This window comes from Fodinibius halophilus, assembly GCF_011059105.1.
GTDB lineage: Bacteria > Bacteroidota > Rhodothermia > Balneolales > Balneolaceae > Fodinibius > Fodinibius halophilus.
The window spans coordinates 173,014-288,356 of record NZ_JAALLS010000001.1 but is presented as its reverse complement, the minus strand read 5'-3'; the positions used below and the strand labels follow the sequence as shown (position 1 = coordinate 288,356).

Below are 115,343 nucleotides of genomic sequence, written 5' to 3'. Positions count from 1 at the left end.
AATATGCTCGGTCTATCATGAATGATTATGCGAACCGTGCTCTTGAAGCGCTCTCCGACCTTCCTGCATCCGAGGACCGGGCATCTTTTGAAGATCTTATCAAGTTTATTATTGAGCGTAAAAAATAACGCCTCCCGGCACATGGATACTTATACCGTTGAACAGCCGATGATCTTTCTCTCTGATGCACATCTTGGGGGATTTTCGGACTCCACCAATGATCGTATTGAATCGGAGCTAATCCAGCTTATTAATTACTGTCAGCGCAACCAGATTGGTATTGCCATACTGGGCGACCTTTTTGATTACTGGATGGAGTATCCCGATACCGTACCTAATGTAGGAAAAAGAGTACTAGAGCGATTTTCTGCTTTTAATAACGATATGGGACCTACTCTACTTATTACAGGTAACCATGATAACTGGACACGCGATTATTTGTGTGACCTGGGATTCCAGCTCGAGCATGAACATAAAATGATCCAAATTAATGACAACCTCGTGATGACCCTTCATGGGGACGGCCTTGCTGATGGTATGCTGCAACTCCCCCGCCCCTCTCTGCACCGGCTGTTACGCTCTGATAGATTTATTTCCCTGTTTCAAAACTTGCTTCCTCCTCGCTTGGGTATCGCAATTATGAAATATTTTTCCCGACTTACCCGTTTATTGGAATGGAACCCAGAGAAAGAATTAAAGTTAAACAAGTGGGCACGCAACACACTAGAGAGCACCGAAATTGATATCATTTTGTGTGGGCATGACCATATACCTCGACGAAAAGAATTTGACTTCGGAACCTATATAAATTTGGGTACCTTTTACCGGCATCGAACAATGGTCTATTATAATAATAGTTCTATGTCTCTCGTTTCTTGGGTGCCGCAACTGCAGTCTCTACAACCATTTGAACAACACAATTGATGAGTAACTCAGATTACGAAAATGAAATGGATCGGTATTTCAACGATCCGGAATATCGTCGTAAAAAAAGCCAAAAAGGCAATGATGACTCTAAAAAAGAAGAAGCTTCTTGGATATGGGGTCAAACAAAAAATAACATTTTAAAATGGACGGGCATCGTTGTTGGCGTCTTTATTATTGGCTTTACGGGCTTTACCCTTTACCTGATGCAGGGACTCCCTTCCATACAACAGCTTGAAAATCCCAAAACTGCCATCGCCTCTGAACTGTTAAGTCGCGATGGGGTAGTACTTGATCGATATTATACCGAAAACCGCACCTATGCCCCTATCGAAGAGATGTCTCCCCATATTGTTGATGCACTGGTAGCAACCGAGGATCATCGATTTTACAATCACTGGGGCATTGATATGATTCGTACACTTGCTGTGCCCTGGCACTTAATCAATGGCCGCATACAAGGCGGATCTACCATCACCCAGCAGCTGGCCCGAAACCTATACAAAAAAATTGGACGAGAGTTTTCCATCATCCGAAAACTCCGGGAGATGCTTACCGCTATACAGCTGGAACAAAACTATACCAAACGAGAAATCATTGAGATGTACCTCAATACCGTGCAGTTTCCCAATAGCGCTTATGGCATTGAGTCTGCCGCACAAACCCATTACGGGAAACAGGCCAAAGATCTTACTATATCACAAGCAGCCACGCTTATAGGCTCTTTAAAAGGGGTTTACCTATACAACCCACGAATAAATCCCAAAAACTCCAAGAATCGCCGGAATACGGTACTTTATTTGCTTAACAAAAGAGGCTTTATCAGTGATGCGGTATACAGCAAGCTCCGCGAAGAACCTATAGCATTAGATTATCATCCCCCTTCAAAAGCAGGACAGGAAAGTCGCTACTTTGGAGAGTATATTCGCAAGAAGGTTGATAAATGGACAAAGAAAAATGGTTATGACCTGTATACCGATGGTCTTCGTATTTACACCACTATTGACTCCCGACTGCAGCGTTATGCCGAACAGGCCCTGCGCACCAAACTCGATTCTATCCAGACAAAATATGAATGTGAATGGACCACAGGTAATGCTCCAATATCTACCTGTAAAAGAGCTATTAAAAATGGTAAATACATGCAACGATTCTGGGAAAAACATCCACGATTTTTGCGCGAATTTATTCGCGATACCGATCGTTATAAAAATTCCTTTTCGAAATATGATACCGACCAGGAATCGGTCGTTTTTGATTCTTTAATGGCCGACAGTGCTTACCTCGACTCGGTAAAGCGTGCTAAAACTCGTCTGGAAGCGGGTTTTGTGGGCATTGATCCCAATAACGGAAATGTCCTTGCCTGGGTAGGTGGATCCAACTACGGTGATGTGCAGTTTGATCATGTGTATCAGTCGAAACGTCAAGCCGGTTCTACTTTTAAACCGTTTGTGTATTCTGTAGCCATTGATAACGGCTACAAACCCTACCACAAATTTTCTAAATACCCGAGTGTATTTTATGATCGCAGCGGCAAGGCTTGGAAACCCACAGATCCTCATATCCCCTCAGGACCAAAAATGATTCCATTGAGGCAAGGCCTGGCCCGTAGCTTAAATAACGTAACAATTCGGTTATTACCAGAACTTGCGGGAAATCCCAATACCAATAAATATGAGGATCTCATACCTGCAGCACGCAAAATAAAGCAAATGGCGACAAATATGGGGATTGATCTTTCTGATACTCAAGCTTACCCTTCTATCGCACTCGGTACGGCAGAGGTTTCCCTGCTGGAGCTGGTAAGTGCCTATACGACTTTTGCCAACCAAGGAGTTCATATCGATCCTATTGCTATTACGCGCATTGAAGACAAGGAAGGTAACGTCATCAAAAAGTATCGCCCGGAATACAGAGATGAAGTCATAAGTTCGGAAACGGCCTATATGATGGTTGATATGATGCGCGGTGTTATTAAAGGCGGAGATGGTTACTATGGAACAGGTGTTCGACTACGTAATGTCTATAACGTACGCCAAGATGTTGCCGGGAAAACGGGTACGACTCAAAACAGTGCTGATAACTGGTTTGTCGGCATGATGCCCCATATGGTAATGGGGTCTTGGGTAGGCGGTGCAAACCGGATGATTCGATTTCCCGAAAATACCCATATTGGACAAGGAGCGCGTTCGGCACTGCCTATTGTTGGTAAGTTTATAAATTTGGCTTCTGACGATCCTAAAGCTCCATGGAGTTACGATTCTTTTGAGCAACCGCCGGGCTTTGTGATGCCTAAAGATCCCGACAGCACAGGAAATAAAGACACCGGAACCGGTCGTATTGGATGGTGATTGATTGAGTATTGAGATTGTGAGATATGAGATGTGAGACTATGAGATGTGAGGCTATGAGAGGTGAGATTTGTGGTGGTTGTTAATTCTGTTGCCTCTTCTCTCCCTTATCCGGTATCTTGAATCTGATTCCCTTCTTATCCATCAGATTTCATCCTCAAGCTTGCTTACTCTTCTCTTATGCCCGTGGTCTTTTAGCCGTCAGGATTGCTCCCTTAGCCAGCCCAACCGACAGCGACGGTCTTGCCCGTACACCAAACGATTACTCCTGCTATTTAGGCTCATAAATAAAAAAGGCAACCTCTCTCGAGATTGCCTTTCAGAAATTATCAAAACAGTATTAACTACTATTGCGTGCTTACGCTAAAATCAGCAGCTAACTTAAGCCGGTTCTCAGCACGTTTGAGTGCCTTTCTTGCTCGCTCCTTATCGATATCAGAGTCGTCGGCTTCGAGGCGTTCCTTGGCACGCTCCTTGGCGTCCTTAGCTCGCTCTACATCGATCTCCTCTACCAGTTCTGCAGCTTCAGCAAGTAATGTTAGTTTGTTATCAACCACTTCAACGAAGCCGCCGGTGACAGCAAATTGCTGCTCTTCACCGGTTGCTTTGCGAACAAGAATTTCTCCCACTTCAAGTGAAGAAATAATGTTAGCGTGAAGCGTTTTAATCTCAAAACTGCCCATTTCTCCGGGCACGCGAACTCCGGTCACTTCTTCATCAAACAAAGAACCTTCCGGAGTAAGTATTTGTGCTTTAAAGCTAGTCATGGATTACCTCTATTCTGCGGCTTCGGCTTCTTCTTCAGCTAATAGCTCTTCGCCTTTCTCTTCAGCTTCTTCTATGGTACCAACCATGTAGAATGCCTTCTCAGGTAAGTGATCAAGCTCACCGTCGAGAATCTTCTTAAAGCCTTTAACCGTATCATCAACGCTGATATACTTACCAGGTTGACCAGTAAACTGCTCAGCTACAAAGAACGGCTGACTCAAGAATCGCTGAATACGCCGTGCGCGAGATACAACAGTTTTATCTTCATCAGAAAGCTCATCCATACCCAGAATTGCAATAATATCTTGCAAGTCTTTGTACTTCTGTAGTATCTCAATTACACGCTGTGCGGTCTCGTAGTGCTCTTCTCCTACGATGTGGGGATCGAGAATACGAGAAGTAGAATCCAACGGATCTACAGCAGGATAAATACCAATCTGTGTTAATGCACGACTCAATACTGTCGTAGCATCCAAGTGAGCAAAAGTGGTAGCCGGCGCAGGATCAGTCAAGTCATCGGCTGGTACATATACTGCCTGTACCGATGTAATAGAACCGTTTTTAGTAGAAGTAATACGTTCTTGAAGGTCCCCCATTTCAGTAGCCAATGTTGGCTGGTACCCTACCGCAGAAGGCATACGTCCCAGAAGTGCTGACACCTCTGAACCTGCCTGGGTAAATCGGAAAATATTATCAATAAAGAGCAGAATATCTCGCGAAACTTCTTCACGGAAATACTCAGCCAGAGTCAATCCGGAAAGTGCTACACGAGCACGAGCCCCCGGTGGTTCGTTCATCTGTCCAAATGCGAAAGTAGCTTTGGACTCTTTCAGGGCATCCATATCAACCTTGCTCAGATCCCACTTGCCATCCTCAAATGCTTCTTTAAACTCTTCTCCGTAATCAATAATGTCAGCTTCGAGCATCTCACGGATAAGGTCATTACCCTCACGAGTACGCTCACCGACACCGGCAAATACTGAAAGACCACCGTGTCCCTTCGCAATATTATTAATAAGCTCCTGGATAAGAACCGTTTTACCTACACCGGCACCACCGAAAAGTCCTGTTTTACCACCTTTAGCATACGGGCAAAGCAAGTCAATAACTTTGATACCCGTTTCAAGCATTTCAGTAGATGTTGCCAGATCTTCAAAATCGGGTGCAGATCGGTGGATAGGATAGCTGCGATCACCTTTTGGCGGCTTAATACCGTCAATAGGTTCACCAACAACGTTAAATACTCGTCCACGGATGTCTTCACCAACGGGCATAGAAATAGGAGCACCGGTATTAACGACCTCCATTTCACGAACCAAGCCATCGGTAGAGTCCATCGCAATCGTACGAACACGATTTTCGCCGAGATGCTGGGCAACTTCCAGATAGAGTTTAGAATTGTCTTCTCGTTCAATATAAAGTGCATTGAGCACCGGAGGAATGTCTCCCTGATCAAAATCGACATCCACAACCGGACCAATCACTTGGGCAACGGTTCCTTTTTTCATTATTTATGTTCGATTGTAAAGGGTTAAGTTTTGATAATTTCTTACGTTTTAATAGCGCATTATTCCATAGTTCTGGAAGTGGCAAAAGGTAGGATTTTTCCGGGGAAAAGGCAAAAGGAATCACAGGTTGAATTATGCACGAGAAAAGAAATTGTTTTTTATCTAATCAGATAAAAACCGATTGGGCTTCGGGCTCAAAAAAACTTCTCTTGCCTGCAGCACTCAATACCTTCTTTATTTAGAGCAACAATATTCATACCCTACATTTTTAAGGAATTTACCCTCCTTATCAATAATTTACTAACCTGTTTCCAGGTACTGATGCACACCATCTGTTATTTATCTACATATAAAAGAGTGAGGTTATGAAATTATATCTTTACAAACCTGTCAACAATATTTCATCTTCCTGCTCACGAAGGCTATTCTTACTGTTTATATTTCTGTTTTTTAACACCATGGCAGAAGCTCAAGACCTGGACGTGCCATATGTCTCTACGCCCAAAAAGGTTGTAAGCAGGATGCTGGAAGTTGCCGATGTACAACCCGGCGATTATGTAATAGACTTGGGCTCCGGCGACGGTCGCATCGTTATTGCCGCTGCGTTACGCGGGGCCAGCGGTCATGGCGTTGAGCTTGATCCCAAACGTATAAAAGAAGCACGTACCAATGCCCGGGAAAAAGGCGTAGATAAGCAAATAATGTTTGTAGAAGAGGATATCTTCAAAACAGATTTCAGCAACGCCTCCGTCATAACGATGTACCTGTTACCGTCGCTGAACAAAAAATTACGCCCTAAACTGCTACAAACACTCGAGGCCGGCACCAAAGTAGTATCGCACAGTTTTGATATGGGCAGCTGGAAGCCGGATAAACAAGAAGCTTTTAAGATTGAAGGGAGCAGTCACACGCATAATATCTTTTTTTGGGTGGTACCGGCCCAGGTTGAAGGAAACTGGCAATGGTCTGTCGCTGAAAAAGAATTTTCAATGAAGATATCTCAACAGTTTCAAAAAATTAATGTACAGCTAAAAGACAATAGTGGCTATTCCTACGAGATTAAAAGTGCTCATATAAACGGTCGCAGAATTTCAATACGGGCTACTGATAGTAGTAAATATTTTATCTTTAGCGGAAGAGTAGAAGGCAATAATATTAACGGCATCATGCAGGTTCACACTAATAGTAAGACAAGCCTATCTGATTGGAAACCCAACAGGCAAAAATAAACAGCTCGATACCTACTCCAAATTAATCACAGTATGTAACTGATGGAAAAAAATAACTCGGGCCGCCCCCTACCCATTTTCGGCAATATTGGTGCTATTGCAGTAATCGTAGGCATAGTAGTAGGAATTGGTATTTTTCGCCTCCCAACAATGGTTGCCCAAAATTCAGCTTCAGGCATCGAGTATCTTAGCTTTTGGTTAGCCGGGGGACTTATCTCTATTCTCGGCGCCTTATGTTACGCAGAACTGGCAGCAAACCATCCGGATGCCGGAGGCGAATATCACTTTTTAAGTGAAGCATTCGGTCCCGGTATAGGATTTCTATTCTCTTGGGGACGTATGACGGTCATCCAAACCGGGTCTATTGCACTGGCCGCCTTCATATTGGGAGACTATGCTACGGTCATCTATGACCTTGGCCCCAACAGCGAAGCGATTTATGCAGGCTGTACCGTTATTGGACTCACAGTTATCAATATTTTAGGTACCCGCCCCTCAAAAAATATGCAAACGATAGCAACGACCCTCATCATAGGATTACTGCTAGTTGCCGGTTTTACGGGCCTTTTGTCAGCTCCCGCATCTGCTGAGGTACCAGAAACCCCTGCCTCCACTTCTGTAGGCACAGCTATGATTTTTGTACTGCTCACCTACGGCGGATGGAATGAGGGCGTATATCTTTCGGCAGAACTCAAAGACGTCCGAAAAAATATATCCCGTGTACTAATAATTGCGCTGGGAACCATAACAATAATTTACCTGCTTGTTAACAGCGCATATCTGCACGTATTGGGGCTTGAAAGCCTGCGAAACTCCGATACCATTGGAGTATCCTTAATTAACCAGATTACCGGTGGGCACGGATCATATGCCATAGCTATACTAGTAATACTTTCGGCCCTCTCTACAGCCAATGCTACTATTATAACCGGGGCTCGGACAAACTATGCCCTGGGGCGTGACTTCCCCATCTTTAAAATTATCGGGCGATGGACAGATACCAGCAATGCTCCTGTCAATGCCCTTATCGTTCAAGGTATAATCACAATCGGGCTCGTTATTCTTGGTAGCTTTACCCAAGAAGCTGTTTCTACAATGGTCGACTACACCGCGCCCGTATTCTGGTTCTTCTTTTTACTCACTACCGCCTCCCTATTTATTTTCAGGAGGCAACCAAACTCTCGTGACCGTTACTACAGTGTACCACTGTATCCTCTTACTCCCATTATCTTTATAATAGTCTGTGCCTATCTACTGTATTCAAGTATTGTCTTCACCGGCTGGGGTGCCCTGCTGGGCATAGGGATATTACTGCTTGGATCTCCATTTTACTTTTTTTCACAACGCTATTCATCATCAGAATAACAACATATACTAGCCAGATCAAAAATTTGGCAATTATCCATTAGCAACTCCCCTCCTAATCCCGTATTTTTTGCAACCTGTTCGACCTGCAAACATTATTATTTTACATCAGCAGCATTGGGCTAAATACTCAGAATGATGAAGGCCCGAAAACCTTATTGTAATACTCAAAGTTTAACCCTAAAAAGGATATCGCATTGGATACTGAAGCATCTGCTCGTACTGTCAGCGTAGAAATATTAATAGAATTTGATGAGAACAATGTTCTCAATTACGCAAAAGCGGATCGACTTGAATCGCGTGGACGTGCCGAAGTACGCGAATATGTTCAAAATATTTTAAGGCGTCGCAGTTATCTCGACTTTTTGATTGACCAATTCTCCAACGTCAAGATAGATGAGATGAAGTCCAGCCTTAAGAACATTTTACGACTGGGCGTCTACGATATGCTTTTTATGGACAGTACCCCCGACTATGCGGCTATTAATGAATCTGTTGAGATTGCAAAGTACGAATTGGGATCACGTACAGGTGACCTTACCAATGCTATCTTACGCAACCTCCAGCGCGATATTGACAACCTTCCAAAGCCTGATTTTGAAGATCGTACCAAACTGGTTGCCACTACCTTTTCGCACCCCGAATGGTTAGTAGAACGTTGGACCAATCGCTTTGGTGAACGTGAGGCCTTTAAGTTGATGCAGGCCAACAACCAACGGCCGGTCTATTATATCCGGGCCAACAACCTCCGCACCAAGACCAAGAACTTTAAGCTGCGGATGGAGAAGAATAATATAGAATTCCAGGAGAGCGACTGGCTGCCCGGCTACTTCCAGGTTGAAAGCGTAGCACCTTTTATTTCTAATGGATGGCTCAACAAAGGATTTTGTCAGGTTCAAGATATTGCTGCAGGCTTTGCACCATACTTGTTGGACCCGCAGCCCGAAGAATCAATTTACGATCTCTGTGCTGCACCGGGAACAAAAAGTGTTCTCATGTCTGACCTGATGAACGGTGAAGGTGATATTCTAGCTGTAGATATTTCTTCTGAACGTCTGGATAACCTGGCACAAAGTGCGCTTTCCTATCACGCTGAAAATATCCGGGTGCGCCGAGCTGATGTGACCGAACTGGAACTCGATGATGAAGCAGACGGCGTACTCCTTGATGCACCCTGTACCGGAACCGGTGTCCTCAGCAAGCGTGCCGACCTGCGTTGGCGTCGTGACAAAGAGGGTCTTGAAAATGCTATTGAACTTCAGGCCAAGCTCTTAGATTCCGCTGCCAAGATGGTTAAAAAAGACGGACGTCTCGTTTACAGTACCTGTTCGCTCGAAGAGGAAGAAAATATGGAACAGGTCATGAACTTTCTGGATCGCCACGATAATTTTGAAATGCAATCGGTAGAAGGTTACGTACCCGAAGAGATTATGGCACACGGCGGGCTTGCTTACCAAACGCTGCCTCACAAGCACAACTGTGACGGTCACTTTGGTGTATTGCTGAAGCGTGTGAAATAACAAACAGCTTAAATATTTTACTTCACATAATGTAGAGTGATTTCTAAGGATCACTCTACATCTTCTTTCCTTTTTCGTATCTTCCCGATCTTAAATACTGTTAACATAAACTCGTAAAAAGGTTTCTTTAATTTTGGATAAATCCACGGCTTCTCAAGACATCCCAAAACATTTTAACCCCGGCAGCATTGAAGACAAATGGTACAGCTTCTGGGAGGATAACGGTTTTTTCCACTCTGAACCCGATGATCGAGAATCATATACAGTCGTTATACCGCCTCCTAACGTCACAGGCGTACTGCATATGGGGCACATGCTCAACAATACCATTCAGGATGTACTGGTACGCCGTGCCCGTATGCAGGGGAAAAATGCCTGCTGGGTTCCCGGTACCGACCACGCCTCTATTGCTACCGAAGCCAAAGTGGTTCAAAAGCTGCGAAAAGAAGGCATCACCAAGGCAGACTTAACACGCGAAGAGTTTTTAGAACACGCCTGGGACTGGACCGACGAACACGGCGGCATCATCCTGCAACAGCTGCGTAAGCTTGGGGCCTCTTGTGATTGGGAGCGCACGCGCTTTACCCTGGAAGATGATCTTTATGAAGCCGTTATTGATTGCTTTATTGAACTCTACGATCGGGGCTATATCTACCGCGGTAAGCGCATGATTAACTGGGACCCCGAAGCCCAAACGGCACTCTCAGATGAAGAAGTCATCCACCGCGAAGAGCAGTCCAAGCTTTATCACGTCCGTTATAAGATTAAAGACAGCGACGAATGGGTCACCATTGCTACCACTCGTCCCGAAACCATTCTTGCCGATACCGCCGTATGTGTTAATCCCGAAGATGAACGTTACGAAGACCTCATTGGCAAAACGGCTATCATCCCGATGGTTGAACGAGAAGTACCTATTATCGCCGATGATTATGTGGATATGGAGTACGGTACCGGCTGCCTGAAAATTACGCCTGCCCACGATGAAAACGACTATGAAATTGGGCAAAAGCACAATCTTGATATCATTGATATGCTCAATGCTGACGGAACGCTCAGTGAAGAGGCCGAGTATTTTATCGGAACAGATCGTTTTGAAGCCCGTGATCTTGTCATTCAAGACCTGGAAGAATCGGGACAGCTTGTTGATGTTGAAGAGATGACCAACAAGGTTGGATATTCTGAACGTACCGATGCCATCATTGAACCCCGCCTTTCGCTGCAGTGGTTCTGCAAGATGGATGAGCTTGCTAAGCCCGCCCAAGAAAATGTAATGAACGACAATATCCAGTTTCATCCTTCGAAATTTAAGAACTCCTATAATCACTGGATGGAGAATATCCGCGACTGGTGTATCTCCAGACAGCTCTGGTGGGGCCAACGCATCCCGGCATGGTATTACGGGGATGGCAAGAAGGATTACGTAGTTGCGAAAACGGAAGATGAAGCAATTGAAAAAGCCCGTGAGAAGTCCGGCAATGCAGATCTCAGCAAAGATGATATCCACCAGGATGAAGATGTATTAGACACATGGTTTTCGTCATGGCTGTGGCCCATCACCGTTTTTGACCCAGAATTTATTCGCACCGGCGAAGCCAATGAAGAGCTGGAGTATTACTACCCCACGCAAGACTTAGTAACAGCACCCGAGATTATGTTTTTCTGGGTGGCTCGTATGATCATTGCCGGCTATGAATTTGAAGGCGAAAAACCTTTTAGCAACGTCTACTATACCGGCATTGTCCGCGACAGCCAGCGTCGAAAGATGTCGAAATCACTGGGTAACTCTCCTGATCCCATCAAGTTGATGGAGCAGTACGGCACCGACGGTGTTCGGGTGGGAATGTTGTTCTCCTCCCCCGCAGGAAACGACCTGCTTTTCGAAGAACAGCTCTGTGAGCAAGGCCGAAACTTTGCCAACAAGATCTGGAATGCTTTCCGGTTCCTCTCTATGAACCGTAGTGAAGAGACAACAATTTCTGAAACCCTTGAGATTGATGAAGATAACCTCGTGGATCGCTGGATGCTTTCCCGTGTCCATGAAACGATTTATGCCATCAATAAAGACATGGAATCGTTCCGTATCAACGAGGCCCTGCATAAGATCTACTCGCTCATCTGGGATGATTTCTGTGACTGGTACATTGAGCTGATTAAAGCTGACGAACCGGGTGCTAATATTCCGGAAGAACGCCTGAGCCGCGGCTTCAACTTCTTTGAAAAGCTGATGAAGCTTCTGCATCCTTTTATGCCATTTATTACCGAAGAGATCTGGCATCACATTCGAGAGCGCCGTAATAATGAGGACGCAATCATCGTTTCTTCGTGGCCCGCATTTGATAAACAGGCTGTGTCAGATTCGGACCAAGCTCTGTTTACCCTTATCCAGAAAATGATATCAGCAATACGAAATATACGGGCTGAGTTTAAATTAAGCCCGAAAGATGATATCAATCTGATCATTAAGGCCAGAGATCAAAAAACAGCTAAAGCCCTTCATGAGAACGAATGGATCTTCCATAAGTTACAGGCTATCGCAACCTTTAAAGCAGAAGCAGAGCTTGAAAAACCGGGAAAATCTGCCTCTGCCGTTATCGAGGGCACAGAATTATTTGTACCTCTGGAAGGACTTATTGATCTTGATAAAGAACGAGAACGAATCCAAAAAGAGATTGACCGTCTGGAAGGATTTCTTAAGTCTGTAGAAGGCAAACTCAACAACGACGGATTCGTCAACAATGCTCCCGAAGAAGTAGTGCAGCGCGAACGACAAAAGAAAGAAGATACCGAGACCAATCTCGAGAAACTTCGTGCCAATTTAGAAGAATTAGACCAATAGAACAGCACAGTCTGACAAGCGAGCACATACTATTCAGTTGAATCAAATGATGTATGTGCTGGCTTCATATACTTAATTCACGTTCTATAAAAATATTTCAGAAATACCTATGCCCAAGGAACCGGATTTTATTCATGATTTAAACAAGCAGCAAAAACGTGCTGTTCGCCACAGCGAAGGTCCCCTCCTTATCGTTGCCGGGGCCGGCAGTGGTAAAACGCGGGTACTCACCTACCGTATTGCTTATCTCATTCAGCAACAGAAAGCTGCTCCTAATGAGATCCTTGCTCTCACCTTTACCAATAAGGCCGCACGAGAGATGAAGCAGCGTATTCAGCAGTTGATCGGCGACCAAGCTAAAAAGCTGTGGATGGGAACATTCCACTCTGTGTTTTCTAAGATACTTCGCTATGAAGCAGAAAGAATTGGATTTACCTCCGACTATTCCATCTACGATATGGATGATGCGAAGAATGCGATTAAACAGATTCTTAAAGAGCAGGGATACGATCCCAAAGAGGTAAAACCCCGCATTATCCAGCGGCGCATCAGCGATGCCAAAAATGAGCTTATTAAACCGGACCACTATAATCAGAAGTTTGTCCACAGTACGCTGGACGATATTACAGCAAAAATTTATGGCATTTATGTAGAGCGGCTAAAGCAGAATAATGCTATGGACTTTGATGATCTGCTCATCAAACCGATTGAATTGTTCGATGAGCATGAAGATGTTCTTGAAAAGTACCAGGATCGCTTCAAGTATATCCTTATTGATGAATACCAGGATACCAACCACGCCCAGTATAAGGTTACGAATATGCTGGCCAACAAGTATAAAAACCTCTGTGTAGTCGGTGACGATGCCCAAAGCATTTACTCTTTCCGCGGTGCCGATATTCGTAATATTCTCGACTTCAAAAATGACTACGAAGAAGCGGTAAAGATTCCCCTTGAACAGAACTACCGCTCTACCAAAGCTATTTTAAAGGCCGCCGATTCGATTATCAAAAATAACTCACAGCAGCTTGATAAAACACTGTGGACCGATAACGGGATGGGCGAAACCATTACCGTGCTCGATAATTATGACGAACGTGATGAAGCAAATCGTGTAGCTGATTATATTCGGGATCTGAAGGCCCGCAAAGGATATGATTACAGTGACTTTGCGATACTCTATCGTACGAACTACCAAAGTCGCGTGTTTGAAGAGACCTTCAGGCGTAAAGGTATTACCTATCAGCTGGTGGGCGGACTTTCATTCTACCAGCGTAAAGAAGTTAAAGATGTACTGGCCTACTTAACGCTATTGATAAATCCCGACGATGACACCAACTTGATGCGGATTATCAATGAACCCTCGCGCGGTATTGGCAATAAATCTCTTTCTGACCTGATGGCCAAAGCGCGTGAATCGAACCAATCGCTGTGGCGTATCCTTGAAAATGTTGAAGAGGCCGATGTTTATAAGCCGGCAGAAAACAGTGTTAAAGAGTTTGTTGCGATGATTAATGAGCTTAAACAGGATCTTGCCAGTGGCAAGAAGCTTATTAACGTGACAAAGAAACTATTGGAGCGATCGGGATATATGAAAGCATTGGTTGAGGAAAATACGCCCAAGGCGATGACCCGTCGTGAAAATATCCTGGAACTGGAAAATGCGATCTCCTATTTCGAAAAGAATAATAACAATCCAACGCTAAGTGCTTTCCTTCAGGAAATCAGCCTTATCACCGATACTGATAAATATGATGAGGAAAAGCCGGCCGTTACCATGATGACTGTACATGCTGCAAAGGGACTCGAATTTCCAGTTGTCTTCGTTGTAGGACTTGAAGAAGAACTTTTCCCGGTAGGCAGCCGCAACAACGAAGAGGTTAATATTGAAGAAGAGCGTCGCCTGTTTTATGTGGCAATAACCCGGGCCGAAGAACAGTTATTCTTTAGTCACTGTCGCAGCCGATATAAGTACGGCGAAGAGCAGCGTAAATTACGCTCCCGGTTCCTTGATGAGGTCAGTTCTGATGTTGTGCGAACTGAAACCGGATCCTCAATAAAACAGGATAAAGAACGCTTTTTAGGCAAAAAAAATAATAAGGACAAAAGCAGCTCCAACAACGGTAATACAAAGGTAGAATACGACTGGAAAAAACCACTCTACAATAAAAATAATCGATCATCTAATAATACCCAGATACACTACGATAACCCAGATGAAGACCCTTTCCAGGTAGGTGCCAAAGTAGAGCATGATGTATTTGGGCCCGGAAAGATTATCAGTCGAAGTGGTAAAGGAGAACGCACAAAAGTTGTAGTCTTCTTTAAAGGCCGGGGTCGTAAAACCTTGATGCTGAGAGTAGCAAAACTCCAGGTCATCGGTTAAAACATACCTATCACCTTTAGTACATGACTAAAAACAGATATTCAACGAGCTTTATTTATTTAGCAGTCATCATCTTGATGATTCTCGGGGGGGCTATACCCTATATCGCTAAAGCTCAACCTGTTTTGGGAGCTCGAAACACCGCTTTAGGAGGAGGGGGCACTGCCTACCTAACCGGGTATGAAGCTACGTTTTGGAACCCAGCTAACTTGATGGTTCATGACCGCTCGGGACAGTGGCATATCGGTCTGGGCCATGCTGGAATACTACACGAGTCGGTACTATCGACAGAGGCTGCAGACAACCAGTATTACAATTTTACCGATGCCTACTACCCTTTCCAACTAAGTGCCGTTACAATAACAGATCGGCAAAGAGAAACCATATTAGACAATAACTACCCCTCTGATCGCCTAACTTCGCAGTACCAGACACGGGCAGATGTTATTTTAGGCGGCGCCCTTTGGCAAAGAGAAAAGGAAGCTTTTTCTATTGTAGCTCGTGCCCGCTTTGCTTCTCGCATTGTAGTGGGGCGCGGGTGGTACTCAGATAAATTTATTGAGTCTGAAGGTGAACAAGTTCGTGATTTTACTCTCGAACAGCATAGAAATCATCTTTATGAGATTTCCTTTGGCTATGCCCGGGAATTTACCTTTTTCAATGGACTATCCCCCCAAATTAACAAAATCCATATTGGCATAGCTCCCAAACTGGTACTTGCCGGTCCCGGCATGAATATGAAGTACGATGCGCGCTATATTCGACCGGAAGACGGGTCAATCCCCTCTTTTGTAAGCTCATTCTTTTACCAGTCAACCGGTAACTACTCCAACGCTACACAAGCATATAGAAATGGCAGCTCTGCACTGGCAAGCATTAATCGAAATTTTGACCGACAACTGGTAATTGAAAATACCGGCTATGGAGTGGGAGTTGATTTTGGTCTGACATACATTATTCCACTGGGCAATGATTTTTCAACTATAAACGCCAGCGGAAAAGAATCAGTAACCTCAAAATCTATTCGTATAGCCCTCTCTCTCAATGATGTCGGGATTATTCGACACCGCAACAATCCAGTACAACTAGAAACACCAAAAGATACGGTCTCTGCTTCTCAACAAGCTATTGCCAACTCCATGTTTATTGGATCCAATGGGCAGTATCTCTCCTATTTTGAGCAAGCAACCGACCTGAGCAATCCTATTTTAAATAGCAAAGAAAATAATCAACAAGAGTTTAATACCCTGTTGCCGACCTCAATAAATGCCGGTATTATGATTGAATATTCTCGGCTTACCCTAATGGGTGATCTCACCTTAGGGCTTAAAAACAATGCTTTTACTAATACAAAACTAGCTGTTCATTTAGGACTTGAAGCCTACCCACTGAAACGGGTACCATTACGTGTGGGCACACGGCTTGCCTCTGGGTTGCCTACGCAGGTTGGATTGGGAACGGGAATTGAATTGCGCAACTGGTCCTTTAATGTGGGTACCCAGGTACTAATCCGAGCTCGAACATTAACCTCCGAATTTATAGGTGGAGCCTTCGCAGGTTTGAAATTTCATTTTTAATATACCGACAATTTCCTGCCAACCTGTCAACCTATAAACCAATAGACCTAACATTTTGTTATTTTGCCAGTAACTATGACTAATTGGTAGATGCTTAAGGATTGGCTCTTTATTTGCATCATATAAAGTCAAGAATATAAAAACTTTGATTAAATTATTGCTTTTTCATGAAGAATATCTTCAATAATGTTGCTGATTTCGAAGATTTAGAAGACCAGTTCGATGATTTCGAACAGGCGATACCACTAATGTCTGAGGAGGAAGAAAAGGAATTAACGCAGTCCGAAATTCCGGATGAACTGCCCATTCTTCCCCTCAAGAATACAGTATTATTTCCCGGTGTCGTTGTCCCTATTACGGTAGGACGAGATCGCTCTCTCAAACTGGTTAAAGATGCTTATGAATCTGATAAAACCATTGGTGTAGTAAGCCAGAGAAAAGAAGAGGATGAAGACCCTGACGGGGAAGATCTCTACGAGATCGGTACCGTAGCACAAATTCTTAAGCTCATAAAAATGCCCGATGGCAGTAAGAGTATCGTCATCCAGGGGAAAACGACATTCAAGGTTGATGAATTTTTACAGAAAGACCCCTATTTCAAGGCTAGTGTTGACCCCTTTCGACAACAGATGGATCTTGAGGGCGTTGAACTTGATGCCTCTATTCGATCCGTTAAAGAGACCGCCAGCAAAATTGTAAACCTCTCTCCCAATATTCCATCGGAGGCTTCGGTTGCCATTAACAATATCAGCAGCCCTACCTTTTTGCTTAATTTTATCTCTTCAAATCTCAACGTATCTACTGCAGAAAAACAGGAGGTTTTAGAGACCCAACAATTTTCTGATCGTATTGAGCTTGTAATGGAGTACCTCAACAAGGAACTCCAGGTATTGAACCTCAGCGAAGAGATTCGTACCAAAGTAAAGTCGGATATTGATGAACAGCAACGTGATTTTTATCTGCGCCAGCAGATGAAGGCCATACAAGAAGCCCTTGGCGAAGACGGGCAACACCAAGAGGTAGAAAAGCTGCGTAAACAGGCAAAAGAAAAAGAGCTTCCCGAAGAGGCCCAGGAAACGGTGGAGAAAGAATTAACACGACTCGACCGTACCCCAAATTCATCTCCCAATTATGGAGTCATCCATAATTATATTGAATGGATTCTGGATCTGCCCTGGGAAAAATACTCTGATGATAATCTTGATCTCGATAACGCCCAAGAGGTTCTTGATGATGACCACTACGGCTTAGACAAGGTAAAGAAACGTATTATTGAGTACCTAGCCGTATTGAAGCTAAAAGACGATATGAAGGCGCCTATCCTCTGTTTCTACGGCCCTCCCGGAGTTGGTAAAACCTCGCTCGGTAAATCGATTGCCCGTGCCTTGAACCGTAAATTTGAACGCTTTAGCCTGGGAGGAATCCACGACGAGGCCGAAATTCGAGGACACCGCCGTACCTATATTGGGGCTCTGCCCGGACGTATTATTCGTGCAATGAAAAAGGCGGAAACCAGCAATCCGGTAATGATGTTGGATGAGATTGACAAGGTAGGCTCCGATTATCGCGGTGACCCCACCTCTGCCCTGCTCGAGGTTCTTGATCCTGAACAAAACGACAGCTTTGCTGACAACTATCTTGAGTTGGACTACGATCTATCCAAGGTACTCTTTATTGCTACGGCAAACTCATTAGATACCATCCCGGCCCCACTGCGCGACCGGATGGAGATCATCAACATCAGCGGTTATACGCTGCAAGAAAAAACCGAGATTGCTAAAGAGCACCTGATGCCTAAGCAGATCAAGGAAAATGGCCTCAAAGAAGAACAAATTGACATTACAGAAGAAACGATCAAAAAGATTATTGAGGAACACACCCGAGAATCAGGTGTTCGTTCGCTCGAACGAAAAATAGGATCGGTCTGCCGGGGTGTTGCCGCAAAAATAGCTACCGGTGAAGAAGGTCCGCATAAAGTAACTCCGGAAGAACTTGACGATTACCTCGGTAAACGAAAGTACTTCAACGAAGTGGCCGAACGCACCAAAGTTCCGGGCGTTGCAACAGGCTTAGCCTGGACTCCTTACGGCGGTGATATTCTCTTTATTGAGGCAAGCGTCTCAAAAGGAAGCGGGAAATTACATATCACCGGCCAACTGGGTGATGTCATGAAAGAATCGGCCATGCTGGCCATGTCTTATCTGAAGGCTAACTCTGAGGAGCTGAATATTCCCGACGAGGCTTTCAAATATTGGGACCTCCATATTCACGTTCCTAAGGGAGCAGTCCCCAAAGATGGCCCCTCTGCCGGAGTTTCTATCTTCTCGGCAGTAGCATCCATATTTACCCAGCGTAAGGTCAAAGGAACCTTGGCCATGACCGGAGAAATTACACTTCGCGGATTAGTACTGCCTGTAGGCGGTATCAAAGAAAAAGTACTGGCTGCCAAACGAGCCGGTATCCAGAAAGTATTACTTCCTCAGAAGAACGAAAAGGATGTAGCCGAAATCGAAGAAGACGTGCTCGGTGACCTTGAGGTGCAGTATCTCGAGCGGATGGATCCGTTGTTAGATATTGTCCTCGAAGAGGAGACAGTAGTTGAACCCGCAGAACGCTTTAAGGTAAGTGATACCTATAAATCACAAAGTAAAAAAGGAGCAAAATCTAAGGATGCTTCCCAAGAGACAATAGTTATGGATTAGCATCCGTACCACAGACTGTTTTTGAAGTCACCTCGATTTATCGGGGTGACTTCTTTATTTTAGGCTAGTTAAACTTTGAATCAACAAAAGGTAACGTTTGGAATATCGAGGACGAGTCGTAGAATCAACAGGTCGCTGGTACGAGGTATCCTATAAAAAGGATGACGAAACGACCCACATCAATTGTCGGCTTCCCGGGCGGTTTCGGCTTGAAGATCACGCTCTGACTAATCCTATTGCTGTAGGCGACTATGTGCATTTTACTATTAATGATGATGGCAGCGGCAGTATTGAAAAGATTGAGGATCGAGAGAACTATTTAATACGGGAGTCTACTCATCACCAGAAGGGGAATCAAATTTTGGCTGCCAATATCGATGCCGCTTATGTCGTTGTAGCCGTAAAATTGCCAAAACTAAAGCCGCAATTCCTGGATCGATTTCTTGTTACCTGTGAGGCCTATCAAATTCCCGCTCGTATCGTAATAAACAAGATGGATTTGGCTGATGAAGAAGACAAACGCTCGATCTCTTATTTGACGGAACTCTATGAATCACTCGGCTACGAAGTACTTACCACCAGCATTGAGTGGGAAGACACGCTTGAAAATCTTAAAGAAAGCTTGAAAGGCATTACCTCGGTATTTGTTGGCCCCTCTGGAGTAGGAAAAACGAGTTTACTCAATCGTATTAATCCCGGTATTGACCGTAAAGTCGGCAACGTATCAACGTATAATGAAAAAGGGAAACACACCACTACTTTTGCTAAAATATTACCGCTTGTCAATGAGGGATACCTCGTTGATACGCCGGGAATTCGCGAATTTGGGCTGGTCAATATAGATCCCTGGGAACTCTCACTCTTTTTCCCCGAGATGCTTGAACCACGTCAGCGATGTAAATTTAATAACTGTACACATAGCCATGAGCCCGGTTGTGGCGTTATTGGGGCATTTGAGGAGGGGCACATTGACCCCGGTCGATACGATTCATACCTTAACATTCTTGATTCTCTAAAAGACGATTAAGCACTAGAGAGTTAATAGGATATTATGTAGTATTCGTTGTACAAATAAAAAGGGTTTACAATTAAATAAGAATAAAATATCTATAAGCTATGAAATTAAGATTCAGAATTTTATTTATCGGACTGTTCATCGGGATGATTGGCTTTGCAACAATACCGGCTAAAGCCCAACTCGGCGACGTTGGTCAAATTTTACAGTCAAGTACAGACGATGCTAATGCATTAGCCAAAGCATACCTACAACCGTTTGGTACCGGATTTGGTGCTGCTTTGAATACCGGCTGGACAAATACGGCTAAACCACATAAAAAGCTTGGGTTTGACCTTACTATAAGTTCCGGACTTGCGATAGTACCTGGCGGAGACAAATCTTTTGATATACAAAACCTAAATCTTCAACAAGTAAAAGTTGCAAGTGGTGGCGATATTGCTCAGACCATAAATGGAAAGGATATAACAGGTCCTACCCTTGATGTTTATGCTGATCCTGATGGCCCTGGTGGGGTTAGTGAGCAAAAAGTATTTGATTTCAACATGCCTAAAGGGACAGACTTCGGATATGTTCCGTCACCAATGATAAAGGCCGGTGTTGGACTTATTAAGGATACTGAACTAATGTTCCGATATATGCCTGAAACAAAAATAGGAGATTTCGGATCTTTTAACCTATTTGGTGTGGGCGCTAAACATGGCCTTAACCAGTGGTTACCGGGTGGAGGTATGTTACCTGTTAACCTCTCTCTTATGTTTGGATATACAAACATGGAAGTGGGTTCAGGATTTGACGTAACGGCTGAAGATCTTATTGAAGGTCGCCAAGATATAAAAAACACGTATCCAACTTCGACCTGGGATGGTCAAAAGATCACGATGAACACAGACGCATGGTCAATAAATGCACTAGTTGGTAAAACATTACCCATGATATCAATTTATGGTGGAATAGGATATGAGGCTTCTACATTTAATGCCAAAACCCCTGGTTCTTATCCTACCGTTGAAGGAAATCCTGATTATATTAATGATCCAAATAATAATAAAAAATTTATTATTAAAGCCGTTGAAGAACCACTTGATATTTCTATTGAAGGTGATAATGGATTTCGCGCACTTGCAGGATTCCGATTCCGTTTTGCTATTTTCCACATCTCGGGCTCCTATACCCTGTCCAATTACTCCAGTTACAATGTAGGATTTGGGATAAGCTTCCGTTAAAGGACAAAATAAGAATTACTTTTTTAAAGGGAGTTCATTTTGTGAACTCCCTTTTTTTATTGTACCCTTCGGCGTAAATACAAGGTGCAAATATTGATTACTATTCCATTGCTATGTTGGACGAAATACGACTGCTTTATCTTCTAGATCTTTTTGGCGTCTCTGTTTTTGCTATCTCCGGGGCGTTAGCAGCAGGACGTAAAAGCCTTGATTTGTTAGGCGTTGTCATTATTGCAGTTGTCACAGCTATTGGAGGAGGCACTACCCGCGACCTGCTTCTCGACCGGCACCCTATCTTTTGGATTGCTGATCCCACGTATCTCTCGGTGATAATTGTATCAGCCTTAGCCACCATCTGGTATACCCGACATAAAGCACCTCCAGAGAAAGCCCTACTATTGGCTGATGCCTTGGGGCTTGCTGTTTTTACCATTACGGGTGCACAAATAACGCAAGAAGTTATTTCCAATGGGGTAATTATTGTTATTATGGCTGCTATTACCGGTACTGTCGGCGGATTAATTCGTGATGTGTTATCCAATGATATTCCCATGATTATGCGCCGTGATATCTATGCCACCGCAGCCCTGGCTGGTGCTACCGTTTACCTTTTATTACAGTTTACCGGTTTATCTTCGGTAACGAACATCATTATCGGTATGGGAGTGGTCATTGGCCTGCGCTTGGCGGCTATTCAATGGGAGCTACACCTGCCCCGCTTTAGACTGGAAGAGTGATAATATTACTGCGAGCAAAGAATTTTTTAAGCATTTTTTCTCATATTAGAAGAAACATCCTTAAAAAAGATAGATACTATGAGACCTCTAAAAGTGATCTTATTACTGCTATTATTTTCGGGAAGCGCTGGCATAATCCGAGCTCACCACTTGAGAGTCCCACAAATAACCATTGCCCAAGAGATACAAGATCGTAAACCCATCAAGCCCGATACCTCCTTTTCTTCGAATGTAGGCAATGTTTATTGTTATACCGTTATTGAGGGCGCCAGTGATTCCACAGAAGTATACCACGTATGGCATTATAAGGATGAAGAAAAAGCCCATATCCCACTAACAGTAGCATCTCAAAAATGGCGCACCTGGAGCTCCAAATCAATACTGCCCAGCTGGACAGGGCCCTGGCGCGTAGAAGTTGAAGACAGCAACGGAAATGTGATTGCTAAGAAATCATTTTCTATAAGCGAATAAATTACTCAAAAACATTCAATTTAGGATTTTTTCTTTTTTTTCTTAGATTAAGATTACTAATTAACCTTAAGTCAAGATATATTTTTATGAAACATTCATTAAGAACAGTAGTTATACTCCTATTCTCATTAATATTTTTTAGTTGCAATGTAACCGATAAAAAGACGAAAGATAATTTAGATTTGTCGGACGTTGAATATGATCTCAATATTGATTTTTCCAAACATAAGCATCCTCTCAACAAGGGTACTGATCAGTTGGTAAAAGAACTGGCGGATTATATTTATGATAACAAAGTGAATTCAGATGAAAGGATTAATACCTTTAGAATAAGAACGGAGAATAAAAAATTATTAATCAACTATCCCATTAAAAATTCACCGAATGTTAAATCCCAAAGTTATTTTTTAGCAGAGCCCTGTAAGCCTAAGAAAAAAACCTGTAGATCTGAAAAATGTGTTAAAAAAGCACTTAAAGATATAATTGGGGATGGAGACAGGGATGTTAATATTGAATATGACCGTAAAATGTTTAAGGTTGAAATAAAATACACGTATCAAGATTGCTGATAGTGTAAAAGGGTTATACAATTTTAATTAATAACCTTATAACAAATTATTGTGCAACCCCAAGTTAAACAGAATATAGATTTGGGGTTATTTTTTTATGACTATTAATGTGCCTCAAGCCAATCATCGGCCAGTCCCATATCAACTTTTAGCGGACAGGCCAGTTCGTAGGCTTCTTCCATAAGCTCTTGCAGTTTTGCAGGTACGTCATCGGCTTCATCGACGGGAACCTCAAAGATAAGTTCGTCATGCACCTGCAGCAGCATACTCGTATCCAGCTCATGCTCTTCCAGATACTGCTGTATGTCGATCATGGCCTGCTTAATGATATCGGCTGCCGTACCCTGTATGGGCATATTGATGGCTGTACGTTCAGCGAATGAGCGCACATTCCAATTTCCAGAATTGATCTGGGGAATATATCGCCGGCGTCCCAATAAAGTTTTGACATACCCATTCTCCTTCACAAAGTTCTTGGTCTCATCGATGTACTCCTGTATACCCGGAAATCGCTCAAAATACTGCTCAATCATCTCCTTCCCTTCCTCATTACTGATATTCAGACGATTGGCCAATCCATAGGCACTTACGCCATAGGGAATCCCAAAGTTTACCTCTTTAGCCTTGCGGCGATGATTCGAAGTAACATCTTCGATATCATCAAGTTCAAAAATTTCTTTCGCAGTACGAGAGTGAATATCCTCATCGTTATTAAAGGCTTCCATCATATTCTCATCTTCAGCAATAGAGGCAATAACCCGTAGTTCTACCTGCGAGTAATCCGCAGACAGCAGTTGATATCCTTCATCAGCAATAAAGGCTTTGCGAATTTCACGCCCCCTTTTGGTTCGGATAGGGATATTCTGCAAGTTCGGATTTGAAGAAGACAGACGACCCGTAGCAGCTATACTCTGGTTAAAGCTGGTATGAATGCGCCCGGTCTCATTATTAATAAGTTTGGGTAACGCATCTACATACGTCGACTTTAGCTTTTTCAATGCCCGATATTCCAAAATAAGATCCGGTATCTCATAATCAGAAGCCAGCTTTTTCAATACCGATTCAGCCGTAGAATATTGTCCGGTTTTGGTCTTCTTGCCCGCCGGTAGCCCCATTTTATCGAATAGCACTTCGCCTAGCTGTTTCGGAGAGTTAATATTAAATTCAGTACCTGCCTTTTCATAAATAGTATCTTCTAATTCCAGCAGCTCCTCTCTTAGCTCCGTAGAGAACTCCTCAAGCATCTCTTTGTCCAAAAGTATACCATTCATTTCCATTTCGGCAAGAACCTCCATAAGCGGAAATTCGAGCGTTTCAGCAATATCATCGAGATCATCCTCTTCCAACGCATCACTTAACCGCTCATATAATCGCAGGGTAATATCTGCGTCTTCACAGGCATATATTTTGATATCGGCAGCATCAATTTCATCCATCGACTTCTGCTTACGTCCTTCACCAATTAAATCAGTAATGGGAATACACTCATAGTCCAAATATTCTTCAGCAAGAGTATCCATTTTCAGCTTTTGGTCTGCATCAATAAGATAGGCTGCAATCATGGTATCAAAGGCAGGACCTTGCACCTCCAGGCCAGCTCTGTTCAACATCATATAATCGAACTTATAGTGATGGGCTATTTTTAAGGTGTCTTCATCCTCAAAAAGCGGCGTCAAGATATCCAGTGCTTCTTTTTCCGGAATTCCCCCTTCCACATTAACGGGGATATAATAGGCTACACCGGGCGTTGTGGCCAGTGAAATTCCCACCAGCTCATTCTCCATGGGATCAACCCCATCGGTTTCGGTATCGAAACAGAGCCGTTCTTTCCCGGATAGTTTCTCCACCAGTGTTTTAATCGCTTTTGAAGTGTCAACCAACTCATAGCTGACGATATCTTCATCGTACTTCTGAAGTGGAGATTCTTCATCCGTATCATCATCCGCAATAAAAAGGTCTGCCTGGTTTTTATCTGCCGGCTCCGACTTTTTATCAGCTGAGCGTGTAACCTTTTCCCCAAGATACTTTTTAGTGAGCGTACGGAACTCCATCCGCTTAAAGAAAGTCCCTAACTCTTCATCATGAGCTCCTCCCCACTCCAGCTGCTCCCATTCAACAGTATTGGGTACATCCGTTTTAATCGTCACCATCTCTTTGGCATGCAGCGCCTCCTCTTCATACTCCTGCAACCCTTCGCGGTGACGTTTGGAACTCATATTGGGAGCATCTTCGATAGCTGCCTCCAGCGACCCATACTCATTGATCAACTTAGGTGCACCTTTTTTCCCGATCCCTTTAACACCGGGAATATTATCAGAGGTATCACCTAAAATGGCTAATACGTCAATCACCTTTTCAGGATACACCCCAAAATAATCTTTCACCCCTTCACGATCGATCTTATTAAAACCGCCATTCTGGTTATCCGGTTTGTACATGGTGATATGATCGTGCACCAACTGCATAAAATCTTTGTCCGGGGTTACCAAGAATACATCCACATCTTCGGCATTTGCCCCTTCGGCGATAGTGCCAATAATATCATCCGCCTCATAACCATCTTGTTCAATATTTTTTATCCCATAGCCCTCAATCATCTCTTTAATAAGAGGAATTCCGATTGTAAGCTCTTCGGGTTGAGGTGGACGGTTTGCCTTATAATCGTCATCCATTTCGTGCCTAAAAGTGGGTTTATCGGTATCCCATGCTACTGCAATATGACTTGGTTCGTGCTCTTGAAGCAGTTTTTCTAAGGTATTGGCAAAACCTAATATCGGACCTGTGGGAATCCCTTCGGAATTCTTTAAATTACTGCGGATGAAAGCATAGTGCGAACGATAGGCCAAAGCCATACCATCCACTAAAAACAAGAAACTCTTAGACATTCTGGATTTTATTTTACTTGGTTAATTATTTTTTTCTACTGGCAAAAGGAAAGGTAAAACTTTTTGCCATCGTTTTCGAATAAGTACTTTACTCTACAATATTGATCACAATTTTACATGGGCTTAAAAAACGAAGCTAAATCTGCTTTCCAAAATACAAAATCGTTTTATAAAGAATATGTTTCCGGGATGACCCGGGAGCGGATCGGTAAAGAATTTTACAACGATACCGACCGGCTCAAGCAGCTTTATTCAGAAGCGATTAATGAGGATATGGAACAGAGGCGCAGTTCCGAAATACCGGGACATATGAAATTCCTGCGACTCTTTTCTTCCCTAACTCAGCGGCTAAATCCCACCCGTAGGTTATTATTCGGATTATCTTTGATTTCATTCGTAGCATATTATCTATTCGGATTTCTGCAGATTACCGGATTCGTAATTTTTTATGACCTACTGGTCCCTTTTGCTTTCGGTTCTATGCTCATGCTTCTACTGGTTGAGCTGCTAGAAAAATCGGACGTTAAGCGCGAAATTGACCTTGCCCGTGAAATTCAACTCAGCTTATTACCCAATACTGAGCATGAAACCGAAAATCTCGAAATCGTATCTTTTGCTAATACAGCCAAAGATGTAGGCGGCGACTATGTTGATATTATTGAAACCGACAAAGGCACATATATCGTTATTGCCGATGTTTCCGGCAAGGGATTATCAGCTGCCTTGTATATGGTACGCATGCAGGCACTTGTACACCTGATTATTGAAAAAAGTAATCCCACGCCCAAAGAACTTTTTATGGAGCTCAATAACTATGTGAAATCGGATATCAAGGACAAAACGTTTGTCACCGCTTGTGCCGGTTTCTTTCCCAAGGGAGAAGACAAACTTATCTATGCCCGAGCCGGACATAATGCCCCCATCTTTTTTAGTGACGAACGAGATGCCACCTTTGATCTCCGTTCCGACGGTTTCGCTCTCGGTATGACATCATCACAAAACATGGAACACCACCTCCAGGAAAAAGTCTTTCATTTCAAATCCGGCGACAGCATCTTATTCTATACCGATGGTCTTACCGAAGCCCGTAATGAACTGGGTGAAGAATATGGAGAAGATCGTCTTGACGCCATACTTAGTGTGTATGGCTCATTACATGCCAAAACGATCATCCATAAAATTCAGTCATCTTTAGAAAACTTTATCGGCCAGGAGAAACCCGCTGATGATATCACCTTTACCTGTGTACATCATAACGAATAGTACACCTTAGCGGCTTTTATCCCACTAAGTTACGTGCTTTTTCAACGATATGATCTGCCGTCAAACCAAAGTTTTCATAGATATCTTTAAATGGCGCCGAAGCTCCAAAGTGATCTAAGCCAATAGCCATCCCTTCGGATCCTATCCATTCGCGCCAGCCAAAGGTGGCCGCGGCCTCAATAGAAATACGGGCCGTTACTTCAGATGGCAGTACCTGTTGTTTATAGGATTCGTCTTGCTCACGGAACAATTTCCAGCAAGGCATACTTACGACCCGGGCATCTATCCCTTCGCCAACAAGTGTATCTTTAGCCTTCATAGCATACTGTACTTCAGAACCGCTTCCCATAAGAATAACATCTGGCTGATCTTTTTCAGAATCTGCCAAAATGTATCCACCTTTCAGCGTATTTGATGCCGCATTCTCCTCTGTTCGTTCAAAGGTAGGCACACTTTGTCGTGTAAGTGCAAGCAGTGATGGTCCCTCTGTATGGCTAATGGCAGCTTTCCAGCTCCAGGCTACCTCATTCGCATCAGCAGGACGTAATACCAAAGCATTAGGCATTGCACGCAATGAAGCTAAATGCTCAATCGGCTGGTGCGTGGGGCCGTCTTCACCGAGTCCTACACTGTCGTGGGTAAAGACAAATATTGAAGGAATATTTGAAAGTGCAGCAAGACGAATAGCCGGACGACAATAATCCGAAAAGATTAAGAATGTTCCGCCATATGGAATCACTCCGGTATGTAAGGCCATACCATTTAGTGCTGCTCCCATAGCATGCTCGCGAACTCCGAAGTGAATATTCTGTCCGCTATAGTTCGAAGCACTAAATATTCCGGAATCATCAATCCAGGTTTTATTACTGCCGGTAAGATCTGCAGATCCCCCTATCAAATGAGGAATTTCAGGTGCTAATGCCTGGATGACTTTGCCCGACGAAGCTCTGGTAGCTAATCCATCTTCATCAGTTTCGAAGGTGGGTAAAAATTCTTCAAAATTGGTCGGTAGTTCTCGTGTTATAGCTGCCTGGAACTGAGTAGCTTGCTCAGTATATGAGTCTTTGTACTGATCGAACAGGGCCTGCCATTGATCACGGACTTCACTCCCCTGTTCCCTTGCCGCTCTAAAGTGTTCTAACACATCATCAGGAATATGAAAAGTAGCTTCCGGATCCCATCCAAGATTTTCTTTTGTTTTCTTGATCTCATCTTCACCTAAAGGAGCTCCGTGCGAGGAAGAACTATCTTGCTTATTAGGACTTCCAAAACCGATATGCGTTCTGCAACGAATCAGCGATGGCTTTTCAGTCTCTTTTTGAGCTTCTTGAATCGCTTTTTCAACCGCATCACGATCATGACCGTCAATTTCTATAACATGCCAATCGCAGGACTCAAATCGCTTAGAAACATCTTCTGTAAATGACAAGTCGGTACTTCCATCGATAGAGATCTCATTATCATCATAGAGATAAATAATTTTCCCCAGCTTTAGATGACCGGCAAGTGAGGCCGCCTCTTGTGAGATTCCTTCCATAAGATCACCATCACTAACAATACCGTAGGTGTAGTGATCAGTAATGGGCAATCCGTCTTTATTATATTTGGCCGCCAGATGCTTTTCAGCCATCGCCATACCAACACCAGTAGCAAAACCCTGCCCCAATGGCCCGGTTGTAGTTTCTACCCCCGGTGTGTGCCCATATTCGGGATGTCCGGGGGTAAGACTATTCCACTGTCGAAAGTTTTTTAATTCTTCTAACGACAGATCATAACCGGTAAGATGCAATAGACTATATAATAACATAGATCCATGTCCTGCCGAGAGGATAAAACGGTCTCTATTGTACCAATCGGGATTAGCAGGATCATGCTTCAAAAATTTAGTCCAGAGTACATATGCCGCATCGGCCATCCCCATAGGCATGCCCGGGTGCCCGGATTCTGCTGCTTGCACAGCATCCATCGATAGGGTTCTGATCGTATTTACGCACAGCTCATCAAGCGAGGTAATGGTGTGATTCATGATTATTATATAGAGAAGGTTTAGGAAATTAAGATCAAATAAATTAGAAGCTGAAAATAGCCATTGCTAGGCTCACTTAAAAACGAAAGAAAAGGTAAGCAAATAAAAAAGGCCTCCCCGAAAGGAGGCCCTAAAAAACCTAAAATAAAAAGTACTTAATTAGTAGCACTTTCACACTTCAACTCATATTCCATCTGGTGTTCTGCCGGCGATTTAAATGAACCGTAAGCAGCATTGCTAAAGGCGCTACAAGCATTTTCTTTTTGACCTAACCCTTTATAAGCAGTTGCCAGTTCAAAATAGATTTTCGCTTTCTCAGTTTTACCACCTTTTTCGTAGTCCAAACCTTTTTTAGCGTTATTAGCTGCTTGCTGCCAGTTTTGCAAATTATTATGTGCCTCAGCAAGGCGGAAATAAGCATCAGGAGACGTTGAATCATACTTTAAGGCTTGATTTAACAGGTTAGTAGCCCTCTCAAAGTTTTCATTACTAATATCTTGAGCTCCCTGGTATACCAACTGATCATGAGCAGATTCTTTAGCTCTGGTAGCTGTTCCATTTTCTCCTAGCTTCTCAGCAATTTCTATAGCTTTATCAAACTGAGCGATAGCATCATCAATATTTTTGCTATCTACCTTTTTCATAACTATGCCCTTTTGATAGTAGGCTTTGGCATAGTTAGCATTGCGTTCGATAACTTTATCAAGAGTGGCTAAAGCATCTTGATAATTCTGCTGCTTGTAATAAACTAGCGCTTTGGAATACATTAGCTTTGTCACTATTCCTTCAGCCTTTTTAGCACGACGTTGGTCGTTGTACTTTGCGGCCATGTCTTTAGTATTTCGAAACTGACTAATTGCTGCGTCTAGTTTTTCTAACTTTTGGTCGCTTTGAAAAGCTTTATATTTCTGCAAGGCCAACTGATAATGGACTTGTGGCAACTTTTTCTGTGACCGCTCTAAAATATCCTTCCCTTCTTCACCCAAATTCTCAGCTTGGGTCATTACTTGGTTGAACAAATTAATTGCTTGTTCTAACTGCCCATTTTGAGCTGATTCTAAGGCTTTGTTATATGTTTTAATCGCCGTTCGTTTGTCTTGTGCCTCTACATTAGACACCGCCCCTATTAGAAAAAGGCTAACTACAACGGCTGTTATGCATTTTTTAAACAATTTCATTATCCCTTCGTTTTTTGTTGAATTTTGAAAACAATAAATGTAATGAATTAAACATCTATTTTAAAAGTAAAACTTAAAGCAGTCTATTTTATTGTGCAATAGAATTTCAACTTGTACATATTTTATAGGGCTCTTATGGTAATTTGTTTCCTTGAATCACAAAACAGATTAAAAATTGGGACTTAAAGTATGCTTTTGATAGAATTCACATATAATGTTAACGGCCTCATCGGGATCATCGGTTAAATGAAATAACCTGACATCATCTGCCGCTATTGTCCCCTCTTCCACCATACGTTCTTTTATCCAGTCTACTAACCCTTCCCAATAATCAACACCGATTAAAACGATTGGAAAAGTATTTATCTTTTTTGTCTGGATAAGTGTCATCGCCTCAAAAAACTCGTCCAGCGTACCAAAACCTCCGGGAAATACGATAAATCCCTGAGCATATTTTACAAACATAACTTTTCGGGCAAAGAAATAATGAAAGTTGATGATATAATCATTATCAACAAAAGCATTTACTCCCTGCTCATGAGGCAAGGTAACCCCCAATCCAACAGATTTTCCACCCCCTTCCTGGGCTCCCTTATTAGCTGCCTCCATAATCCCGGGTCCACCTCCTGTGATAACACCGAACCCTTGATCAGTAACTTTTTCAGCTGTTAAGCGAGCCAACTCATAGTATACATCCCCTTCCACAGTACGTGCTGAACCAAAAAACGAAACGCACGGTCCTATTTTAAAGAGCTTATCAAATCCATCAACGAATTCACCCATAATTTTAAAAATACTCCACACATCGCTAGAGTGGCTGTCATCAAAATGTTCAGGGACTTTGAGTTCTTCACTTTCATTCTTGTTATCCATAAGCGCCTACTATTTTGTTATTAAATCTATTGAAAGAGAAATTCCCGGAGTGGCCTGTGCAGTTATTGCCGGTTGAATGCGGGGCCTCATACTAAGGTCTTTAGAAACATCAAACGACCGCATATGAGCAAACACATAGGCATCTACAATATTGAGGCCATAAGCTAATACTATACCAACATATACCAGGTCGCGCCGGTTTCGATATTTATTACGTATATTACGTAATTCACGCAGGTTAGCATCTCCAGGTATATATGATGGTGTGGGCCCAAATCGTAAATCGTTGTCAGTGTCTGGATTGAGATTATAATAAGCAGCACGATAATCATGGTACTGCTTTGTTAGATGCACACTATAATATCCGAGCCCCCCCAGTAAACCGTACACAATAGGAACTTTCCAGATCTGCTTGTTAATAATCTGCCCCCACCCGGGTATGATCATCGATTTAAACATTACGCTTTTGGGATTAGGCAAACCAGGCGTAATGGTATTTTTTGTAGAATCAGAATAGCTTGATCTAACTAATGGGGTGGATGGCAAAGAGCTGTATTCGGAATAATAACTGATATCGGTAGATATGTTATTGGTATGCCCCTGCCCCAAAGCAGGTACAACTCCAGCAAGAATGGTAAAGCTAAGAGATAGCGTCAAATAGATCGAGCAGGCGATCCAGCTCTTCATCCGAATAATATTCGATACGTATTTCGCCACCATTCTTTTTTGATTTGATATTTACTTTAGTACTTAGTTTACGTCTCAGGCGATTGGATATTTCTTTATAGAGGGCTTTATTCTCTTCGTTTGATTCCTCTTTCGATTTCTTATCTTCTTTCTTATTAAGATTCCGAACAAGCTTTTCGGTCTTTCTAACAGAATATCCCTTATCGATAATTTTATTGAAGATCTTTTTTTGATCTTCTTCATCTTCAATCGGAATTAACGCACGGGCATGCCCCATCGATATCTTACTATCACGCAATCCAGCTTGTATAAAGGCGGGTAAATTAAGCAGCCGAAGCATATTTGTTATCGTGGTTCGGTTTTTTCCAACTCGTTCTGCAACCTCTGCCTGGGTATACCCGGCCTCGTCAATAAGGCGCTGGTATCCAAGGGCCACTTCTATGGGATTCAGATCTTCGCGCTGTATATTTTCAATAAGTGCAAACGAGATTATATCCTCGTCATTAACTTCCCGGATATAGGCCGGTATCTCGGTTAGTCCTGCTAGTTTCGAGGCTCGCAAACGACGTTCACCGCTAATAAGCTCGAAACGCTTTTCCCCGATGTAGCGAACGGTAATAGGTTGTATCAGCCCGTGCTGCTCAATGGAATCGGCAAGCTCTTCTAAGCGCTCTTTATCAAACTCTTTACGAGGCTGATGAGGATTGGGGCGGATATTCTCAACCGGAACTTCTAAAACGATATTAACTCGTTTCTTAGGTTCTATATAGGCTGTACCTTCGGTTCCATCACCTTTTTGGGCTTCTTCTGAACCTTTTTTAGCCCCCTCAGAATCCTCATCATATTCGGGAAAAAAGGCGCCTAATCCTCGTCCTAAGACTTTTTTTGATGCCATGAATTATATACTCCTTAGCCCTCTGCTAAAACGGGGCTGTCTTTAAAAAGATCTTTGTTACGTCGAATAATTTCGCGCGCAAGAGCCAAATAGTTCTTCGCTCCAACACTGGTTGAATCATAAAGCACAGCAGGTTTTCCAAAGCTTGGAGCTTCTGCCAATCGAACATTACGCTTTATAATCTGTTCAAACACACGATCATCAAAATACTTGCGAACCTCATCGGCAACCTGGTCAGAAAGGCGAGTTCTGGTGTCATACATAGTCAGCAACACACCTTCTATCTCGAGCTCTGTATTGAGATGCTGCCGCACGATTTTTATGGTATTTAAAAGCTGACCCAACCCTTCCAGGGCAAAATATTCGCATTGTACCGGAATAAGTACAGAGTCGGAAGCGGTAAGAGCATTAATGGTAAGAAGGCCGAGCGAAGGAGGGCAATCGATGATAATAAAGTCATACTCTTCACTAAGCCCCTCCATTGCTTTCTCTAAGATATGTTCCCGCTCTTCCCGATCGATCATCTCAATCTCAGCTCCCACTAAGTTGATATGAGAAGGCAACAGCTCAAGAAACGGCAATTCCGTTTCACGGATAGCATCTTTTGCATCCACCCCGCCAACCATCACTTCATAGACAGAATTGGTTACCGTTTTGGATTCAATACCTAAACCGCTTGTAGTGTTACTTTGAGGGTCGATATCAATAATAAGAGTGGTATGCTCAACTGCAGCTAAACTCGCTGCCAGGTTAATAGCCGTAGTTGTTTTACCAACGCCCCCTTTCTGATTGGCAATGGAAATAATCTTACCCATGTGCGATAATTATAGAACTATTAGTAATGTAACGAATCAAAAATATAACGGGATGACTTATGCTAAACAAGAATACTTATTAACAAATTGTCAACCCACTTATCAACATTCTTATATCACTGAATGCCAGTGTATTATAACTGATCAGTTCAGAAAATATTTTATATGTTTCACAGCATGTTTCATGTTAGCTCTAAAGTTTGGCAAAAAAAGATTCAAAACCAACTCATAAAAAAAGCCGAATACCGGACCTGGCATTCGGCTTTTCAGAATTATCAGAAAAATTACAGCACGCTATCAATAGCAGTGTAATCCATATCAAATGCCTCTGCAACATCTTTATACACAACATCACCATTGACAATATTGAGCCCTTTCTTTAGCTCTTCATCTTCAGCAAGGGCTGTTTGCCATCCTTTGTTGGCGATATCTACAGCATACGGTAATGTTACGTTTGTAAGGCCAAGCGTAGAAGTGAACGGTACCGCACCTGGCATATTTGTCACACAGTAATGTACAATGCCATCAACATCATAAATGGGGTTGTCATGCGTAGTAGGCTTAGAAGTTTCGAAACAACCGCCCTGGTCAATAGCAACATCTACTAATACGGCACCTTCTTTCATCGTACCAAGCATCTCGCGTGTTATCAGGTGCGGGGCCTTAGCTCCTGGCTTTAATACAGCACCTATAACCATGTCAACATCGGGCAAAAGCTTTTTAATATTAGCTTCCGATGAAAACATCGTATCGATATTAGAAGGCATTACATCATCCAGATATCGCAGTCGAGGCATATCAATATCCATGATTGTAGTATTTGCCCCCATACCGGCAGCTATCTTAGCAGCATTAACACCCACAATACCGCCGCCAATAACCATAACGTTAGCGGGTTTTACGCCGGGAATACCACCAAGAAGCACTCCTCGGCCTCCCTGTGCTTTTTCCAGGTATTTAGCTCCTTCTTGTGAAGCCATTCGTCCTGCAACCTCGCTCATAGGCACTAATAGTGGAAGCGATCTGTCAGCCTTTTCAACCGTCTCGTAAGCAATAGCGATACAGTTGGAATCGATAACAGCTTCGGTAAGCTCACGGCTGGCAGCAAAATGGAAATAAGTAAAAATAATCTGCCCCTCCTGCATTCGGTCATATTCAACCTCGATAGGTTCTTTAACCTTCATTATCATTTCAGCCTGCTCCCATAGCTCATCAACATCATCGATGATCGTAGCTCCGGCTTCAATATATTTTTCATCAGAAAAACCACTGCCAATTCCAGCCCCTTTCTCGATCAATACATCATGACCGTTGCGCTTCATTTTTAATACGCCTCCGGGTAGCAGGGCGACGCGGTTTTCATGTGTTTTTATCTCTTTGGGTACACCTATAATCATGGATACAAATGTTTTGTTATAAGAAAATGCTTCGGGAATAAAATCCGTGCGAAAGGTAGGTAATTTTTTCGAAAAAATTTAACTCTATAGCTTAGAATATATTTAAACTCGAATAGTGCTTAATGCTGGGTAAGCTCTTGATATTTGGATAATCCCAATTCCGTAATCGTAATATGCCCATACAGTAAGGGGCCGCCTATCGTTTTGATCTCTATATATCCTAACTCTTCTAAGTATTCGAGAACATTTTTTATCTCCGTACGGTCCAGATTTAAACTGGCATTAATTTTTTTTACAGCTATTGGATGTGAAGAATCTTTTTGTGCAGAGGCCAGTGTGGCAATCTCTTTTAAAAGGTCTTGGTACTTTCTGCTGAAGTCGCTGCCGATAATCATGTGCTGAAATACTTATATCTGGAAGGTATTGCGTACCTAAATACAAGCATTAGATCTGAACAAACCGTTACCTAAATATTATTAAACTGTTAAGAGATATTTTGTATCCGGTTTAAAAACAACAAAGATTGGGAGCGTAACACAAAGAGGGGTAAAAAAATAAGGCCTCACAAGTATCAGTTGTGAGGCCCTGACTATTCATCAAGAGAGACACCCGTTTCAGGGCGCCCCACAAAATCGGGATTTTTAGCATTTTTTCAAAATGACATATCATACCTTTATCCCCTCCTAATCACAATATGACGGCCTTTATCAGGATTAAACTTCAACATTTCAAAATTATGACGTTCATCACTACTTTGGCTGTGCGAGATTATTTAATATTTCTCACATCAATGTTGTTTAATTATAATTACATACTTTTAAATGCTCTGTATTTACATTATCCTTAAACGCTATTCAAAGAACGCAATTTATACAGCATGATATCCAAAGAAATACTAAAAAAAGTTCGAAAAATTGAAATTCGTACAAAGGGAATGGTTAATAATATCCTGGGCGGCGAATACCAATCGGCTTTTAAAGGTCGGGGGATGGAATTCTCTGAAGTTCGAGAATATAATTACGGAGATGACATTCGACAAATTGATTGGAATGTTACGGCCCGCACCGGCGATCCCTTTATAAAACAGTTTGAAGAAGAGCGTGAACAAACGCTGATGCTGTGTGTTGATATCTCTCCGAGTGGCATGTTTGGAAGCAAAGGCCAAAGTAAAATGGAGCTTTCTATAGAAATTTGTGCTGTACTGGCGTTTAGTGCTATTAAAAATGGCGATAAAGTTGGCCTTATTCTCTTTACAGATGAAATTGAGAAAGTAATTCCCCCTAAAAAGGGTCGTAAACACGTACTCCGTTTGATACGAGAGTTATTAACTACAGAACCCAAAAGCACAGGAACTGATCTCAGCGAAGCCCTCTCTTATGTAAATAGACTCCTCAACCGCCGGGCTATTGTAATTTTTGCCAGTGATTTCCAGGATGAGAATTATGACAAACAGATGAAAATCACCAGTCAAAAACACGACTTGGTAAATATCTTTATTAATGATGAATATGAGGATGAACTCCCGGACTTGGGGCTGGTTCCTCTAAAAGATGCCGAAACCGGGAAAGAAGTATTAGTAGATACCTCGAGCGAAAAAATACGAAAAGAGTATTTAAAGAAGCGAACAATACAGAAAAAAAAGCTTCGTGATCGGTTCTTGCGGATGAAAATTGATACCATCGAACTCAATACCAACGCATCTTATGTTCGTCCGCTCATGTCATTCTTCCGCCGAAGGGTACACCGTTATTANAAGGTTAATAACTGTATATGAGATGCTGAAACAAGTTCAGCATGACAAGATGTGACTAGTTTTGCAAAGCCCCCTAATAGTCACTCAAATGGGTAACGATCTTATCATCCTGCCCGGTACTATCAACAGGAACAGGCTGTGTTTTTTGTAACTGCTGATCCAGAGAATTCCTTACCTTTTTAAAATCATCCATCAAGCTGTCCGGGACCGATTCCGAAGAAGGCAGATCAATTCCCAGGGCATTGACGGGGCGATTATTTTTATACAAAGAGTAGTGCAAATGAGGACCGGTAGACATTCCCGTACTCCCGACATAAGCAATTACCTGCCCCTGCTCTACTTCCGCCCCTCGACGAATACCATCTGCAAAACCACTTAAATGCATATAGGCTGTTTGATATACGCCATTGTGCTGAATTTTTACGATATAACCACTTCCTTTATCGTATCCTGCTTTTGTAACAACCCCATCTCCTACAGAAAGTACGGGAGTTCCGCGTGGTGCAGCATAATCAATTCCATAATGTGGACGACGCTTTTTAAGGATGGGATGATATCGATTTCGTGAAAATGGCGAACTTATACGCTGATTAAATTTAAAGGGAGCTTTCAAAAGAGCTTTTTCCACACTCTTTCCTTCAGCCGTAAAATAGCCGTTCATATCACCTTTATTAAACTTATATGCTCGAAAGCTATCTCCACGATGATTGAATGTGGCAGCTAAAACATCTCCTACGCTCCAAAACTCATCTCCGATAAACTGCTTTTCATACAATACTTTAAAAGAGTCGCCCTCGCGCAAACCAAAAAAGTTTATCTGCCATGCAAAAATATCTGCCATCTTATACGCCAAAAGCGGACTTGCCCCCTCTTCACTTATCGTTTGGTACAACGAACTTGAAACCTCACCCGATGCTACTGCCTGCTTTTTCGTAAGCGGACGTGCTGCTCGATAGGCTTTAAGTGAATCTTGATTCCAGTCAAAAACAACATACTCCAGTTTATTGGGTTGCCAAACTAAACGTGAAATACCACCACTATCTGCAGAAGCGTAAGTACGGTATCGCTGCCCCGGTCTTAGATTATCAATATCCAGCACACTTTGGGCCTTTTGAGTGAAGGCATGAATTTCTCTGGGGGTAAAATCAAATTTATCCAGAATCAGATATAAACTTTCATTGCGTTTAATCTGGTGGTCAGCAACTTCAAAACTATCCACAGGCACCCCAAACATATCACGATCCACAATTTCAGTGGAATCTACCTCCGGCCCAGTCGGCTTTTTTTGTACCTGCGAGCTATCCTCTTTTTTGTGTGAGCTGCAACTAATTATTACAAAACCAATTGCTATCCCTAATAAAAGCGTTCTGAACATACTAATCTGTTATTTATAAGTAATACTCGCCCAACATACTATTTTCATAAAATTAATGCACATCTAAAATTATACGCTTTGTGAAATTGCTATGAGTTACTGTTTCTGAATGGGAAGATTTTTTCTATTTTTAGCGCCGGTACAAACGACCAACACAATAAAAGTCGAAAATTATTGTTCAGGTATCTGACTAATCATTACAAACAAGCTGTGATAAGAACCAAGTTTAAAACATTCTTTTTTCTGCCGGCCCTGCTATTATTACTTCTTGTTTTCAATAACGGCAGAGGGCAAACGGTAAGTGAATTCGTTAAAATTGATTCATTGCAGGTTGGGGACACCTTCAACTATTCTGTGACGCTCAATCGAAGTAAGGAGTACGATCAACTGGCATTTCCGGATTCATCCCATTTCGGTGACAGTTTTGAAATACGATCACGCCGGCATTATCAGATAACTACTTATAAGGATAGCGTTTCTTACAAACTGCAATTTTTTGCCACTGCTGACACCACCATCCCTGCCTTACCGGTAACCCTGATACAACAACAAGATACAACGGTCCTTTATACCAATCCTGTGCGGATACCTTTCCACAGTGTATTAGCAAAAGACGAACAGGAGTTTCGCCCCCTTAAACCTATTTTCGATTTTGCCGAAGCATGGTGGCCCTATATTCTAGCACTGCTTATTTTAATTGCAGCCGGATATCTCTTTTATCACTATTACTGGAAAAAACGTAAAACTGAAGAGCCCAAAGAACCTAAAACATTTAGCCCAGAAACCTTTGTCAATCCTCTAATCCAGCTTGAAAAAGCGATAAAAGAACTCGAACAAAGTAAGCTGGATTCACATGAAGACTTTAAAGCGTTCTACATCAGGCTTGGGGATGCCATTCGACGCTATTATGAAGATCTGTATCGGATTCCGGCCCTTGAATCTACAAGCGGTGAACTGTTACGGGCCCTTCATAAACGTGTGGTAGATGACGACCTTCTTGCCGATACCCGTGCAGTACTCCAAGAAGCAGATATGGTTAAGTTTGCCAAATTTCAGCCTACTAACGAGCAGGCAAAGAGGGCACTTCGGAAAGCACACAATTTCTTAGAACGTGCCCAAGATGTTGATGGCCCTCGCATTGAGCAAATGCGCAGAAAGCATAAATCCCAGGTAGAAACTGAACGAAAACAGTTTTACGAAGAACAAAACCATAAGGAGGTTAAAGCATGAGTTGGGATAACCCACAGTGGCTTTGGTTACTACTTCTTCTGATACCCATTATTGCCTACCATGTTTGGAAAATATGGACCCAAAAAACGCCCAGTTTAACCTTCTCTGACACCTCGGGCTTGCAAAACCTTTCGGGTAATTGGCGTTCATACGGGGTATGGATATCTCCTATCTTGCAATGGATCGCTTTTGCCCTTGTTGTAATTGCTATTGCCCGACCACAGTATGAAAATACCACGGTAGAGCAGAACGCTGAAGGTATTGATATTGTACTCACACTCGATATCTCGACCTCTATGAAAGCCGAAGACCTCAAACCTAACCGGCTTGAAGCGGCTAAAGATGTTGCAGAAGATTTTATAAATCAGCGAATTTCTGACCGTATTGGTCTCGTCCTTTTTGCCCGTAAAAGTTTTACGACGGTCCCTCCTACCCTCGACTATGATTTACTGAAGCGTTTGCTTGGGGATGTTGAGATGGGAGTGGTAGAAGATGGTACTGCTATTGGAATGGGTATTGCTACCGCTGTTAATCGTCTAAAAAAAAGTGAAGCTAAGAGTAAAATCATTATCTTACTTACCGACGGACAAAATAACTCCGGTGAAATAGATCCTGTAACCGCTGCAGACCTTGCCCTCTCCTATGACATAAAAGTATACACCATTGGAGCAGGTACCCGCGGTACCGCCCCCTATCCGGTAAATGACCCCATTTTTGGCAATCGCTATCAGAATGTTGAAGTCAATATTGATGAAGAGATGCTCAAGAAAATCGCCAATATGACCGGTGGAGCTTACTTCCGGGCTACCGATACTGAAAAACTAGAAGAGATCTACTCCAAAATTGATAAACTGGAAAAATCGGAGATCGAAGAGATTATCTATACCGATTATCAAGATCTGTATCCGCGATTTTTACTGCCCGGTATCCTGTTGCTGATACTTGCTATGGTTTCAGAACAGTTCCTGTTCCGAAAAGCTGTAGAATAGTTACAAGCGAGTTTAAACCGTTCTATAAAAGAACGGTTTAAATGCTTATTTTTGTTATGTGCATTTCTGATGAGTTCCAAATTTAACCTCCTTCTTTTTCATGGCGTTACAGTCTGTTCTTAAAACATTTTCTGCCCAGCTCCCCTGGCGTGATCTATACGACAATATTGATAAACAGAATGCAATATTTCTAAATCATTTTGTTGGTTCTACCCCTTCTCTTCTGGTAGCTAAACTGGCACAGAAATACGACAAGCTGGTTGTTATTTATCCGGACACCGAATCAGCAGAATTCATGAAAGGCGACTTGGATACCATCGGGCTAGAACAAGCTAGTTACTTTCCGCCTACCGGGCATCACCCATATGATGCACAACAGATTACCGATAGTACGCCGGTTGTACAGCGATCTGAGGTATTAGAGAGTATCAATACCCATGACAAATCTGTTGTAGTAACATCGGCACCGGCCATTTTCGAAAAAATTGTGTCTCCCGATAATTTCTCCAAGGCCTCAATCACCATTAAAAACGGGGATGATGTTGACCTGCAAAAGCTAAAAGAAGAGCTGGTCGATCAAGATTATGACCCCGTCAGCTTTGTAGATCATCCGGGTGAATTTGCGCATCGCGGAGGTATTCTCGATATCTATCCCTATTCCGGTGATTATCCCATCCGGCTTGAATTCTTCGGGGATGAAGTAGACTCTATTCGCGAATTTGATCCCGACTCGCAGCGGTCTGTTTCATTTTTAGATACCGCCCGCTTTGTACCCGATGCCTCCGGCCTTAGTCAAGATGATAAACATAGTTTACTCTCCTACTTCGATGAAGATGCCATTATTGTTTTGGCAAACCAATCTCTGGTAGAGGGTGAAATTGAAGACCGGTACGAAAAAGCAGAAGAAGCTTATAGTGAAAAGGCCACTGGAAACGATCTTCCCCCGGAACAACTGTATGTAAACACTGAGAAGTTACAAGAGCATATAAAAGGTCATGCCCGAATTTTTCTGGGTGGTTTTTCTGAAGAAGAAGCTGTTGATTGGGAATACCGCCTGGATGCCAGTCCCCAACCTGATTTTAACGGGAGCATTAAACTTTTACGTGAAGACATCCAAAGCTTAAGCAAGCAAAGTTTTGATACCTATATTCTTTGCGACAATGAAGGACAGCGTGATCGCTTTGAAGAGCTACTCGGGGAACCCTCTGAAAAATTACGGTACCATCTTTCGGTTGAAACCATCCATGAAGGATTTATCCTTAATGAACAGGGATTGGCCGTATATACCGACCATCAGATATTTAACCGCTACCATCGTCCTAAAACGAGGAAAAAACGCGCCAAAAGCAGTTTATCCGTCAAAGAATTGCGAGATCTTAATGTAGGTGACTTTGTCGTTCATGTAGACTATGGCATCGGGACTTTCGCCGGCTTCAAAAAAATCGAAGTCCGGGGCGTAGAGCAAGAATCGGTAGTGTTGCGATACAAAGAAAACTCAACGCTTTATGTTAATGTCTCTAACCTTCATAAAATACAGAAGTATTCCGGTAAAGAAGGAACAAAACCCCGTATAGACAAATTGGGATCCGGCCGTTGGGCTCGGAAAAAGGCCGAGACCAAAAAGAAAGTTAAAGATATTGCCCGCGACCTGATTAAGCTCTATGCCAAACGTAAGTCGCAAGACGCTTTTGAGTTTTCAGCTGATAATTCGTGGCAAACCGAGATGGAAGCCCGGTTTGAATTTGAAGAAACTCCTGATCAGCGTGATACCATTGAAGCAGTTAAAAACGATATGCAAGCCAACACCCCCATGGATCGATTGGTATGCGGAGATGTAGGGTTCGGTAAAACAGAGGTAGCTGTGCGGGCCGCATTTAAAGCAGTAATGGACCATAAGCAAGTTGCGGTATTGGTGCCCACCACGATATTGGCCGACCAGCACTACAAAACATTTGCCAAGCGAATGAAGGACTTTCCCGTTACGGTTGATGTAATATCACGATTCCGAAGCCGAAAAGAGCAAAAAGAAACACTTAAACGCCTCAAAGAAGGCAAGGTCGATATCTTGGTAGGCACACATCGCCTTACCTCCAAAGATGTTCACTTCGATGATCTGGGCCTCCTTATTGTTGATGAGGAACAGCGCTTTGGCGTTAAGACCAAAGAGAAACTCAAAGAGTACAGAGCTACTGTTGATGTCCTTACCCTCACGGCTACACCCATTCCGCGAACACTACAGTTTTCGCTGATGGGAGCCCGTGACCTTAGTATTATCAATACCCCTCCTCCCAATCGCCAACCCGTACAAACAGAAATTCACAGCTTTGACGAAGATCTGATACGCGATGCTCTGATGCAGGAAGTTTCTCGGGGCGGCCAGGTGTTTTTCATCCATAATAGAGTGAAAAATATTGAAGCGGTAGCTAATATGGTTCGTAAGCTGGTACCCGATATTCGAGTACGATACGCGCATGGACAGATGAGTTCCAGTAAGCTCGAAAATATTATCGAGGACTTCTACGATCATAAGTTCGACGTACTCCTATCTACAAATATTGTTGAAAATGGCATCGACATATCCAATGCAAATACGATGATTATCAATCGTGCTGACCGTTTTGGTTTGGCAGAGCTCCATCAGCTGAGAGGACGTGTTGGCCGATCAAACCGAAAAGCATTTTGCTACCTGATTACCCCGGATATCAAGTCGTTGACCGATGAGGCACGAAAGCGATTATTGGCACTTGAGGAGTTTTCAGATCTTGGATCCGGATTTAATATTGCTATGCGTGATCTGGATATTCGCGGCGCCGGCGATATATTGGGGGCCGAACAGAGTGGCTACATTAATGATCTGGGCTTCGATTTATATCAAAAGATACTCAACGATGCGGTGCGGGAGCTCAAAGAACAGGAGTTTAGCGATGTGTTTGATGATGTAGAAGTAGAAATGGAGCTTCCTGAGACACAGATCGAATTTGACCGCCCTGCCCTGCTTGATAAAGATTATGTCTCTGATAATGTTGAACGTCTAAATCTGTATAGAAAGCTCTCGGGAGCAGAGTCGCTTGAAGAGATTAAAGACTGGAAAGAGGAGGTCAAAGACCGCTTTGGTCCTATTACAGAAGCGGCTCAAAATCTTATCACCTCTACCGTAATCAAACTGTATGCTTCTCAACTACTTATGACAAAGGTTCGCATTCGTTCGAATCGTATGTGGTTGAGCTGTCCCAAGCACGAGTCTGACCTCGGAGAAGAGTTTTACGGAGACCGTTTCCAAGCATTGTTAAAGAGATTACAAAAAAAGGCAGAAGGACGATTTAAAGTCATCCAGAAAGATGATCGGGTCCGTTTTGTCATTCATGACATTCCGGATCTTGAGGCAGCTGCCGAATTTTTAAGTGAACTTTCAGCTTCAGAAATACAAGAGGTCAGTTTTGCTTAGTCGATATGTGAAACTCTTGGAAAGAGGAGAGCTTGTAGCATTCCCAACAGAAACAGTATATGGGCTGGGTGCCGATGCCTGGAATCCCTCGGCCATCCAAAAAGTATTTGAGCAAAAAGGACGTCCGGCCGACAATCCCCTGATTGTACATATCTCAAACAGAACTATGGTAGATTCTTTTGCCCAAACCGTTCCGCCGGCAGCTGAAAAACTAATGACCCATTTTTGGCCCGGCCCGCTTACCCTCATTTTTGACAAAAAGCCAGAGGTACTTGATATCCTTACCGGGGGACTCGATACCGTAGCGATACGCTGGCCCAGGCATCCGCTATCGCAAGAACTTATTGCTCAGGCCGGTGCATTAGTTGCCCCAAGCGCCAACTCCTCGGGCAAGCCAAGCCCAACCAAACCTAAACACGTCAAAGAAGATTTTGGCAAAAAATTCCCCGTTATTGCTGCCGGCGAAACAGATATCGGTCTTGAATCAACGGTGTTGGATGTTTCTTCCGAACCTTTTCGCATTTACAGGCCCGGCGCAATTAGTGCCGAACAGATATCTAAGGTAGCCGGAAAAAAAGTGGAACGGGCTTCCCAACCTTCTGCTAATACTGAGGCACGCAGTCCCGGTACCAAATACACCCATTATTCTCCTGATGCTACTGTTCAATGGCTAAAAGATGACCTCGATAGCCAAGAAACACTCTACTTGTTGCATACACAATATGATAACCTAAAAGCTGAAAATATTGTGCACTACAAGGGCAACTTTAGAGAGATGGCCCATGAACTGTTTGACCGATTCCGACAGGCCGACTTTCATGGGTTCCATACAGTTCTGATAGAACCTTTTTCTGCTGAACAGCTTCAAAAACCATTAGTCCGGGCACTTCAGAATAGGATCTCTAAAGCTGTTAGCTAGCTTTTTTCTTATCATAATTCACTGCCCTGTTTCATAGATTGGAATTAGAATAGACTGAGTTTATCAAAATTCACTACTTCGGCAACGGTTGAAATAGTTCTCTGCACTACAGAGAAAGAAGAGCTATTTGCATTACTCAGAACAAAAACCGGTCAAGAAATAGTCATACTTCCCCTTTGCACGTGTATAATAAACAGAACCTGGAAAAGAGTTATCAATGGGATCTAAAAATACTGATCAGAAATTTCAAGACTGGGCCCAACAGATTCGTGCCTCTGATGAAGAAGCTTTTTCTGAGCTTTTCCATGAGGTATACCCACAATTACTAAAATTTGCCTGGCGATATACCAAAAAGAAATCTGCCGCTCATGATGTCGTCCAAAAATCGATGGTAAAACTGTGGGAAATTCGAACCAATATCGATCCTCAACAATCATTAAAATCTTATTTGTACCAAATAGTACGCAGCAGAGCATTAAATCATATTCGAGATACCAATAACCATACCCCGATTGAAAATATAAATCACAATCGGTTAAAGGTTGAAAGTAAGACTTTGTCAAAAATTGCAGAACCCGAAGACTATAATAAAAAGATGATCAAATTTATTGAACAACTTCCTGGTAGGCAGCGCGAAGCTATACAACTAAGCCGTTTTGAGGGGTTTGATCATGAAGAAATATCTGAAATTATGGATATTTCGCCACGCACCGTAAATAATCATATTGTTACGGCCCTTAAAACGTTGCGCAAAAAATGGGATTTATACAAAAAAAATAAAAAGGGTAGTCGTTATGAAGAAGAATAGAGAGATTTCATCCACATTTAGATGTCCGCTGGAGGAGTTCGAAGAAGAAACGAGAGAAGATATCTCACAACTCTGGGCAGACATGGAAAATGCAGATATTGCACATCATGTGCAATGCACTGATACTGAACTCGCTAAGGCATACAAGAACGTGAAGGTAGAAATAGCATCTGAAGAAAGTACTGCCTCACAGTTCTCTTTTATCACATATGCCGCTGCTGCCGTTTTTTTAATGGTCGCTACAGGAATTGCATATCTGTTGATGCCGGTTAAGGTTCAGGTACCTGCAGGCGAAACAAAAACGATACAGATGTCAGATAACAGCACCATTCATCTTAATAGCGGCTCTGTACTTAGTTACTCGCACCTCTTTAACTGGTGGAGTAGAAATGTACGCCTTAAAGGAGAAGCGTTTTTTGAAATAAAATCAAGTGAACATCCCTTTCGAGTTGTAACAGGGAATGCCTCGGTCGAAGTGCTGGGCACAAAATTTAATGTCCGGTACTGGCCCAACGAAAAGGATAATATGACTTCGGTTTTTTTATCAGAAGGCAAAGTTCTGCTACAAGCAACGGGAACCAATAATTCGGTAACATTGCACCCCGGAAAACAAAGCTGGATTTCCAATAATCATCCCTCTCCTGTTGCTCCACGCCCGGTTGATCCAACAAAAGCGCTGGCATGGCAACAAGACAGTTTTGCATTTGAGAATCAACATTTGTCATCAATATTCAAAGAAATTCAACGGCGTTTTGATGTGAAGATTAACTATCATCCAAATATTTCAAATGACAAAATCACGATCTATCTCTCTGACATCGAGACAGCTGAAATGGCAATTAAAGATATATGTCGAGCGAAAGGTTTGATCTATAAGAAAAAAAATGACAGTTTTTTGATATACAGAAACTGACAATTCATTTATAATGAGGTCGACCAACCGCTATTTTTTATCTTGCTGTTTGCTGATAGCATTATTTCTTCCTGCTATTGCAACAGCCCAAGAGAGTCAACAGCCGCAGAAGTATACCTATCTCTCCAGAGGTCTTAGCCTGGAACAAGCAATCCGCCGGTTAGTTGAAAAAACCAATATCGATCTTATTTACGACCCTCAGTTAATAAATGAACATACCGTTTATGTTGCAGGAGATTTTACTTCTTCGGAAGAGATATTGCGGCTTATTTTAAAAGACAGTGGCTTGGATTTTATTCAGCTTTCTTCGGGTACCTATGTACTTGTCAAAGACAGCCGACAAGAAACCACCTACGGAATGCTCGCAGGTAAAGTTGTAGACGAAGTTACCGGGCAACCTCTTGCCGGAGCCAATATTATGTTAGCTGATGCTTCTACCGGAACTTCAACAAATAGTTCAGGCCATTTTAATATCGCCAAATTAAAGCCTGGCCAGCATGAAGTGACAGTTACATATGTGGGTTATCAAGCTGTACGAGATACTGTTTGGGTACCCGAAGCAGAACCTATCCAACATACTTTTTCGCTTCATACAAAACCGGTTTGGGTGAAGCCAATAGTAGTTAGTGATACACGAAAAAGGTTGCCATCTACCCAATACCTAACAAATTCATCGGAACAACCAACCCATCAACTACTAGGCACAGTTGATGCTGTTAGAAGTCTTAATTCCGTGATGGGAATCAATTTTAACCTGGGTATGGCAGATTATAATATTCAGGGTGGACATATGGGAGGCAGCCAGCTGCGTCTTGATGGTGCCCCTATTTATGACCCCGTAAGCATGGGGCGCTTAATTGGTGCTTTTAACCCCTATGCGCTCGGAAAAATTGAAGTTTACAAGGCCGGGTATGCTTCTCCTGTTGGCAGTCAACTTTCAGGGGTGGTTAATTTAAATCATGACCTTGCCACTTCCGAAAATAAATCACTCTTATTGCAGGTCGATCAGCTTAATCTGAATGCCCGTTTTGATCATCAATTCCATATTCAAGGTGGTCCCCAGATCAACGTAATGCTTGCCGGCAGAACAAATATTTGGCACTGGTATAAAAAAAGAAGTCTTAAACAGACATTCCGGGAATGGGATCAAATAGACCCTTTATTAACTAATCAGTTGTTGAATATCAGTGATACGGATATGAACTACTATCAAAAAGAACACAAATCTGATATTCACTATTCAGATCTTCATCTTGCTGCTGAAATAAATCACAGTGACTTTCAAAAAACCCGTATTACAGCCTATCGTGGAAAAAATTATCTGGAAACCGATTTATTTTCGCAAAATGTTATTGCGATTTCGGAGGCCCCCAGTTATATGTCTACATTAGATCGGTATGATTGGACAAACATGATGGGTAAGATACAACACGACCTGCTTTTATCTCCCCGGTTAGATTTTAGCATCAGCGGTTATATTACTAAACATACACTAAATCACCATTATGCGATAGGCAACGAATCAAATACCGCCATCAATTATTCCGGGGGGCGATCCATCTCAGACCAGTTGCGCCATGGGGCCATCCAAAATATGGACACCGGTGATAAAAACGGGATAACGGAATCTGCTATCCAGACAAATTTTGATTACAGTATTACCAAAAACTACCAGTTAAAAACGGGAATAAAAGCAAAACGCCTTAACTATCGTTTTCAGCTATCTGAATTTTACCTTAATTCGGCAACTTCAAAGTCCACAAGCTTTTTACTATCCGGCTATTTACAAAACAAAGTGCAATTATCTCATAAAACCGCGATTTCGGCAGGCAGTCGGTTAACCTTTATTCCCAGCCGTGATCTCATTTTTATAGAACCACGCATTGCCTTTCAACACGATGAACCGAACACCTCTGTGGGGTACCTTTCGTTTCGTTTATCCGGGGGAATATATCGACAATTTATCAACCAGTTTGATATCAGTAATATTGGACCATCTGCGCTAGTCCCCTCTATTCGTTTTTGGGTCCCAATAGATTATTCAACCGAAGTACCAAAATCGTATCACCTATCTACGAACTTAATATGGCAACCCGGAGAAAACTGGGATATTAGAAGTGAAACCTATTATAAATGGGTGCCCCAGACTCTTTCTTTGACTTATAATAAATTACAAAGTAGTATTAACGGGATATCAAAAAACTATTCGTTGCAGGGGCAATATACTTCTACATCCCAAAGATATTCCTTTGGTACGGGGGTTGTGATAGAAAAAGTGCTTCCCTCTTTACCTCTACATATTAAAGGAAAATATCAGTTCAGCTTAGCTAAACAAAAAATTCCTGGCCGCTTTAATAGCAAGTATGTATCCACCCCGTCTAATAAACCACATCAAACGGCTATTGCTGCAGAGTGGCAAGCCACTTCTAAGTTGATGCTAATACTACAGCTGCAAAATATATGGGGACGAAGCTGGGGATTTACAAAAGCATATTACGACTATTTAGCATCAACAAGCAGTCAATATGTACAAGAATATTCCTTTGATACTCCCTCAAATGATAAGCTATCTCCCCTTCATCAACTCAATATTGGGGCCACGTATAAGATTGCACTCAACAACGCAGATTTAAAGATGAGCTTACACCTTTTTAATCTGTTAGACAGTAAAAATGTGATAAACTGGTGGTTAGCTCCTACACAGGGTGAAAATAAAACCGGTTATTACAAACTTAAGAAGAGAACACTTCCCGGCTTCAGGCCTTCTGCAAATATTATTTTTTCGTTCTAACACTAGTTACTCATTTCTTTTTTCGTGTAACAACCTCTAAGGCAGGGATTATAGTATGTACACGGGCAGACAACTGCCTTTTTAGCATCGGACAACATAATAGGCACAATGGGGATCCCAAAGCTCATACTGTTACACAATAACATACACCATGGAATTGCTATATCAGTTATAAGCCATGGATAATACTGAATTGGGTACAGCTTTAATCAACGCGTATTTCATTATATAGCCCTAAACACCTACCATATCAAGAGAACCTAGCTAATCCTTGAGTGCAAAACCCGTCTTTAACCGGACGGGTTTTTCTTCGTGTGAATCCTGCCAATAGTATTTTGCATTCACAGTTCCCCAATAATTCTGTTTTTAAAAAAATGACTGTAATAAAAAGGCCTGTTCAGCAAGAACAGGCCTTTTAACAGCGAATATTAACCTAATATTCTCAAGAGATTCTTTATTTCTCCGAAGAAGTCGTCCATATATTATTCGCAGGTTTTACATCCGGAAACTCCTTTTGAGGATCAATAACAACCTTTGTAATCTCAGACGTAGACTCATATTTCATGGTCCATTCATTGCCCCGGTGCCACACCTGTACAGGTAACCGAACGGTTTCGGTAGTACCATTGGCTTGGGTAATCTCCATTTTTACCGGCATAACCAGCTTATTATTATTGCTGATACTGATTAAGGCTCCATTCGAAGGTTTATCTTCAATGTAATTTACGGAATCTACTGCTTGGTCCATCGTCCATGTTTTCTCAAACCATCCCCGCCAGAACCAGTCTAATTCACGACCACTAACATCTTCTATTGTATTGAAGAAATCATCGGGCGTAGGGTGCTTGTATGCCCAGCGATCTACATACGCTGTAAAAGCTTCATCAAACAATTCAGGACCAATAATAGATTGTCGCAATATCTGAAGCCCCATGGCCGGCTTATAGTAGGCTACAATACCTAAATTTCCCGGTTGCACCTGATCAGGTGCTGTTAAAATCGGCTCAGAATTTTTGCCGGTGAGCCAATTATTCAGTCCCCGCATATCGCGTTTACTATAGTACTCTCCATCGTTAAAATTCTTGGTACTCAAATTGTTGATAAACGTATTGAAACCTTCATCCATCCAGGCGTATTCCCGTTCGTTTGATCCTACAATCATCGGGAACCAAATATGTCCAAACTCATGGTCCGTAACACCCCACAGACCACCCTCGGTAGCTTTCCAGCTACAAAAAACGATACCCGGATATTCCATACCGCCTACCGTACCGGCTACATTAACAGCTGTAGGATATGGATACTTCTTAAGATAGTTAGAGTAAAACTCTATACTGCCTTTTACATATTCTGTAGACCGGCCCCAGGCGGTATCCCCGGCACTTTCTTTGGGATAAACCGACATCGCCAACGATTGATCACCGTCGGGCAGGTTGATGCGTGCGGCATCCCATATAAACGACTTAGAAGCAGCCCAAGCTATATCGCGGGCATTTTCCATGGTAAAGTTCCAGGTAAGCTTATCTCTGCCATTCGGACGCGATTCTTTGCTCCCCACTTCATCCTTATTAATAATATATACCCGCTCATCACTATTTTCGGCTTTCTTCCAGCGTTTTTGTTGTTCTTTAGTAAGTACATCTGCGGGGTTATCAAGTTTACCCGAAGCCACAACCACATACTCCGATGGGGCGGTAATGGAGTAGTCAAAAGTACCGTAATCCGTATAGAACTCGCCGGCTCCCAAATAGGGCAAGGTATTCCAACCTTTTACATCATCATAAACAGCTACTCGCGGATACCATTGGGCAACCTGGTAAATGATACCATTCTCAGTATTCAATCTACCTAATCGATCAGAACCATACTCAGGAATGGTAAATGTATAATCGATCGCAATCGTAAGCTGACCGCCATTTGCTGCAATAGCTTCTTTTAAATTTAATTTGAGATTGGTATCAACAGCATGGGTTTCCGGTTCATAGGTTGATTCACCTTGCGAAACTGATACATTCTGCAAGTTGATCCCCCCATCAAAGGTCTTATTACCAAAGCGTGACCCCCGATAAGGAGTTAATTTGGCTCCCCAAGAATCATCGTCAAATAAATTTTGGTCCAGCTTGAGCCAAACGAATTCTAAATTATCAGGACTATTATTCGTGTATTGAATTTTGATGCTGGTTTTAACCTGATGTTCTTCGGGATTCAACTGGGCATCAATTTCGTAATCTGATGAATTTTGCCAATACTGATCACCGGGGGCTCCCCCTGCTGTTCGGTATTCCGTACTGCCGCCAGTCTCAAAGGGCAAAAAAGCCTCTTGTACAGTATTGCTTTGCTGACCATAAAGAGTGGGAGTTATAAAAACAGCCAACAGCAATGTTAGCACATATCTGTAGTTCATAATACTTATTTGTTGTCTAATTAATAATTGAAGAAAATTGGATTGGGTTGGATTATAGTAATTTAAGAACCACTATAACACCAGTATTACATCATTTTAAAACATGGAAAGTCTGATCGGGTTCTAATGATAGAATAGCATCCGTCATTAGCGTAATCAGAGATTCGACATCGTTGACAGAGGCTGTCTCAACAGGCGAATGCATATATCGCAGAGGCAGTGAAATAAGAGCACTCGGTATACCGGTCTTTTGATAAAAGATACTGTCAGTATCGGTGCCTGTACGCACACTCGTAGCTTCATGCTGAATATCGATCTCTTTTTCTTCAGCAACTTTTTCAACAAACTCTACAATTTTGGGATGGTTAGCACCTCCGTGCTGTATCGCCGGCCCCTCTCCCAACTTTACCAAACCGTGTTCTTTATTATTAATACCCGGAGTATCAGTCGCATGGGTGACATCGGTTACTAATGCCATATCCGGATCTAGCCGGTAACTCATCATCCGTGCGCCATAACCGCCCACTTCTTCCTGTACCGAGTTAAGTGCAACTACATTTACAGCGAGATCTTTGCGTTGCTCGTTTAGTTTTTTTAGCACTTGAGCAATGATAAAACCGCCAATACGATTGTCCAAAGCTCTTCCTGTTAAAATATTTTCGGAAAGGTAATCATGCTCATCAGCATAAGTAATCGGGTCTCCCACCTGTACCATTTTCAAGGCTTCTTCTTTACTTGAAGCACCTATATCAACATAAATATCTTTCCAGGCGGGCTCTTTGCCCCCGCCGTTCTTTTTGTCCTGCAGGTGAATCGCGGTATTTCCGGTTACGCCGGAAACAATACCGTCTTTGGTATGAATGTTAACCTTTTTGGCGCGTGCAATGGTAGAGTCGCTGCCTCCTAACTTATTTATATAGATAAAGCCTTTGTCAGTAATATGCTGCACAATCATTCCGATCTCATCGCAGTGTGCTTCAATCATCACGGTAATAACATCAAAACTGGTATTCAATTTTGCCATTGCGGATCCATAGGCATCAGCTTGAACTTCATCAGCAAATTGCTCTACATAACCTTTCCACACTTTCTGTCCGGCAGATTCAAAGCCGGTGGGGCTTGGAGTAATTAGTAGTTCTTCTAAAAAATCTTTTTCAGCAGGATCAAACATAGGGGTCGTATTTTGTTAGGTTCCGTTATTAACGTTTGGGAATATAAGTATTCAACATTGTTCATTTAAATGTAATTTCCCGCTTCTCAATTTTTGAATTACCCATATAAGATCACATCTTAAAAGTTTTTAAATAATGGCCAACTCGCCATCAAAATCTGTTCATATGTAACAGCTTTTTTATTTTATTAATGATTTTTCTAAGTAACCATTTGCTATGAAGCGACCTGAATTTAATAAAGATACTTTTCCCCACTGGACGACTATTACTATTCGTTTTAGAGATTTAGATCCTCTAAATCATGTCAATAATGCTATTTTTAGTACCTATTACGAAGAAGCCCGCATCAGTTTCATACAGGATGTGAACAGACTGGCCGACCAGCTAAAAAATGGGTATAGCTTTGTGTTAGCCAACATCGAAATCAATTTCATTAATCCGGTGGAATATCCTGCTGATATTGTCATTGGATCCGGAATAAAAACGTTAGGTAATTCCAGCATCACCAGTTTCCAGGCCATTTATATTGCTGATAAAAAAAGGCTTGCTTCTACTGCAACTGCCCATGGTGTCTGGTTTGATCTCAACAATCAGCGTCCCACTCGTCTGCCTGAAATACCAAACCGGGAAAAGTATATACTTCCAGAAAGCCTTTTTGAATGAGGAAGCTGCTGGTTACCTTTGAGGCAATAGCGCGGAAAAAGGATTAACCGTCCTACGCTTGCATAACAACGAACTAAGTAACTTAAAAGCAGTAAGAACTAAAATTCTTCACCACTTAAACTAAGCCCCGGATGCCCCTCCCTATTTGTAGGAAGGGGTTGGGGTGGGTAAACAGATGGATAAAAGCACACAGTACAAGATCTTCAATGATCCGATTTCCAAACCCTCCCCGGCCCTCCCTAATGCTTTAGGGAGGGGGACTGAAGCACGGACCCATGAACACTTTTAAGTCCATTAAAGAGTTAGCACGAAAACTGCGTAAAAACCCAACGGATTCTGAACGCAAACTGTGGGAGGTGTTACGTAAACGCAGACTGAATGGCTGTAAATTCCTGCGACAACATCCGATTACTTACAAACAAAAACAGGATAACATTTACTTTTTTATCGCCGACTTCTATTGCGCAGAAAAGAAGTTGGTCATCGAGCTGGATGGCAAGATTCATGATTTCCAGAGGAATTATGACGAACAACGAGATTTAATTTTACAGAAAAAAGGATTAACCGTCCTGCGCTTGAATAACAACGAACTAAGTAACTTAAAAGCAGTAAGAACTAAAATTCTTCACCATTTAAACTAAGCACCGGATGCCCCTCCCTATTTGTAGGGAGGGGTTGGGGTGGGTAAACACATGGATAAAAGCACACAGTACAAAATATTCAACGATCCCATCCACGGTTTTATAACCGTACCCAAAGGGATTATTCTTGACCTTATTGATCATCCATATGTACAACGTCTTCGCAGAATTAAACAGATGGGGCTTGGTTACTTGGTATTTCCTGCTGCTGAGCATTCCCGGTTTTCTCACGCACTGGGAGCCATGGAGCTGGCACAACGCACCTTAAACAACCTGCGCGAAAAAGATACCACTATTAGTCCGGCTGAATATGAAGCAACCCTCATTGCTGTATTGCTTCATGATGTAGGGCACGGCCCCCTGTCTCACACGCTCGAATTTAATCTTATTACGGATTTTCATCACGAAAAGATGACGCTTGCAGTGATGAAGTATCTCAACAAAGAGATGAACGGGGCCCTGGATCTGACCATCAAGATTTTTACCGACCAGTATGCAAAAAAGCCTTTCCTGAACCAACTTATTTCTTCACAACTTGATATCGATCGCCTCGACTATTTAAAAAGAGATAGTGCGTTTACCTCGGTTTATGAAGGCTCTGTGGGAATTGAGCGAATCCTTAAAACGATGCGGGTACATAAGGGAAATATTGTCATCGAAAAAAAGGGAATTTATGCTATTGAAAACTATATTTTAGCGCGTAGGTTAATGTATATGCAGGTTTACCTGCACAAGACAGTACTAAGTGCCGATATCCTGATACGGAATATTTTCAGGCGGGTCCGTGAGCTTATTGCTGAAGGTGAAAAACTGTACCACGCCTCCCCTGCCCTGCAGTTTTTCTTGGAAAACCAGCCCAGTGCAAAAAAAGGAGTGTCAACAAAAGTTCTGGAACAATACCTGCAGCTGGATGATAACGATGTTTTTCAGAGCATTAAGTACTGGCAACACTCTGATGATCTAATTCTGGCAAATTTGTGCAAACGCTTTCAGGCGCGTTCTTTATTCCGAACTACCTTTTTAAACAAAAAACCAACCAAAAAGCTGGTCAAACAGGTAAAAGCAAAAACGCAGAAGACGCTCAAAGAAAAAGGCCTACCCTATGATGATGAATCGTCATCGTATTACTTTTGCTTTGATGAAAGCTACAGCGAGGCCTACCGCTACGAAAACGAAGGTATATGGATACTGGAAGAGAAAGATAAGGCAGTAGAATTTTCAAAAGCAGCTGATACGCAGAATATCATCGCCCTTACCCAGCCGGTCGTCAAGCCATATGTGGTGCATCTAAAGAGTATCGATGTGGAAGGATAGCAGAACGGCAGTTAATTTTTAATTATAAAAGGCTGGGGAATCCAGAAATCAGAACCCAGAATATAATTCTCCACCTTATATTCTGCCTTGGAAGAAAAAAATATATTCATCTATTCTGCAGAGTCGCCTGAACTCACGATAGTTCAGGTCTAATTATATCTCTAAAATTTTCACTACAGCTATTCCATACGCTCATACACCACAAAAGCGAGCTCTTGCTTATCCTCGCGCTTCACCTCTTTCCATGTAGTGCCGATCTCATCCCGATACTCCGGGAAATAAGTATCCCCTTCAAAGGATTCCTTTATTTCGGTAACAAACAGCTTATCAATACCATCCATAAACTGCCGATAGACCTTTCCACCACCGATTACAAAAACAATTTCTTGATTCTTAACATATTCCATTGCCTCATCAATCGAAGAAAAGGTAGGCACATGCTCATAATCTTTTGACCGACTCAATACAATATTTTCGCGACCGGGCAGCGGTTTCTCATCGAGCTCTTCAAACACTACCCGCCCCATAATCATAGGATGCCCCATGGTGATGCGTTTAAAATATTGGAGATCCTCGGAATAATGCCACGGAAGATCGCCATCTTTTCCGATCACTAAGTTTGGATCATGTGCAACTATTGCCGCCAGTGTCATACTGCTACCTCAAATTTTATTACCGGATGCGGGTCATATCCCTTTAGGGTGAAGTCTTCAAATTCGAGCTCATCTACCGGCTTGTCGGCAATTTCCAAAGTAGGCAGTGGACGCGGCTCTCGTTTCAGCTGTTCCTTTAACCCATCCACATGGTTTTCATAGATATGAGCATCAACAATAGTATGGGCAAATTCACCATATTCCAACCCAACCTCGTTGGCAATGGCCATTGTAAGTGCAGAATAACAAGCCAGGTTAAATGGTACTCCCAAAGCAATATCACCCGATCGCTGTGTCAGATGGCAGTTTAACTTCCCATCAGTAACATTAAAGACATACATAATATGGCAAGGCGGCAGTGCCATCTGTTTTAGTAAGCCCGGATGCCAAGCACTCACCACAATACGTCGGCTGTTTGGATTTTCTTTGAGCATCTTGATAGCTCGCTCCACCTGGTCAAACTCTTTCTTTACACACATGGTTTTGCAGATGTGAGAAGCATCTCCTTCGAATCGGATCTCCTCTTCTTCGTAATAAGGAAACCGTCGCCACAGCACTGGGTAGATCGGGCCTACATGCCCATCGTCATTGGCCCAGTCATCCCAAATATGACAATCGTTTTCATCTCGTAACCATCGGATATGATCTTCTCCCCTTAAGTACCACAACATCTCAAGAATAACCGATCGAAAATACACCTTCTTGGTGGTCAACAATGGAAATCCTTCGGAAAGATCTACTTTGTAGAATTCCGAGAACTTCGAAATCGTATCAACACCCGTCCGATTTTCTTTCCTCGTTCCATGTTCTAATACGTTACTTACTAAATCCAGATACTGTTTCATGAGTATGCGCTCTAACGTTTTATCTTTTTTTTAAAGTACCACGCCTTCAAGTAAGGCAATCGCAATCGAAAAATAAATAATTATTCCAGTAACATCACTAAGTGTAGATACAAAAGGGGCTGATGTTACGGCGGGATCCAATCCCATTTTTGACAATACAAAAGGTAACATAGAGCCGCTTAGATTTCCCCATAGTACAACTCCAATAAGGCTAAGCCCCACAACCAGTGCTGTAAGTACTAATTCTTGCGTTGCAGCATCACTCGCAAAATATCCCCAACTCAGTATCACAAAGAAACCGATTATGGCCATAATTCCCCCGAGCATCAATCCGGATAACAGTTCGCGACCCAATACTTTAAGCCATTCATTCATATCAATATCATCGGTAGAAATAGCGCGGATAATCAAAGTGGCCGCCTGTGATCCTGAATTACCCCCGGTAGATATAATCATCGGTACAAACAGCGATAATATTACAGCATTGGCGATAACACTTTCATATGCCCCCATTGCCGTTGTCGTAAAAAGCTGACCGATAAATAAAAAAGCCAGCCAGCCAATACGCTTTTTGACCATTTCAAAAATCGTAGTCTGCGAATAGTAATTATCCAGAGCATCCATTCCGGCCATTAGCTGCATATCCTCGGTCGTTTCCTCTTCGGCAACATCGATGACATCATCGACGGTTACGATCCCAACCAAAATGCCATCAGAATCTACAACCGGCATGGCTACGCGATCGTACTTACTCAACATTTTTACGGCATCTTCCTGATCATCAAATGCACTTAAGGCCTCAAAGCTTTCATCCATCAGCGTTTCGATACGGGCTTCGGTATCGGCCAAAATAAGTTGATTCAAGCGAAGATCATCAATAAGGTGTTCATTTGCATCCACTACATAGATAACGTTTACTGTTTCTACACTGTGGCCAAAATTTCGGATATGTTCCATCGCTTTTTGGATGGTCCAGTGCTTTTTCACCTTTACATATCGGGGGGTCATCAAGCGGCCCACACTTTCATCGGGATATCCCAACAGCTGCTGCACCAGTTTACGATCGTCGGCCTTCATCGAGTTCATCACCCGCTGGGTTAGGTGACCCGGCAGTTCTTCCATCAGCGCTACTCGCTCATCAGGCTCCAAGTTCGACATCACTTCGCTGAGCTGCTGAGCCGTAAACATATTCATCAGCTCCAGCCCTTTACCCGAACTCAGGTATGTAAATACATCAGCAGCTTTCTGTTTCTTAAGCAAACGAAAGATGACGATCGATATCTCCGCATCAAACTCCTCTAACAATTCGGCCACATCAACTGCCGGAACATCGTTGAGTATGTCTTTGAGGGCCACCCAGTCCTTTTCTTCTATCAGCTCCTCAAATTCAGGTTTTAGCAGGTGCACAATCATTGGAATGATGCCTTACCGATTAATGTATTAGCAAATAGTTTAAACTCTGTCATTTATCGTTCGGAATGTACAAAGAGCTGGCAGAATATCACAAAAAAAGACCAATGTTGAATGTAATGATAATAGCAAATTAACAGTCTGCTTAAAAACAGAAATACGCATTATAATCCCATTGGTGTTAGCCTAAAAAAGAGTATACTTTACGATTACTTCTATTATCAGTAATTCTGATCATATTATGCCACGAGTGTTGCGATTTTCGTCTCACTTTGGGACTTTTAGCATACTTTTCAACAAAATAAGATTTCAGATTTGAAAATAGTTATAATTGGGGCGGGCGAAATTGGTTATGACTTGGCCAGTGTACTTTCACAGGAGAAACATGACGTCATTGTGCTCGACCGCGATAAAGATTGCTTAGATAAAGTTTCAGAAAACCTGGATGTCTTATGTCATGAAGGAAATGCTACTTCTGCAAAAGATCTTGTAGACACCGGGGTTAAAGATGCCGACATCATGATTGCTGTTACCAGCATCGATGAAGTGAATATGATTGCTTCCATGATGAGCAAGCGCCTTGGGGCTAAGATGGTTATCGCCCGCATTCGCAGCGACGAATTATCACGTCCCAACGCCCCTCTAAAGTCTACAGACCTGGGTATTGATGTTCTTATCCATCCCGAACAAAGTGCTGCCCAAGAAATTGTACGACTTGTTAAGCGGGCATCCGCCAGCGACCTTATCAATCTGGCAGACGGAAAGATGCAGATGATTGGTCTTCGCATTGGCAAGGACTCTCCCCTTGTCGGAAAATCTCTTATTAAATATGCCGAGGAATACCCGGAAATTACCTTTCGCGTGGTAGCTATTTCTCGTAGAGGACTTACGATCATACCCAGTGGTTCTGTGCAAATACGGGCCTTAGATCAAATATTTGTACTGGCCAAAACTGAAGAGATTCCGGATGTCGTAAAAACATCAGGCAAACCCAATGTAGAAATCAATCGCATTATGATCGCCGGGGGCACTCCCATTGGATCTATGATTGCCCGCATTCTATGCCGTGAAGAGAAAAACTGGAATATCAAACTTATTGAACCCGATCATGACAAGGCTGTTGATTTGGCCCATGAGCTAAAAGATGTGTTGGTATTAAATGGGAACCCGACGGATCCCGACCTGCTTGCCACAGAGGGTATCACAGATACGGATGCCTTTATTTCGGTAACCGATGATGAGGAGTCAAATATTATCTCCTGTCTGATGGCCAAACACCTGGAAGTACAAAAAACTGTGGCTCTGGTATCCAAATCGGATTATATCCCGCTAAGTCAAACGATCGGACTCGATGCAGCTATCAATAAAAAGTCTGCAGCTTCTAATGAAATTCACCGTCATGTACGGGGCGGACGTGTTATTTCGGTAACAGCGTTACAAGGGACCAAGGCCGAGGTTATTGAACTACAAGCTGCTCCAGGCTCAAAAATCACTAAAAAACCTATCCGTAAGATAAAATTCCCGGAAGGTTGTGTTGTTGGAGGAATACTCAGCGATGGATCCACAGATATTGCTACCGGCCAATCCCAAATACAAGCTGAAGATCGTGTTATTATTTTTTGTCTTCCAAATGCCATTGAAAAAGTAACTTCATTATTTAAATAATGCGGAAATCAGTTCTTCACAGTGCCAATCGAGCCCAATTCAATTTAGGCACTGTTTTTGGCATATTGGGTTCCTTTATTTTTTTCCTGGGATTTGCACTGCTTATACCCATGCTCATCGCCTTTATTTACGGTGAGGATGTTTGGCATACCTTTCTATACTCAGCATCCATTGCATTTGTTGTGGGTGGTGCGCTGTACTACTCCTTTAAACCTGAACATGAACTCCGGGTTCGGGAAGGTTTCCTGGTTGTAAGCCTTACCTGGCTGTTTCTTTCTCTTGTAGGTGCCCTTCCCTTTGTTATTTCCGGAATTCTTCCTAGTTATACCGATGCCGTCTTTGAAACAATGAGTGGTCTCACCACAACCGGAGCTACTATTTTTAACGGCACGACTAGCGATGGTTTTGTCAATCCACAAATAGAAAGCCTGCCCTATAGTATTCTGTTCTGGCGTTCGCTTGCACACTGGCTCGGCGGTATGGGAATTATTGTATTGACCCTGGCCATCCTTCCACTTTTAGGAGTCGGTGGTATGCAGCTGTTCCAGGCTGAATCACCCGGCCCCACTACGGACAAACTCACTCCGCGGGTCCAGGAAACTGCCAAACTGCTGTGGGGCGTATATGTGGCCTTCACAGGGGTCGAGTTCTTACTGCTCTGGGTGCACCCCAGCATGGACTGGTTTGACGCTATAAACCATGCTTTTGCAACAATGGCTACCGGAGGATTTTCTACCAAAAATGCCAGTATTGAGGCCTTTGACTCTGTCTATATAGATACCATTATAACCATTTTCATGTTTATTGCGGGCATCAACTTTGCCATGCACTTTCGATTGTTGAAAGGAGATGTAAAATCCTTTTTTGATAACCGAGAAATGCGCTTTTACGCACTCATTACCTTCATAAGTGTCATCGTAGTTAGCACCTCACTCTGGCTTTTTAACCAATATTCTATTGGCAGTGCCATCAGGTATGGTTCATTCCAGGTGGTATCCATTGTTACTACTACAGGTTTTGGTACAGATAATTATGAGGTCTGGCATACGCTGGGGGCGTTCTTCCTGTTCCTTCTCTTTTTTACAGGAGGTTGTGCAGGCTCAACCGGTGGTGGTGTTAAAATGATTCGCTGGATGATTATCATTCGTAACTCATTTCGCGAAATTAAACAGATTGTTCATCCTAAAGCAATTCTCCCTATTCGCATTGGAGACAAAACAGTAGATTCGGATATCCAACGAACAGTGCTCAGCTTTTTTGTACTCTACCTAATGGTATTTGGAGTAGGTGCTCTCATCATGTCTGTAATGGGATATGATATGCAATCAGCCATTGGGGCAAGTATCGCCTGCCTGGGCAATATCGGTCCCGGTTGGGGAGAGTTTGGACCAACGGATAATTATGCCCAGATACCCTACATCGGTAAATGGGTGCTTATTTTATTTATGATGATTGGGCGACTTGAAATATTTACTGTGCTCCTAATCTTCACTCCTACTTTCTGGAAGCAGTAGGTCTAAGGATGCAGGATATTGGATACTGAGAACCGGAGTTAGCATTCTTCCTGCTGAATTGCAGTACTTTGCTATAAGACACTATATTGCCTGTAACGCATTGCAAGGAGATAAGGATTAAGCACAACAAGAAACAGTAACATCCCCTCTATCGGTAAATGGCTTCTGATCCTTCTTATAATGAATGAATCACCGAATACCGCTAACTGTAAGGCCTGATTCCGATGCCTAAAATCTACGTTCCAATACTCAGATTGTTTCTTACTACTCACTAAACCGTATCCAATTTCGGTCTTCGAGCCACTGAATCAGTGCCGGTAAAAAGGTAAGGGCAGTAACCAGTGTCATGCCAATACCAATAACAGCTATTGTTCCTATCGATTGTAATCCCGGATGATTTGTTAACAATAGCCCGGCAAAACCTAACATGGTAGTGATAGAACCAATAGTGACATGTTGACCTGTGCTTGAAAGGACATCCCACATACTGCTTTTTCCTTCTTCTCTATAGCGATGCGCCAAGTGGACCCCGTTATCTTCACCAATCCCCAATATGGCTGGTAGTACTACCAAATTATAAAAGTTGAACATCATCCCGGTAAGCATCATAATTCCAAACAGCCATAGCAGTCCAACCGTAAGAGGTAGCATGGCAATAAGTGTCCATCGTAAAGACCGGAAAGCAAAATACATTAATATAAAAACCATAAAGAATGTTGCCCCTACCATCCATGGGCTTTCCTTACGCATTAGCTCAAGCATCTCAGCCGCGATGATCGATGTACTTGCTGCATAAAAGGTTTCACCACTATCGAGGGTGACCTTACCTACATCATTTTTAAAAGCAATGGACTGCTCTCCGTCTGCCAACCCTACACTCGGATAGGCAATCACAAAATTACCAATATCACCCTGCTTAGTTAAAAAACGACTCTTAAAGTAATCGGGCATCTGACTGATTTTAAGCTGTTGCGTTGTTTGGGCTGCTCTACGCAATTTATCCAACTGTGCATCCTCTTGGTCCCTAAGAAAAGGATCATCAAGAAGCTCTCTAACTGTTGCAATCTCTTTGAGCTTTTCCCGAGCGTTTTTATCTGTAGGTGGAAAACGTTCCGGCAGTGCTTCCACATCTAAAATTGTTGGACTTGTGGTATCACTCTTCATCTTATGACGCAGTTTCTCCATGATTTGCAGTACCTGCTTTTGATTATCTGCAAGAATATAAGCAGGGTTTCTTTTGTCGGATGAAGAAACTTGTCCCGCAACTTTTTTATACTCTTCATATTCAGGGAATTCGGGTTCCAGCTCTCCAAAATCGTACTGAAAGCCCAGCTGTTGAAAATTCATGCCAACTATTACAGAAATCAATAGTCCCATTACAACAATAGAACGCGACATCGGGAATCGTGTAAATAATGATTCCTTTTGCTCGGCGGTACTTTCATCCACTATACGTTCATTGAATACAATCCAATTATACCGTTCAAAAATCACCAGTAATGCAGGCATCACAAATAGCATACAGGCAAGGGCCAGAATGATACCAGAACCGGCAATAAAACCAAACTCAGAAAACCCTCTAAACTGGGCTAGTATTAGTACAAAAAGCGAAAAAGCGGTTGTTAATCCACTTACCACAATGGCAGAACCCGTATTGTCATAGGTTTTGTGAAGCGCCTCAAGAATGGGAGTATCTTCGACTCGAAACTCGATATAACGGGCATAAAAGTGGATACCGTAATCGATCCCCATCCCAAAAAGGATAACAAAAAGCACCGATGTCATAGTATTGAGGGAACCAAGAATAAAATAGGTTACGCCAAAAGTCCAACAGAGACTGATCAACAACGGTATACCAATCACCAGCGCCGGTACCGGTAATCTAAGCAGATGCTCCCAAACTCCATGATCTTTCCCCTTGCTGTTCCCCCTCCGGTAATTGAGATATTTCTTAAATGAGAAATAAACCATTACCAAAATAATGACACTTGAAATACCGGTTGCAAAACTGCTGAATACATCTCCCATAATGGAGTTTATTTCAGCCATATGCCGCTTCAACCGTCCGCCATACTGCACTTCCATCTCCTTGTTATAAGAGGCAGGATCCATCTCAGCTAGCAACGAATCGTAGGAACTGAACATTCTTCGCAAATAGCTTAAGTCACTCTTGGAACCGGTAGGATAGAAGGTAACCTTCATTACGGTACTATCCGGGCTTATCGGATATTCGGAAGGAATAAGTGCATCATAACTTTCTTCAAAATCTGCCATTTCATCATTATCAGCAGAGTCCTCTTCCTCCTCATCAAAACTGACTAAAAACGGATTTGCCTCCTCTTTGGCACTCTTAATCTCTTTTCGCAGATATTCTTTTATATCAGAAAGTTCATCGGAGGTCGCAAAATAGAGGGCATTGTCTTGCAGAAATTCAGTATTCTTCCGAAATTCTGCACGTTCTAAGAAATAAGCATCTTTCTTATCATCATAGAGTTTTAAACTCTTTTGAATAAGGTCACGGGCAAAGGTTTTGTTATCCTCAAAACTTGGAGATTTAATAACTACTTCCATAGTAGTCTCACCACCCACTGTTGCCTGAAGTTCATCAAGTGCTTTTACGTGGGGGTTTTTCTCGGGAAGAAGATTTGCAAGATCAGTATCAATTTTAAGCTGAACCGCAAAATTTCCCAATATAACGGCTAGCAAAATAGTGCCTCCTAAAACCCAGTAGGGTTTAGAATAGTTTAATCCAACAAGAGGACGAAATAATTGTAAAATCTTTTTCATTTGAACGCCATGTAAAAGTTCAGTAGATCAGCGCAGAACTTAACCATTTTCGATGAAATTATTTAGTCCTCTTCCAAAGCCTGCCAAGAACTATTCTTTGGTTTTTAGAATAATGTCATCGTAATCTGCTATAGCATTATCTTTCATACTGTCACCATCACTCATTAGTAAAATAGCTAAGGGCTTTGCTGGAGGATCATCCCCAAACAAGCGTCGATAATCTTCTACGATATTTCGCTCAAACGTTTTCCATTTGCCCATCTCATTATCGCCTGATTCAAGTACTAAAATCTGCTGATTGCCAAATAATTTTGACGTATTCGTGCCCGGTTCTAAGGTAGAGCTCCATGTATATCTAATTGACTTTGGCACTTTTTTAAACAGAGCAATACGCCCCATTTCAAATACCACGTATAAACTGGCAGCCGTATCATTTTTGCCATTGATATCTTCATTGGCCCCTTTAGGCAATTTATGAACCCGCCATTTCCAGCTTAATATAGACGTGTCATAAATATTTATTCCATCCTTGTTCTTTAGCGGATAAGTGAGATGCCGTACCTTCATGCCATTGTAGTGTAGATACTTATTTCCCTCTTCTTGACGTATTTCATATTTGTATAAGCTCTGCTCCTGCTTTGATGAGGCAACAACACGAAAATCAGCATCTCGGTTATACCACCGTTTGGGGAGAGTCCCCACAGAGTCATCTTCAAAATCTTCAATCAAAATATTTCCATTTCCCATTTTTTGGGGTTGGAATAATGCTTCTCGATCAAAATTCTGAGCAACAATAGAAGAGCTTATGATGAATAAAAAGAGAATAAACGAAATAAACTGTTTCATACCAAGGAGTAGCCAAATAATTTATGAAATGATATCTGATTTAATTCAACATCTTATAAACGTAATTTTTATAAAGATAGTACGCATCATTATTACATTATATCAGTCGAGATCAATCCAGCATTTCTCTGATGAATAATCAAAGGAAATGGAAGCAGTATTTAAGTTATTTTAAACTGTACAAAACAGTCAGACAGAAATTGAATCTTTAGCCAACTGTTCTTCAGCATAAGCCATCATTTCCGGGGTATCCACATCTTGCCAAAAGCTGTTGCCTATATCCAATACTTCCATTTTACCACGGCGAGCCAACTCCTGAACCCCATCGCTCAAAGAAACATCGCCCGTCTCTTGATACCGGTCTTTTAATGCGTTAAGCAAGCCCTGAGTCCCGAGAAAGACCCCCGTATCAATGCAATTATAGTCCTGAATCTGCTTCCCAATTGATTTCAATTTCTCTTCTTCTGCCAAGACTTTGGTCGCATCATCCATATCAAAGATGGTATCTATCTTATAATCAACCAATAGCGTTGCACCATCTGTGGGTGGAACATGCTTTCGTGCTTTTTGCATTAGTGACTCTTCCAGGATATGGTCTGCCATTGTTAGGACAAATTCATCCTCTACATAATCAGCTGCCGAAAGTACCGACACCCCATTTTGTAAATCGTATTTATCGTTATAAGCATATATAAGCTCTATAGGCCCATCATACTGCTGTTGGATACGCTGCTTTATCTCTTCGTATCCATGCCCCAAAACAATGACTACGCGATTGCAGCCCGCTATGTTGAGACTTTCAATCACACGAAAGATAAGAGGAACTCCGGCCACAGGAGTCAACGGTTTTAGATTGGTCTCTTTAACCGATCCATTTAACCGGGATCCAAACCCCGCGGCCAGTACGATGCCGGTTCGATTGTTCGATTGTCTGGTAGACATTTTAGTAATTACCGTCAAAATTTTCAGAGAGATGCGTAAGTGGCTCTTCTCCACCGAGGACCCGCAGTGTATTTTTTAGGCGGAAATGCTGAATAAAAATATCATGCTCCTGAATATGGCCCTCTACAATCTGTGGACTTTTAAAATAAAATGACAACCATTCCTGAATACCTTTTCGGTCTGATCGTTTAGCCAGATCCAAGAAAAGCGCCAGATCCAAAACAATGGGAGCAGCCAAGATTGAATCCCGGCAAAGAAAATCAACCTTTATCTGCATGGGATATCCCATCCAGCCTTTAATATCAATATTATCCCAACCTTCTTTTTCATCACCTCGTGGTGGATAGTAATTGATACGAACCTTGTGGTATAAATCGTCATACAGATCGGGGTATAAATCTGGTTGCAGGATGGTATCAAGCACCCCTTTCTTACTCACTTCTTTCGTTTTAAAGCTTTCCGGATCATCTAGAATTTCGCCATCCCTGTTTCCAAGAATGTTTGTCGAGAACCATCCCTCTACTCCCAGCATTCGTGTTTTAAATCCAGGAGCCAACATCGTTTTCATTAATGTTTGTCCTGTTTTAAAATCCTTACCGGCAATAGGCACACCATTTTCAACAGCCAGTTCCTCTAATGCCGGAAAGTCGGCAGATAAGTTAGGAGCTCCATTAGCATATGGTACTCCTTCTTTGATAGCTGCATAGGCATATATCTGGGAAGGGGCAATCGATTCATCGTTATTACGCAATCCTTCTTCGAAAGCTTCTATCGACTGATGACAATCCGTGGGATGCTGATAAACTTCAGTAGATCCACACCAAATCATTACCGCCCGACTGGCCCCGGTCTCTTTCATGCGGCGCCTAATATCATCGCGCAGGGCTTCAGCCAATTCCATTTTATTGGTCTCTTCCTTTACGTTGGGACCATCCAGTCGTTTTACATAGTCTTGATTAAAGACTGCAGGCATCGGTTCCACTGTTTTTAACCGATCTGCTACTGGCTCCAGGTCTTCGTTATTTAGAACTTCAGCTCGCTTTGCAGCTTCATAAGCATTGTCTTCAAATACATCCCAGCCTCCAAATTCAATATCTGATAAAGGAGCAAGGTCTACGAAGTCTTTAATTAAAGGATTTCGCCCCTCTGATCGCATTCCCAAGCGAATGGTCTGCATTTGGGTTAATGAACCAATAGGCTTTGTTAGTCCTTGGCGCATAGATTCAACACCGGCAATGAAAGTAGTAGCTACAGCCCCTAAACCAGGAGTTAAAACTAGTAGTTTCCCATCCCTGGAGGTCTGCGTATTTTCTGAAGGCATATATCTGAGTTAATTATTTCTGGAGCCCAAAACAGTTTCCAAATCCTTATATTATCTGATCACTTTCGAAGTGTAACCGTTCGACAAAAATGGATGTTTAAGGCGTTATTACGAGTTTATTAAAAGCATGTGAAGTTAATTAAAATAGGCGGGTTGATCAAAAATATTATCTATTGCTTTCAACCAATACTGGCTCTTTATCCGACTCAAACTGCTTGCCATAAACAAACTTTTGCAAAGTCTTCCAAATTCGTTCACAGTTCTTGCCATCAGCTCCCAACATATACTCATCCAAAAACTCTTGGGTTGACTCTTCGCAGCATTTTGGGTTTTTAATGGTATACTCAATTTTCTCTTGTAGTTCTTCTAAATTGTATGCCATTAATCCACCATTTTCCTCCGGCGGCAACTTCCAAATAAATCGGGCTGAATTAACCTTTCTTTTATATACCCCGGCCACCGTTTGACTCCGCCATAAGAACTCTTCATCGGCATCTTTAACAGGGTATACATGAATGGTAGGTTTCCCGGTAGCATAAAAGAGGTTGGCAATACTGCTGTAATTGGTAATCAACAGATCTGAAACCTGCAGATCTAATAAATTATCCGGATTTTTATTCTTGTATTTTAAGAATACATTATCATGGTCATCGGCTAACTCTTCTAAAAAGGTCCGGTACTCTTCATCAAACCTGAAAGAGTCATGCAAACGCAAAATAATGTTAGCCCCCAACTCAGAAATCTGTTCTATAAGCTTTGGGAATATCACTTTGTCTTCTCCCCAGTGAGAAAACACATCACCGTAATGCCAGGTAGGTGCAATCAATACTGTAGGTTTGTTTACCACATCGAAAGGATAATACGGTTGCGCTTTTTCGGTATCAAAGGATTGGCGTAAATAATCATGACTTGCTGCTCCCAATATACGGCAATTTTCGGGGGCGAAACCACTTACCTTGGTCCGATGGTCAAAATCCCAGGGACCAAAACATTGCCAGATAAAATCAGAATTGGGTACCTTTGCACTTCCCCAGCAATTTTTAAGCGAAAAGTGCAACCACCGGAATTCACGCTCATCATTGGGGCCCTTCCATCCAAAGCCGTGCCACAAGATCATTCCTTTGGGAGACGGTGCAAACAAGGGTACTCGATTATCCATTATTGTTACATCAGGATCAAAACCCCTCAATCCAAATAAGGAATGATACCACTTACGTTCAATAAGTTCAGCATCAAGTTCAAAAAGCTCAGCCACACCCTCACTTTTAAATAGTTCCGGGTCATCTAGCAATACCCGAACTTCGACTTCCGGTTTTTGATCCAGATAATGTGTAAACGCCCACAGGTCTGCCCCAAATGTAGTGGCATATATAAGTACTTTCATCCTTTGTCTTTTTTTATCGACTTACGCCCCAAATATTGATCCTAACACTTAATGTTACTAGAACATTAAAACTGGGAAACTACGAAAAACCACCAGCAACTTAAAATATGATCTGGGGCCTCCCACTTCTTAGAAGCTCCAGCGGCCATCTAATTTAAATAACCCGATAATCTCGCTCTCCGTTTTATTGGTAATATGATTACTATTTACTACATGGTTATACCCAATATCTGCCTGGAATCGAAAACTTACATCAAACCATTCCCATTGAGGAATCATACGAACTAGTTGTACAGGCTGATATTCAAGCTGTAATGCAATTCGATGTGTATTTTCAATAGTGCCATGAAGAATACTGTCATCAAGAATAGTATAGTCAAACGGCTGTCTGAAACCTAGCTCTCCCTGACTTAACAGTGTGTAAGAAGGGCCCAGTTTCAGGCCTGGTAAAACATTATCAGCATACCAATGCGTATACAGCTGAAGCTTCGTATAATCACTAAAATTTGTTGCCAGTCCGCGTCCCGCATACATCCATCTATCTTCTGCGATAGAGGAAGAACCACGGTAAGACATTGAACTCACCATATCATAGCGGGCTCCTATATCAAAGTATGGTTCTGTAGTAGCAAAGTTTATGGAGTTGAGAAAGGTATATGCCATAGGTTTAAGCTCCCCGCTCTTACCCAGTTCATCTCTGTCTCTAACTACAAAGTCATCTAAAAAGAACTGCGTATTTAAATGTATTTTTTTCCAATAGGCATCAACAGCCAAAGCAAGCATAATATTCGATGACTCATACTGCTTTGGCTTGGTACCAGAATCTATGAATAAAAAGTTCAGGGGATTTAAATGCCTGAAAGGAATATTCAGATGCTCTCCTGAAACAATTTCTCCCTCCAGTAACGAAACCGCAAAATGTTTACTCGGTATCCAATCTAAGCGATGCCCAAAGAAATAGCGTTTTATCGTATTTGAATTAATTCTACGGTCAAACTGCCCCCCTGTAACGCTATCTAACTCTCCCAATATTGTACGAAACTGAATCTTTCCTTTCCCAAAACGCAAATAAAAATTGTCAAACGGTACTGGGTTCTTAGACAACAGCCCTGCACTATTACTGTTAAGCCCCCAGTGATGACGAAAGCGTCCCAAGTAAGCTGAAAAATGTCCTTTATCATAACCGATATAGGAATCTTCGACGCGTAACCAGGGACGTGCCGCCGTTCTATGACCATCAGGGTCAACAACATAGTATCGGTCCAGCATAAGCCCTGTTTGTACAATAGTATTCTTCCACTCACCATAGAATGTAACCTTCGAATGCGGATAGACAGACTCTCCCCCTCCAGTGGGTCGAAGCACATTCGTACGCCCGGAATTAATTCTTGTCGCGCGACCGGTAAGCTCTCCACCGTATATAAAATTGTCACTTGCTTTTTCTTTTGCAGGTTTTACATGGTTTTCAACCTTTTTTAGCCATTGTTGCGATAACGGAGACAACGCTTCACGATCCATATCCTGAACGGCTTCCCACACCTCCCCTCTGTTATAAGGAATAGCGGTAGGATTTAAGGTCCGCAAATGTCCCCTGTTTTGTAAACGCTCAATATACTCGTATGCCCAATGCTGAGATTTTATCAATACCTTACTTTGGGCAAAACAATTTGATAAGGAGGCAATCCATATTGCAAAAATAAAAACAAGAACTCTGTTGATATTCATTGTAAACAGCTTTTTAAAATAGTTTTTGATCAGACCGTAAATAAGCATATTCCTATTTAGGAACAAGTCTTTAATATAAGCGCCAGTACTCTTACCTTTGCTCCAAAGAATTACACATTCAGATTATATTAATTTTACCCATTTCGGTATTTCAAATGTCAGATCAGAGTCATAGAATTGCCCTATTTTCAACCTCTTTTTTACCGTACTCTCAAACATTTATCCATGAAGAATTAAAGGCCCATGAACGTTATGATGTAGATGTATTTTGCAAAGAACGGTTGAATGAAGAGCGATTTCCATATGATTCATATTACAAACCGAATGGAAAAGTTTCGGAATTTATCTATGAAAACACGGCCTATTGGCCTTCTTTTAATCGACGTATCGGGAACACAAACTACGATCTGATCCATGCTCATTTCGGTACCGGAGCCGTGTATGCTCTACCCTACAAATTACGACACGACATTCCTTTTGTTGTAACTTTCCACGGACATGATGTTGCAGCCCTTATGGGAACGGGCAAATACAAACCCAAATATTGGAGATATATCCTGTACTCTAAAAAGATACTCCAAAAAGCAGACCTGATTTTGGCCGTTAGCAACGAAATGGCTGAAATACTAGGAGAAATAAGCGGTCGTCCCGAAGCAGTAGAAGTTTTCCATATTGGGGTTAATCTTGATACTTTTGATCCGGTAGATTATGAAGAACGCCCTAAAAATGACCAGTGCCAAATTACAATGATCGGCCGTTTTACGGAAAAGAAAGGCCATATTTATGCCCTGAAAGCTTTTAAAAAAGCTGTTAATAAAACCAACGGGGCACATCTTAACTTTGTGGGTGAGGGGGGATTAATAGAAAAATGCCGCGCATATGTGGCAGAACATAATCTCAAATCGAAGGTCAGTTTTCACGGTATACTAGAGTCATCAGAAATTTCTGACATGCTTAAAAAATCTGACTTTTTAATAGCACCCAGTATTGTTGGTAAAGATCATGACAGAGAAGGCGGCCCGGTAGTTATTAAAGAGGCAAATGCCACGGCTATTCCGGCTATTGGTACCTACCACGGCGGAATCCCCGAAATTATTGATGATGGTAAAACTGGCTTTTTGGTGCCCGAGCGGAATACCGAAGCACTCGCAGATCGTATGATTGATTTAATAGAGCATCCACAAAAAAGGAAAGAATTTGGCCTTGCTGCACGAGAAAAAATAAAAAGGGACTATAATATTAAAACACAGGTACAGAAACTGGAATCGTTATATGATCGAGTAGCTGATAATAAATGAGCATTAAAGAAGAACTAAAAAAAGGTGCGTTTGTTAATTTCCTGGGTATCCTTGGTAAAATTGCAGGTCCCTCTTTTCTGGTGTTGGTCACTCGATACTACGGACCGGACCTCTTTGGAATATTTATTACAGCTAACCTTGCCATAGAAATAGCACTGGCCTTCCTTACCTCCGGCTTTAAAGACGGAGCCCTTATTTTTGTGGCTCGTCATGCAGATGATAAAGAGCAACACCATCACCTGTATCGCTCGCTATCCAATGCGCTGGCACTAAGCATGGGCTTATCTCTGCTTTTAATTGTGCTTAGTTACTTGGTAGGGCCGATGGTATTTGACATGCTATACAGCGATAATTTTGGAGATCAGCTGCAGTTCATGCTGCTTACTATGGGGCTTGTGCTCCCCTTAATGGCATTTGACCGGATTGTCACTGCAGCAACCCAGGGACTTAAAATCATGAAGTACGATGCCATGGTTAATGGGGGTATCCGGCCTGTATTCTTGTTGCTTTATTCTATTGGCTTTTGGTATATCTGGCCCTCACTCACCGGTCTTACATTAGGATATATCAGCACGCAAGTAACAGTTGCTATAGTAGCAACTGTTATATATCAAAAAGAGCTTTCGTGGGCAGGCTTATTTAAAGCCTTTAGATCGTTCAAATTTGACAAGGAACTACTTGACTTTGCCCTGCCACAAAATCTGAATATGACATTAAATAAATTCATTACCGGTTTAGACGTTTTGATGCTCCCTATTTTTGGGGCTTCAGCCTCGATGGTTGGTTTCTATGGAGCCGGTTCCATGATCGTTCGGGAAATACGTAATGTAAAACTCATTTTCTCCAGTGCTTTTGCTCCACATATTGTTCGCTTCTACGAACGGGATGACCTCGAAGGGTTATCAAAAAATTTCTCAATGACTGCGAAGTGGATTGCCTCTATTACAATCCCAATCATTATAGGCGTGGCAATATTCAGAGAAGATTTACTGCGAATTGTACACCCCGAATTTGGGCAGAGTGCCTTCTTCATGCTCCTGCTCTTGCCCATCCCCTATATGTACTGCTCTTACAGCTTAGCAGGCAATATTGTGACAATGACCGGCCATTCGAAGCTAACTCTGTTCAATTCGGTAGTAGTTTCAATCTCAAACTTTCTTCTTAACCTTTGGTTAATACCACTTTGGGGAATGGAAGGAGCAGCACTCGCATCAGCATTGGCTACCTTCACCCTTACATTGTTGGAGTTAGCCGAAGCCCGCTATTTTGTGGGAGCTAAATTATACATAAAACAGATATATAAGCCTCATCTTTCCGGACTTGCTGTAAGTCTGCTTCTGGTAGCTTTCATTCCGCTGACAGAGTTTTTTGAAAAAGCATTCTTTAACCACCTTCTACAATACGGTATAGTGCTTTTAATCTACGGAGTCTTATTATTCGGTTTTAGATTTAACTTTTCTAACATGAAAAAGCAACTGAGCAATTAATCTAAAGTACCGTTCAGTTTTCCAAATACTTTTTTTGGTAACTCCAAGATACAAATGGAAGTTGCAAAAAATACTTCAAGCGTTTAGAAAAGGATATATTAACAGAAGGGCTCCAGATCCAACCTACAACTTTAAAGTAGATCCACAGTAGATACAGGTAGTAATAACTGTTAAACTTTTTTGGGCGATATGTTGCCAGAATTTTAAATATATAATCAAAATGGTTGCGAAGTTCTGATTCCAGCGAATGATTCCTTTTATTCATCCCTCCCTGGATCTCTACTCCTCTTTTAACTATAGGTTGTGTTTTGAAGGCGATATATTCATCCTCTTTGAGAACATCTTTTAACTTAAAAGCAAAAGAATGTTCATCTTGGGATTTAACCCGAGTATCCCAAAGCCCTTCTACTCTCTTCAACACAGATCTTCTGAGAGAAGCATTTGTCCCGTGTAGCCAATCTACATTGTCTACATCTTGGTCATACCTGGCATAGGTATAAGGGGTATTCAGAAAAGAGTATGACATACACCGTTTTGCAATAAACCAATCGGGCAAGATATATGGATTCTCTTCTCCCCCGGCCCTCACATGACGTCCTGTAAACCCTGCTAATTGGGGATCTTCATAGGCGTTCTCATGTTGCCGTATCCACGTTTTAGATAGTGGCAGGTCATCATCATCAATAAGAATAATGATCTCCCCTTCTGCCGCACTAACACCCACATTCCGAGCTTTTGGACCACCTAGAGGCTTTCTTTTAATAAGATTAATACACTCATTATTACAGAGCGTAAGTACTTTATCCCAATACGGTCCTGAAGGGTCCGGAGATTGTTCTACAACAACTATTTCATAGCTGTCATGCTTCTGTTCCAGTAAGACTTCCAGTAACTCGGAAAGGGCTTCCGCTCTGTTAATAGATCGTACAACAACTGAAACCCGTGGACTCATTAGAATAAAATCTAGGCTGATACCTTTTTACGAAGCGTTTTCAGCAGATGAGCGTATCCCTTCTTCTTAATTATATTCTGGAACTGGCGTCGATACGAACCGGCCGTTGATACATCATCTATAATAATATCAGTAACGACCCATTCTTTAGAAGTTTTGTCATATGCCATTTTATACGTTACAGGAGTTCGTACTCGTTTGAGCTGGGCAAGAGTTTCTACCACCGCCGAATCACCCTCAACCTCAATCTGTTCATATTTAACATCCGCCCGATAGATGTCTAAATTCTTCAACGAATGATCGCGTATAACGGTAGAAAAAAGATCTACAAATTCATCCTTTTCTTCTTTTGAAAGATCATTATACGTGTCCTGCAAGGCATACCGAGCCATTGCATGGTAGTCTATAATGCCATTAATAATATCTTTTAATTCATCACGCTGTTTTTGCGTGTACTCTGTGCCCTTTGGCCCCACAAGTTTTTTCACTTGTGTATTACGCTTTTCTAAAAGTTCTTTAATTGTTGAACTATTCTTTTGAGCAAATCCATTTACCGGTTGAACTATTTGTGCTCCTATAATAAAAGCAACCAGAACAAAGCTATACTTTACAAATTTCATACGCATTGTTACTTATTATTTATTATTTCCATTATCGGGAGACCGGACTTTCGGTACAATGCTGCCATATTTTTGTTGAATTCAAAAATCTCACGCTTCAATTTTACCCGAAGCTCCAGTTCCTTTTTCATGGCATCAACCAAGTCTTTGGTATCTCCCATATCCATATCATAATCTAATTGTTCCTGCCGTAACCACTTTTTACTGGTCACAAAAGCATTGTCTGTTCGTTCAACCTTCATTTTTGAAAGTGAGGCATTTTTATAAGCCTGATTTATTTCAAGAACTATACCATCAACGGCTGCATCTTTCAAAAATTTTGCTTGACGTTGTTTTATTTTCCCTTTCTCCAGATCTGTTTTCATACTAAAGAAATCAAGATTCTGCCGAATACCTATTCCAAAGGAAGCCGAAGCATAATTTGAATTGTTAATAATAAAAGGATTGCTCTGCCGTGGGCGATTTGGTGTATTTGCAAAACTTCCGGTTAAGCCCAAGAATAAAGATGGGTAGTTTTTCTGTTTCAAGGCTTTTACCCCAAATTTTGCGGCCTCTATACCAGCATCTATGGCTTCAACCTCTGCCCTTTCCGAAAGCGCATTTGAACGGTAATACCCTATCTCTTTAAGTCCTCTTGGAACAGGATCTAAAAAGTAAGTATCAGGTATATATACCGTATTCTCATCAGCTTGCAACACATAGTTCCAGATGCGTTGCGTCATAGCAGCTTCTTCACGCACTTCGGCCGCCCGAATTTTAAATTCCTCTTTATAAACTTCGAATTTAAATACATCAGACTCATCAATCTCTGAGTCTTCTTGTTTCTCTTTATCTTTTATCTGTTTATCAATTTTTTCGATCTTTTTTTCTGCTTCTTCCAGTAAATACAATATCTCACTGGTTAACAGATAACTCTGATACAGTTCAAAGAGCTTAAGGCGTAGATCTGACTCTTTCTTATTAAATTGTTCTCGCGCTGCTACAGCTGCAGACTGTGCTGCTTTAACAGTATTTTTAAGGGCGCCCCACGAAAATAGCGGTTGTATGGCTTTAACTTCAGCACGGGTAAAGACCGCCCAATTTTCCCAGTCGTTCTCCAGGTTAGGATCAAGGTAGTACTCATTTTCTGAAAGATTGGGATCATTACTCTTTACCCCCGGAACAACCCCATGCTGTGTGTTAAGCTCAAATCTAGGGAGATAACGATTCGATTTCGCCTGATCGATACGGTTGTCTGCGAGCTTCACTTTTTGATGTTCGTAATCCAGCTCTCCGGAATTTTTAATGCCTCGTTCGATGAAGTTCTTTATAGATACCTGTACCGTATCCTTTTGGCTATACCCAATAATTGGCAAGCAAAGCAATAATGCTAAAAAAGCGAGCAGTGAGGTTTTCATGATTTAAATCATCTTATAAAAACAGGTGAAATACTATCAACGCAAAGAGATAATATATATTAAAAAAATAGCCCCTTCTGTTTGAGAAGGGGCCATATTTATCAATGCGGAGGGAGAGGGATTCGAACCCCCGAGACCCAAAAGGGCCTGCCGGTTTTCAAGACCGGTGCATTCAACCGCTCTGCCATCCCTCCAATAAGTCAATAATTAAACTATGCTTCTTCTAGCGCCTGGGCTCCAGAAATAATCTCTGAGATCTCAGTAGTAATTGCACTTTGTCGTGCACGGTTGTACTCGAGCTGTAGATCTTCTTTCATCTCCTGAGCATTCTCAGTGGCATTATCCATCGCTGTCATACGAGCACCTTGCTCTGCAGCGTTCGACTCAAGGATAGCCTTCCACAGTTGCAAATTCAAGTGCAAAGGCAATAATTTTTTAAGAATTTTATCAGCACTGGGTTCGAAGATATATTCGGTTTCTTGCTGACTGTCCTCGGTATCTTCTACTAACGTATCAGGCTGAATTGGCAATAATGTTTCAACCAATCTATTCTGGGCAATTACAGACTTAAATTCGTTAAAAACCAGATTAACCTCATCAAAAGTTCCAGATTTGAAATCGCTAATAACAGATTTCATTATCTTGGTTGCTTTTGGAAATTCAATATTATCCCAAAAGCCCGGATATTCGAATTTAACTTTGTAATCACGTTTACCAAAATATTTTGTTGCCTGTCGCCCAATGCATATCAAAGACAGGTTTCCTGACTTTTGATATTCACTGTAGTTCTCTTTTATTTCCGCTTCGGCAACTTTAAACAAGTTGTTATTAAACCCACCACAAAGTCCACGATCCGAACCAACAATAATAAACAGTACATTATCAGTTGAATCGGGTTGATCTAACAGCACATTATCATCATTGGAATTTTCAACCATTCGCCCTACTACTTCCTTCATTTTGGAAGCATAGGGACGGGTTTCAATAATGCGATCTTGTGCCTTACGCAATTTGGCAGCCGCTACCATTTTCATGGCACGCGTAATCTGCTGCGTATTTTTAATGGATTCAATACGGGTTCGTATGTCACGAAGATTCGCCATGGATTACGCTTCCTCTTCTTCTGTAGCGTTCATCTGTTCAATTATCGTACTTGCGACTTTAAGCAGTTTTTCACCGAAGTCATCGCCGAGTTCTCCGGAGTCACCCAATTCAGAAAGTTCTTTGTCGAACTTAGCATGGATTGTTTCAAGATACTCCTGCTCAAACTCTTGGACCTGATCAACTTTTAGCTCATCAAGTAATCCTTCACTATTGGTTTTGAGCAGTGCAATTTGGTCTTCAACAGGTCTCGGTTGGTAAATATCCTGTTTTAGGAGTTCCACCGTACGCTCACCACGCTTCAGCTGACGCTGAGTGGCAGGATCCAAGTCAGAACCAAACTTAGCAAAAGCTTCAAGTTCACGGTACTGTGCTAAGTCAAGCTTCATAGTACCCGACAATTTGTTCATTGACTTAACCTGTGCCGAACCACCAACACGCGATACCGAAGTCCCTACATCAATAGCAGGTCGAACACCAGAATTAAACAGGTCGGTATCAAGGAAAATTTGACCGTCGGTAATTGAAATAACGTTTGTTGGAATATAAGCAGAAACATCACCGGCCTGTGTTTCAATAATAGGAAGTGCCGTTAATGACCCTCCACCCTTAACCATCGGTTTCAGCTGCTCGGGCACGTTATTCATCTGCTGTGCAATCTCATCGTCATCAATAATTTTAGCAGCACGTTCCAGCAGACGGCTGTGTAGATAGAAGACGTCACCAGGATATGCTTCACGCCCAGGAGGTCGCTTCAGTAGCAGTGAAAGCTCACGATACGCAACAGCCTGCTTAGAAAGGTCATCAAAAATCACGAGTGCATGTCGACCAGTATCACGGAAGTACTCACCAATAGCTGCCCCGGCAAAAGGAGCGATAAATCGCATTGGCGCCGTAGCACTTGCAGGTGCCGAAACGATAGTTGAATAATCAATTGCATCGTTTTCCTCAAGCGCCTTAGCAATACCTGCTACAGTAGATCCCTTTTGACCCACAGCAACATAGATACAATGTACCGGCTTTTCAGTATCCTGCGTTTCTTTCTGGTTGATAATAGTATCAACAGCAACAGAAGTTTTACCGGTTTGACGGTCACCGATAATCAACTCACGCTGACCTCGGCCGATAGGGATAAGAGAGTCAATAGCCTTAATCCCTGTTTGAAGCGGTTCCTTAACCGGCTCACGAAAAATTACCCCGGGTGCTTTTCTTTCCAGGGGAATTCGGATGGTATCACCTGAAATCGGCCCTTTACCATCGAGAGGGCGGCCGAGTGGATCAATTACACGACCCAACAATCCGTCCCCTACATTGATAGAGGCAATATCTTTGGTTCTACGAACAGTATCACCTTCCTCAACAGCACTGGTAGGACCAAAAAGCACCACCCCAACGTTGTCTTCTTCAAGGTTTAATACCATTCCACGAACAGATTTCCCTTCTTCATCTTTTGAATCAGGAAGGTCAACAAGCTCACCGGCCTGTACTTTAGACAACCCATATACGCGGGCAATACCGTCCCCTACCTCAAGGACTGTTCCCACATCATAGGTATCTGCCTCGTTATCGAAGCCGGAAAGTTGTTTTCGTAATATTGCTGAAACTTCGTCTGGTCTAACTTGACTCATTGGTTCAAATGTGATTTAAAAAACGTATTAATTTGCTATTCAACAGTTGTTAATAACGACTCTTCTAGCTCTTCGAGCTGATGTTTAACCGTACCATCTATGACAGTATCGTCAATCCTGATGGCCATACCACCTTTTAGATCCTCATCTACGATGACATCCATTTCAACTGTTTTTTGTGTTTTGTCTTCAAGCTCATTGTGAAGATTTGACTTTTGATCATCAGTCAAACTTCTTGCAACAAACACATCTACAGTAATAATGCCGGCAAACTCTTTATATTTCTCTATAAAAGCCACTGCAATTTGATCCAACAAGTTTATCCGATCTTTTTTTGCCAACAGCTTCATAAAAAGCTTTGTTGGATCTGTAAGATCCTCAAAAAAGAGTTTCTCGAGTGCCCCAATCTTATCATCAAAATTGATGACGGGACTCTTTAAAAATACTACCAGTTCTCGAGATCCCTCGAGGGTGTTGTGAACAAATTGAATATCCTCCAGGATCTGCTGTACCTCATCTCGCTCTTCAGCGAGTTCTAGCAGAGCTGTAGCATATCGTCGTGCTGCTTTTGTTGTAGGCATCTACCTTAGTTTTTAGAGAGGTCGTTAATAAAGCTATTTACCAGCTTATTATTTTTCTGTTCGTCCAATTCAGAATCAATAATTTTTGATGCAGATTCCACAGCCAATCGAGCAACTTCGTCTCGAAGTTCCATCATGGCACGCTTCTTTTCCTGCTCAATACTTTTACGAGCATTTTCGATCATTTGCTCAGCTTCTTCCTTGGATTTCTCAATGCGTTCTGCACGGAGCATCTCAGCTTCTTCAATGGCTTCCTTACGTATCTGCTGAGCTTTCTTCTCAGCTTCGCGCAATGCCTTTTCATTATCTTTGGAGACCTGCTCTGCACGCTTTAGAGCCTTTTCTGCAGATTCTAATGAATCTTTGATACGACTCTCGCGCTCCTGCAGTGAATCCATAATGAGTGGCACAGCGTACTTCCCCATAACTGCAAGGAAAATCACCATACTTATAAGAACCCATATTGCGAAACCGCTGTTAAATGAGAGGAGTCCTCCTCCGCCTGCTAAAAATAGCATCATGGTGTGTTTTGTGTCTTATTATTTATGAAATATCGACTTAGCCACCAATTCCGAGAGCGAGAAGAATACACACAATAGCACCGATCAGAGCTACACCCTCAATAAGAGCAGCGGTCAAAATCATTGCGCCACGAATGTCACCAGAAGCTTCAGGTTGACGAGCGATACTTTCTGTAGCACTTTTACCAATCATTCCGATACCGATTCCGGCACCAACTGCTACAATTCCTGCTCCGATTCCTGCTGCTAATAAACCCATAGTAATTTACCTGTTGTGTTTAGTTGTTGTTTAGATTAAGTAAGTAGTAGAAGTAAAAATGAATTAAGCATGAGCCTCAATACCTTCTTCATGATGCTCGTGCTCTTCGGCTGCCATCCCAATAAATACCGCAGAAAGCAGCGCGAAAATATAAGCTTGTAACAGACCCACAAAAGCCTTCAATATATACAGGACAGCTGTGAGGGGTACTGAAAAGAAACTAACTCCGATGCCCGCAATCGAACCAAAGATATCAGCAAAGATAAATATGAGTCCGAGAATACAGATGATCATAATCTTTCCTGACAACATGTTCGCAAACAAACGGACGGCAAGCGCAAAAGGCTTAGTAAAGAGTCCAATAATTTCGATAGGTGTTAAAATAATACGCATTAATGGAGGCACACCCGGGAACCAAAAAACGTGTTCCCAATGATCCTTAGAGCCGTTCCACTGAGTAATTACAAATGTAATAAAAGCAAGGATAGCAGTTACTGTAATATCTGCAGTGGCCGTCGCCCCCCATGGCAGCAAGCCAAAAAGATTCATAAAAGCGATCGAGACAAAAACAGCAAAGAGATAGGGAACAAACTTTTCGTACTTGTCATCGGGTATATTCTGCTTTGCAATATCATCCCGAACAAATACAAAAGTAATTTCAAACAGATTCTGAAACCAACCTTCTGGTTCAGTTTTGCGCCCAACGCCCTTCTTGTACCTTTGAGCCATCGACACTGTGATCAACAGCGTTAAAATCAGCCCCAACCATACGTAAACAAGATGAGAAGTAATCGAAAGATCCAAAGTAACCGGAGCTCCACTCGCAGCAACAAGCGCCCCATCCTTTTTTACAAAATCGCCGGAGTTTACAGCAGCTTTTGTGCTACTATAAGCATACAAGCCGCCATCAACCAACAGAATACGCGGCAAATGAACATACCCAAACGGCGTTGAGACCTTATTATGATCTACAACCTTACCCATTACATCAATGGGAGCACCCTTAGAATCTTGTGCGGATTTTTCCGAAGCATGAGCTAACGGATTAAAAAAGAGAATCAATAAAAAAGTTACGAAAAGTCGGCGACAGGCCCTTAGCATCTAATTCTAATTATCAGTTTCTAGTATTTTGTTAATAGAAATAATCTCAATTACAGAATGGAAAATATAAGAAAATATGAAGCTAACTGTAAAATGAATTTGATGAATTTTTATTGCTTTCAAAACGACTACTAAAGCCGCTATTACGAGCAAAAATCTAAGTCCAAAAGTGAGGTAAAACTTGCGATAAAAGCTGTCGGCGCTATCTTGCCGTATCTTTTTGACTACATAATAATTGCTGCCGACAAAAATAAAGCTAACCAAATTTGCAATAATTACCAGAGCCAAGGCTTCTTTTGCGAGCATATAACCAGCGACCATCACAAAGAAGAAAGCCATTGCTGAGAGCGATAAAAACCTGTAGAGTATACCCCGAAATGTACGTGCCACCCTATTCCTAATTTAATCGATCGTTAAGCTTAAAGATAAGAATGAAAATATTTACAATCCCGACCAGGCAACCTACCAAAAGTAACCATGGGCTATAGCCGAAATAACTATCCAGCCAATAACCCAAAAAAATAGGTACAGCCAGTGCTGCTGCAATCTCTCCCCCCAGCGAGAGGTATTCCAAATAGTTGCCTGGCTTATCTTTGTTATTCAATATGTACTTAACCTATCTTTTTGTCTTTTTTGGAACTGGTATTGGGTTTTTCATCTTTTTTAATCTTCTCAGGCGTTTTCTTTGGAGAGGATAATCCATTTTCGATAGAGTTAGTGGAACTGCTTTTAAGCTCTGTATCGATATTTTCACCCATGTGGAAAGAACCATTAATCTGGGCTCCTTCTTCGGCCAGCATTGTCTTTGTATAGATATCCCCTTCAATTATAGCTGATTCACGTAAAATCAATTTATTTGATACGCGCACTTCTCCATCTACCCTACCCGCGATATCAGCATCCGCGGCACCAATATTTCCTTCAACTTTACCTGAAGATGAAACAATAACTTTTCCTTTTGCCTTTGCTTCCCCATCTAATGTACCTGCTATTCGGATATCGTTCTTCGTATCCAGAGTTCCTTCTAAACGAGTACCTTCACTGATCATGTTAACAGAAGGTAAGTTCTTACCGGACTTGTTCGAGTTCATAGATTCCGACTTTTTTTTATTGTTATTATTAAACATAAAATGATTATGACTTGATTAAATATGCGTTAGGATTTTGAGGTACGCCGTTTTTCCAAATTTCAATATGTAAATGGGGACCTGAACTCAGTACTCCTACATCCCCGGCCGTACCCAAAATATCGCCTTTCTTGACGATATCACCAATAGATTTTGATACACTTGCAGCATGCTTATAGACTGTAATTATACCATTGCTATGTTGGAGGTGTAATACGAATCCATAATTCACCGTCCAGTCTTGGTTTACAATAGCCCCATCGGCAATGGCTTTAAACTCCGTACCTTTTTTGGTAGCTATATCTATACCATAATGACCACTTTTCGGATTATATCCCCGAGTAGACGTTCCATCAATGGGATAACCAGTGGGAAATTCGGGCATGCTATCAAAAATTTTTGAGAAAATGATATCGTCCTGCGATAACATTCCATCTATTGATACATCAGAAAAGGATTCAGGTTCCCAACTTTCTGATTTTACCTGCCCCCCAACAGCATTATAATCCTGCGAAACAGAAAAAGAAGTATCCACCCCACCGGCAATCACCTGCTGCATCTCCGACAACTGGGTATCACGGGCATCCAATGAATCCTGTAGGGCTTCCACTTTTTTTGACACCTTTATAACCCGTTCCCGAAGCTGGGCATCTTCCCTATTATATAGTAAGGTACTAAGGGGCGTAAACATCACCAGCAGTAAAGTAATGATACATACCCCTACTAAGGCTCCATAAAAAAGCTGCCAAAGGTGCGAGGGTTTAAAATGATAGGATGTTGACGACTCGGGTTCATCATCATCAAAAAGGACAAATGTTAAGTCCCTGTCTTGATTTTTAAAAAGCCGCTTTAAGAATTCAAACATGCGAAATTACTACTGGATTATGCTTCAGGAGTAGGGCCCCGGTAATTGAATGGCACATCGATATCGTCATCTTCAGAAATAGTTCCATTTTCTTTTTCGTAGCGAGTAATATTTTCGGAAAGCGCATTTACCAATCGTTTAGCATGATCGGGGGTCAACACCATCCGCTTAACTACCTTGGCCTTTGGGGCTCCCGGCATTACAGAGATAAAATCCAAAATAAATTCCGAAGGCGAGTGCGAAATCATCACTAAATTAGAGTACGTACCGCTGGCCTCTTCTTCCGGCAGTTCTATTTGAATTTGTCCTTGTTGTAGATCCTGTGTTTGATCTGACATAATAATACTATTCTTCCTTCAAATTAGTGTAAACTTATTCAGCATCAGAATCCAGAAATCCATGTTCCTTCATCCATTCATCATTGAAAATTTTGGAAACATAACGTGTTCCACTGTCTGGTAAAATAATAACCATAAGATCATCTTCTCCAAATTCATTATTACGGGCATATTCAAGCGCCCCATGAACAGCCGCCCCGCACGAGCCTCCTACAAAAAGTCCTTCTTCCTCGGCAAGAGCACGGGTCGTTAAGAAAGCATCTTTATCGGAAATCTGCATCACATCATCCAGCTGATCGAAATCCATATTTTCAGGGATAATATCTTCCCCGATTCCTTCCGTCAAATAGGAGTGGATTTCGTCTTTATCGAACTCACCGGTCTCAAAATACTTCTTATATACCGAGCCTTCGCTATCAACTCCTACCGTTTTTATATCTTCATTTTGCTCTTTCAGATATCGGGAAGTCCCTGAAATAGTTCCGCCCGTCCCCATTCCAGCCACATAGTGTGTTATTTTGCCTTCCGTTTGGTCCCATATTTCAGGCCCTGTAGTCTCATAATGTGCCTGCGCGTTACTGGGGTTATCATATTGGTTGGGATAATATGAGTTCGGAATCTCTTCACTCAATCGTTTAGCTACTGAGTAATAGCTTTTCGGATCGTCCGGTTCCACATCTGTTGGACAAACCTTTACCTCAGCTCCAAGAGCACGAAGCAGGTCAATTTTTGATTTACTCTGCTTATCCGTGGTAGTGAAAATGCAATCATATCCTTTTATAACAGCGGCAAGAGCTAACCCCATCCCTGTATTGCCGGAGGTTCCTTCTATAATAGTTCCTCCCGGCTCTATAAGTCCTTTCTCCTCCGCGTCTTCAATCATCTTAATCCCAATACGATCTTTGACACTCTGTCCGGGATTAAAATATTCTACTTTTACAAGAATAGTACCGGGAATATCATCGGCAATATTATTTAACTTTACCAGTGGAGTATTGCCGATGGTTTCTAGAATTGAATTATAATACATTAAGGACTTTTATCGTGCTTTTGAGGTAACATTAAAATTTTATCAGACCCGAAATATAGGAATTTTGTTCTATCTACCCGAATAAAGATCTGGATTTGCTTTCAAATGGCTATGAGATAGTTTTTTCTAAAATTCACTTTATTGGAACAACCAACTCTGTTATCTTCTGTTTAAATAAATTTAAGCCAATTTAATATCATGTTTGTAGAACAAGTAAAGCCCAAAGATTTTGACTGTGGATATAATCTGGACCGAATGATCGCTTCTCTTCCTCGTATTGAAGATGAAGATGAGCGCATTGAATACGCCGAACGTGCCGTCGGTCTTATTAAACAGAGTCATCCAAACTGGGTTGACGAAAATAATGAAAGTCCTGAAGCCTGGGAACATTTCTTTGAACTGGCCGACTACGATCCAAATGAATATGGAATTTACAATCCTTTTGAGGAATAATCATTGCTAAAATCCGGGCACACCAAGCTGTTGCGCCCGGTTCCTTTCTTTAAAATAGCAAAACCCTTTTTTGTTGTGGTAATTTGCTAAAAATATATTCTCAAGGGGAACCCCTCTTTCTTCACTTTTTGATTGGGAGACAGTAAAGCTAATAGTGGCAGTCATTATTTTCTGCGCTTACATCGTTCATCTTTCGCCGGCAAAATCCCGGTGCCCTATTAAAATTCTAATACACTGAAATTTATTGTTCCCTTTTACGGCTTTAGAAATACTCCCTGCCAAGCCTCATTTCAGATACAAAAGTAATTAGTCTTCAATAATTCTGATGAGAGTTATTGATAAGAGGGCTTTGCAAAACCTTTGATTTCGTCATTCTGAGCCTGTCAAAGAATCTCCAGTATCCATCTGCTGCCGTTGAAAGGGAGATCCTTCATTACATTCAGGATGACTGCCTGGTTTTGCAAAGGTCCTTGATAAATGAAATAACAAATACCTTGTAAACGTCCGGCTAAAGATCACACAAAAATAATGTGGCGATATTATGGAAAAACGAATTTTCAATTTATATTGAAAGTTATGAAAGCAACTGTGCAAGAATGATACCATTTCATGGCTAACGTTCCATTATCTAATATAGACTTCTACCACAAACACGATACTCCGGATCCCCAAACCGGTAATCTTCGTGCTTTTCTGTCTCAATTGTTCCAAGATTCTGAAGCACAATATGCCTCTTTTAGCTTCACTCTCGATGCCATAGATCCACTGGCCTATCTTGAGATGTGTTGGAATCAAGATCAGTTTCAGTTTTATTGGGAAAAACCGACTGACGAATTAGCAATTGCAGCGGGGGGATCGGTAAAACATCTTTCTGCAGAGGGCTCCGGAAGGTTCAATGCTGTTAGTAAAGCTATTCAAACTACCCAACAACTAAGCCGGGAATATTCCTCGGTGCCCCACCCCTATTCAGGTATGATGTTCTTAGGTGGGTTTTCTTTCTTTAATAACATCTCTGATGGCGTGTGGAATGATTTTGATCCCGCTTCTTTTACAATTCCCGAATGGACTATCATACAGGACGGTAAATTTAATTTAGTGACGTTTTCAGTAGAACTTTCGTTGTTTGAAACTGCCCGTGATCTGCACCAGCATTTGATCGACAGGTTTGATGCTATTCGCAAAAGCTGTCGCATGGACAAAAAACTTAATGGACAAGAAACGCCCCCCTCTTTTACCCAGGATATCTCGCTTTCAGATATTAAAAATGGAGAATACGAGCAGTGGACTTCCACAGTCACAAAAGCCACTGATTTAATTGCTGATAATAACTTTGATAAGATTGTAATAGCTCGAAAGATATCGATCCCCAGACGAGATAACACGCCCCCTACACAGGTATTAAACAGCCTTAGAAAACGATATCAAAACTGTTCCAGTTTCCTGTTACATCAAGGAGGTAGTACATTTTTAGGATCATCACCCGAACGTCTTGGTTCATTTCGAAGTCGTCTTTTTCTTACAGAAGCACTGGCCGGAAGTATTCACCGGGGGCAAACTGAATCTGAGGATACCCAACTGGGCCAACATCTTGCTAAAAGCAAAAAGGATCAAAGTGAACATAATTTTGTGATCAAGGATATCGAAGAGCGGCTCATTCCTTTTGCCATTGACTTCTATCGCAGCCCCAAACCAGAGATTAAAAAGCTGACCAATGTTCAGCATCTCTATACTCCCATTCGCGCACACCTAGAAGAAGAGGCCGAAGTACTGAATGTTATTGGCCAGTTACACCCTACCCCCGCGGTGGGTGGATATCCCTGGAAAGATGCAGCACCTTATCTTGATGAGCTCGAAAATTTTAACCGCGGTTGGTATGCAAGTCCTATCGGATGGATAAACAGTAAAGGAATGGGCGAATTTGCTGTTGGTATCCGCAGTGGATTACTAACCCAAAAAGAAGCACATTTTTTTGCGGGATGCGGTATCGTAGCAGATTCCAATCCCGCACACGAATGGGAAGAAACAAATCTTAAATTGAAGCCTATGCTGTCAGCCCTGCATTATGACTAGCCCCAACCACGGAAACCTTGCCTTCAACTGGACCACCACTTTTTTTAGAAAACTTCAACAACTTGGGGTACAACACCTTGTTATATCACCGGGCTCTCGCTCTACTCCGCTTACCCTTGCTGCTGCAGCTAACGATCATTTCCAAAAACATGTGATCCTGGATGAACGATCTGCTGCTTTTACTGCCCTTGGTATTGGCAAAGCAACAGATACACCGGCAGTCTTAATATGTACTTCCGGCACTGCTTTGGCCAACTACTATCCTGCGGTTATCGAAGCCTGCCAAAGTGGGATCCCTATGATTTTAGCTACCGCCGACCGCCCACCGAATCGAAGAGCTACCGGGGCTAATCAGGCTATTGACCAACTTAAAATTTTTGGGGATTACCCGGTCTTTTTCCACGAAGTTGGGGAACCTAGGGATAGCGAAGAAGACATCAGCAGACTTAAGATAGTTGCCCAACAGGCTTTTGAATTTAGTAAGACAAAACGGGGACCGGTTCATCTAAACTTTCCCTTCCGAAAACCGTTGGAGCCCGGCATTGAATTTCTTCAGAAGATACAAGACCAAAACAGAGAGCCTGCTACTTCAGATGAGGCTCTGTACAAAGAAACGCAACACCTCCCCGATCAGGCAATTGAAAAAATATCGGAAGCTCAAAAACCACTCATTGTTGTAGGCCCTTTAGCTCCCGGTGATGACACTCATTCCATCAAAAAATTAGCTACCCAATTAAATTGTCCTGTCCTCATTGAAAGCACCATCGACAGTGTTCAGGTTATAAAGCGGTTTTCGGGATTTCTTCGAAATGAACATCTTATCAGTAACCTGGAGCCGGACCTCATTCTTCGATTCGGCTTTCAGCCTACTTCAAAGGCTATAGAGTTAGGTCTCAATCATTGGAGCCCGGACAATCATTATCACTTTTCCAGTACTGACAGCTGGCAAGATGAAACTTTTTCCGGGGCTACCCATATTCCATGGTATGGTCGTTCCATTTCAACAGCTGCGTTCCAGCTAGACCGTAGTGATCAATGGATCAACAAGTGGAAAGAAGTTGCATCTAAGTACCAAGAGTATGTAGATGACCATATTACGAATGAGAACACTCTGACTGATGGGCATATTTACCATCACCTTAGCCCGCAGATAACAGCAGAGCAGTTCATCACTGTTTCCAACTCTTTTCCAGCTCGTGATATCAACCTATTTGGCAAACAACCTTCATCAGCACCTCTGTTTTTAAATCGTGGTGCCAGCGGTATCGATGGACTAACCTCTACCGCTCTGGGGATTTCTATGTCATTAAATAAAGCCGGGGTATTATTCACGGGAGATCTTGCTTTTTTACATGACAGCAACGCCTTGCTCAATCAGCAAAAAATAGAGCATCCCCTGGTTATCGTTGTTATCAATAATTCCGGTGGATCCATCTTCCGTATGCTGCCTGTTGAAAGACATGAAAAATATTTTGAAGACTATTTTGAAACCCCACAAAACGCTGATATCAAGACACTGGCAGCGGCACATGATATCCCCTGCCATACTATCGACAGCCTATCATCACTTCATGATTTTAATCTGTCCGAATGGATGCAGATAAACAGCGGGCTTTCTGTGGTAGAATGTAAAACAGATGCCGATGCTTCTATGAAACTCAGAAAAAAGCTCTGGGATTACTCCTGATGCAAAAGGTAGAAATCAATAACGTAAACTATGCCTACAAGCTGCACCAGCAGAATAAGCATCTGCCTTATTTACTTATGCTGCACGGATTTATGGGCAGCCAACAAGTTTTTAAACACCTAATTGATGAGCTGAGAAGCTACTGTAATCCTATTACTATTGACCTGCTGGGGCATGGTGCAAGTAGTAAACCTCAGCAATCCGCCCGATATAACGAAGACCAACAAATTGAGGACTTATTAAGATTTATAGACCAGCTCAATATAGCTCCACCTTTGCTCTATGGATACAGTATGGGTGGTCGCCTGGCTTTAAAAACTGCTCTGACCTCTCCCCCTAGCTTTAGCGGTCTTATCCTTGAAAGTACAAATTGCGGCATTTCTGATGCAGCTAAAAGAAAAGAGCGTAAGAAAGTCGATAAGCAGCGTGCAAAAATGATTGAACAAGATTTTCAGACCTTTCTTGCAAACTGGTCTAACCTAGATCTTTTTCAATCTCCCGTAGCAGTTGATACGGATTTACAAGAAAACTATCACCAGATCCAATCGAGACAAACCCCCTCTGCCCTGACAGCTTCTTTGAAGGGATTTGGTGCCGGTTCAATGACACCGGTTTGTGCCGACCTTCATAAATGGAATAAACCGGTACTGCTGTTGGCCGGTACAGCAGATGATAAATACCAGCAGATCAACAACAATTTGGTTGATCAATTTCCCAATGCTACCTTTTCATCTATCGAAGCCGGACACCGAGTACATCTTGATAATCCTTTGATGCTTCTTAATGAGATCACTCCATTTATCTCCAACTTTAATTAGCCTACATAAACTATTTACTACCAAACACTGAATATCCTATTATGAACTGGAAAACCGTCAACGAATACGAAGATATTACCTTTAAAAAGTCTAATGGCGTAGCACGTATTGCTATTAACCGACCTGAAATCCGTAATGCATTTCGCCCAAAAACTCTCTTTGAACTGCAGGACGCTTTTCTTGATGTACGAGAAGACTCTAACATCGGCGTTGTGTTGCTTACCGGAGAAGGACCTTCGCCCAAAGATGGGAAATGGGCCTTTTGCTCCGGCGGCGACCAGAATGTCCGCGGCAAGGCCGGTTATAAGGATGATGCCGGAACCCCTCGGCTCAATGTATTGGACCTGCAACGCATGATCCGCTTCATGGGCAAGGTCGTTATCGCAGTAGTGCCGGGTTGGGCCGTAGGCGGCGGACACAGCCTGCATGTGGTCTGCGATCTTACTCTTGCCAGTAAAGAACATGCAATATTCAAACAAACCGATGCCGATGTTGCCAGTTTTGACGGTGGATTTGGCTCTGCCCTGTTGGCACGTCAAGTGGGACAAAAGAAAGCACGAGAAATTTTCTTCCTTGGTCGCGACTATTCAGCCCAGGAAGCTTTTGAGATGGGGATGGTTAATAAAGTAGTGCCCCATGATGAACTGGAAGAAACGGCTTACCAGTGGGCGCAGGAGATCCTGGAGAAAAGTCCGACCGCCATTCGTATGATCAAATATGCCTTTAATTTAGTGGACGACGGCATGGTGGGTCAGCAGGTTTTCTCAGGAGAAGCCACCCGCTTGGCCTATATGACCGATGAAGCCACTGAAGGACGTGATGCCTTCCTCGAAAAGCGCAAACCGAACTGGGACGACTATCCCTGGATTGGATAAAGAATAGGTTTCCTCCCTGGCAGACCCTAAATCTGCCGGGGATTTTACCTTTAATCCATATCAATTATCTGCTGAATTCCCTTCCTCTTTTAAAAGCTTAACAAGCTTCCTCATCTCTTGGGTTTGTTCTGCCTGATCTCTCGCAATTGTGTTTATTTTTGATCCCATCCATAAAAAATAGCCCACTACAAGAAGCGTTGGTAACAATCCAACAATCAACATAATTATCATTTCCATTCCGCCAAATGATCCCATCATACTTTTTTTATTTAATTAAGGTTCTCTGTTTACAAATAAACTAATACTTAACTTCTAAATAACATATTTATACATAGTCGGACAAACCTTTTTTAATCCTTTCAAAAACTATTCTCTTCTTATAGCTTCCACCGGCGTTAGTTTTGCTGCACGCATCGCCGGGTATGTCCCAAATACGATACCAATAACAACTGCAAGAATAGCAATAATACCCATCGTCGATGCCGAAAAACCGGCCTCAAAAGGTACATCAACGATAAGTTTTACAACAGGTACTGCAGCCATCGCAACCAAGGCTCCTATAATCAGCCCCAAAAAACTCCCGAAGAAATCTCCGCATTCCATTCGCGAGGACAAATAGGTTTTGCAAAGCCCTCTACAAATAAAAAAGGCCTGCCGCATTCGACAGACCTTGGAATTACATCTATGGTTGTAGTTATTTAGACAACCATAATTTTATTATCAACACTTACTACGCCCGGTGTATAGAGGGCTGAATCAAAGGCAGCATTCTTGGCTTTGGATGTCTCAACAGTACCTTCTAAGGTAACATTACCATCTTCAACACGGACGTTGACATCATCGGCAAAGATATGAACATTTCGTTCAAGGGCATTGATAATGTCTTTGGCGATCGATTCGTCCATGTAATCACCGGTTGGTACTACGCCAAGGTTATTCGTAACGCCAATAACACCGGACAGTTCAAGTACCTCATTTTTGGCATGTATCTTCTCCCAATATGCATCTACGGTACCTTCTAAGGTGACCCAACCCTGATTAACATCCACGTCGATCTTATAGGATTTGAGATCCCCATCCAATGCTAAGGCCGTAACTACATTATCTTCTATCTGCTTATCTGTAGGTACCGTTTCAGTATCGGGAAATTCAATATTTAACTCATTTTTAACCGTTGATACTCCTTCCACCAAGTATGCATCATTAGTAGCTGCAGACTTGGCGGTAAGAGAAGGTACTTGGCCTGAAATTGATACTTCTCCGTTGTTAACGGTAATGCTAACATCGGATGCATCAATACGGGCATCCCATTTCATTTGTTTAATTACATCCAGTTTAATGTCTTCATCCGAAGGTGTTTCTACTTGTACACTCATAATGATCAATAGCTTTTATTCCCCTTTTACCTTTAGGTTACTAAACAATTTTAAGATACCTATTGTTTCATTTTTAGCTCCTAGACGGTATTAAAGAATTTTTTAGTCCTTCAAAATAAAATTGACCTTGTTTGCCTTATATGTAGCAATAAAAAACCCTGACAGAATTCAACATTCTGTCAGGGTTAAGTTTACTTCTTAAAACATGGCAAGTCTCAGAGACTTGCCATGTTTAGACAATCGTTTTACGAGCAGCCGGTGGTTGAACCACAGGTAATGCACTTCTGACACGTTCCGTTACGGACCATCGTCATACTACCGCATTCCGGGCAAGAGTCACCGGTATAACCGAGCTCTTTAGCCTTCTCATAATCACTTTGGTAGCCGTCATCATTATCTGCAGATTGCGTAGCCGGTTCCGGCTCTGCTACAGCATCGGCCTGTCCCCCATTCTTGGTAGGATCTACACGTCGTGCTTTTTCACGAGCCTGCTCAGCCTCTTCCGATGGTCGCATTTTACGCGACATAACGTCTTCAGCAGGAACATGCGCAAGGTCATCACGACCGAGGTACGTTACGGCAAGCTCACGGAAGATGTAATCAATAACAGAAGTCGTCATCTTAACATGCGGGCTTCCGCTGACGGTACCACTGGGTTCAAACTTCGTAAATGTGAAAGCATCAACGAACTCTTCGAGCGGTACACCATGCTGTAATCCAAGAGAAATTGCAATGGCAAAACAGTTGGTGAGACTTCGGAAGGCCGCTCCTTCACGGTGCATATCGATAAAGATTTCACCGAGCTGGCCGTTTTTGTATTCTCCCGTTCTCAGGTACACGCTTTGTCCGCCAATCTTCACTTTCTGCGTATAACCATTTCGTCGGTTCGGCAGACGCTGGCGATCAGCCACATACTTGTGTATAATTTTCTCAGCGGTTTTAACCACTTCATCCTGGGCTTCGGATGTTTCTTCATCCAGATCTTCTTCATCCAGATCTTCGAAGACATCACTGAGGCTATTCAACGGCTGACTCAACTTCGAACCATCTCGATACAAGGCATTTGCTTTCAACATCAGCTCCCAAGAATCCATATAGGCATCTTTGAAGTCTTCAACCGTTGCTTCGTTAGGCAAGTTAATTGTTTTCGAAATAGCACCGGAAACAAACGGCTGTGCTGCTGCCATCATACGAATATGTCCGCCGGGCGCAATATATCGCGTTCCGATTCGTCCACAACGATTGGCACAGTCAAAGACCGGCAGGTGTTCATCTTTTAGATGCGGTGCACCTTCTACCGTCATAGTACCACAGACATAATCGTTGGCTTCCTGAATCTGCTCTTTGTTAAATCCTAGATGCTTGAGAATATCAAACTGTGGATTCGCAAGCTGTTCGTCACTCAGGCCAAGCTCTTCTTTACAGAAGTCTTCGCCCAGTGTCCACTGGTTAAAGGCAAATTTAATTTCAAAGCTGCTGGGCAGTGCTTCTTCAATAGCATCCAGCTGCTTGTCACCAAAGCCTTTTTCGCGGAGGGCCTCCTCATTAATATGCGGACAACCATCCAGCGTACCGTGACCTTTGGCGTAATCAATAATCTCCTGTCGCTCTTTAGGACTGTATCCTAAGTTTTGCAGCGCTTTAGGCACACATTGATTAATAATCTTGAAGTGTCCGCCACCGGCCAGCTTCTTGAACTTCACCAGTGCAAAGTCGGGCTCAATGCCTGTCGTATCGCAATCCATGACCAGACCGATAGTACCCGTAGGGGCAATTACCGTTACCTGGGCATTGCGATATCCGTGCTCTTTACCCATCTCTACTGCTTTATCCGAATCTTCGCGCGCTGCCTTGAGCAAATTATCCGGACATTCATTAGCATCAATACCCATCGGTTTCACCGTCAGGTCTTCGTACTCATCAGGATCCACGTTATAAGCGGCCCGTTTGTGGTTTCGTACCACCTTGAGCATGGGCTCCTTATTAGCTTCAAAACGCTCGAATGCGCCAAGCTCCTTCGCCATTTCGGCACTGGTAGCATAGGCATTCATGTGGATGATACTCATCAATCCACCGGCAATAGCGCATCCTTCATCACTGTCGTAAGGTACACCCTGAACCATCAAGGCCGCACCGAGGTTTGCAAATCCTAAACCGAGTGTACGATACTTATAAGACAGTTCGGCGATCTCTTTAGATGGGAACTGAGCCATCAGTACAGAAATTTCCAGAACCACCGTCCACAGTCGAGAAGCATTGCGAAGTGCTTCTACATCAAACTCATCACACTTGTCCGTTTTGAAATACTTCATCAGGTTCAACGACGCCAGGTTACAAGCTGTGTTGTCGAGGAACATATATTCCGAACAAGGGTTACTCCCGTTGATCGGTCCATCGTTAGGACATGTGTGCCACTCATTAATAGTGTCGTGGTACTGGGCTCCCGGGTCGGCGCACGACCAGGCAGCATGCGAGATATCGTCCCATAGCTTACGGGCCGGCATCGACTTGCAAGGCTCAGGCTCCCGCCCTTCTTCAGCCGCCTTCCGCTTCTCGGTTCTCCAATAGAGATCCCACTGATCGTCATCCTTAACGGCCTTCATAAATTTGTTGGGGATGCGAACAGAGTTATTCGAATTCTGTCCACTTACTGTACGATAAGCTTCGGAATCCCAATCAGTATCATAAGTATCAAACTCGAGATCAGTAAAGCCCTGTGCCGCTAATTGAACAACGCGTTCAATATAGTTCAGCGGAACCTGGTCTTCTTTGGCTTCTTTAATTGCTTTTCCAAGCTCTTTGTTTTTCACCGGATCACGGCTAACTGCACCATTGAAGGTACGGCCGTCAATTTCAACCGGCTTGTTACAAAGCTTGATGATTTTTTTAAGATGGCTTTCCAGGATTTTAGACCCGGCAACCATAGAAGCAACTTTCTGTTCCTCTCGAACCTTCCAGTTTATATACTCTTCAATATCCGGATGGTCCATATCAAGCGTAACCATCTTGGCTGCACGACGGGTTGTTCCGCCTGACTTAATTGCACCTGCTGCCTTATCACCAATCTTGAGGAAGCTCATTAATCCGGAAGAACGTCCGCCACCACTCAGGGGCTCTCCTTCGCCGCGAACCTTGGAGAAGTTACTTCCCGTTCCAGATCCATATTTGAAGAGCCGGGCTTCACGAACCCATAGGTCCATGATACCGCCCTCATTTACAAGATTGTCATCAATACTTTGGATAAAGCAGGCATGCGGTTGCGGATGGGAATAGGCATCATCCGAACGGGTCAGTTCACCGGTCTTTCCATCAACATAATAGTGTCCCTGCGATGGACCATTAATTCCATAGGCCCAGTGCAAACCGGTGTTAAACCATTGGGGGCTATTAGGTGCCGCCATCTGGTTGGCTAACATGTAGCAAAGCTCATCATAAAATACTTTCGCCTGTTCTTCTGAGTCAAAATAATCATGTTTCCATCCCCAGTAGGTCCAGCAGCCGGCCAAACGGTGAAACACCTGGCGACTGTCAAACTCTCCGCCATAGCGTTCTTCTTCATCAATATCTTTCATTGCCTTTTCATCGGCTTCAGAACGTTGAAGCCATTCAGGCACTCCTTTTTCTTTGACCTTTTTTGTTTTCTTTGGAACACCGGCTTTTCTAAAATACTTCTGCGCAATAACATCTGTTGAAACCTGCGACCAAGACGCCGGTACAATTACTTCATCCATTGAAAAGACCATTGAGCCATCGGGATTTTTGATCTCCGATTTACGGCTCTCAAACTTCATATCTCCAAAAGGGCTATCCCACTCTTCCTGAGTATAAAAGCGTGTAAATTTCATAAATATTCTCCGGTTACTTACAAATTATTTTGACTAGTTTGGAAGGCTTTAAATGCACTAAAAAAATCGCCACTCTCCCATCAGTTAAATATAAAGGACTGGCGCTGTGGAGCAAGTAAATTGACTAATTACTTTTCCACAAAAGGGCAAAGTTATCCACAATGAAATCAACTTCTCCCGCTCTTTTTCTTTCCATTTTGACTCAAGAAATCCACAACCTGTGGATAACTTTCCGACAACCTCTCAAAATGCCGTCTCACGAACGCCTAGTTGAATCAAGTCCATTTCAAAAGATTAAAATTTTTTAATATTTGTATAAAAAGGGGCTTTTTGCCTAAAAACCTCTCTGTGCTAGAAATCTCAAGACAGATTAAAAATCAACAATCTAAATGGTAGAAAACCAGAAGTAAATGGATACTTAACATTATAAAAATGGGAGATTTTCAAGCGGTTTAGAAATAGAAATATTGAAATAAAACAGACCACTCCGGATACTTATATTTCCAAGTCAAGAAACCAATACAAACATTGAGCTGGCTGGTCTGAGTCATCCCGAAACGAATGAGAATCGTCATTATCGGGCAGGTCATAGGTGCGTTCTACAGTCTCCCCTATGTTGAAAGAAACAGGAGCTTCAAAGATCGGTCCATCAAACACAAAGGTATGAAATTCCCCATTTTCTCCACAGGGATCTACCCCCTGCGGCAAATCTTCTATAAAAGATTCATCGTAGAGCCGCCCAACAAAACTTTCACCCAATTTTTGTCCACTAACTGAAACTACGACTGCTTTAAATCCGACCTCAATAAATGCTTTAGACAGTGCTGATGTAGATTCTTTCCACAAGGGAAATTCGGCATTCAGCCCGATTTTCTTTAACTGCTCTTCGCGATACTCTTTAAGATCCTCTAAAAAGATATCTCCAAAGATGCCTGTACAGATCCCTTTCTCTTTATGCTCTGAAAGTTCCTGCTCCATATAGGTGTTATAGGCTTCCATCCCCAAATTTTCCGGTAGCATCAGTTTGTGCAACGGCAGACCAATTTGCCGAGCTTGCTCTTCAATCAATCCCTGATGAATGCCATGCATTGAAACTCTCTGGTTCGATTTATTAAAGCTCGTCAACAGACCCGATATTTCATAGGCATCATCCTGCAAAACACGATATAAGGCGAATGAAGAGTCTTTACCCCCGCTCCAGTTAAATAATGCTTTTTTCATCTGTTGATATAGGCTACTGAATTTCGATTATGTTGGCGGGATATCTTTGAAACGCTTCCGTAATCAACAGCCAAACGAAAACTGTTCTCAAGGGGAATGCCTAATACCTGGCTTATCAGGCAACGGATAACGCCCCCGTGGGTTGCCACCAATAGATGTTCCGGTTCTTCCTTAATGAGCTCTTGCCACCAGTCCACCACCCTGTTATTTAATTGCTGATACGATTCTCCGCCGGGAGACTCAATTTCTACGAAGTTTTCCATCCATGGCCCTAACTCTCCCTGGGGAATATCATCCCACCGCCGGCCTTCCCAGTTGCCAAAATCTAGCTCCATCAGGCGTTCGTCGGTAATTACATCATCAGAGGCCAGATCATTAGCTAACTTGTGACAACGTTTTAGTGGACTGCTATAGACCGTATGATTATGAAAGCCTTTGGGAAGCTTTCCCTTTAGGATATTCACTTCTTTGGCATAGTCAACGGCTAATCCAATATCTTTTTGTCCGTAACAAATCCCCTCGTCGATATCGGGGGTAGTGTGTCGAATTAAATAAACGTCCATATAACTACTGCTGACAGGTAAAAAGTTACTTCGGTTAGTTGTTGTGTGGCTCCGCTACAATCGCCGGTATGTCCGCCGATCCATTTATTAAAGAAATATCCCAAATATACCAGTACGGCGACCATAGGAATAAGGCTAAGCCAGATCCAATAATGTGGAACCAAGAGCAGCGGGAGTAGACCAAAAACAGCACTGACTGTAATAGAAAATGGAGACATCTTTTTTGCTACCGGCTTGGCTTTAGAGGGTTCACCACGTACGTAATCGTGAGTCATAATCAGTGTGGTCGCTAAAAATCGACTAACAGCATGACCCGCTATCAACAAAAAAGGGATTGCAGCCGATGGAAGCTCATTGAGGCTTACAAACTTCAGTGCAAGAATCCCTGCCAATCCGGCCACCCCAAAGGTACCGATGCGGGAATCTTTCATGATACTGAGGATTTTCTCTTTGGTCCATCCGCCGCCAAAGCCATCAAACATATCGGCCAGGCCGTCTTCGTGGAAAGCACCGGTCAACCATATTGTCGCCAGCATACTCAATAAAATAGCAATTGGTTGTGGAAAGATGAGATTGAATCCCCAAAAAACTCCTGCCCCTACACTGCCGACAATAATCCCCATCAGGGAAAAGTATCGTGCACTTTCATTTAGAAATTCCGGGGAATGATCTACCCACTTGGGACACGGAATTTTGGTAAAAAACATTACCGCCGTCAGAAAGACCTGTATTTCTCGTTTCATTCCTTATCACCTTGTGATACGCCGGCATCTTGGAACGATGCCATCTCATTTAAAAAGTTAACTGCTGATTCCACAATGGGATAGGCCATAGCGGCCCCGGTACCTTCACCTAATCGCATGCCCAGCTGCAGCAATGGGTTAGCTTGCAGGTAATTCAACTGAATACGATGTCCCTGCTCATCCGACTGATGGGCAAAAATTCCATACTCCCGAGCATCGGGATAACATTCGCAGGCAACCATAAAAGCTGCAGTGGCAATAAACCCATCCACTAGAATAACCATCTGCTGCTCTGCTGCCTGCAATACGGCTCCTACTATCATGGCAATTTCATATCCCCCAAATGTCTGTAGAATAGAAAATGGATCGCCGTCAATATCATGAGCTTCGATAGCCTTTGCAAGTACCTTGGCCTTTTGGGATACGCCCTCATCATCCAGTCCCGTACCTTTGCCCGTGCACTCTTCAATGGACTTACCGGTAATTAAACTTGTGATGATAGCTGCTGATGAGGTATTGCCTATCCCCATCTCTCCAAAACCGATGATATTCGTTCCCTCATCAGACCATTGGCTGACAAGCGCTGCTCCTGCTTCAATGGCATTATTACACTGGGCGGCAGTCATAGCCGGGACCTCAGTATAGTTTTGAGTACCCTCTGCTACTTTGCGGTCGATCAGCATTTCATTGGGTGGGAGTTCTGCTGCTACTCCGGCATCAATAATTTTTGTTGCTAAACCGTGCGTTTCACAAAATACATTTACGGCGGCCCCTCCCCCTACCATATTCATTACCATCTGTGCCGTTACTTCCTGGGGATAGGCATTCACTACTCCTTCGGCGGCAATACCGTGATCTCCGGCGAAAACGGCCAACAACGGGATTTGCAGCTGGGGCTCTAACTCCTGCTGTATAAGCCCGACTTTAAGAGCAACCTCTTCCAGCCTGCCGAGTGCCCCCACCGGCTTGGTTTTATTGTCAATTTTATGCTGTAGGGCCTCTTCCAAATCCTTTGCTACTGCTGATATATCAAATTCTTTCATCTAATAAATACTTTATCTCAATGGTGATAATTGAAAATGCTGAAAGTGAATACTTTGCCGGACTCAGTCCATGGTTCAACATGACATGGAGATCTTCCTATTGAAAATATAATGTATAAACACCATAGCGCGAGCGTCCGCTCGTGCTTATTTACTTGTTTGCCAACTGTCAGACTTCCGGCCCAATTTATATTTGTGCTCAATATAAATTTAATGTAAAAGGCCATCCCCCTTAATCCCCGCAACGTCGCTAAAGGCCTACTGCGCCGAAGTAGATTTCAGCTACGTAGGCTGTACTTTGATGCGTCGGCGACCTTCAAGGGGGACATTTTAACAGTCCATCTCATCATTAGGCCTCAAAAAAGTTCAACTAAGAAATCAAAAGCTAGCCTTTTACTTCAACGGGAATGCCGGAAACCATAAGGGTTACTTTATCGGCCTGTTTCGCGATGTACTGATTCATCCAGCCCTGCATATCAGCAAATTTTCGGCCGCTTTCGGTGTGGGCGTGCGTGCCCATACCAATTTCGTTGGTGACTAAAATAAGCGTGCAGTCCTTTTTAAATAATTTCTCAAGTTCGTTCTTCGCCAACTCCATCGACCGGTCAATATCCTGGTCGGTATCCATAAAAAAGTTGGTAAGCCAAAGTGTAATACAATCGACAACCACAACTTCTGCTTTGACCTCAATATCTCCCAACGCTTTTTCAACTTCGAGGCTAGTCCACCGCTCGTCACGATCATCTTTATGCCGTTCCACGCGCTGCTCAAAGTCCTCATCCCAAACGCGTGCCGTAGCAATGTATACCGGACTGTCGGTTAATGATAGAGCAAGCTCCTGGGCCCTGCTGCTTTTGCCCGATCGCTGTCCGCCGGTTATTAAGTGGATCATATCATCATTATTCAATTAACCTTTCAATACAAATGGCATTCTTATTCAAACTATTCCATCCGAAAGTACATCCGAGTATAAAATAATCCTGAACGGGCGAACCCATCCAGGATTATTTTATTGGCTCAAGTAATCGGACCTTAGAGAAGCCCGATTATTGGTCTCTCTTTTAGGGGTATCAGTTGCTTGTAAAATGAAACTTGTGGGGAATAATACCTACGTTAAAAGAATCCACAGCAGTCCCTTTCAGATCATAAACATACCCTTTACCGGCTTGAGAGGTGCCTTTACTTTTGCCAGTATAAATACGCTCCTGCAAAGGGAAATAACCAATTGAATAGAAAGACTCAGTATCAATTGCCTGTTCTTTTATTGAATACGTATTCATATCAATTACAGAGATACCATCATTGATCAAATAGGCTTCTGCTTTTTCAACGTTCAATGACATACGTTTTTGGTACGATGTGGTTCCGACCTCAACGCCTGTAACAATCGAATCAATCTTTGTAGCTGTTTGAGCGTCTAGAACATAAAGGCTAGCGGGTTTATCTGTGTACGACGATCCATTACAAGCAATCCAAATTCGATCTTCATTATCGAGTAACATTTCATTTGGTGCATATCCTACATTAATTGTTTTCTCAATAGAAATATCTGAAGGATCAAGAACAGTTACCGTATTCCCTCCATTATTTGTGGCATATAACTTGCCGCCCGCAAACTCAATATCACGGACCATAGAACTCACATCTGTTTTTTGATCCGTTTTTTTCATGTTAGCCAAATCATAAGCAATAATTCTTCTTATATCTTCACTATTTTGATTGTATTGATAAAGACCTACATACGCGGTTTCGTCCACCACCTCTATAGCAGTAGGAGAATAAGTAAATTCAATAGTTCCTTCGCTTTTTAGTGAATTTTTATCTACAATTTCAATTTTATTGGCTTTATTTGATACAATATACAGGCGATCACCAATTACTTTTGAAGTTTGCAGATAACCTGCCATGGGACGACCGTTTGCCTTATCAAAAGCTTGTAAGGTGGTACTGCCCGATTCAGGACTGTAACTTGTAATAGATCCATTTGCAGAACTAAAGTTCCCTTCATTAAGCACATAAACTGTGGCATCTTCTAACGGATCAGTATTATTGCCATTATCTTTTCCACATGATGCTATAACAAGCACCAATGATAAAAGAAGTATTGAGTATCGTTGTTTCATTATAGTATATATTTAGAATTTATAGGTTGCAGTTATTGAAAAGTTGTAGTTCCGTTTAGGCATGGGATACCAGCTGATAATTTCATAGTTCTCACCAAGTATGTTTTTAGCTGCTGCCAGTACTTTTAGATTGAAATTTTGATACGTTTTCTTCAGTTGCAGGTGAGCATCTATCACTTGATATGGATCTAGAGAATTGCTGACAGCTTCGGTTTCTGTCAAATATCTTCTACTTATCCAACGGTATTTTAGAACCGCTGTAGCAATGCCTCGTTGTAGTGTCAGCGATGCGTTATACTTCCATTTGGGTACCAGGCGGACTTGATTACCTACCCCTTGATCTCCCCGGAAACGAGCTTCTGAAATCTCTGTACTTGTCATTATTCCTTTCTGATCAATCGTTAATAACCATGGTCCTTCATATAAAAAAGTATTGGTAAGATGGGCTTCAATTCCTTTAGTCGTTACCTGCTCCACATTACTCGGTGCCCATTGTCCCGAATTATTAGGATACCACCGAATACCATTATCCACCTTACTGTAGTACCCCGTAATATCGAGGGAGGTAATCCCTACAAACTGCGTTTGGCTTAAGGAAACTCCCAACTCTGCACTGTTACTTCGCTCAGGTTTAAGGTTAGGATCGCCGGCATCTCCCCAATACAGGGCATTAAATGATGGTGCATTAAAATCGCGACTCAATTGCCCGCGCAAAAAGAGACGGTCTGCAAACAGTTCATAATTTGCTCCCAATGAAGGACTTAATACCGTTCCAAAATCACTATACATATCAACCCGCAATGACGGATAAATACGCAACCGTTGACTGTCTAGTGTAAGCTCTGGGTTCGTTAATACACTAAACTGTTGTCGATTCTTAATGTCTTTATAATTATTTGTCTCAACACTTGTCAATTCACCACTAACCTCCCCCTTTAGTAACAAGTGTTCACCAACCGAATGGATAGCAGTGGAACTTACCATCCAACGTTTGGTCGTACTTAAGCTGCGAGTACCATTGCCGGGATCAAAGTAATTCAGCTTTATCTTTTCTAAATAATTCTTAAATGCCAGCTCCGTATCACCCCAATTTTTATCGTATGAACTCAACCAACGTAATGACTTATCATTTTGTCGTGCCTTGGGGTTCGTACTAAGTATATCACCAGGGATCTGGTTTTTACTATCAGATAGCCAGAAAGTAGTTTTCCATTGATCAGAATCTCTGTTTTGTCCAACCGAACTCATTACACTGTAGCGTTTACTCCGGTTGTGCTTTCGTTTTTCAACTCTATTATAAGCGCGGCTAAAATATTCATAGTCATTATCTCCATAATCATAGAGCCCCCGAACTGATACCAGAACCCCATCAGCATTATACTTGCCCTGCACCGACGATTGCCACTGACCAAAAGACCCAATACTTTGATGCGTGGAAACATAATTCGTTTGTTTCCAATCTGATCCGAGATAAAGTGCACCCGAAAGACTTCCTCCGCCAAAAGCGGTACTGGGCGTGCCGGAACTAACCTGTACATTTGAGAAAAAGCTGGCCGGCAGCAATGATAAATCTGCCTGTCCCTGCATTGGGCTGTTGATGGGAATTCCTTCCCACAATACCTGTATCTGCTCTGAAGAGAGCCCACGTTGTGATGCTGTAGCCATCCCGCCGGGCCCATAATCTTTAATCATAAGAGAGGACTGTGAGGCTAACACCTCAGCTACTGATAAGGTCTTTAACATCTCAAGCTGCACCGAATCAATAACTTCTACATTGGTAGGTTGGTAGTTTCTTGGCTGGTATATACGAGTGGCTTTCACTTCAATTTCATCCAACTGAAGCGTATCACTTACAGTTTGCCCATAAGTGGTAATAGGGGTAAGAAAAAGGACACAACAAATTATAGCTGTGCTATAACGAATACATAGTTTTAACATAAAATCCTCGTAGAAACTTTAACTCCCGAAAGTTCCTCGAAATAGAATCGATTGGCAGGTCTCCTGGCTTTTCCAACTATCGGGCCTTCCCATCCACCGGCAGGTAGATAGTGACACAAAGATATGCGATAGTTATTTCACGGAATTACAGTTGCGGGTACAGCTTCCGATTCCCAAGCTAGAACGCTCGGTCACGAAATTCCCTTTTCACCCCAGTACTAATGGGGAACCGAATCACTATTTCAAAGAGCGCTGTAAGGTATAACCTTTAACTAGAAAATAAAAGCGTGTTAACCATTAAAAATTTCATATCTAACAATATTTCTTTAGCTGTTCTAACATTACTTCAATAGAATTACACTCAAAATGGTCTTCACAGCAATGCAGCCTCCATTCAAAATCATTGCCCGTTCGTTTGACCTCTACCTGAATATCGGTGCCATTCGATTCTTTTACCTGGTATCCCGATCGCTCCAGGGCCCGCCGTGTCCAAAACTGACCCACCGCATCACCATGTAAATAAATCGGGGCTTTTTGGGGATGGAGCAGCTTAAATGAGCCCGTGCTGCGATCAAATTCAAAGCTGTCGCGTTCAAAAACCGACTCAAAAGTACCATCCAACACCAAATCTTCGGGCGTGCCGGTAATTACATTACCATTCATATCGATTAACCATAATGTATCAGCTGCCTTAAGAGCCAGATCCAGTTCGTGGGTGGACAGTAGAATTCCTTTTTGGGTGTCATGGGCCAGTTCTCGGAGCAGGCGAATGATCTCTACCCTATTAGGCAGATCCAGGTGAGCGGTCGGCTCGTCAAGCATGATGGCTGAGGTGTTTTGGGCCAACGCCCGGGCAATCATCACCTTTTGGCGCTCCCCGTCACTGAGCCGAAGCACATCCCTATTTACAAACTGTTCAATGCCGGTTGACTGTATTGCCCAGTCAACAATCTCTTCATCCTGTTTACTGAGCGACCCAAACCATCCCGTATAGGGTGACCGGCCAAACGATACCAGTTCGTAAACACTCAAATTACCGATTGTAAGCCGGTCGGTAAGCACCGTACTTACCTTTTTAGCAATCTGCTTAGCAGAAAAGGCCTGTAATTTTTGGTCTTCTAACTCAATTAATCCTCCAAGAGGACGGTGCAATCCGGTCAACGTTCGGATAAGCGTTGACTTACCCGATCCGTTGGGTCCCAACAAGCAAACAATCTCCCCACTGTTGAGAACTACATCAATATCTGAAGCTACTACTGTAGGAGTCCCCATAGTTCGGCGGGCCGGAAAGCCGATACTCAATTCCTCCGTAGATATGATCTGTTTTTCAAACTCCATCAAAATGAGGCCTGCAGGTTTTTGCGTTGGATGATTACCCATATTACTACCGGCGAACCCACCAAGGATGTTACAGCACTGATAGGAAGTGTGGTTGTGGAACCGGGTACCTGCGCAATAATATCGCAAGCCAACAGCAGAATGGCTCCCATTAACAATGTACTGGGAATCAACACCCGGTGGTCGTTGGTACCTAAAAGTGAGCGGGTTAAATGAGGCACCGCAATCCCCACAAAACCGATGGGACCACAAAAAGCGGTAATACCTCCGGCCAGCAGACTGGTACTCACAATAATCCATATGCGCGTGCTGGCAACCGACAGCCCCATACTGCGCGCATAGTTTTCACCAAGTAACAGCCCATTCAATGGTTTCGACAGTACCAGGGCTATTCCCCCTCCCACAACAGCAACTGCTGCTAAAATCCAGAGTTGATCCAGTGGCACCCCACCCAGGCTACCAAAAGTCCAAATGAGATAATCCTGAATCTGCTCGGGACGGCTGAAATATTGCCAAATACTTACGAGAGCGATGGTAACATTGCCTATCATCAAACCGATAATGAGTAGCGTCACATTATCACGCACTTTAATGGATATCAGTAAAATAAGCAGTAACACGGCAGCCGATCCCAAGCTGGCAGCTAACACAATGAGCCAGCTTCCCATGGCCGAAAGCTGTTGAATGGCAAAAATACTGGTGATAGTTCCGGCTGCTAACATCACAACGGCAACACCTAAGCTGGCTCCTGCCGTGATGCCCAATACCGAAGGTCCGGCCAATGGATTTCGAAACAGCGTCTGCATCTGGAGGCCACCCACAGCCAAAGCACTACCAGCTATAATGGCTGTTACCGCACGTGGCAGACGAATATTTACCACAATTTTGTGCCAAGATTCCTGTCCGGCTTCTCCTCCCACTAAAATCTGAAGAATAGCTTCTATGGGAATATCAACCGAACCAAGAGCCAGGTTTAACACAAATAGCACACATACTCCGGTAACCAACAGAAATAAGTAAAGCGGACGTATGCCCGGTCCGTGTTGTTGTGGCTGATCAGTCATTAATCTTCCCATTACTTAATTTTCTGGTAGTAATAGAGTTGATGATCCGGAACTATTTGGGGATGTAGGATCTTAATAAGATCAGCCAACAAAATATCGGGATTGACCACCCCGGACTCCCAGTAATCATTACCTCCTGAGGGGTGAAGTCGCTTGTTATTATTATAAATCTCTCCAGTTTTTAATGCTTTAAATTCCTTAAATCGGCTGTCCTTGGCTAAAATATCTTCCTTCGTTTGAGCAGAACCGGGATTCAACCAAATATCTGCTTCTAATCCTTGCTCATATACTACTTCAAAACTTTTTCTCAATCCACCAGTGCCTTCCGTATCCAGCCAGGGGTAGTCGGCCCCGGCATCTTTTAAAAACTGTGCAGCAAAACTATCACCTGCCGATACAAACCATGCTCCTTTATAGGGCATACTGTTTATAATCATCGGCTTTTGTGATACCGTATCAGTAGCAGCTTTCAATTTGTTGTACCGGGCTACAACAGCATCAAACTTTTTATTCGCCACCTTTTCTTTATTCAATAAAGCAGCCATTACTTTCACCCACTCTGCTTTACCCAGCGGGGTGGTCTCCAACCATTCAGAGTTTACCAGGATATTGATGCCTGATTCAATAAGTACCCGATAGTTATCAAACTGTGACGATTGTCCGCCCGATATCATCAGCAGGTCCGGATTTAATTCTAATACTTTTTCTTTATTAATCTCTCCTTGTTTCAGGCTCATTATCTCCCCGCTTTCAATCCCCTTTCTCACTTTAGAGCTATACACATACTCGGCACCAACCATCCCAGAGAGAACTTCATTGGCTTCCAGCATTTCTAGAAGACCAATATGTGTAGTAGAACTGGCAACCATACTGCGAATGGGAATAGGAATTGCACGTGCCCCTTCTACATCTACTTTCCCTTTCAATTCTCGGGGTACTAAAGCATAGCGCAGGGTATCAACCTTATCCTGAAAAGGTTTTAGGATTTCGAGTAGCTTATAGTTGTTGTGGTACTCAATCTGGAAGCCTTCAGCAAATTCAGTATGAACCTGATCTTGAAAGTAGGTGGAATCGGCAGGAACATTGCTGGTCTTGGGCTTTTCCGATGTTTTTTGGCAGGCTATTACCGTTAAAACTACCGGAAAGATGACAATGATCAATAAACGAAAACAGAGATGGTAAAAGCGTTGTTGCAACATGGATACAGCTTTTCTCCCGAAAGCTTTTTCCGTCATCAATACGGGCAGGTCTTCTGGCTTACTCCACTTTTGAGAACCTTCCCCCCGAAATCTATCATCAGGAGTGGATATAACAGCTATCAAAAGGTCACACCCTATTAGGTGCGTAGAGATTACAGCAGCGGGGACTGCTCCGGACTTTGGGTATTAGCAATGCGTAAGACCAATCACCGGATTCCCATTTTAACTGCATTTGATTTAATGCAGACCTTTATTGAATCAGTACGTTAAAATTATAAGATCCATAATAATAACGGTATTCTGGATCATAAGCCAACACCGAAATGGTCAAAACATATCCATCAATATAAAGGGAAAAGAGGCCAAACTGTTTCTTTCCCTCAGTTACATCGAGACCAAATATACTGTCGGGAGAGACCAAGCTGGTCACAAAGATTACGAAGAACAGAATTGGAGAAAAAACCGATCCGCGGGCGAACAAAATGGCTTAATAAAATTGTTTTACAAGGTTCCCAAACCAATATTTTTAAATACTAAATTGATTGGCTGCTAATTTATTTAGCTTATATGACCTATTCGTTCTAAGAAATATGCCTCCCCTCAAAACAGCCCTTATAGCAATCTATGGCCATTTTTATGGGAATTTTATAACCAATAAAAACACCGTTCTCCCAGTCGGTCAAAAACTTTTCGTAACAATTTTCAAAACTGCTCCGTATTGAAAAACAGATAGTTTAATAATTCTTAATCTTTTCAAATTGGTTTTTAGCATGAATTTTTCAGCAAAAAGATTGGCTTTAGGATTGGTTGGGTTGTGTGCTGTATTCATCTCTTCTTGTAGTACAGAAACACAGTCAAAAGATGTCATGGATAAAGATTCCACAGCAGCTGTGCCGGTAGAAGTAGCTACTGCCAATACAGGAGATATATCGGCTTATTATTCCAGTACAACAACCCTCGAAGCAGATGAAGAAGCTACTGTTGTAGCAAAAGTTCGTGGTTTGGTCGAAACGCTCCATGTTGAAGAAGGGGATATTGTACAAGCCGGAGACCTGTTGGCACAACTCGAAGATGAACAGCTTAGGCTGGAAGCACAACAGGCCAAAGCGACAATGGACCGTCTCAAAAATGAACTTAATCGTAAGAAAGAACTCTATCAAAAAGAGCTAATTAGTGCACAGGAGTTTGAAAATGCTAAATATGAATTCCAGGCACAGAAATCATCCTATGAACTTGCACAACTGCAGCTAAACTATACACAGATTACGGCTCCCATCAATGGGATCATTTCTGACCGTATGATCAAAGTGGGTAATATGATTAATTCCGATCAAGAGGTATTTCAGATTACTGACTTTGACCCTCTTCTGGCCGTCCTTGATATCCCTGAGCATGAGATGAATAAGCTTAACAAGGGACAGTCTGCAAAAATAAAAGTAGATGCTATCCCCGGTGCAACTTTCTCGGGACGTGTTTTACGAATCAGCCCCACTGTTAACTCAGAAACCGGAACCTTTGAGGTTACCGTTTCAATAAAAGATGAATCACGGAAGCTTAAACCGGGCATGTTTGGTCGAGTACGTATTGTCTACGACACCCACCAAAATACCTTAATGATTCCAAAGAACGCAGTGATGACAGAAGACGGTGCCAGCAGTGTTTATGTAATCAACGATAAAATGGCTTATCGCCAGAATGTACGTACTGGGTATATCAATGGGGATAATATCGAAATTATAGAAGGGATAAATCCTGCCGATACGGTGGTAACAGTCGGGCAAAACAGCCTGCAAGACAGTGCTTTGGTAGAAATTGTCTCCTACTAATTAATATCTGCTCTTTCACATCCAAAAGGGGTCTACACAATGAAATTGATTGATTTTTCCATCCGCCGTAAAGTGACGATTGCCATGTTTACGATTGGCATCATTTTATTTGGTTTTGTGTCGTTAAGTCGACTTAACATCAACTTACTGCCAGAACTGAGCTACCCTACCCTTACAGTGCGTACTGAATTTGAGGGGGCTGCTCCTGCAGAAGTTGAAAATCTGGTATCAAAGCCGGTTGAAGAAGCACTGGGCGTTGTTAAAGATGTTCAACAGGTTCGTTCTATCTCGCGATCAGGCCAGTCCGACGTTACCCTGGAATTTTCCTGGGGGACTGATATGGATTTTGCCAGTATTGATGTCCGTGAAAAACTCGACGCTCTGCAACTTCCCCTCGAAGTTGAACGACCGGTTATTCTTCGTTTCGATCCTACCCTGGATCCTATTATGCGCTACGCTTTCTTTATCAAAGATACCAAGGACGAACAAACGGATGTCAATTACGCCAGCTTGGAAAATGGACAAGCTTCAGACAATCAAATTAATAAACTTAAAAAGCTTCGCCGCTTTGCCGATGAGCAGATAAAAAAAGATCTACAATCTTCCCAGGGTGTTGCCTCTATAAAGGTAAGTGGTGGACTTGAAGAAGAAATTCAGGTTTCTATTAACCAAGATCGACTTGCTCATTTAAATATCCCAATATCACAAGTCACACAGGTTCTTGATGCTGAGAATGTAAACCTTTCCGGCGGGCGCCTGGAAGAAGGAAATCAGCAGTATTTGGTACGCACCCTAAACCAGTTCCAAAATGTTGATAATATCCGCAATGTAGTTATAACTAATAAAAATGGGTCTCCTGTTTATTTAAAAGATATTGCCACGATTCAACAGGGTTACAAAGAGCGAGAAGCGATATCTCGCCTTAACGGACAAGAAGCAGTGGAGATTGCTATATATAAGGAAGGTGATGCCAACACTGTAAATGTTGCCAAGAATGTACAGGCTCAAATGGCCAGTGTTTCTGATCGTCTGCCCGAAGGCATGGCCGTAACTAAAGTGTATGACCAGTCGACCTTTATATCTTCGGCTGTTAGTGAAGTAGTCAACGCTGGCATAATTGGTGGAATATTAGCAATTATTATCCTCTTTCTGTTCCTCCGCAGTTTCTGGGCTACCGTTATTATATCTCTGTCAATACCGGTCTCTGTAATTGCTACTTTTAACCTGATGTACGGCAACGATATCACTCTGAATATCATGTCGCTTGGAGGTATAGCCCTGGGGATTGGCCTATTGGTAGATAACTCCATTGTGGTGCTTGAAAATATTGCCCGGCACAGGGAGATGGGTAAAGGCCCTATAAAGGCCGCAAAAGACGGTGCCGGGGAGGTAGGCACTGCCGTTATTGCTTCTACCCTCACAACTATTGCTGTATTCTTCCCCCTTGTTTTTGTCCATGGTATTGCCGGTCAGCTGTTCCGCGACCAAGCCCTTACGGTAACCTTCTCACTGTTGGCTTCATTGGTTGTAGCTATTACCCTGATACCAATGTTATCATCACTGGCGGGAAGAAAAAAAGCCGAGGTTGAAAAACCGGAACTTCGTGAACCCAGAACCATGGCGGGTAAATGGATGCGTGCAGCACGTATCTTCATTTTTGAAACGGCCCCTACCTTTGTTATTGGGGTTTTTAGCAAAATTATTAGTGGCCTCAGCAAAGGGATTATGTACATCCTGAACCCATTTCTCAATGCTTTTGATAAAGGATTTACTGCTATTGAAGAGCGATACCCCGATTTGTTAAGATGGTCACTCCGTCATCGATTTACCGTTATCGCATTTGCCTTTTTATCGCTCATGGGTACCTTAATGCTCGTTCCACAGCTGGGTATGGAGCTTATTCCTTCCCTTTCACAGGGCGAATTCAACGTAGAATTTCAACTCCCCCCAGGTACTCCCATTGAACAAACCGACCGTGCCCTTAAGCAGGTTCAAAAAGCAGCAAATAATATTTCAACAATTGATGCTACCTTTGCTGTTGCCGGTACCGGTAACCAAATGGATGCAACCCCAAATCAAGGGGGAGAAAATTGGGGTGAACTCAATGTTGCTCTCAATGATGGGTCCGGTCGATCCCTTGAAGAGAACACCATGGATGAGCTGAGACTAGACTTACAGCGCATTCCCGGGCTCGACTATAAGTTTTCACGTCCTGCCCTGTTTACGTTTAAAACCCCTGTCGAAGTTGAAGTTTCCGGATATGATCTCAAAGATCTCAAAACCGTTAGTGATCGAATACTTCAGAAGCTTACTTCTAATGATCGCTTTGCAGATGTCAAGTCTACCATGGAACAGGGAAATCCGGAAATACAGGTGACTTTTGATCGTCCTAAAGCCGCTTCACTGGGACTGCAAGTCTACGAAGTAGCAGATCTGGTTGTCAGCAAAGTGCGAGGAGATGTTGCTACTCGCTATTCTTGGCGAGACCAAAAAGTTGATGTTCTGGTAAGAGCCCAAAAACAAGATCGTTCTACTGTTGATGATATTCGTAACCTCATTATTAATCCCAACAGCAGCTCCCCGGTGCCACTTTCCAGTATAGCCAATATTAAAGTGGCTACCGGCCCAAGCGAGATTCGGCGCCGAGCTCAACAACGTGTTGCCGTAATATCTGCCAACCTTAGCTATGGCGACCTTGCTACTGCAGCAGAAGAGATAAGATCAGTTATTGATGAAACCACCATCCCGGCCGGATTACAAGCCCGGGTAAGTGGACAAAATGAAGAGATGGCAGACTCTTTCCAGTCGCTCATTTTCGCTCTTTCTCTGGCCGTATTCCTGGTTTACCTGGTGATGGCCTCACAGTTCGAGTCATTGCTACACCCATTTATCATCCTTTTTACTATTCCATTAGCCCTTGTCGGTGCCATTCTTGGATTATGGATTACCGGTTCCACCATTAGTGTGGTCGTATTTATTGGGCTCATCCTTCTCGCCGGTATAGTTGTGAATAATGCTATCGTTCTCATCGATCTGATTAACCAGATGCGAGCTCGCGGGAAAGATAAAATCCAAGCTATTTTGGAAGGAGGAAAATCCAGGTTACGCCCAATCCTCATGACAACACTAACTACGACTCTGGGCTTATTACCGCTTGCAATAGGAATTGGTGATGGAGCTGAGCTCCGTGCCCCGATGGCAATAACGGTAATTGCCGGGCTTATCGTTTCTACCCTGCTTACGCTTGTTGTTATACCTACAATGTATGCCATCATGGATCAAAAGGTATACAAATCCGCCACAGCAGCAGAACAATCAAACGTTAAAAACTGAGGGACTATCTCATGAATTTTACTGATCTCTCACTTCGTCGACCGGTAACCACCATTATGGTGTTTATCAGCTTTGTAGTTATTGGCATCATTGCCAGCCGAATGGTACCTCTCGAGTATTTCCCGGATATCTCTTTTCCCGGTGCATATATTTCTGTTCCCTACCCCAACTCTACCCCAGAAGAGGTCGAGCGTAACATTACCCGACCTATTGAGGAAGCCCTGGCAACAATCAGCGGTTTGGAACGCATGAACTCCACTTCCAGCGAAAACCAAGCGGGTATTTTTGTACAGTTCAAAATGGGGACCAACATCAGTATGAAAGCGATGGAGGTTAAAGAAAAGATTGATGGTATTCGTAACCAGCTACCTGACGATATGGAGCGTTTTACCATCAACAAGTTTTCTGCACAAGACGACCCCATGATGAAGCTTCGTATATCCAGCGAGCGGAATCTTTCCAATGCTTATGATCTGCTTGACCGCAACCTTAAACGACGTATTGAACGTATTAATGGGGTTGCAAAGGTAGATCTGTATGGAGTAGAACAGAAACAGATTCGAATTGAACTCATTCCGGAGCGGCTCAAAGCCCACAAAATAAACCTTAATGAACTCACTCAGAAGCTACGGAGAAGTAATTTCTCGGTCACAGCCGGAAAAGTAGAGGATGCCGGCAAACGGTATATGGTTCGACCTACAGGAGAACTTTCAGATCCTGCTGAATTTGCCCAATTGATTGTTGGACCAGATAATCTTCAGCTCAAAGACATTGCAACAGTCGGTTATGGAAAACCCGATAGAGATTATGGTCGCCACTTAGATCAAACATATGCCATTGGGCTTGATATATTTAAAGAATCAGGCGCCAATACCGTTGAAATTGGCGACAACGTATTATCTGAAATTGATGAAATAAATAAGCTACCCGAAATGCGGGGCATCAAAATCTATGAGATGAACAACCAGGCTGCCGGTATTATAAGTTCACTTTCCGAGCTTTTAAAGGCCGGGCTGCTGGGTGCTTTTTTCTCTATTATTATCCTCTACCTTTTCCTTCGACGCCTCAGCACCACCCTTATTGTTGCCATGGCGGTTCCCTTTTCTCTTATCGTAACATTGGGGCTGTTATACTTTATGGATCTGTCTCTTAATATTTTATCGATGATGGGGCTTATGCTGGCCGTAGGAATGCTCGTCGATAATGCGGTTGTAGTCACTGAGAATATCCATCGCAACCAAAACCTGATTAATGATAAGGTAGAAGCTACCAAACGGGGAGTTAAACAGGTAGCAATGGCTGTTACAGCCGGTACCCTGACAACGATCATAGTATTTTTGCCTAATATCATCAGCGAAGATTCTATGATCGCCATTCAGCTATATCATGTAGCCATTACGATTATTCTGGCACTATGTGCTTCGCTGCTGATCTCCCTGACGATTATTCCATTGCTTACTTCGAAAGTAAAAGCTCCAGAGAAGTCAGAGGAGAAAAATCGTATTATTGATAAGCTTGAAGAAAAGTATAGCCAGGGATTAGCTTGGCTTTTAAAACGCCGGTATACCTCGAGCTTGCTTATCTTTGGTACCCTTTTCAGTGTTATTGTGCCCATGAGTATGACAAACATCGATATGTTTCCTTCATCGAAATCACGCGAACTTTATCTCCACTATCAACTTAATGACCGGTATACCGTTGAACGAGTAGAACAATCTGTGAGTCGAATAGAGGAATACCTCTACAGCAATAAGAAAAAGTTCGAAATTGATGCGGTCTATTCCTATTTCGAACCTGAACAAGCTACATCTACCCTTTTACTTACGGATAATGACCAGGCAGAAAAAGATGTTAAAACCATCAAAAAAGAGATAGAAGAGAATCTGCCCAAACTTGCTATCGGGGAGGTATCTTTTGAATTTCGCGACCGAACCGGGGGCGAACAGCTCCAGGTATATATCATTGGAGAATCTTCGGAGGTTCTTGTAGACTTGGCAGATGAAGTTGTCAGGCGACTGGAGGACACCCCCGGTATTGCTGAGGTTCGTTCTGAAGCGGAAACCGGCACCGAAGAAGTACAAGTTATGGTCGATCGGGAACGAGCCCGAAAATTGGGGGTTTCCACGCGTGAAGTAGCCAATCTTGTTTCCAGCTCTATACGAGGCGTGAATTTACGCAGGGTTCGTGGCAAATTTGGCGAAACCGATGTTGTATTGGCGTTACAAGATAGCGATCGCCAATCAATTGATGATCTTATGAAACTGCCTGTTACGCTGGAAGATCAAGAAAAAACGGTTACCCTTGCCTCACTGGCAGATTACCGAATGGATACCGGCCCCCGGACTATCCGCAGAGAAAACCGTCAAACTTCGATGGGCGTAACCATTAGTCTTGATGATCTGCCAATGAACAAGGCAAAAGAGCGAATCTTCCCCGTCCTGGACCAAATTAACTATCCCGCAGGTTATGGCTGGAGCCAAGGCCGAAGTTTTGAACAAGACCAAGAAGCAATGGATGAGATGCTCGTAAATATGTTTTTAGCCATGTTTCTGATTTACTTGGTGATGGCTTCGCTTTTCGAGTCTGTGCTCTTTCCATCCAGTATCATTACCTCTATTTTCTTTGCCGTCGTTGGGGTCTTTTGGTTCTTCCTGGTTACCGGCACTACCTTCTCTTTTATGGCGATGATCGGGATACTTATCTTAATGGGAATTGTGGTAAACAACGGTATCGTACTGATCGACCATATCCACCAGCTCCGTGAATCAGGTATGCCTCGTTTCGAAGCCATTATCAAAGGTGGAAAAG

General features: G+C 42.5%; 89 protein-coding genes, 1 tRNA gene, 2 pseudogenes and 2 riboswitches (2 of these 94 only partly in view). Of the genes and pseudogenes, 39 read left to right on the top strand and 53 right to left on the bottom strand.

The window, feature by feature from the left end:
* The 3 genes in view from G3569_RS01070 to G3569_RS01060 are tightly spaced (at most 13 nt apart) and all read left to right on the top strand, a layout consistent with a single transcriptional unit that may run on beyond the window.
* Positions 1-128, top strand: the 3' end of a protein-coding gene (locus G3569_RS01070; protein WP_165265193.1) for a polyprenyl synthetase family protein. Its footprint begins 892 nt before the window's first position; only the last 128 of its 1,020 coding nucleotides appear in the window; its start codon lies beyond the left edge, outside the window; the stop codon is at positions 126-128.
* A gap of 13 nt (positions 129-141) precedes the next feature.
* Entirely contained in the window at positions 142-924 is a 783-nt protein-coding gene (locus G3569_RS01065) for a UDP-2,3-diacylglucosamine diphosphatase (RefSeq protein WP_165265191.1), read from the top strand.
* The gene (locus tag G3569_RS01060) at positions 924-3,275 is read left to right on the top strand and encodes a penicillin-binding protein 1A (RefSeq protein ID WP_165265189.1); all 2,352 of its coding nucleotides are present in this window, start codon (positions 924-926) and stop codon (positions 3,273-3,275) included. Before G3569_RS01065 ends, G3569_RS01060 begins: the two co-directional genes overlap by 1 nt.
* A gap of 347 nt (positions 3,276-3,622) precedes the next feature.
* On the opposite strand, the gene G3569_RS01055 is transcribed toward G3569_RS01060, so the two are convergent.
* Both G3569_RS01055 and atpD read right to left on the bottom strand, forming a co-directional pair.
* Positions 3,623-4,042: a F0F1 ATP synthase subunit epsilon gene (locus G3569_RS01055; protein WP_165265187.1), complete on the bottom strand. Its 420-nt coding sequence runs from the start codon at positions 4,040-4,042 to the stop codon at positions 3,623-3,625.
* Positions 4,043-4,051: 9 nt separating this feature from the next.
* A complete protein-coding gene (gene atpD / locus G3569_RS01050) occupies positions 4,052-5,551 on the bottom strand; it encodes a F0F1 ATP synthase subunit beta (RefSeq protein ID WP_205719970.1) in 1,500 nt (499 codons plus the stop codon).
* Positions 5,552-6,009: 458 nt separating this feature from the next.
* Here atpD and G3569_RS01045 point away from each other — a divergent pair, with 458 nt between their 5' ends.
* The 12 genes from G3569_RS01045 (at position 6,010) to G3569_RS00990 (ending at position 23,187) form a co-directional block, all read left to right on the top strand.
* On the top strand, positions 6,010-6,780 hold the full coding sequence (locus G3569_RS01045; RefSeq protein ID WP_205719969.1) for a methyltransferase domain-containing protein: 771 nt from the start codon (positions 6,010-6,012) through the stop codon (positions 6,778-6,780).
* A gap of 42 nt (positions 6,781-6,822) precedes the next feature.
* Positions 6,823-8,145 carry an APC family permease gene (locus tag G3569_RS01040; RefSeq protein WP_165265183.1) on the top strand — a complete coding sequence of 441 codons (1,323 nt, stop codon included), beginning with the start codon at positions 6,823-6,825 and terminating at the stop codon, positions 8,143-8,145.
* A gap of 197 nt (positions 8,146-8,342) precedes the next feature.
* Positions 8,343-9,665 carry a 16S rRNA (cytosine(967)-C(5))-methyltransferase RsmB gene (gene rsmB, locus G3569_RS01035; RefSeq protein WP_165265181.1) on the top strand — a complete coding sequence of 441 codons (1,323 nt, stop codon included), beginning with the start codon at positions 8,343-8,345 and terminating at the stop codon, positions 9,663-9,665.
* Between the two features lie 133 nt (positions 9,666-9,798).
* The gene (locus G3569_RS01030) at positions 9,799-12,504 is read left to right on the top strand and encodes a valine--tRNA ligase (protein ID WP_165265179.1); all 2,706 of its coding nucleotides are present in this window, start codon (positions 9,799-9,801) and stop codon (positions 12,502-12,504) included.
* A gap of 109 nt (positions 12,505-12,613) precedes the next feature.
* Positions 12,614-14,890, top strand: coding sequence for an ATP-dependent helicase (locus tag G3569_RS01025; RefSeq protein ID WP_165265177.1), 2,277 nt, complete (start codon positions 12,614-12,616; stop codon positions 14,888-14,890).
* Positions 14,891-14,913: 23 nt separating this feature from the next.
* Positions 14,914-16,467: a DUF5723 family protein gene (locus G3569_RS01020; protein ID WP_165265175.1), complete on the top strand. Its 1,554-nt coding sequence runs from the start codon at positions 14,914-14,916 to the stop codon at positions 16,465-16,467.
* Between the two features lie 167 nt (positions 16,468-16,634).
* Positions 16,635-19,169, top strand: coding sequence for an endopeptidase La (gene lon / locus G3569_RS01015; protein ID WP_165265173.1), 2,535 nt, complete (start codon positions 16,635-16,637; stop codon positions 19,167-19,169).
* 97 nt (positions 19,170-19,266) lie between these two features.
* Positions 19,267-20,196 (top strand): ribosome small subunit-dependent GTPase A, encoded by a 930-nt coding sequence (rsgA, locus tag G3569_RS01010; RefSeq protein WP_165265171.1) that lies wholly within the window; start codon positions 19,267-19,269, stop codon positions 20,194-20,196.
* An 89-nt stretch (positions 20,197-20,285) separates the two neighbouring features.
* A complete protein-coding gene (locus G3569_RS01005) occupies positions 20,286-21,410 on the top strand; it encodes a DUF6588 family protein (RefSeq protein ID WP_165265169.1) in 1,125 nt (374 codons plus the stop codon).
* Positions 21,411-21,523: 113 nt separating this feature from the next.
* Positions 21,524-22,147, top strand: a complete 624-nt coding sequence (locus tag G3569_RS01000) for a trimeric intracellular cation channel family protein (RefSeq protein WP_165265167.1) — start codon at positions 21,524-21,526, stop codon at positions 22,145-22,147.
* 78 nt (positions 22,148-22,225) lie between these two features.
* On the top strand, positions 22,226-22,618 hold the full coding sequence (locus tag G3569_RS00995) for a DUF2914 domain-containing protein (protein ID WP_165265165.1): 393 nt from the start codon (positions 22,226-22,228) through the stop codon (positions 22,616-22,618).
* Positions 22,619-22,704: 86 nt separating this feature from the next.
* Positions 22,705-23,187 (top strand): hypothetical protein, encoded by a 483-nt coding sequence (locus G3569_RS00990; protein ID WP_165265163.1) that lies wholly within the window; start codon positions 22,705-22,707, stop codon positions 23,185-23,187.
* Positions 23,188-23,291: 104 nt separating this feature from the next.
* On the opposite strand, the gene polA is transcribed toward G3569_RS00990, so the two are convergent.
* Positions 23,292-26,072 (bottom strand): DNA polymerase I, encoded by a 2,781-nt coding sequence (gene polA, locus G3569_RS00985; RefSeq protein WP_165265161.1) that lies wholly within the window; start codon positions 26,070-26,072, stop codon positions 23,292-23,294.
* A 117-nt stretch (positions 26,073-26,189) separates the two neighbouring features.
* On the opposite strand from polA, the gene G3569_RS00980 reads away from it, so the two are divergent.
* Complete coding sequence (locus tag G3569_RS00980) at positions 26,190-27,335, top strand: PP2C family protein-serine/threonine phosphatase (protein ID WP_165265159.1); 1,146 nt, start codon at positions 26,190-26,192, stop codon at positions 27,333-27,335.
* A gap of 16 nt (positions 27,336-27,351) precedes the next feature.
* Here G3569_RS00980 and tkt read toward each other — a convergent pair whose 3' ends face one another.
* The 8 genes from tkt to G3569_RS00940 form a co-directional block, all read right to left on the bottom strand.
* A complete protein-coding gene (gene tkt / locus G3569_RS00975) occupies positions 27,352-29,361 on the bottom strand; it encodes a transketolase (protein ID WP_165265157.1) in 2,010 nt (669 codons plus the stop codon).
* Positions 29,362-29,516: 155 nt separating this feature from the next.
* Entirely contained in the window at positions 29,517-30,539 is a 1,023-nt protein-coding gene (locus tag G3569_RS00970; protein WP_165265155.1) for a tetratricopeptide repeat protein, read from the bottom strand.
* A 168-nt stretch (positions 30,540-30,707) separates the two neighbouring features.
* Positions 30,708-31,412: an LOG family protein gene (locus tag G3569_RS00965; RefSeq protein WP_165265153.1), complete on the bottom strand. Its 705-nt coding sequence runs from the start codon at positions 31,410-31,412 to the stop codon at positions 30,708-30,710.
* A 9-nt stretch (positions 31,413-31,421) separates the two neighbouring features.
* Positions 31,422-32,099 (bottom strand): DUF5683 domain-containing protein, encoded by a 678-nt coding sequence (locus G3569_RS00960; RefSeq protein ID WP_165265151.1) that lies wholly within the window; start codon positions 32,097-32,099, stop codon positions 31,422-31,424.
* Positions 32,053-32,994 (bottom strand): ParB/RepB/Spo0J family partition protein, encoded by a 942-nt coding sequence (locus G3569_RS00955; protein WP_165265149.1) that lies wholly within the window; start codon positions 32,992-32,994, stop codon positions 32,053-32,055. Before G3569_RS00955 ends, G3569_RS00960 begins: the two co-directional genes overlap by 47 nt.
* Before the next feature lie 14 nt (positions 32,995-33,008).
* On the bottom strand, positions 33,009-33,809 hold the full coding sequence (locus G3569_RS00950) for a ParA family protein (protein WP_165265147.1): 801 nt from the start codon (positions 33,807-33,809) through the stop codon (positions 33,009-33,011).
* 284 nt (positions 33,810-34,093) lie between these two features.
* Complete coding sequence (gene ald, locus G3569_RS00945) at positions 34,094-35,206, bottom strand: alanine dehydrogenase (protein WP_165265145.1); 1,113 nt, start codon at positions 35,204-35,206, stop codon at positions 34,094-34,096.
* 119 nt (positions 35,207-35,325) lie between these two features.
* On the bottom strand, positions 35,326-35,601 hold the full coding sequence (locus tag G3569_RS00940) for a hypothetical protein (protein ID WP_165265143.1): 276 nt from the start codon (positions 35,599-35,601) through the stop codon (positions 35,326-35,328).
* 482 nt (positions 35,602-36,083) lie between these two features.
* On the opposite strand from G3569_RS00940, the pseudogene G3569_RS00935 reads away from it, so the two are divergent.
* Positions 36,084-36,958, top strand: a pseudogene (locus G3569_RS00935) (DUF58 domain-containing protein); the annotation flags it as partial.
* Between the two features lie 74 nt (positions 36,959-37,032).
* On the opposite strand, the gene G3569_RS00930 reads toward G3569_RS00935, so the two are convergent.
* The gene (locus G3569_RS00930; RefSeq protein WP_165265141.1) at positions 37,033-38,334 is read right to left on the bottom strand and encodes a M23 family metallopeptidase; all 1,302 of its coding nucleotides are present in this window, start codon (positions 38,332-38,334) and stop codon (positions 37,033-37,035) included.
* 210 nt (positions 38,335-38,544) lie between these two features.
* Between G3569_RS00930 and G3569_RS00925 the strand changes: the two genes are divergently transcribed.
* The 7 genes from G3569_RS00925 to G3569_RS00895 all read left to right on the top strand — a co-directional run bounded on the left by G3569_RS00925 (position 38,545) and on the right by G3569_RS00895 (position 49,429).
* Positions 38,545-39,564: a hypothetical protein gene (locus G3569_RS00925; protein ID WP_165265139.1), complete on the top strand. Its 1,020-nt coding sequence runs from the start codon at positions 38,545-38,547 to the stop codon at positions 39,562-39,564.
* A complete protein-coding gene (locus tag G3569_RS00920; protein ID WP_165265137.1) occupies positions 39,561-40,553 on the top strand; it encodes a vWA domain-containing protein in 993 nt (330 codons plus the stop codon). The genes G3569_RS00925 and G3569_RS00920 overlap by 4 nt, the downstream gene beginning before the upstream one ends.
* Positions 40,554-40,653: 100 nt before the next feature.
* Positions 40,654-43,998, top strand: a complete 3,345-nt coding sequence (mfd, locus tag G3569_RS00915) for a transcription-repair coupling factor (RefSeq protein ID WP_165265135.1) — start codon at positions 40,654-40,656, stop codon at positions 43,996-43,998.
* Complete coding sequence (locus tag G3569_RS00910; RefSeq protein WP_205719968.1) at positions 43,991-44,917, top strand: L-threonylcarbamoyladenylate synthase; 927 nt, start codon at positions 43,991-43,993, stop codon at positions 44,915-44,917. Before mfd ends, G3569_RS00910 begins: the two co-directional genes overlap by 8 nt.
* A gap of 217 nt (positions 44,918-45,134) precedes the next feature.
* The gene (locus G3569_RS00905; RefSeq protein ID WP_165265131.1) at positions 45,135-45,725 is read left to right on the top strand and encodes an RNA polymerase sigma factor; all 591 of its coding nucleotides are present in this window, start codon (positions 45,135-45,137) and stop codon (positions 45,723-45,725) included.
* Positions 45,712-46,638: a FecR family protein gene (locus tag G3569_RS00900; RefSeq protein WP_165265129.1), complete on the top strand. Its 927-nt coding sequence runs from the start codon at positions 45,712-45,714 to the stop codon at positions 46,636-46,638. Before G3569_RS00905 ends, G3569_RS00900 begins: the two co-directional genes overlap by 14 nt.
* A gap of 13 nt (positions 46,639-46,651) precedes the next feature.
* Positions 46,652-49,429: a carboxypeptidase-like regulatory domain-containing protein gene (locus G3569_RS00895; protein ID WP_165265127.1), complete on the top strand. Its 2,778-nt coding sequence runs from the start codon at positions 46,652-46,654 to the stop codon at positions 49,427-49,429.
* A 454-nt stretch (positions 49,430-49,883) separates the two neighbouring features.
* Here G3569_RS00895 and G3569_RS00890 read toward each other — a convergent pair whose 3' ends face one another.
* Positions 49,884-51,833, bottom strand: a complete 1,950-nt coding sequence (locus G3569_RS00890) for a M1 family metallopeptidase (RefSeq protein WP_165265125.1) — start codon at positions 51,831-51,833, stop codon at positions 49,884-49,886.
* Positions 51,834-51,924: 91 nt separating this feature from the next.
* The gene (locus tag G3569_RS00885) at positions 51,925-53,004 is read right to left on the bottom strand and encodes a M42 family metallopeptidase (RefSeq protein ID WP_165265123.1); all 1,080 of its coding nucleotides are present in this window, start codon (positions 53,002-53,004) and stop codon (positions 51,925-51,927) included.
* Between the two features lie 217 nt (positions 53,005-53,221).
* On the opposite strand from G3569_RS00885, the gene G3569_RS00880 reads away from it, so the two are divergent.
* The 3 genes from G3569_RS00880 (at position 53,222) to G3569_RS00870 (ending at position 55,623) form a co-directional block, all read left to right on the top strand.
* The gene (locus G3569_RS00880) at positions 53,222-53,668 is read left to right on the top strand and encodes an acyl-CoA thioesterase (RefSeq protein ID WP_165265121.1); all 447 of its coding nucleotides are present in this window, start codon (positions 53,222-53,224) and stop codon (positions 53,666-53,668) included.
* A 275-nt stretch (positions 53,669-53,943) separates the two neighbouring features.
* Positions 53,944-54,309: an endonuclease domain-containing protein gene (locus G3569_RS00875; protein WP_165265119.1), complete on the top strand. Its 366-nt coding sequence runs from the start codon at positions 53,944-53,946 to the stop codon at positions 54,307-54,309.
* Between the two features lie 51 nt (positions 54,310-54,360).
* Positions 54,361-55,623, top strand: a complete 1,263-nt coding sequence (locus tag G3569_RS00870) for an HD domain-containing protein (RefSeq protein ID WP_165265117.1) — start codon at positions 54,361-54,363, stop codon at positions 55,621-55,623.
* 179 nt (positions 55,624-55,802) lie between these two features.
* Here the strand turns inward: G3569_RS00870 and G3569_RS00865 are convergent, their stop codons facing one another.
* From G3569_RS00865 to mgtE, 3 genes are read right to left on the bottom strand one after another with little or no spacing between them, the layout of a single operon-like run.
* Entirely contained in the window at positions 55,803-56,276 is a 474-nt protein-coding gene (locus tag G3569_RS00865) for a dihydrofolate reductase (RefSeq protein ID WP_165265115.1), read from the bottom strand.
* The gene (locus G3569_RS00860) at positions 56,273-57,121 is read right to left on the bottom strand and encodes a thymidylate synthase (protein ID WP_165265113.1); all 849 of its coding nucleotides are present in this window, start codon (positions 57,119-57,121) and stop codon (positions 56,273-56,275) included. The genes G3569_RS00865 and G3569_RS00860 overlap by 4 nt, the downstream gene beginning before the upstream one ends.
* A 30-nt stretch (positions 57,122-57,151) precedes the next feature.
* On the bottom strand, positions 57,152-58,534 hold the full coding sequence (gene mgtE / locus G3569_RS00855; protein ID WP_165265111.1) for a magnesium transporter: 1,383 nt from the start codon (positions 58,532-58,534) through the stop codon (positions 57,152-57,154).
* A gap of 303 nt (positions 58,535-58,837) precedes the next feature.
* Here mgtE and trkA point away from each other — a divergent pair, with 303 nt between their 5' ends.
* Entirely contained in the window at positions 58,838-60,196 is a 1,359-nt protein-coding gene (gene trkA, locus G3569_RS00850) for a Trk system potassium transporter TrkA (RefSeq protein ID WP_350356547.1), read from the top strand.
* On the top strand, positions 60,196-61,710 hold the full coding sequence (locus G3569_RS00845) for a TrkH family potassium uptake protein (RefSeq protein WP_165265107.1): 1,515 nt from the start codon (positions 60,196-60,198) through the stop codon (positions 61,708-61,710). Before trkA ends, G3569_RS00845 begins: the two co-directional genes overlap by 1 nt.
* 264 nt (positions 61,711-61,974) lie before the next feature.
* Here G3569_RS00845 and G3569_RS00840 read toward each other — a convergent pair whose 3' ends face one another.
* The 6 genes from G3569_RS00840 to G3569_RS00815 form a co-directional block, all read right to left on the bottom strand.
* Positions 61,975-64,497, bottom strand: a complete 2,523-nt coding sequence (locus tag G3569_RS00840) for an efflux RND transporter permease subunit (RefSeq protein ID WP_165265105.1) — start codon at positions 64,495-64,497, stop codon at positions 61,975-61,977.
* 90 nt (positions 64,498-64,587) lie between these two features.
* A complete protein-coding gene (locus G3569_RS00835) occupies positions 64,588-65,343 on the bottom strand; it encodes a DUF3047 domain-containing protein (RefSeq protein WP_165265103.1) in 756 nt (251 codons plus the stop codon).
* A 189-nt stretch (positions 65,344-65,532) separates the two neighbouring features.
* Positions 65,533-66,285 carry a phosphocholine cytidylyltransferase family protein gene (locus G3569_RS00830; RefSeq protein WP_165265101.1) on the bottom strand — a complete coding sequence of 251 codons (753 nt, stop codon included), beginning with the start codon at positions 66,283-66,285 and terminating at the stop codon, positions 65,533-65,535.
* A 1-nt stretch (position 66,286) separates the two neighbouring features.
* Positions 66,287-67,606 (bottom strand): inositol-3-phosphate synthase, encoded by a 1,320-nt coding sequence (locus tag G3569_RS00825; protein WP_165265099.1) that lies wholly within the window; start codon positions 67,604-67,606, stop codon positions 66,287-66,289.
* Positions 67,607-67,772: 166 nt separating this feature from the next.
* The gene (locus tag G3569_RS00820; protein ID WP_165265097.1) at positions 67,773-68,990 is read right to left on the bottom strand and encodes a CDP-glycerol glycerophosphotransferase family protein; all 1,218 of its coding nucleotides are present in this window, start codon (positions 68,988-68,990) and stop codon (positions 67,773-67,775) included.
* A 129-nt stretch (positions 68,991-69,119) separates the two neighbouring features.
* Positions 69,120-70,715: a hypothetical protein gene (locus tag G3569_RS00815; RefSeq protein WP_165265095.1), complete on the bottom strand. Its 1,596-nt coding sequence runs from the start codon at positions 70,713-70,715 to the stop codon at positions 69,120-69,122.
* 155 nt (positions 70,716-70,870) lie between these two features.
* On the opposite strand from G3569_RS00815, the gene G3569_RS00810 reads away from it, so the two are divergent.
* Together G3569_RS00810 and G3569_RS00805 are read left to right on the top strand one after the other, a co-directional pair.
* Entirely contained in the window at positions 70,871-72,013 is a 1,143-nt protein-coding gene (locus tag G3569_RS00810) for a glycosyltransferase family 4 protein (protein WP_165265093.1), read from the top strand.
* Positions 72,010-73,500 (top strand): oligosaccharide flippase family protein, encoded by a 1,491-nt coding sequence (locus G3569_RS00805; protein ID WP_165265091.1) that lies wholly within the window; start codon positions 72,010-72,012, stop codon positions 73,498-73,500. Before G3569_RS00810 ends, G3569_RS00805 begins: the two co-directional genes overlap by 4 nt.
* Positions 73,501-73,513: 13 nt before the next feature.
* Here the strand turns inward: G3569_RS00805 and G3569_RS00800 are convergent, their stop codons facing one another.
* The 16 genes and pseudogenes from G3569_RS00800 to G3569_RS00725 all read right to left on the bottom strand — a co-directional run.
* Entirely contained in the window at positions 73,514-74,452 is a 939-nt protein-coding gene (locus G3569_RS00800) for a glycosyltransferase family 2 protein (RefSeq protein ID WP_165265089.1), read from the bottom strand.
* 11 nt (positions 74,453-74,463) lie between these two features.
* Positions 74,464-75,072 carry an MlaC/ttg2D family ABC transporter substrate-binding protein gene (locus G3569_RS00795; RefSeq protein WP_240894578.1) on the bottom strand — a complete coding sequence of 203 codons (609 nt, stop codon included), beginning with the start codon at positions 75,070-75,072 and terminating at the stop codon, positions 74,464-74,466.
* An 8-nt stretch (positions 75,073-75,080) separates the two neighbouring features.
* Positions 75,081-76,469: a TolC family protein gene (locus G3569_RS00790; RefSeq protein WP_165265085.1), complete on the bottom strand. Its 1,389-nt coding sequence runs from the start codon at positions 76,467-76,469 to the stop codon at positions 75,081-75,083.
* A gap of 107 nt (positions 76,470-76,576) precedes the next feature.
* A tRNA-Ser gene (locus G3569_RS00785) sits at positions 76,577-76,663 on the bottom strand.
* An 18-nt stretch (positions 76,664-76,681) separates the two neighbouring features.
* Positions 76,682-77,572, bottom strand: coding sequence for an ATP synthase F1 subunit gamma (atpG, locus tag G3569_RS00780; RefSeq protein WP_165265083.1), 891 nt, complete (start codon positions 77,570-77,572; stop codon positions 76,682-76,684).
* Positions 77,573-77,575: 3 nt separating this feature from the next.
* On the bottom strand, positions 77,576-79,198 hold the full coding sequence (atpA, locus tag G3569_RS00775) for a F0F1 ATP synthase subunit alpha (protein ID WP_165265081.1): 1,623 nt from the start codon (positions 79,196-79,198) through the stop codon (positions 77,576-77,578).
* Positions 79,199-79,233: 35 nt separating this feature from the next.
* A complete protein-coding gene (gene atpH, locus G3569_RS00770; protein ID WP_165265079.1) occupies positions 79,234-79,779 on the bottom strand; it encodes an ATP synthase F1 subunit delta in 546 nt (181 codons plus the stop codon).
* Between the two features lie 5 nt (positions 79,780-79,784).
* Positions 79,785-80,300, bottom strand: coding sequence for a F0F1 ATP synthase subunit B (gene atpF, locus G3569_RS00765; RefSeq protein WP_165265077.1), 516 nt, complete (start codon positions 80,298-80,300; stop codon positions 79,785-79,787).
* Positions 80,301-80,337: 37 nt separating this feature from the next.
* A complete protein-coding gene (gene atpE, locus G3569_RS00760) occupies positions 80,338-80,559 on the bottom strand; it encodes an ATP synthase F0 subunit C (protein WP_138429350.1) in 222 nt (73 codons plus the stop codon).
* A 63-nt stretch (positions 80,560-80,622) separates the two neighbouring features.
* Positions 80,623-81,621 carry a F0F1 ATP synthase subunit A gene (gene atpB, locus G3569_RS00755; protein ID WP_240894577.1) on the bottom strand — a complete coding sequence of 333 codons (999 nt, stop codon included), beginning with the start codon at positions 81,619-81,621 and terminating at the stop codon, positions 80,623-80,625.
* A 45-nt stretch (positions 81,622-81,666) separates the two neighbouring features.
* Positions 81,667-82,050, bottom strand: coding sequence for a hypothetical protein (locus tag G3569_RS00750; RefSeq protein ID WP_165265073.1), 384 nt, complete (start codon positions 82,048-82,050; stop codon positions 81,667-81,669).
* 7 nt (positions 82,051-82,057) lie between these two features.
* A complete protein-coding gene (locus tag G3569_RS00745) occupies positions 82,058-82,264 on the bottom strand; it encodes an AtpZ/AtpI family protein (protein ID WP_205719967.1) in 207 nt (68 codons plus the stop codon).
* Positions 82,265-82,271: 7 nt separating this feature from the next.
* Positions 82,272-82,751 (bottom strand): bactofilin family protein, encoded by a 480-nt coding sequence (locus G3569_RS00740; protein ID WP_165265071.1) that lies wholly within the window; start codon positions 82,749-82,751, stop codon positions 82,272-82,274.
* A 43-nt stretch (positions 82,752-82,794) separates the two neighbouring features.
* Positions 82,795-83,652, bottom strand: coding sequence for a M23 family metallopeptidase (locus G3569_RS00735; protein WP_165265069.1), 858 nt, complete (start codon positions 83,650-83,652; stop codon positions 82,795-82,797).
* A gap of 17 nt (positions 83,653-83,669) precedes the next feature.
* Positions 83,670-83,990 carry a DUF3467 domain-containing protein gene (locus G3569_RS00730; protein ID WP_165265067.1) on the bottom strand — a complete coding sequence of 107 codons (321 nt, stop codon included), beginning with the start codon at positions 83,988-83,990 and terminating at the stop codon, positions 83,670-83,672.
* Between the two features lie 43 nt (positions 83,991-84,033).
* Positions 84,034-85,020 (bottom strand): annotated as a pseudogene (locus G3569_RS00725) (PLP-dependent cysteine synthase family protein); the annotation flags it as partial.
* Positions 85,021-85,218: 198 nt separating this feature from the next.
* On the opposite strand from G3569_RS00725, the gene G3569_RS00720 reads away from it, so the two are divergent.
* The 5 genes from G3569_RS00720 (at position 85,219) to G3569_RS00700 (ending at position 90,923) form a co-directional block, all read left to right on the top strand.
* On the top strand, positions 85,219-85,473 hold the full coding sequence (locus G3569_RS00720) for a DUF4290 domain-containing protein (RefSeq protein ID WP_165265063.1): 255 nt from the start codon (positions 85,219-85,221) through the stop codon (positions 85,471-85,473).
* 609 nt (positions 85,474-86,082) lie between these two features.
* A complete protein-coding gene (locus tag G3569_RS00715; RefSeq protein ID WP_165265061.1) occupies positions 86,083-87,543 on the top strand; it encodes an isochorismate synthase in 1,461 nt (486 codons plus the stop codon).
* Positions 87,536-89,230, top strand: a complete 1,695-nt coding sequence (gene menD, locus G3569_RS00710) for a 2-succinyl-5-enolpyruvyl-6-hydroxy-3-cyclohexene-1-carboxylic-acid synthase (protein WP_165265059.1) — start codon at positions 87,536-87,538, stop codon at positions 89,228-89,230. The genes G3569_RS00715 and menD overlap by 8 nt, the downstream gene beginning before the upstream one ends.
* Positions 89,230-90,048 carry a 2-succinyl-6-hydroxy-2,4-cyclohexadiene-1-carboxylate synthase gene (menH, locus tag G3569_RS00705; protein ID WP_165265057.1) on the top strand — a complete coding sequence of 273 codons (819 nt, stop codon included), beginning with the start codon at positions 89,230-89,232 and terminating at the stop codon, positions 90,046-90,048. Before menD ends, menH begins: the two co-directional genes overlap by 1 nt.
* Before the next feature lie 41 nt (positions 90,049-90,089).
* Positions 90,090-90,923 carry a 1,4-dihydroxy-2-naphthoyl-CoA synthase gene (locus tag G3569_RS00700; protein WP_165265055.1) on the top strand — a complete coding sequence of 278 codons (834 nt, stop codon included), beginning with the start codon at positions 90,090-90,092 and terminating at the stop codon, positions 90,921-90,923.
* A 60-nt stretch (positions 90,924-90,983) separates the two neighbouring features.
* Here the strand turns inward: G3569_RS00700 and G3569_RS00695 are convergent, their stop codons facing one another.
* From G3569_RS00695 to G3569_RS00630, 14 genes are all read right to left on the bottom strand, one after another.
* On the bottom strand, positions 90,984-91,181 hold the full coding sequence (locus G3569_RS00695; protein WP_165265053.1) for a PepSY domain-containing protein: 198 nt from the start codon (positions 91,179-91,181) through the stop codon (positions 90,984-90,986).
* Positions 91,182-91,289: 108 nt separating this feature from the next.
* Positions 91,290-91,526, bottom strand: coding sequence for an ABC transporter permease (locus G3569_RS00690; protein ID WP_165265051.1), 237 nt, complete (start codon positions 91,524-91,526; stop codon positions 91,290-91,292).
* A 95-nt stretch (positions 91,527-91,621) separates the two neighbouring features.
* The gene (locus tag G3569_RS00685; RefSeq protein ID WP_165265049.1) at positions 91,622-92,299 is read right to left on the bottom strand and encodes a BON domain-containing protein; all 678 of its coding nucleotides are present in this window, start codon (positions 92,297-92,299) and stop codon (positions 91,622-91,624) included.
* Positions 92,300-92,544: 245 nt separating this feature from the next.
* A complete protein-coding gene (locus G3569_RS00680) occupies positions 92,545-96,144 on the bottom strand; it encodes a vitamin B12-dependent ribonucleotide reductase (protein ID WP_165265047.1) in 3,600 nt (1,199 codons plus the stop codon).
* 495 nt (positions 96,145-96,639) lie between these two features.
* Complete coding sequence (locus G3569_RS00675; RefSeq protein WP_165265045.1) at positions 96,640-97,365, bottom strand: Dph6-related ATP pyrophosphatase; 726 nt, start codon at positions 97,363-97,365, stop codon at positions 96,640-96,642.
* Complete coding sequence (cobC, locus tag G3569_RS00670) at positions 97,362-97,928, bottom strand: alpha-ribazole phosphatase (RefSeq protein WP_165265043.1); 567 nt, start codon at positions 97,926-97,928, stop codon at positions 97,362-97,364. The genes G3569_RS00675 and cobC overlap by 4 nt, the downstream gene beginning before the upstream one ends.
* Positions 97,913-98,671 carry an adenosylcobinamide-GDP ribazoletransferase gene (locus G3569_RS00665; protein ID WP_165265041.1) on the bottom strand — a complete coding sequence of 253 codons (759 nt, stop codon included), beginning with the start codon at positions 98,669-98,671 and terminating at the stop codon, positions 97,913-97,915. Before G3569_RS00665 ends, cobC begins: the two co-directional genes overlap by 16 nt.
* Positions 98,668-99,714, bottom strand: a complete 1,047-nt coding sequence (gene cobT, locus G3569_RS00660) for a nicotinate-nucleotide--dimethylbenzimidazole phosphoribosyltransferase (RefSeq protein ID WP_165265039.1) — start codon at positions 99,712-99,714, stop codon at positions 98,668-98,670. Before cobT ends, G3569_RS00665 begins: the two co-directional genes overlap by 4 nt.
* Before the next feature lie 385 nt (positions 99,715-100,099).
* Entirely contained in the window at positions 100,100-100,606 is a 507-nt protein-coding gene (locus G3569_RS00655; protein WP_165265037.1) for a bifunctional adenosylcobinamide kinase/adenosylcobinamide-phosphate guanylyltransferase, read from the bottom strand.
* Between the two features lie 178 nt (positions 100,607-100,784).
* Entirely contained in the window at positions 100,785-101,837 is a 1,053-nt protein-coding gene (locus G3569_RS00650) for a YncE family protein (RefSeq protein ID WP_165265035.1), read from the bottom strand.
* A 12-nt stretch (positions 101,838-101,849) separates the two neighbouring features.
* Positions 101,850-103,775: a TonB-dependent receptor plug domain-containing protein gene (locus G3569_RS00645; RefSeq protein WP_165265033.1), complete on the bottom strand. Its 1,926-nt coding sequence runs from the start codon at positions 103,773-103,775 to the stop codon at positions 101,850-101,852.
* Positions 103,776-103,811: 36 nt separating this feature from the next.
* A riboswitch (cobalamin riboswitch) is annotated at positions 103,812-104,025 on the bottom strand.
* Between the two features lie 62 nt (positions 104,026-104,087).
* Positions 104,088-105,155, bottom strand: coding sequence for an ABC transporter ATP-binding protein (locus G3569_RS00640; RefSeq protein ID WP_205719966.1), 1,068 nt, complete (start codon positions 105,153-105,155; stop codon positions 104,088-104,090).
* A complete protein-coding gene (locus tag G3569_RS00635) occupies positions 105,113-106,177 on the bottom strand; it encodes an iron ABC transporter permease (RefSeq protein WP_205719965.1) in 1,065 nt (354 codons plus the stop codon). The genes G3569_RS00640 and G3569_RS00635 overlap by 43 nt, the downstream gene beginning before the upstream one ends.
* Positions 106,178-106,188: 11 nt before the next feature.
* Positions 106,189-107,412: an ABC transporter substrate-binding protein gene (locus G3569_RS00630; RefSeq protein ID WP_165265027.1), complete on the bottom strand. Its 1,224-nt coding sequence runs from the start codon at positions 107,410-107,412 to the stop codon at positions 106,189-106,191.
* A riboswitch (cobalamin riboswitch) is annotated at positions 107,403-107,643 on the bottom strand. (Overlaps the previous gene by 10 nt.)
* A 503-nt stretch (positions 107,644-108,146) precedes the next feature.
* On the opposite strand from G3569_RS00630, the gene G3569_RS00625 reads away from it, so the two are divergent.
* The 3 genes in view from G3569_RS00625 to G3569_RS00615 are tightly spaced (at most 39 nt apart) and all read left to right on the top strand, a layout consistent with a single transcriptional unit that may run on beyond the window.
* A complete protein-coding gene (locus G3569_RS00625; protein ID WP_165265025.1) occupies positions 108,147-109,202 on the top strand; it encodes an efflux RND transporter periplasmic adaptor subunit in 1,056 nt (351 codons plus the stop codon).
* 39 nt (positions 109,203-109,241) lie between these two features.
* Entirely contained in the window at positions 109,242-112,535 is a 3,294-nt protein-coding gene (locus G3569_RS00620) for an efflux RND transporter permease subunit (RefSeq protein WP_165265024.1), read from the top strand.
* 11 nt (positions 112,536-112,546) lie between these two features.
* A protein-coding gene (locus G3569_RS00615) for an efflux RND transporter permease subunit (protein ID WP_165265022.1) crosses the window boundary here: on the top strand, positions 112,547-115,343 show its 5' portion. The gene runs 239 nt beyond the window's last position; only the first 2,797 of its 3,036 coding nucleotides appear in the window; the start codon lies at positions 112,547-112,549; its stop codon lies beyond the right edge, outside the window.

Excerpts from the sequence above, each read along its gene's own strand:
- G3569_RS00885 (WP_165265123.1), bottom strand. The coding sequence starts at position 53,004 with ATGTTTGATCCTGCTGAAAAAGATTTTTTAGAAGAACTACTAATTACT.
- G3569_RS01000 (WP_165265167.1), top strand. The coding sequence starts at position 21,524 with ATGTTGGACGAAATACGACTGCTTTATCTTCTAGATCTTTTTGGCGTC.
- G3569_RS00730 (WP_165265067.1), bottom strand. The coding sequence starts at position 83,990 with ATGTCAGATCAAACACAGGATCTACAACAAGGACAAATTCAAATAGAA.
- G3569_RS00830 (WP_165265101.1), bottom strand. The coding sequence starts at position 66,285 with ATGTCTACCAGACAATCGAACAATCGAACCGGCATCGTACTGGCCGCG.
- G3569_RS01025 (WP_165265177.1), top strand. The coding sequence starts at position 12,614 with ATGCCCAAGGAACCGGATTTTATTCATGATTTAAACAAGCAGCAAAAA.
- G3569_RS01055 (WP_165265187.1), bottom strand. The coding sequence starts at position 4,042 with ATGACTAGCTTTAAAGCACAAATACTTACTCCGGAAGGTTCTTTGTTT.
- G3569_RS00900 (WP_165265129.1), top strand. The coding sequence starts at position 45,712 with ATGAAGAAGAATAGAGAGATTTCATCCACATTTAGATGTCCGCTGGAG.
- G3569_RS00810 (WP_165265093.1), top strand. The coding sequence starts at position 70,871 with ATGTCAGATCAGAGTCATAGAATTGCCCTATTTTCAACCTCTTTTTTA.
- G3569_RS00720 (WP_165265063.1), top strand. The coding sequence starts at position 85,219 with ATGTTTGTAGAACAAGTAAAGCCCAAAGATTTTGACTGTGGATATAAT.
- G3569_RS00960 (WP_165265151.1), bottom strand. The coding sequence starts at position 32,099 with ATGAAGAGCTGGATCGCCTGCTCGATCTATTTGACGCTATCTCTTAGC.
- G3569_RS01005 (WP_165265169.1), top strand. The coding sequence starts at position 20,286 with ATGAAATTAAGATTCAGAATTTTATTTATCGGACTGTTCATCGGGATG.
- G3569_RS00845 (WP_165265107.1), top strand. The coding sequence starts at position 60,196 with ATGCGGAAATCAGTTCTTCACAGTGCCAATCGAGCCCAATTCAATTTA.
- atpG (WP_165265083.1), bottom strand. The coding sequence starts at position 77,572 with ATGGCGAATCTTCGTGACATACGAACCCGTATTGAATCCATTAAAAAT.
- G3569_RS00675 (WP_165265045.1), bottom strand. The coding sequence starts at position 97,365 with ATGAAAAAAGCATTATTTAACTGGAGCGGGGGTAAAGACTCTTCATTC.
- G3569_RS00990 (WP_165265163.1), top strand. The coding sequence starts at position 22,705 with ATGAAACATTCATTAAGAACAGTAGTTATACTCCTATTCTCATTAATA.
- ald (WP_165265145.1), bottom strand. The coding sequence starts at position 35,206 with ATGATTATAGGTGTACCCAAAGAGATAAAAACACATGAAAACCGCGTC.
- cobT (WP_165265039.1), bottom strand. The coding sequence starts at position 99,714 with ATGAAAGAATTTGATATATCAGCAGTAGCAAAGGATTTGGAAGAGGCC.
- G3569_RS00865 (WP_165265115.1), bottom strand. The coding sequence starts at position 56,276 with ATGACACTGGCGGCAATAGTTGCACATGATCCAAACTTAGTGATCGGA.
- mfd (WP_165265135.1), top strand. The coding sequence starts at position 40,654 with ATGGCGTTACAGTCTGTTCTTAAAACATTTTCTGCCCAGCTCCCCTGG.
- polA (WP_165265161.1), bottom strand. The coding sequence starts at position 26,072 with ATGTCTAAGAGTTTCTTGTTTTTAGTGGATGGTATGGCTTTGGCCTAT.
- G3569_RS00875 (WP_165265119.1), top strand. The coding sequence starts at position 53,944 with ATGAACACTTTTAAGTCCATTAAAGAGTTAGCACGAAAACTGCGTAAA.
- G3569_RS00635 (WP_205719965.1), bottom strand. The coding sequence starts at position 106,177 with ATGACTGATCAGCCACAACAACACGGACCGGGCATACGTCCGCTTTAC.
- G3569_RS00970 (WP_165265155.1), bottom strand. The coding sequence starts at position 30,539 with ATGAAATTGTTTAAAAAATGCATAACAGCCGTTGTAGTTAGCCTTTTT.
- G3569_RS00950 (WP_165265147.1), bottom strand. The coding sequence starts at position 33,809 with ATGGGTAAGATTATTTCCATTGCCAATCAGAAAGGGGGCGTTGGTAAA.
- G3569_RS01045 (WP_205719969.1), top strand. The coding sequence starts at position 6,010 with ATGGCAGAAGCTCAAGACCTGGACGTGCCATATGTCTCTACGCCCAAA.
- G3569_RS00645 (WP_165265033.1), bottom strand. The coding sequence starts at position 103,775 with ATGTTAAAACTATGTATTCGTTATAGCACAGCTATAATTTGTTGTGTC.
- G3569_RS00650 (WP_165265035.1), bottom strand. The coding sequence starts at position 101,837 with ATGAAACAACGATACTCAATACTTCTTTTATCATTGGTGCTTGTTATA.
- G3569_RS00640 (WP_205719966.1), bottom strand. The coding sequence starts at position 105,155 with ATGGGTAATCATCCAACGCAAAAACCTGCAGGCCTCATTTTGATGGAG.
- cobC (WP_165265043.1), bottom strand. The coding sequence starts at position 97,928 with ATGGACGTTTATTTAATTCGACACACTACCCCCGATATCGACGAGGGG.
- lon (WP_165265173.1), top strand. The coding sequence starts at position 16,635 with ATGAAGAATATCTTCAATAATGTTGCTGATTTCGAAGATTTAGAAGAC.
- G3569_RS00995 (WP_165265165.1), top strand. The coding sequence starts at position 22,226 with ATGAGACCTCTAAAAGTGATCTTATTACTGCTATTATTTTCGGGAAGC.
- G3569_RS00655 (WP_165265037.1), bottom strand. The coding sequence starts at position 100,606 with ATGATCCACTTAATAACCGGCGGACAGCGATCGGGCAAAAGCAGCAGG.
- tkt (WP_165265157.1), bottom strand. The coding sequence starts at position 29,361 with ATGAATCACACCATTACCTCGCTTGATGAGCTGTGCGTAAATACGATC.
- G3569_RS00940 (WP_165265143.1), bottom strand. The coding sequence starts at position 35,601 with ATGATTATCGGCAGCGACTTCAGCAGAAAGTACCAAGACCTTTTAAAA.
- atpD (WP_205719970.1), bottom strand. The coding sequence starts at position 5,551 with ATGAAAAAAGGAACCGTTGCCCAAGTGATTGGTCCGGTTGTGGATGTC.
- G3569_RS00690 (WP_165265051.1), bottom strand. The coding sequence starts at position 91,526 with ATGGAATGCGGAGATTTCTTCGGGAGTTTTTTGGGGCTGATTATAGGA.
- G3569_RS00870 (WP_165265117.1), top strand. The coding sequence starts at position 54,361 with ATGGATAAAAGCACACAGTACAAAATATTCAACGATCCCATCCACGGT.
- G3569_RS00880 (WP_165265121.1), top strand. The coding sequence starts at position 53,222 with ATGAAGCGACCTGAATTTAATAAAGATACTTTTCCCCACTGGACGACT.
- G3569_RS00820 (WP_165265097.1), bottom strand. The coding sequence starts at position 68,990 with ATGAAAGTACTTATATATGCCACTACATTTGGGGCAGACCTGTGGGCG.
- mgtE (WP_165265111.1), bottom strand. The coding sequence starts at position 58,534 with ATGATTGTGCACCTGCTAAAACCTGAATTTGAGGAGCTGATAGAAGAA.
- menH (WP_165265057.1), top strand. The coding sequence starts at position 89,230 with ATGCAAAAGGTAGAAATCAATAACGTAAACTATGCCTACAAGCTGCAC.
- G3569_RS00920 (WP_165265137.1), top strand. The coding sequence starts at position 39,561 with ATGAGTTGGGATAACCCACAGTGGCTTTGGTTACTACTTCTTCTGATA.
- G3569_RS01040 (WP_165265183.1), top strand. The coding sequence starts at position 6,823 with ATGGAAAAAAATAACTCGGGCCGCCCCCTACCCATTTTCGGCAATATT.
- G3569_RS00835 (WP_165265103.1), bottom strand. The coding sequence starts at position 65,343 with ATGAAACAGTTTATTTCGTTTATTCTCTTTTTATTCATCATAAGCTCT.
- G3569_RS00890 (WP_165265125.1), bottom strand. The coding sequence starts at position 51,833 with ATGAACTACAGATATGTGCTAACATTGCTGTTGGCTGTTTTTATAACT.
- G3569_RS00680 (WP_165265047.1), bottom strand. The coding sequence starts at position 96,144 with ATGAAATTTACACGCTTTTATACTCAGGAAGAGTGGGATAGCCCTTTT.
- G3569_RS00625 (WP_165265025.1), top strand. The coding sequence starts at position 108,147 with ATGAATTTTTCAGCAAAAAGATTGGCTTTAGGATTGGTTGGGTTGTGT.
- G3569_RS00715 (WP_165265061.1), top strand. The coding sequence starts at position 86,083 with ATGGCTAACGTTCCATTATCTAATATAGACTTCTACCACAAACACGAT.
- G3569_RS00795 (WP_240894578.1), bottom strand. The coding sequence starts at position 75,072 with ATGAAATTTGTAAAGTATAGCTTTGTTCTGGTTGCTTTTATTATAGGA.
- G3569_RS00620 (WP_165265024.1), top strand. The coding sequence starts at position 109,242 with ATGAAATTGATTGATTTTTCCATCCGCCGTAAAGTGACGATTGCCATG.
- G3569_RS00805 (WP_165265091.1), top strand. The coding sequence starts at position 72,010 with ATGAGCATTAAAGAAGAACTAAAAAAAGGTGCGTTTGTTAATTTCCTG.
- G3569_RS00665 (WP_165265041.1), bottom strand. The coding sequence starts at position 98,671 with ATGAAACGAGAAATACAGGTCTTTCTGACGGCGGTAATGTTTTTTACC.
- atpF (WP_165265077.1), bottom strand. The coding sequence starts at position 80,300 with ATGATGCTATTTTTAGCAGGCGGAGGAGGACTCCTCTCATTTAACAGC.
- G3569_RS00800 (WP_165265089.1), bottom strand. The coding sequence starts at position 74,452 with ATGAGTCCACGGGTTTCAGTTGTTGTACGATCTATTAACAGAGCGGAA.
- G3569_RS00965 (WP_165265153.1), bottom strand. The coding sequence starts at position 31,412 with ATGGATAACAAGAATGAAAGTGAAGAACTCAAAGTCCCTGAACATTTT.
- G3569_RS00980 (WP_165265159.1), top strand. The coding sequence starts at position 26,190 with ATGGGCTTAAAAAACGAAGCTAAATCTGCTTTCCAAAATACAAAATCG.
- G3569_RS01060 (WP_165265189.1), top strand. The coding sequence starts at position 924 with ATGAGTAACTCAGATTACGAAAATGAAATGGATCGGTATTTCAACGAT.
- G3569_RS00735 (WP_165265069.1), bottom strand. The coding sequence starts at position 83,652 with ATGTTTGAATTCTTAAAGCGGCTTTTTAAAAATCAAGACAGGGACTTA.
- G3569_RS00955 (WP_165265149.1), bottom strand. The coding sequence starts at position 32,994 with ATGGCATCAAAAAAAGTCTTAGGACGAGGATTAGGCGCCTTTTTTCCC.
- G3569_RS01065 (WP_165265191.1), top strand. The coding sequence starts at position 142 with ATGGATACTTATACCGTTGAACAGCCGATGATCTTTCTCTCTGATGCA.
- G3569_RS00840 (WP_165265105.1), bottom strand. The coding sequence starts at position 64,497 with ATGAAAAAGATTTTACAATTATTTCGTCCTCTTGTTGGATTAAACTAT.
- G3569_RS00685 (WP_165265049.1), bottom strand. The coding sequence starts at position 92,299 with ATGAGTGTACAAGTAGAAACACCTTCGGATGAAGACATTAAACTGGAT.
- atpH (WP_165265079.1), bottom strand. The coding sequence starts at position 79,779 with ATGCCTACAACAAAAGCAGCACGACGATATGCTACAGCTCTGCTAGAA.
- G3569_RS01020 (WP_165265175.1), top strand. The coding sequence starts at position 14,914 with ATGACTAAAAACAGATATTCAACGAGCTTTATTTATTTAGCAGTCATC.
- G3569_RS00790 (WP_165265085.1), bottom strand. The coding sequence starts at position 76,469 with ATGAAAACCTCACTGCTCGCTTTTTTAGCATTATTGCTTTGCTTGCCA.
- atpE (WP_138429350.1), bottom strand. The coding sequence starts at position 80,559 with ATGGGTTTATTAGCAGCAGGAATCGGAGCAGGAATTGTAGCAGTTGGT.
- G3569_RS00930 (WP_165265141.1), bottom strand. The coding sequence starts at position 38,334 with ATGTTCAGAACGCTTTTATTAGGGATAGCAATTGGTTTTGTAATAATT.
- G3569_RS00740 (WP_165265071.1), bottom strand. The coding sequence starts at position 82,751 with ATGAACTCGAACAAGTCCGGTAAGAACTTACCTTCTGTTAACATGATC.
- G3569_RS00815 (WP_165265095.1), bottom strand. The coding sequence starts at position 70,715 with ATGAATATCAACAGAGTTCTTGTTTTTATTTTTGCAATATGGATTGCC.
- G3569_RS00695 (WP_165265053.1), bottom strand. The coding sequence starts at position 91,181 with ATGATGGGATCATTTGGCGGAATGGAAATGATAATTATGTTGATTGTT.
- G3569_RS00825 (WP_165265099.1), bottom strand. The coding sequence starts at position 67,606 with ATGCCTTCAGAAAATACGCAGACCTCCAGGGATGGGAAACTACTAGTT.
- menD (WP_165265059.1), top strand. The coding sequence starts at position 87,536 with ATGACTAGCCCCAACCACGGAAACCTTGCCTTCAACTGGACCACCACT.
- G3569_RS00895 (WP_165265127.1), top strand. The coding sequence starts at position 46,652 with ATGAGGTCGACCAACCGCTATTTTTTATCTTGCTGTTTGCTGATAGCA.
- G3569_RS00905 (WP_165265131.1), top strand. The coding sequence starts at position 45,135 with ATGGGATCTAAAAATACTGATCAGAAATTTCAAGACTGGGCCCAACAG.
- atpA (WP_165265081.1), bottom strand. The coding sequence starts at position 79,198 with ATGAGTCAAGTTAGACCAGACGAAGTTTCAGCAATATTACGAAAACAA.
- G3569_RS00860 (WP_165265113.1), bottom strand. The coding sequence starts at position 57,121 with ATGAAACAGTATCTGGATTTAGTAAGTAACGTATTAGAACATGGAACG.
- G3569_RS00630 (WP_165265027.1), bottom strand. The coding sequence starts at position 107,412 with ATGACGGAAAAAGCTTTCGGGAGAAAAGCTGTATCCATGTTGCAACAA.
- G3569_RS00700 (WP_165265055.1), top strand. The coding sequence starts at position 90,090 with ATGAACTGGAAAACCGTCAACGAATACGAAGATATTACCTTTAAAAAG.